Here is an 84,038-nt window from a genome sequence, read left to right as displayed (position 1 = left end):
CCCCCCGGGGCGGTGTTTTTCCTTCCCCCATTTCTTTGGCCGCCGGCCCCAATATACCCCCACCCCGGGGGGGCCTTGGGCTCACCTGCACCCCGGCGGGCCTCCGTACCATGCCGACAGCGGGGAGTGGGTCGACACGGCGGCCGGAGGGCTCGGAGAGCGCTCTCCGAGGAGGGGCCCAGTGTCTCGCCGCTGTCGACGGGCTGTCAAGGTTCGGCCGCTGGAGACACGGATGCGGGGGCCCCGGCCGCGCCGGAGCCCCCGCATCTCACGGATCAGCCGGTGGGGAAGTTGTCCGGGGTGCTGATCCGGGACTTGAGCAGCGCACCCGACTCGGTCAGCACGCCGCTACTACTGTAATCGCCGCCGTCGCAGGTGCCGGGCTTGAAAGCGGCACTGCTCTCATCGGCGTCCGAGTAGGTCCAGTTCGCGTAACTGATCTTCAGCTGGTCGAGCAGGTCCAGCCAGGCGGTGGTGCTCGACCGGTCCAGCGCGCCGCCACCGGTGGCGCTCACCGTGCCGAACTCCGTCACGAAGAGGGGAAGCTTCGAGGCGGCCCGGCTCACCGTCGCGCGGTAGTTGTCCTTGTGGCTGGCGGCGTAGAAGTGGAACGCGTACATGATGTTGGTGGCGTTGACGGGGCTGTTGACGACCTCGCTCTCGTTGGAGCCGTCCGAGACGCCGAGGGACGACCAGCCGCGCGTGCCGACGATGACGACCGCGTCCGGGTCGGCGGCCCGGATGACCGGGATGACCTGTTCGGCGTAGTTCTTGATGCCGGCCCAGCTCACGCCGTTGGGTTCGTTGGCGATCTCGTAGATGACGTTCTTCTTCGAGGCGTTGCGGGCGGCGACCGAAGCGAAGAAGGTCTTGGCGCGCGCCAGGTTGTAGTTCGGGTCGCCCGGGGTGAGGGTGTGGAAGTCGATCAGGGCGTACATGCCACGGGCCTCGGCCATGTCGACCAGGCTGTTGACCTTGCTCGTGAATCCCGCCGGGTCGGTCTCGTAACCGTCCTCCTGCACATACATGGCGGTGCGCAGCAGGTCCGCCTTCCAGTCGTTCGCCAGCGCGTCCAGCGACGCGTTGTTGTAGCACTGGCTGAACCACTGGAGGCCGTGTGTGCTCATGCCGCGCAGCTGGATGGGGCGGTTGTACTGGTTGCACAGGTTCACACCGCACACGCGGAGCTGACCGTTGGTCTCCACCGGGGTGCCGTCACCCGTGGCGGGCGGCGGATCGTCGTCGTCGCCCCCGCCGCCGACGGTGCCGGTGCAGGCGACACCGTTGAGCGTGAAGCCCGTGGGCGCCGGGTTGGCGCCCGAGAAGGAGCCGACGAAGCCCAGGTCCGCCGTGGCGCCGGTGGCCAGGGTGCGGTTCCAGTCGACGGGGGCGGCGGTGACCGCCGAGCCGGACTGCGACCACGTGGCGTTCCAGCCCTGGACCACCTTCTGACCCGAGCCGGGCAGCGTGAACGTGAGGTGCCAGCCGCTGACGGAGTCACCGAGGTTGGTGACCTTCACCCCGCCCTGGAAGCCGCCCTCCCACTGGCTGGCGACCGTGTATTCCACCTTGCATCCGGTGGCGGCCGCCGCCGGGGGGCCGGCCAGGACCGTCAGGCCCGTGGCCGTGGCACCGGCCGCCAGTAGAGCCAAGAAGCGTTTCACAGCATTTCTCCTCGTTCGAAGGGGAACAACTGAGGAACAACTGGATGGGAGCGCTCCCAGAACCCATCGGCCCGAGACCGTACACGCCCCGGGGGCCCGCGCATAGCCATCCGACGCTGTCATGCACAAATAAAGTTGGGAGCGCTCCCAGATCGGTGACGCGATCGTGCCGTCAATTGATCCGACTCCTTCGGCCGCCCACCCTCCGGGCCGTAGGATCGGTGGCTCTTGGGGGTGGTCCATGCTGAACAGGGATTCCGGCACGCCGACGCTGGAAGAGGTGGCGGCGCTCGCCGGGGTAGGCCGGGGCACGGTCTCCCGAGTGATCAACAACGCGGCGGGCGTCCGGGAGTCCACCCGACGCGCCGTGCAGCGCGCCATCGACGAACTGGGCTACGTACCCAACCTGGCCGCACGCTCCCTGGCCGGACAGCGCGCGGGCGCCGTCGCCCTGGTGATGACGAAGACGGACTGGCGGCTGTTCGGCGAGCCGTTCTTCTCGGAGATCGTGCGCGCGGTCGGGGACGCCCTGGACGAGCGGGGCGTGCAACTGCTGCTCACCCTCGTCCGCACGGACACCGAACGGCAGCGACTCCTGGAGTACGTGCGCGGCGGCCGGGTCGACGGGGTGCTGCTGATGTCGGTGAGCGCCGAGGACCGGCTGCCGGACATGCTGGCGGACGCCGGGGTGCCCACGGTGCTGCTCGGCCGGCGCTCGGGCGACGAGCGGGTCACCTACGTGGACGCCGACAACGTTGGCGGCGCCCGGGACGCGGTCGGCCACCTGGTGCGCGGCGGGCGCAGAACCATCGCCGCGATCGCCGGTCCGCCCGAGATGTACGTCGCCCAGTGCCGGCTGCGGGGCTACCGGGAAGCGTTGCGCGAGGCGGGCTGCGCCGAGCCGCCGTCCCTGGTCGCCCAGGGGGACTTCACCGAGGCCAGCGGTCGGCGCGCGATGGCCCGCCTGATCGAGCGGCACCCGGAGGTCGACGCGGTGTTCGCCGCGTCGGACAGCATGGCGGCCGGGGCGCTGGCCGCGCTGCACGCGGCGGGGCGGCGGGTGCCCGAGGACGTGGCGGTGGTCGGCTTCGACGACTTCGAGCTCGCCGAGCAGACCGACCCGCCGCTGACGACGGTCCGCCAGCCGATGGAGGAGATCGGCCGGGCGATGGTGCGGCTGCTGCTGGAGGAGATGAGCCGGCCGAAGGTCGCCTGGCATCACGTCATCCTGCGCACACGATTGATGGTGCGTCAGTCGGGTTGATCAAAGCGGCAGTTGGTCGAGCCTGCTCGGCTCGTGCACGAGTCGCGACACGATTCGGCCGATGCCGCCCACAGGGTTGTCAGGGACACGACCGTGTCCTACAGTCCCCTACCAACGAATGCATGGGAGCGCTCCCACCTGTACGCATCCCCGCACCACCTCCGCGGCCTGCCCACCCACGCTTCCCCCACCCCCGAGGCCCCGGAGGACTACCCCCGCACGCCCGGCGCCACCTTCACGTACGACGAAGGCCCCCCGCACCCGCAGAAGGAGACACCATGGCACGACGCAGAACACAACTCGCCTCCCTGGCGGCGGTGCTGGCGACACTGCTCGGCGGCATCGCCTTCACCCTGCTGGGCCAGGGCAGCGCGCAGGCCCACGGTGTCACCATGTCACCGGGCTCGCGCACCTACCTCTGCTGGCTGGACGCCAAGACGAGCACCGGCTCCCTGGACCCGACCAACCCCGCGTGCAAGGCCGCGCTCGCGGAGAGCGGCGCGAGCTCCCTGTACAACTGGTTCGCCGTGCTCGACTCCAACGCGGGCGGCCGGGGCGAGGGTTACGTCCCGGACGGCACCCTGTGCAGCGCCGGCGACCGCTCCCCGTACGACTTCACCGGCTACAACGCGCCGCGCGGCGACTGGCCCCGTACGCACCTCACCTCGGGTGCCAAGATCGAGGTCGACCACAGCAACTGGGCCGCACACCCCGGTTCCTTCCGGGTGTACGTCTCCAAGCCGGGATACTCCCCCACCACCGAACTGGGCTGGGACGACCTCGAGTTGATCCAGACCGTGACCAACCCGCCCCAGGTGGGCTCGCCGGGCACCGACGGCGGTCACTACTACTGGGACCTGACGCTGCCCTCGGGCCGCTCGGGTGACGCGGTGATGTTCATCCAGTGGGTGCGCTCGGACAGCCAGGAGAACTTCTTCTCCTGCTCCGACATCGTCTTCGACGGCGGGAACGGCGAGGTCACCGGCATCCGCGGCTCGGGCAGCACGCCCGACCCGGACCCCACCGACCCGACCCCGGACCCGACCGACCCCACCGACCCGCACTCCGGTTGCATGGCCGTCTACAACGTGACCAACTCCTGGAGCGGCGGCTTCCAGGGCTCCGTCGAGGTCATGAACCACAACACGACCGCGCTCGACGGCTGGGCCGTGCAGTGGAAGCCCGGCACCGGCACCAAGGTCAGCAGCGTGTGGAGCGGGGTGCTGAGCACCGCGTCCGACGGCACGCTGACCGTGAAGAACGCCGACTACAACCGGTCCGTCCCGCCGGACGGCAGCGTCACCTTCGGCTTCACGGCGACCTCGACGGGCAATGACTTCCCCGTCGGCTCGATCGGCTGCGTCAACCCGTAGCGCCTGACGCGGACGGCGGCGGTTCCCGAGCAGCACGGGAGCCGCCGCCTTCTTGCCGCTCCCTGACCCGTGACCGCCCTGCCACGCGCCTGCGGGCCCCGAATGGCCGGGTACGGTGGACTCTGTCCGATCATGTTCCGCCGGACGGGGTACGGAGGCTGCGTGGCACTCGACATCAACGAACCGTTCGGTCAGAACTGGACGCACGCGGCGCAGTTCGGCATCGCGTTCGTCCTGTCGTGCGCGATCGGGATCGAGCGTGAGATCCGCCAGAAGGCGGCCGGGCTGCGCACCTACACGATCGTCGGGCTCGGAGCCGCGCTCTTCACGCTGGTCAGCAAGTTCGGTTTCTCCGATGTCGTGGTGACCGGCCAGGTGGAGCTGGACCCGTCGCGGGTCGCGGCCCAGATCGTCTCCGGGCTCGGCTTCATCGGCGGGGGCGTCATCTTCGTCCACCGGGGCTCGGTGCGGGGCCTGACCACGGCGGCCTCTATCTGGCTCACCGCCGCCGTGGGCTGCGCGGCCGGCGCCGGGCTGCCCGTGCTCGCGACGCTGGCCACGCTCGCGTACTTCCTGGTGTCCTACGGGGTACGCCCTCTCGCCCACCGGCTCCCCGCCCTGCGCAACGCGTCGATCGGCTACCGCGTCACGTACACCGAGGGGGTCGGAGCCCTGCGCGACCTGGTCAACCACTGCACGGAGACCGGGTTCGCCGTGTCCGAGCTGACCACGCTCTCCGGCCCCGGCGGATACCGGCGGCGCCGCTCGCAGGACGCCGAGGGGACCGTGGAGATCGCGCTGAGCGTGCAGGGGCGGGGCGACCCCGACGTGCTGACGGCCCGCCTGGCGGGCACGGCGGGGGTCCTGGCGTGCAGCCGGAGCGATCTCAACGACGAGTGAGCCCGGCCCGCGCACCGGGGTGCTCGTATGCTCGGCTGCCATGACGAGCCGTGCCGCCCTCCCGCCGGAGCCGTCCGTCGCACTGCGCGAGCTCCTCGCCTTCGACGACGGGGGCAGCCTGCGGCTGCTGCTCGCGCCCTCGGGCCGTGACGTCGGGGTGCGCGGGGTGGCCGTGGGCGACGAGGGCCCGGCCCGCTCGCTGGACGGCTGCCTGGTCCTGGTGACGGGTGCGCCCGCTACGTCCCCCGAAGCCGCCGCCCAGGTCCGGGACGCCGCTCGGCGCGGCGCGTCCGGCGTGGTGCTGCGCGCCGTGGAGGGGGTGGCCGCAGCACCGCAGGTGCTCGCCGCCGCCGAGGAGACGGGGGTCGCCCTGCTCACCCGAGCGGAGTGGGCCGACTGGACGGACGCCGCCGCGCTGCTGCGTTCCGCGCTGGCCTGCGCCCGGGCGGGCGCCGACGAGGGGGCGGCGGGGCGCATGGCGGCCGGAGGCCCGGAGAGCCTGAGCGCGCTCGCGGCGGCCGTCGCCGAGTACACCGGCGGGTCGATCACCATCGAGGACACGCGCCTGCGGGTCCTGGCCCACTCCGCCACCGGCCCCGACGCCGACGCGCTGCGCCGGTCCACCATCCTGGGCGGCCGGGTCCCGGAGTGGCGGGTCGCGGAGCTGCGGCGCAGCGGATTGCTCCGGACGCTGTGGACGTCCCGCGACGTCATCCACCGCGCGGCCGACGCCGAGGGGCCCGAACGCCTGATCATCGCGGTCCGCAGCGGCCCGGAGGTCCTGGGCTCGATCTGGGTGGCCGGTGACGGCCGACCGCTGCGCCCGGACGCGCCGGACGCCCTGCGCCGGGCCGCCGAGGTCGCCGCTCCCCTGCTGGTGCGGCACCGGCTGCGGGAGAGCGGCGCCGCCCGACGCAGCGAACTCGCCCTGCGCGGACTGCTGTACGGGGACGGGGACGCCCGTACGCACGCCTGGTCGCTCGGTCTCTCCCCCGACGCCGCCTGCGCGGTCGTGGTCGCCGAACCCCTCACCGCCGCGCCCGGCCCCGGCGACCGCACGCTCGATGTGGCCGCGCTCCAGGCGGCGACGTACCGCCCGTCCGTGCGCGTGCTGCGCGACGGCGACCGGCTGCTGGTGCTGCTGCCCGTGGACGCCGGGGCGGACCGGGGCGCGGCGGCGCTGGCCCGGGAGCTGGCGGGCCAGGCGCAGGACGCCGGGGTGCTGGCGGGGGCCGGGCCGGTGGCCGCCGGGGCGGCCGGGGTGCGGGAGTCCTGCGACGAGGCCCTGCTCGTCGTGCGGGTGCTGCGCGAACGGGCGGCGGCCGGGGAGGCCCGTCGGTCGGCGGACGCGGCAGGCGTGGGGCCCTCGCTGGACGTCGCCAGGATCCTGGACGCGGCCCGGCCTGTCTGGGAGGCGGGGCGGGGGCCCGTGCACGAACTGGTCCGGGCGGATCTGGCGGCCGGGGGCGAGCTGGTCCGGTCGCTGGCCGCCTATCTCGACGCGTCGGGGGACGTCGCGCGGGCGGCGGCGCGCCTGGTCATCCACCCGAACACGCTGCGCTACCGGCTGCGGCGGGCCCGGGAGCGGTTCGGGGTGGACCTGGACGACCCCGACACCAGGCTTCTGGTCACGCTCGCCGTCCGGATCAGCGGGTAGGTTGCCGTCTGTTCGTACGGCTGCGGGTCTTTCCCTGCTTGGCCGGACCGACAAACAGGCGCACCGTTCTTGGCCGCCCGGACAGAGACCTGGGGGCATCCATCGCCGACTCTGGCTCCATGAGCCTTTCCTCGCCTTCCTCCGCCCTGTCCCCTTCGATCCCGGCGGGTTCCGCGCGTGTCGCGGCCGTGGTCCGCCACGCCGTGGCCGCCGGCCTGCTCGGCGAGGCGAGCCCCGTCGCCGGTTTCATCGACACGGACGGCGTCCGCGCGTCGGTCGCCGCCCTGCACGAGGCGTTCCCCGGGGTGCCCGCCGTGCTGCACACCTTCGCCGCGAAGGCGTCCTCGCTGGTCCCCGTGTTGCGGCTGCTCGCCAAGTGCGGGATGGGCTGCGAGGTCGCGAGTCCGGGTGAGCTGCGGCTCGCGCTGGACGCCGGGTTCGCGCCGTCGAAGATCGTGCTGGACTCCCCCGCCAAGACCCGGGACGAGATCCGGCGCGCCCTGGCCGTGGGCGTGGCGATCAACGCGGACAACCTGGACGAGGTGGACCGGATCGCCTCGCTGCGCCCGGCGGACGCGGTGTCCGACATCGGCCTCCGGGTCAACCCGCAGGTCGGCGGCGGTTCGATCGGCGCGATGAGCACGGCCACGGCCACGTCGAAGTTCGGCGTGGCGCTGCGTGACCCCGGCGCGCGCGAACAGGTGGTGAAGGCGTTCGCGGCACACCCGTGGCTGACCCGGCTGCACGCCCATGTCGGTTCGCAGGGCTGCTCGCTGGAGCTGATCGCGGCCGGGATCGCCGAGACGTACCGGCTGGCCGAGGAGATCAACGGGACGCTGGGCCGCCGGCAGGTCACCGGGCTCGACATCGGCGGCGGCCTGCCGGTCAACTTCGCCGACGACGAGGTGCGCCCCACCTTCGCGGCGTACGCGGCGGCGCTGCGGGCGGCCGTCCCCGGACTCTTCGACGGGCGGTACGAGCTGGTCACCGAGTTCGGGCGGTCCCTGCTCGCGAAGAACGGTTTCATCGGCGCGCTGGTCGAGTACACGAAGGACGCCGGCGGCCGCCGTATCGCGCTGACCCACGCGGGGGCGCAGACCGCCACCCGTACGGTCTTCATGCCGGACGCCTGGCCCCTGCGGGTCGGCGCCTTCGACGCCGAAGGGCGGCCGAAGGGCGGGCCTTCGGTGGTCCAGGACATCGCGGGGCCGTGCTGCTTCGCCGGGGACGTCGTCGCGCACGCCCGGGAACTGCCCGAACTGCGGGCGGGCGACTACGTGGTGCTGTACGACACGGGCGCGTACTACTTCTCCACCCCGTGGTCGTACAACAGCCTGCCGCGCCCGGCGGTGTACGGATTCGACCTCGCAGGTGCGAGTGGCCGCGAGGAGCCCGTGGTGCGCTTCGCGCCGGTGCGCGACGCCCAGTCGCTGGACTCGGTCTCGGCCGAGAGCGGCCTCGCGCACGCCGACGCGCTGCTCGGCCCGGGGGACTGAGCCGACGGCACGCCTGCTTCCGTGGGTCGGCGCACGGCATCGCCGAATTTAGTAGCCATGGACATAGTCGCCATGTACGGTATTCGTCATGAGCAACGCGATCGAAGGCGCGACCCCGGGTTTTCTGGTCTGGCGCCTGTCCATGAAGTGGCGGGTGGCCATCGACCGGGCGCTGACCCCGCTGGGCCTGACGCACGCGCAGTATTCGCTGGTCGCGTCCCTCCAGGGGATGGAGCACGCGGGGCTGCGGCCGAGTCAGCGCGCACTGGCGGACCACACCGGACTCGAAGCGCTCTACGTCTCGAAACTGGCCCGCGCCCTGGAGGCGGCGGGCCTGGTCGAACGGACCACCGACCCCTCGGACAGCAGGGCCGTCCGGCTCGCACTGACCGAGGAGGGCCGCGCGAGGACCGGCCGCGCGGTCACGGTGGTGCGGGAACTCGTCGACGGGCTGCTGGCACCTCTCGGCGGTCTCGGCGGCAAGGGCACCGAGGCGTTCACCGAGGCACTGACGGCCCTGCTCGACGTGCCGGCTCCCCCAGTCACCGCTTCCCACGAGGAGTAGTCATGACCACCGCACCCGCTGTCAACGGCCAGGTCATCGGTATGGCCCACTACGCCACCCGCGCGCTCGCCGAACGGCTCCTTCCCCAGGGCACCACCTTCTTCCAGGCCCTGGCGCTCAATGCCGCCGAGGCCGCAGGCGGCACGGTCGAGCGCCGCGCGCTGATCGAGCGCCTGACCGGCGCGGTGAAGCTCGGCGTTCCGGCGGCCGAGGCCACCGTCGCCGAGCTGACGTCCGCCGGCCTGCTGGAGGAGCGGTCGGGTGACCTGCTCGCGCCCACCCCTGCGGGCGACGCGCTGATCCAGTCGTACAAGGCGGGCGTCGCCGGCATCGCCGCCGGGCTGTACGGGGACCTGCCGGCCGAGGACCTGGCCGCGGCGGGCCGGGTACTGGCCGAGGTCACCGCCCGGGCCGACGCGATGCTGGCCGCCGGCTGACGGCCGGGCGCGGATCGGCTCCGGCGGTCAGACCGGTGACGGCTCGGGCTCGGGCGGCGGCACCGGCTCGGGGTCCGGCGAAGGCGGCTGCGGGATCGGGTCGGGCGCGGGGCCCGGCGGAGCGGGCGGCGTCGGTGCCGGGGGTGTGGGTGCGGGCGGGGTCGGCGCCGGAGGCGTCGGCTCCGGCAGCGGACCCGGGGTCGGCCCCGGAGGGACGGGGTCGGGGAACGGATGAGTCATCTCGGGCCTCCGAACGATCGGGGGTGGACCTCTTCCACCGTCTCCCGGAGCGGCTGCCCGCGCCCGGCGAGCCCACACGTACGGCCGCGGAACTCTGCTGCGTACGGACGACGCGTGCGGCCCCGCCCGGTCACCGCCCCGCGGCCACCACCGCGGCGGCCAGGCCGGGGCGCGGGCTGGACAGGACCGGGATTCCGGTGGTCGTCCGCTCGGCCGCGCCGGCCATGGAGCCCTGGGCGAGCACGATGACATCCGCGTCGCGCACGGCGTCGGCCGCGGCCGCCACGAGGTCGAGGAAGCCGTCGCCGTCCCCCGCCGTGAAGCGTTCCCAGGCCCCGTCCACCAGCACGGTGCGCACCTCCGCCCCCGCCAGCCCGGCGCCGGCCGCCTCCTCGGTGAGCAGCGCGCGGGTCGGCTCCAGGGTGGAGGCGAGGGCGGCGAGGACGGTGACCCGGCCCGCCCGCACGGCCGCCGCCGCCATGGGCCGGTCGACGCGCAGGACCGGGGCGCCGACCGCGATCCCCGCGGCCTCCGCGACGGCCCCGATGGTCGAGCAGGTGCAGAGCACGGCGTCCGCCCCTCCGGCCACCAGATCCGCGACGACCGCCTCCACCTCGTCGGCCACCGCCTCGGGCCCCAGCGTCATCGCCGTGGTCAGCAGCTCTTCCCGTACGACGTGGCGCAGGACCGTTCCCGGGTGGTCGGCGTCTCGCAGGGCGTCGAAGACCGGGATGTGGACGGGCGAGGTGTGCAGCAGCGCGAGCGTCATGCCCGGCCCACTCCTTCCGGTTCAGTACAGCTCGGGGTGCGAGGCGAGCTGCGTCTTCGCGCGCTCCACGAGCCCTTCGGGCACCTCGGGAGCCTCGTCGGGATGGCGCGAGGCCCACTTCGCGGCGTACGGGCACAGCGGCACGACGGGCACGCCCTCGCGCCCCGCCATGGCGTAGAACTCCCTGACCAGGGCACCGCCGATGCCCTTGCCCTCGTGTCCGGACCCGACGACCGTGTGGACGGCGACGAGCCCGGCGGGCTCACCGTCCAGCACGAAGTACGCGATGACGCCGACGGCCTCACCGTCCTCGTACGCGGACAGCTTGCCGGCCGCCCGGTCGTCACGGATCTCGGGCCCGGTCTGCTCTGCCATGGCCATGTGCCCCTCGTTCGACGAGCCGCCTCAGAGCGCCGCGGGCACCGCGTGCGGGCTGCGCTCGGTGTCACTGCCCGGCACGGGCGCGGAGGCGTCGGCACCGAGTGCGACGATGCGGTTGTCCGCGTCGACGTGCACGATACGCGGGACGAGGGCACGCGCCTCGGCATCCTCGACCTGGGCGTAGCTGATGAGGATGACCAGATCACCCGGGTGCACCAGGTGCGCGGCGGCCCCGTTGATCCCGATCACCCCGGAACCGCGCTCGCCCTCGATGACGTACGTCTCCAGCCGGGCCCCGTTGTCGATGTCCACGATGTGCACGAGCTCCCCGGGCAGCAGATCCGCGGCCTCCATCAGCTCGGCGTCGACGGTGACGGAACCCACGTAGTGCAGGTCGGCCTGGGTCACGGTGGCGCGGTGGATCTTGGACTTGAACATCGTTCGCATCATTGAAGTACTCCTGGACTTAGGCTCCCTGCCCGCGTTTTTGCAGGTCAAGGGCTGATTGGCCACTCTACAACGAGTCGCATGCTCGGGCAGCATTCCTCAAGGTCCCTCAGGACCCATGCTGACCACTTGCCGACTTTCCTGACGCCTCTCCAGGCGACGTTCGGGGCGCCTCGCGCAACCCCCCGCCCGCCATCCCGCCACCCACGCAATCCTACGTAGCACCCCGCCGGGAGCCGTTGTGATCGCCGACACACCACGAGCACCCAAGCGCCTGATTCGGCCATCAGTCCGTCAGTGGCAGGTCCGACAACAGACCGAGCACCAACTTCCGTACCCGCCCACGTGGTTCGACCCGCGATCCGGCCCGTCAGGCCCTTGGACGCCCCCTGCCGGCGGGCCGGGTCTACGCTGTGACCCTCGGCCACCGCATGATCGTTTGTCTTCACACACCGATGATCAACGGTGGCCGCATCCATATCGCTTCAGCCACCATCGGCCCTGCAAACGCAAGGAGACCACCTGTGCCGGCCGCCACGTACGAAGCACTCCTCATCGGGGGCCGCGCCGGGGTCGGCAAGACCACGGTCGGCTGGGAGATCTCCGCGCAACTGCAGACCCTGCACATCGCCCACTGCCTGATCGAGGGCGACAACCTGGACCAGGCATTCCCCGCCCCGGCCGACGACCCCGCCCGCACGAAGATGACCGAGGCAAACCTCGCCGCGCTCTGGCGCAACTACGCCGCTCTGGGATACCGCAGGCTGATCTACACCAACACCGTCTCCGTTCTGGAGCCCGACCTGATCACCCGCGCCATGGGCGGCACACCCCGCATCACCGCGGTACTCCTGACCGCCGACGACGCAACCACTCGACAGCGCCTCCGCACCCGGGAAATCGGCGGCCAACTCGACGCCCACATCACCCGAAGCACTGCCATGGCCCAACATCTGGAAGTCACCGCACCTCCCTGGGTCGCACGAGTACCCACCGACGGCCGCGCCGTCACCGACATCGCACGCGACGCCATCGCGGCAACCAACTGGTCAACCCAATCGGCACAGACCCCGGGTCACGATCCAGGGCTGGAGTACTGAGCACAAGCCGGTCTTCGTTGACCGCCCGTTGGCCACGCCCGTGCACCTTTGGCATGCAGCGGCGCGCGACGTGCCGGCCTGCTGGTTCGGCGGGGACCGCTCCACCGCTACGCGTGCGATCGGTGAAGTGCGGCCACTGTTCGCCGAGCGCCGGCTGCACCGCCGCGCCCGACATCCCACTGCGCACACTCGCCGAGGTCATCGGCCATCTCGGTGCGAGCGGGCAGACCGGGCCCCAGGGGAGCAGCGGCGCGTCGTGCGCCCGCACCCGGCTCGCAGACCCTTCCGGCCCACTGCCCGCCTTCGTGTAGGAAGTCCCGACAAAGGCCGTCTCACGTGCCGGTGCGTGATGGGGCAGACGGCGAGGCCGGGAAAGGCTTCGTGGATGCCGTCTCGCCGCTCCCGGCGGATGCGGCGCCGCCGGACGCCGTGCAGCCGGGCGATGGTGCGCTCGAGCCCGGATCCGTGCGCGACACCGCGGCGGGTGGACGAGCGGAATCCTGAGCCCCGAGAGCCCGCACCGCATCGCCGCGGCGGTCGGTGAACACGCCGTGGGGGCCCGCACCGGTGGCACACCCACCTTCCACGGCGCATCACTCCGCGGGCTCAGGACCGCCGGAACGGCGCGAGCGTGGCACGTACGAGGTCGGCGGCTCCCCAGTCCGCGTCGAACTGCGCGATGACGGCCAGGTGCTGGCGCAGCTGGAGGATCGGCATGCGTGCGCGCCAGTCCCGGTCGAGGCCGGTCAGCTCCGCGTACACCTCGAAGAACACGTGCGACTCGGGCGGAGGCGACGTCGTCCACAGGTGAGCCAGGTCGACCTCCGCCCACATGTACGACACGGCCGGGTCGATCAGCGCGGGCCGCCCGCCGGGGGTGGCCATCACGTTCATCGTCCACAGGTCGCCGTGCGTCAGGCACGCGGGCGCGACCGGCAGCAGGTCCGGCAGCCGGTCGCACAGCCGCTCCAGCGCCGCCCGGTCCGCGGTGTCGAGTGCTTGCTCGACGCGTCGTTCGCCGAGCCAGCGCAGCAGACGGTTGCGGGCGAAGAACTCGAATCCGTCGTCGGCCCAGGTGTTGACCTGACGGCGGCGTCCCAGCCAGTTGTCCCGGTGCCACCCGAATCGGGTCTGCCGCGTGCCGGTGTGCAGGCGGGCCAGCACATGCGCGAGCTGCTCCCAGAACGACTCGGTCTCCGGCCGGGGCCGCAGCGCGGACAGCACGAGTACGTCGCGGTCCGCGTGAACGACCTCGGGTGTGGTGACGCCGCCCGCCTCACGCAAGACGGCGAGCCCTTCTGCCTCCGCGGCGAAGACGTCATCCGAGGGTGGCTCATCGAACGCCTTGACGAACACCGACGTACCGTCGGCACGGCGGGCCAGCCCTCCGGTCGCGGCGAAGCCTCCCGTGGCCGGCTCGATCGCGATGACGTCGGTCAGGCCGGCCGCGTGGAGGCGGTCCCACAGGGAGACGGGCGCCTTCGGCACGGGTGTGCTCCTCTCCTGCGGTGCGGTGAAGGCTCAGTCCACGTCCGAGGAGGCACCGGCGCCCTCGTCGCCGAGGCCGAACAGCCGGTCGTCGCTCCACCACTCGGGCGTCTCGTCGGCGACCGGGGTGAGCTCCACGAGTGTCACCTCGTGCCGGCTCAGGACGAGGTCCACGTCGGCACGTCCGCCGACGACCGGCACGTTCCCGTGCGTGTGGGCCGGTTCGGCCGCCTCGCGCAAGGCGTCGAGCCGGCGGTGGCCGGGCGCGAGCGGCCGCCCCATCTCGCACCAGGCAGCCCAGGGGTTGCCCGCCTCCTCACTCACGGAGCGGCGACGCAGGTAGGCGGAGTTCCGCGCGTCCGGGGCTCCGACGGGCAGGGAGAGCCGGATGGAGTGCCCGTTCACGGGGTCGCCACCTGTCGGGTCGGCCGGCGCCCAGGCCAGCACCGTGACGCGGCCGTCGTCGTGCCGCGTCACCAGGTGGTCCTCGCCCCGGGCGAGGACCTGCTCGCCCATCTCCGCCATGAAGGCGTACAAGTGGTACGTGGGTTTCTTGATCTGGCGGTGTGTCAGAAGCCCGAAGCCGCCGTGGAACGGCGCCGTGGGTATGCCCACCTCCTCGAAGGCGTCGCTGAAGGTCCAGTACGAGAAGGAGTCCGCGAGGTCACCTCCGTTCACGAGTACCGGTGCCAGGTACGCCGCGTGGAACGCGGTGTCGTGAATCGGATTGTCCGGCCGGTACGAGGAGTTGAACTCCGTGATGTGCAACGGCAGCTCCGCGAGCCCGGTGCCCGCCAACTGCCGCCGCGGGGCTGCGAACTGCTCCAGCAGCGCCGACGCCGGCATGAGCGTCTGGTGAGCGCCGAACGGCACGGGCTGGACGGGACCGGACGAGTAGGCGTGGCGGCTGACGAAGTCGATGGGAAGGTCGCGAGCGTCCACGAACTCCGCGAAGCGCTGGATCCATTCGTCCTGGTAGCCCGGCGCCAGCGAGGGGCCGCCGACCTGGAGCTCGGCGTCGACCTCCTTGACGGCCAGCGAGGTCACCTCGTACAGGCGGTGATAGCCGTCCTGGTCGGAGGCCCAGAACGGGGCCAGGTTGGGCTCGTTCCACACCTCGATCGGCCACCGGCGCACCTGGTCGGCGCCGTAGCGGTCGATCAGGTGCCTCATGACGGACCGGACAAGGTCCGCCCACTCCCTCTCGTCACGCGGAGGAGTGATATTGCCCTTCCACCAGAACACGGTGTCGTCGCCGGAGGCCAGCCCGGAGGGCATGAACCCGAGTTCGAGGAAGGGTGCGATGCCCATCTCCAGGTAGGCGTCGACCACCTGGTCGACGTACGTGAACGCGTGACGTACGCGCCGCTCGCCGGCGTGTTCGTAGGACTGGTGGACGCCCATCCCGTCGCTGAGGAGACCGTGCCCCCGGATGTACCGGAAGCCGATGTCGCGCTGCACGAGGGCGAGCGATTCCTGGTAGTCGCGCCGGAGCGCGAGATCGAGGCGGCCGGTGCCGACGCAATGACGCCAGGCATCGGACAGTCGGTCTGTCGGCTGTCGGGGGACGACGATCCGCATGGTGGGGTTCCTCTGCTGCGCTGCGGCGCGGGGTGCGCCCGGACGGGCGGGCGGAAGGCCGACGCTCGCTCAATGTGCTGCGCACCGTAGGGAGATCGGGAAAGCGGTGTCAAGACGTCGGACTGACCGTCCGGTGGCCTTCGGCGCCCTTGTCGCGGTCGTTCCCACGACGATCGAAACGATCGATAACGATCCCGCAACTTGCGAAAACTCATGGTTGCTCAGCGCCCATTTCAGGCGGTAGACCTTGCACCTACCTCACGGGTCGCTCATTAATTTGCGCAAAAAACCCGGCAGTTGGACCACCGGCAACAGATCAGGAGTTCCCACGATGACGAGGAGAATCCGCAGCACGACCGGTGCCGCGATCGGCCTGTGCGTCGCACTCGCCGCTGCCGGCTGCGCAGGCGGCGGCGACGACGGCAGCGGCACATCCGACGGGCATGCCACGGTGACCGTCTGGACCAATGCCATGGAGGGTCGCGGGGCCAAGTACTGGAAGGACGCCGCGAAGGCGTACCAGGCCCTGCACAAGGACGTCACGGTCAAGATCCAGTCGGTCCAGAACGAGGACCTCGACGGCAAGCTGCAGAACGCGCTCAACTCGAACTCCGCGCCGAGCATCTTCCTCCAGCGCGGCGGCGGCAAGATGCAGGCCATGGTCGACGCCGGGCAGATCCGGGCACTGGACCTGACGGACACCGACAGGGCGAACGTGGGCGAGGCGGCCCTGCAAGGCGTATCGATCGACGGCAAGGTCTACGCGATGCCGCTCGACACGCAGCCCGAAGGCATCTACTACAGCAAGGACCTGTTCAAGAAGGCCGGCATCACCTCGCAACCCACGACGATGGACGAACTCGTGGACGCCGTCGCCAAGCTGAAGACGGCCGAAGTCGCGCCGATCGCCGTCGGCGCCAAGGACGCCTGGCCGGCCGCGCACTGGTACTACAACTTCGTTCTGCGTGAGTGCAGCCAGGAGACCATGCAGGCAGCCGCGAAGTCGCTCACGTTCGACGACCCGTGCTGGAACAAGGCCGGTGAGGACCTGGCCGGTCTGCTGGGGCACGAACCCTTCCAGAAGGGTTTCCTGACGGCGACGTCGCAGCAGGGAGCCGGATCCTCCGCCGGCATGGTCGCCAACCACAAGGCGGCCATGGAACTCATGGGCAACTGGGATCCCGGTGTGATCGGCGACCTGACGCCCGACAAGAAGCAGCTCCCCGACCTGGGATGGTTCCCCTTCCCCTCCGTGCCCGGCGGCAAGGGCGACCCGACCGCCATCATGGGCGGCGCCGGGGGCTACTCCCTCGCCAAGAACGCGCCGAAGGCGGCATCGGACTTCCTCCGGTTCGTCGTGACCAAGGAGCAGCAGGAAGCGTACGGGAAGGCGTTCGACACCATTCCGGTGAACAAGGCCGCCCAGGGGGTCGTCACCGAGACCTACAACATCTCTGCGCTGCAGGCGTTCAACAAGGCGGCGTACTCCATGCAGTTCCTCGACACCGTGTACGGCCAGAACGTCGGCAACGCCATGAACATCGCCGTCGTGAACCTGATGGCCGGCAAGGGCACCGCCGGCGACATCGTGAAGGACGTCAAAGCCGCCGCCGAGAAGGGCTGAGTAAGCACACATGAGCGACACCCTGGGCGCTGACCCGGCCCACGGCCGCCAGTCGCAGGGCACGCAAGGGGCCAGGGGTGTGGCGAAGTCCGCGACCCCGGCCCCGCCACGAGCGGCTGCCCACCGCCGAGGCCGTGCCAGGATGCGACTGGAGATCACGGTCCTGTCCGCGCCGGCGATCATCATGTTCCTGGCGTTCGTGATCTTCCCGATCGTGCTCGCCGCGTACTACGGGTTCTACCGGTGGAAGGGCTACGGAGACCCCACCGACTGGGTCGGCCTGGGCAACTACAAGCTGATCCTGACCGACCCCGCGTTCCACGACGTCCTGTGGCACAACGGTCTGCTCCTCGTGCTGTCACTGGTCGTCCAGGGCCCGATAGCGATCGGCCTCGCGCTGCTGCTCAACCAGAAGATCCGCGGCCGCTCGGCCATCCGCGTCCTGGTCTTCGTGCCCTACATCGTGTCCGAGATCATCGTCGGCATCGGCTGGGGCTTGATCCTGCAGAGCAACGGAGCCGCCAACGGCCTGCTGGAACGGATCGGCCTGGGCTCCCTGACGGCCGACTGGATCGCCGACCCGGACCTGGCCATCTGGACCCTGATCGCCATCATCACGTGGAAGTACATCGGCTTCGCGGTGATCCTGATGCTCGCCGGCCTCCAGTCGATCCCCGAGGAGATCTTCGAGGCGGCTCAGATCGACGGTGCCACCTACTGGCAGATCCAGCGCCGCATCACGCTGCCGCTGCTGGGGCCGACGATCCGCATCTGGGCCTTCCTGTCGATCATCGGCTCACTGCAGCTGTTCGACCTCGTCTACATCATCTGGGGCCCTTACGTGGCGGGCACGACCGGCACCTCGACGATGGCGATCTACATGCTCGCCCAGGGCCGCAACGCGGGCAACTACGGCTACGGCAGCGCCGTAGCGGTGGTCATGTTCGTCATCTCGCTCGTCGTCGCCCTGATCTACCAGCGCTTCGTCCTGCGCCGCGACCTCCGGGGCGCCGTCACCGAAGGGACCGTGTGATGAGCGTGACGACCACCGTTTCCCGGACGTCCCCCGCGACGCGGCCGAAACCGTCCGCCGGCCGCCGCGGCGCTCCACAGAAGTGGGGCAGCCCCGTCACCTACTTCGTCGCGCTGCTCTTCGTCGGTGTCTGCGTCGCACCGGTCCTCTACATCGTGCTCGGCGGATTCCGCTCCAACTCGCAGATCACCACGGACCCGGCCGGCCTGCCGCACCCCTGGGTGATCGGCAACTACACCGGCATCCTCACGTCGAACGTCTTCTGGGGCGAGTTCGCCAACTCCCTCATCGTCGCGATCGCCAGCACCGTCGGCATCGTCGCCGCGGGGATGATGGTGAGCTTCGTCATCGCACGCTACGACTTCAAGCTCAAGGGGGCGATGTACTCCCTGTTCGCCGCCGGCTTGATGTTCCCCATGGTCATCGCGATCACTCCGCTGTACCTCGTCATCAAGGACCTCGGACTCGTCGACAGCCTGCTCGGCGTCATCATTCCGCAGATCGCCTTCGGCCTGCCGACCACCGTCGTCATCCTCGTACCGTTCCTCAGGGCCATCCCGAACGAGATCGAGGAGGCCGCCGCGATCGACGGGCTGGGCCGGCTCGGCTTCTTCTTCCGCATGGTGCTGCCGCTGTCACTGCCGGGAGTGGTGACCGTCGGCATCCTCGGATTCGTCGGCAGCTGGAACAACTACATCCTGCCCCTGTACATCCTCAACACGCAGGCGAACTACACCTTGCCGCTCGGTGTGCAGGTCTTCACCTCCCAGTACTCCACGGACACCGCGAAGGTTCTCGCCTTCACCTCCCTCGCCATGCTGCCCGCACTGATCTTCTTCTCGATCTTCGAGAGGCGCATCGTCGGTGGCCTCACCGGCGCCGTGAAGGGCTGACGCGGGCAGCCGGCCCGCCCGACCGCCCACCGCACCCTGCCCCTGCCGCACGTCTCGGCGGGGGCGGGCCGCTGCCCCATGCCGACCGCCCGGCACGCGCCATCACCGCGAAAGGACCGCCGCATTGCCCCGCGCCCACATAGAACTCGACAGGCAGGCCGTCATCGCCCCTGTCCAGCGCCGCACCTTCGGCTCGTTCGTCGAGCACCTCGGCCGTTGCGTGTACACCGGTCTCTACGAGCCGGGCCACCCGAGCGCGAACGCGGACGGGTTCCGCATGGACGTCGTCGATCTCGTCCGGGAACTCGGCAGCACGACCATCCGCTACCCGGGCGGCAATTTCGTCTCCGGGTTCCGCTGGGAGGACTCCGTCGGCCCGCGCGAGAAACGGCCGGTGCGCCGCGACCTCGCCTGGCGTTCACTCGAATCCAACCAGGTCGGTCTGGACGAGTTCGCCAGATGGCTCAGGCTCACCGACTCCGAGTTGATGCTGGCCGTCAACGTCGCCACCCGGGGCATCCTGCCCGCACTCGACCTGCTCGAGTACGCCAACCACCCGTCGGGCACGACGTTGTCGGACCTGCGCGTCGCCCATGGCACTCCACAACCGCACGACGTGCGCATGTGGTGCCTCGGCAACGAGATGGACGGACCCTGGCAGACCGGGTTCATGACGGCGGACGATTACGGCAAGCTGGCCGCCCGCACCGCCGCAGCCATGAAGCGGGCCGACAAGGACCTCGAACTCGTCGTCTGCGGCTCCTCCGGATCGGCCATGCCGACCTTCGGCGACTGGGAACGCACCGTACTGGAGCACAGCTACGACCACGTCGACTACGTCTCCTGCCACGCGTACTACCAGGAGCACGACGGCGACCTCGGCTCCTTCCTCGCCTCGGCGACCGACATGGACTACTTCATCGACACCGTCGTCGCGACCGCCGACCACGTGGGGCACAAGAAGCGCTCGTCCAAGAAGATCGACGTCTCCTTCGACGAGTGGAACGTCTGGTATCTCAAGGAGCACCAGGAATCCGACAAGATCCACGCCGAGTGGCAGCATGCGCCGCGCCTCCTGGAGGACACCTACACCGTTGCGGACGCCGTGGTCGTCGGCAACCTGCTGATGACACTTCTGCGCCGCAGCGACCGTGTCACCTCGGCATCCCTGGCCCAGCTCGTCAACGTGATCGCACCGATCATGACGGAGCCCGGCGGCCCGGCCTGGCGGCAGACGACCTTCTATCCGTTCTCGATCACGAGCCGGCTGGCCAGTGGCGAGGTGCTCCGCCCCCTGATCGACGCGCCGGTGTACGAAACGGCCCGCTACGGTGAGGCATCCGTCATCGACGCCGTCGCGACCGCCGACGAGGACCGGGCCGCGGTCTTCCTCGTCAACCGCGACATCGCGGAGGCGGCCCAGGTCACGGTGGACGTGCGCAGCCTCGGCCGCTCGCGCATCACCGAGGCGGTGACCCTCGCCGACTCGGACGTGTACGCCAAGAACACGCTCGCCCACCGGGACCGGGTGACCCCGGTCGCGAACACCGGCGCGGCGCTCGCCGACGGCCTGCTCACCATCGAGCTGCCGCCGACCTCCTGGACGGCGGTAGCCCTGCGGTGAGCGACGGGACGAGCGCGGCTCGAGGGCGGACCGGCTTCCGGGGCACCGGTCCTGCGGACACACCACCGGGCCCGGTCGCCGAACGCCGCGAGACGGCGTGCACGTTGCGCGACGGGACGCGCCTGCGCACCCTTCTGCTCATTCCGCACGGACCCGGGCCCTGGCCGGCTCTGCTGACCCGCCACCCCTACGACGTCGCCCGTGAGGAGCGCGAGGGAATGCTCGACGTCGAGCGGCTCGCCGCCGCCGGATACCTCGTCGCGCTCCAGGACGTCCGGGGCCGCTTCGGCTCCGAGGGGGTGTTCGTCCCCTGTGCGCAGGAGGTGGTCGACGGCGCGGACACCGTTGCGTGGCTCGCGGCGCTTCCCGAATGCGACGGCACCGTCGGGATGTGGGGCGCTTCCTACGCCTCGGACACCCAGTGCGCCGCCCTGCTCGGAGGCTCACCGGCGCTGCGGGCGATCGCCCCGGCCATGACGCCGGCGATGTCCGCACTCGACGGGTTCCGTTTCCGCGGCGGGGTGCCGGAGATCGGCAGCACCCTGGCGTGGACCCACTACGCGATCGCCCCGGATTTGATCGCGCGTATCGGTTCCGCACAGGAGCGGGAGGCCGAGAGGGAACGGTGGGAGGCGACCGAGCGGGCGGTCACGAACCGTTCCGCGTTCCGGGCGGGGGCCCCGCACACCGGGCAGGACGCGGAGGCGATCGTCGCGTGGGGTCTGGAGCTGCTGCGGGAGCCGCTCGGGTCGGAACGTCATCGCGAAGGGAAGGTCGTCGACCGGATCGACGCGGTCGACGTACCGGTCTTCCTGATCGGCGGATGGTTCGACGTCTTCCTCGGACCGACCCTGGAACTCCACCGGCGGCTGCTGCGCCGTGCGAAGGACACCGGCGGGCCGGCCCCCCGCCTCCTGGTCGGCCCCTGGACGCACGACGACTTCTCGGGCCGCGCCGCCGGAGCGGACTTCGGGCCGGGGGCGTCCGCCGGTGACCTCGGCGGCCGAGGGGACCTCACCACACAGCATCTGCTGTGGTTCGGCGCCACGCTGCGTGCTGCCGCGGCGGACCTGCCGCCGGTGCGGCTGTTCCTCATGGGCGCGAACCGGTGGATCGAACTGGAGGAATTTCCTCCGCCCGGCACGCGGACGCTGGAGCTGTACCTGAACGCGGAAGGCGCGTTGACGACGGAGGCGGCCGGGGCCGGCGAACGGCGACTGACGAGCGATCCGGCGTGCCCCGTGCCCACGTGCGGCGGATCGGTGCTCCTCTTCGGGCCGTTCGGTGCAGGGCCCGCCGATCAGGCACCGGTCGAGGCGCGCCGGGATGTGGTCTCCTGGCGCACCGCGCCGCTCACCGGGGAACTCACCGTGATGGGCGCGGTCCGCGCCGTCGTCCACCTCACGACCACGGGGAGTGACGCGGACGTGATCGTACGACTGTGCGATGAGGGCCCGGACGGCATCAGCCGCGTCGTCACCGACGGGGTGCAGCGCGGGTCGGCGCGGTCCGTGGACCCGGTCACGGGCGTGGGCGAGAGACGGCCGTTGGAGCCGGGCCGGGATCACGAGTTCGTGATCGATCTCTGGTCGACGGCGCACACGTTCCTGCCGGGCCACCGGGTGCGCGTCGACGTCGCGCCGAGTTCGTCTCCGCGCTGGGAGGTCGGACGCAATGTCTTCGACCCGGCCGGGCACGAGCCCGAGCCCGTCGTCGCGGAGTACACGATCCGTCATGGCGCCGCCCGTCCGAGCCGCCTCGTCCTCCAGGTCGTGACCCCTGCGCCGTCCTGACGCGGGACGGGGCCGCCGGCCTGCCCGGGTCAGCGGGGTGGCGGCGCGTCCGCCGGGACGGGACCGGTGGAGGCCCGGAGGACCAGCTCCGTGGCCAGTTCCATGCGTGCCGGTGACCGGGCGGCCCCGTCCTCGCCCCGGGAGAGCTCGATGAGCAGCTTGACCGCGGCGGCGCCCAGCTCCGTACTCGGCTGTCTGACGGTCGTCAGGCCGGGGGTGATGTACTGCGCCTCGGGCAGGTCGTCGAAGCCGATGACGCTGATGTCCTCGGGGATCCGCAGGCCCCGGGCCGCCAGTGCGTCGTAGACGCCCAGCGCCATGGAGTCGGCGCAGGCGAAGATTCCGGTGATCCCCGGATCGCCGTCCAGCAGGGCGTGGGTGGCGGTCACCGCCTTCGCCCGGTTCCACGCGCCGTGGGCCACCGAAACCGTGGCGGTGCCGGCCGCCGTGGTGTCGGCGGCCGCACGGAAGCCGTCGACGCGCGCCCTGCTGAAGAGGTGGCGGGCGTGTCCCGCGACCACTCCCATCCGTTCGTGCCCGAGCGACAGCAGGTGTTCGCCGGCCATGCGGCCGCCTTCCCAGTTGGCCACTCCGACGCTCGCCACCCCGGAGGGGGGTGTGCTCATGGGGTCGATCAGTACGACGGGAACGCCCGCGGCGAAAAGTGCGCCGAACTGCTGTGACGCGGGATCGACCAGCGTGCCTATCACACCGATGGTGCGCCTCCGCAGCAACCGTGACACCCAGTCGCCCTGCGGCTGCGCGAGGGTCAGGACGACGTCGAGCCCCGCTGCCGCCGCTTCCCGTCCGACACCGGCTATCAGCAGGTTCGCCCACGATCCCTCGAAGTGGGTGACCACCAGGTCGAGCACCTGGGACAGACCGCCGCTCTCGTCCCGCCCCTTCTCACTCTTGGCCCCGGCCCTGCGGGTGTAGCCGACGGCCTGCACGGCTTCCATGACCTTCGCGCGGGTCTCCGCCGAGACGTCCGTTCCGCCTCGCAGCACCTTGGACACCGTGGGAACGCTCGTACCTGCGGTCTTGGCCACCAGGGACAAGGTGGGGCGCGATCCGGCTGGTCGAGGCGGCATGGGAAAAGGTTAGCCCAACCGGCCAGGGGGCCTTTCGCGGGCCGAACGGCGCTCAGGGCGGGCGTTCCGCGCACCGGCACATCTCAGAGTGCGGCGTCCGCGCGCGGGCTATACGGACGGCCGCGCGTCCGCCGGGACGTACTCGAACCAGTCGAACGCGACCGAGCCCCGTGTGGCGTACATGCCGATCACCCGGCCGGTGAAGCCACAGGCGACCTCGGTGGACAGGTAGCGCCCGTCCAGCTCGGCGAGGGGCAGGGCGTCCGGCGCTTCGGGATCGCCGAGCCAGAAGGCGATGGTGTCGGGGCCCGTGGTGCCGCCGTCCGTGAGGTGGGGCGACGCGGGCACGAGGTCGTGGGTGCGGATCGTCACGGTGAGGCGCAGCGGTCCGGCGGTGGCCGGCCTGCGGGCCACGGTCTGGCGCAGGGGTCCGATGCGGGCGACGACAAAGACCTCGCCGTCCCCGGCCTCCACCTCGTAGTGGTGGGCCTCGTCCAGGCGCACGCCGAGACCGCCGCGGCCCGTGCCGGGGTCGATCAGGGCGGTGACCCGGCAGTCGTGGTGCTGCTGGCGACGGCCGACGAAAGTGTACCCGGGACGGTCGAGGGTGGGACCGGTGGCCCTGAGGACGAGCAGGCCGGGGCGCTCGTCGAGCGACCAGGATGTCCGGGGGCGGGCGAACGGCGAGATCCAGTGCGGCGCGAGAGCGGGCTCGTCGAAGTCGTCGCGGGCGGGCAGGGCGGGGACGGGGTGCCAGGCGCCGCCCGGCGCCACGTGGCGCTCGGGGACGGGGGCGACCACGGGCCAGCCCTCGTCGTCCCAGTCCACGGGCGTCAGGTACGTCTCCCGGCCGAGCACGTGCACGTCGGGGGTGAAGCCACGTGGGCGGACGCCGAGGAGCACCATCCACCAACTGCCGTCAGGCGCCTGTACGAGGTCCCCGTGGCCGGTGTTCTGGATGGGGCGGCCGGTCCCGCTGTGGGACAGCAGCGGGTTGGCGGGTGCGCCCTCCCAGGGACCGCGCGGCGAGCGGCTGCGGGCGATGGACACGCTGTGGCCGCGTTCGGTGCCGCCTTCCGCGATCAGCAGGTACCACCAGCCGCCGATGCGGTAGAGGTGGGGTGCCTCGGGGAACTTGAGACCGCTGCCCGACCACGTGGGGAGGGGCCCCTCCAGCACCTCGCCCGTGGCCGGGTCGATCCTGGCCATGTTGATGCCCCCGGCGGGACCGGAGAAGGCGCACCAGCAGGTGCCGTCCTCCTCCCACGCGAGGTCGGGGTCGATCCCGGTCAGGTTGATCCACACGGGGTCGCTCCACGGCCCCTCGGGCCGCTCGGCGGAGACGACGAAGTTGCCGCCGCCGTCGACATTGGTGTTGACGACCCAGTAGCGGCCCCCGTGGTGGCGGATGGTGGGGGCGTACAGGCCTCCGGATGCCTTGGCTCCGGGGAGGGGCAACGGCAGTTGACCGGGCCGGTCGAGCACGTTGCCGATGTGCTCCCAGTGCACGAGGTCCTTGCTGTGGTGGAGCGGCAGCCCGGGGAAGTACTCGAAGCTGGAGCACACCAGGTAGTAGTCGTCGCCGACCCGGCAGACGCTCGGATCGGGGTGGAACCCGCTGATGACCGGGTTGTGGTACGTGTGCACGGGAAGGTCTCCCCTTCGGCTGCTCCGGGCGGGGCCGGGTTCTCGCTCGTCCGTCGGTTTCACGAAGCCGGAGCCGCGCGGGCCGCCGCCGTGACGGCGGCGGCCCTCCGGACGGTCAGCGCTGTCCCGGCCGGGGAGGAGGACAGCGGCGGACCGTGTCAGGACGACAGCGTCCAGCGCTGGTTGCTGCCGTTCGCGCAGGAGTAGAGCTGGAGTTGAGTGCCGTTGGCGGTGCCGGCTCCCACGGCGTCGAGGCAGAGTCCGGACTGGACGCCGACGATGGTCCCGTCGGAGTTGAGGCGCCACTTCTGGTTGTCGCCGCCCCAGCAGCTGTAGATCTGGATCTTGGAGCCGTTGCCGCTGCCCGCGGCGTCCAGGCACTTGTTGCCGTAGACCCGCAGCTCACCGGCGGCGGTCTGCTCCCACTTCTGGTTGGTGGCGGTGTGGCAGTCGTACAGCTGGACCGCGGTGCCGTCCGACGTAGCGGAGTTGGGCACGTCCACGCAGCGGCCGGAGCCGACGCCCTTGAGCTGCCCGCTCTGTCCGCCCTCCTCGCCGCCGTCACCGTCACCGGGATCGGTGGACGAGCCGCTGTTGAGCGCGTTCAGGACGGAGGTGTAGGCGGCCTTCTTGCTGCCGTCGTTGTTGAACAGCAGCGGTGTGTCGCTCGACCGCCAGGAGTCGCTGTCGCGCACGCCCCATACGGTGATGCCGAGGCAGCGCGAGACGGCCAGGCAGTCGTTGACGACGCTGGCGTAGGTCGAGCCCGAGGCCCCCTGGATGTCGAGTTCGGTGATGGCGACGTCCACGCCGAGGGCGGCGAAGTTCTGCAGGGTGGTGCGGAAGTTGCTGTTGTACGGGCTGCCGCTGTTGAAGTGCGACTGGAAGCCGACGCAGTCGATCGGCACGCCGCGCTGCTTGAAGTCCTTGACCATGTTGTACATCGCCTGGGTCTTCGCCCAGGTCCAGTTCTCGACGTTGTAGTCGTTGTAGCAGAGCTTGGCGCTCGGGTCGGCGGCACGCGCGGTGCGGAAGGCCACCTCGATCCAGTCGTTGCCGGTGCGCTGCAGGTTGGAGTCCCGGCGGGCGCCCGAACTACCGTCCGCGAAGGCCTCGTTGACGACGTCCCACTGGGCGATCTTGCCCTTGTAGTGGCCCATCACCCCGTTGATGTGGTCGATCATCGCCTGGCGCAGCGAGCTGCCGCTGAGGCTCTGCATCCAGCCGGGCTGCTGGGAGTACCAGGCCAGGGTGTGGCCGCGCACCTTCTTGCCGTTCTGCACCGCCCAGTCGTACACACGGTCGGCCGAGCTGAAGTTGAACTGACCGCGCTGGGGCTCGGTCGCGTCGATCTTCATCTCGTTCTCGGCGGTCACCATGTTGAACTCGCGGGAGGCGATGGAGGTGTACGCCGAGTCGCCGAGCCTGCCCGAGGCGATGGCGGTGCCGAAGTAGCGCCCGCTCTGCGCAGCGGCGGCGCCGAGCGTGTTCTCGGCGGCGTGCGCGCCCGACGGTGCGACCAGCGCGGCGGACGCGCCCAGGACGCCGACGAGCAGCGCCGGGAGCAGGGCGCGCAGTGGCCGGCTGAGAGCGGATCTCGGAAGGGCGTAGAAGCCCATGGCTGTGCCTCCTCGGTAGGGGGATCCCGGTAGGACCGGAGCGCGGCGGGCCGCGTGGCCCGCTCAGGAACGGATGATTGAGGGTTTGACAGTGGATCGTCAATACTTCGTACCAAGAATGTTTCCGATCCAGCTCCGAAATATTTCGAAACGGCCGAAGTCGAGCTTTCGGCAAGGGATTCCGCCGAACACCTTGACTGTGAGCGCTAACATTTCTAGCTTGTGGCACCACATGCCGGGCCCCGCTCGAAATATTTCGGCGCTGCCCGTGCCCCTCGCATCCCTGCTCCCAGGAGGACCCCAGATGCGCTTTCGCCTTCCGTTTCCCTTCCGTCGAGGACGCCTGCTCGCCGTCCTGGCGCCCTTGTTGCTCGTCGCCGCTTTCCTCGGCGCCGAGCCCGCGGCGGCCGCGACCGTCGACTCCAACGCCTCGTACGTCCTGGTCAACCGCAGCAGCGGCAAGGCGCTGGACGTCTACAATCTGGCGACCGGTGACGGTGCCCGCATCACCCAGTGGTCCCGCAACGACCAGGCCCAGCAGCAGTGGCAGTTCGTCGACTCCGGGGACGGCTACTACCGCGTCAGGTCCCGCCACTCGGGCAAGGTGCTGGACGTCTACAACTGGTCGACCGCGAACGGCGGCTCGATCGTGCAGTGGACCGACCTGAACGCCACCAACCAGCAGTGGCGGCTGGCCGACAGCAGTGACGGCTACGTGCGGCTGATCTCGCGCCTCAGCGGCAAGGCCCTCGAAGTGCAGGGTGCCTCCGCCGCCGACGGCGCGAACATCGTCCAGTACGACGACTGGGGCGGCGCCAACCAGCAGTGGAAGCTGGTGAAGGTCGGCGACGAGAACCCCGGCACCGGCACGTGCGAGCTCCCGTCCTCCTACCGCTGGAGCTCGACGGGCGCGCTGGCGCAGCCGAGGTCGGGATGGGCCTCGCTGAAGGACTTCACCGTCGTCCCGTACAACGGCAAGCAGCTCGTCTACGCCACGACGCACGACCTTGGATCGAGCTGGGGGTCCATGAACTTCACTCCGTTCACCAACTGGTCGGACATGGCGTCGGCCGGGCAGAACGCGATGTCCTCCGGGACCGTCGCACCCACGCTCTTCTACTTCGCGCCGAAGAACATCTGGGTCCTCACCTACCAGTGGGGCGCGACCGCCTTCTCGTACCGGACGTCGAACGACCCCACCAACGCGAACGGCTGGTCGGCCCCGCAGACTCTCTTCTCCGGGAGCATCAGCGGCTCCGGCACGGGACCGATCGACCAGACACTCATCGGGGACGGTACGAACATGTACCTGTTCTTCGCCGGTGACAACGGCAAGATCTACCGGGCGAGCATGCCGATCGGAAACTTCCCGGGCAGCTTCGGGACGTCCTCGACCGTGGTCATGAGCGACACCACGAACAACCTGTTCGAGGCCCCGCAGGTCTACAAGCTCCAGGGCCAGAACCGCTACCTCATGATGGTCGAGGCGATCGGCTCCCAGGGCCGATACTTCCGTTCCTTCACGGCCACCAGCCTGGGCGGCACGTGGACGCCGCAGGCCGCGACCGAGAGCAACCCCTTCGCCGGCAAGGCCAACAGCGGTGCCACCTGGACCAACGACATCAGCCACGGCGAACTGATCCGCACCGGCCCCGACCAGACCATGACCGTCGACCCCTGCAACCTGCAGCTGCTCTACCAGGGCCGCAGCCCCCAGTCCGGCGGTGACTACGGTCTCCTGCCCTACCGCCCCGGTCTGCTGACGCTGAAGCGCTGACGGCACCGGGCCGGCCCTCCCGCGCGGCCGCGCGGGAGGGCCGGTCGCGTCATCGGGTGACGACGTGGCGTTCGTCGGGAACGCAGTGGGTCATCGTCAGACCGGTGACGTCGCGCGGCGGGTTGTCTCCGAGGCGGGACAGGCGCTGCCGGTCCTCGTCGGTGAGGGTCTGGCCGGGCAGCGGCTCCAGGCCCTTGACGTCCGCGGGGGTGATGCGGAGACCCTCGCCGATCTTGAGGCCCAGTTCGTTCTCCACGAGCAGGAAGTGCCAGACCATCCGCTCCTGGACCGGCCGGTCGCACTGCGCGAGCAGGTTCACGAGATTGTGCACGAGGTCGTCGCGCTCCCACCGCTCCATCAGGAGGTAGCGCTGCCCGGCCTGGAGGTAGTCGTTGGTCCGGGGGATGCGCTTGCGCGTGAGCCGGCCGCGTACCTCCGGTCCCACCTCGTCGTGCGCGGGAGACTGCGCCTCACGCAGACCGCCCGTGATGGACGGCTCGTAATTGACGATCGGGTTCCCACCGCCACCGTCCACGTGGTAGGTCATCAGGCCGTCGCGCTGGTTGGTGCGCACGGTGGCGTTCTTGGCCTGGTTGACCGGCAGTTGCAGGTAGTTGGGCCCGACGCGGTAGCGCTGGGTGTCGCTGTACGAGAAGGTGCGGCCCACCAGCATCTTGTCGTCGGAGAAGTCGAGCCCGTCCACCAGCACACCGGTGCCGAAGGAGATCTGGTCGTTCTCCGCGAAGTAGTTCTCCGGCATCCGGTCGAGGACCATCCGGCCGACCGCCCTGGGCGGGAAGTCCTGCTCGGGCCAGGTCTTGGTGTCGTCCAGCGGGTCGAAGTCCAGCTCCGGATGGTCGTGGTCGTCCATCAGCTGGACGAGCAGCTCCCACTCCGGGTGGGCTCCGCGGCCCACCGCCTCGTACAGGTCCTTCGTGGCGTGGCCGAGGCTGTCGGCCTGTACGTTGGCCGCGTCCTCCTCGGTCATGCTGCGCACGCCCGCCTTGGGCATCCAGTGGTACTTCACGAGGAACGACTCGCCGGCCTCGTTGACCCACTTGTACGTGTTGACGCCGAAGCCCTGCATATGGCGGTAGTCCGCCGGGATGCCGCGCGGGCTGAACAGGTTGACCAGCATGTGCATCGACTCGGGCGTCTGCGACATGAAGTCGAAGATGCGCCGCGGCTGCTGCTCGAACGTGACGGGGTCCGGCTTGAGCGCGTGGATCACGTCGGGGAACTTGATCGCGTCCCGGATGAAGAAGATCCCCAGGTTGTTTCCGACGAGATCCCAGTTGCCGTCCTCCGTGTAGAACTTCACCGCGAAGCCGCGCGGATCGCGCGCCGCCTCCGAGGAGTCGCGGCCGCCGATGACGGTCGAGAAGCGTACGGCGACATCCGTGCGCTTGCCGCGCTCCTGGAAGAGCTTGGCGCGGGTGAAGCGGGCGATGGGCTCGTCGCCGAAGGCGCCGTACGCCTCGAACCAGCCGTACGCGGTCACACCCCGGGCGTGCACGACGCGCTCGGGGATGCGCTCGCGGTCGAAGTGGCTGATCTTCTCCAGGAACTGGTAGTTCTCCAGCGTGGCCGGGCCGCGGGCGCCGACGGTGCGCTGGTTCTGGTTGTCGTGGACGGGGTGGCCCTGCCGGTTGGTGAGCGTCTCCCGCCCGTTCCCGGCTGCGGGGCCGCTGTTCGATACGTCCGTCACGTGCGTCGACTCCTTCGGAACGTGTACGTATGCGCCTTTTCATCAAGTTATGCGAGGTCGACGCACCCGGCAGGGCGGGCCGCCGTGCGGGCGCGCGGGCACGGCCTCCCCGCACCGGGCGGGTTCGGCCGTTCGGGTCACCCCTCCTCCCGCGTCAGAGCAGCAGGATGATCGCGTACACCAGGAAGAACGCCGCGACGAGAAGCGTCACGACGATGATCATCGCCATCGGGGCCTTCGCCCAGCCCTTCGGCGGGTTGTACGTGGTGTCCTGGGGCCCCGCCCCCGACATGCTGCCCTCGCCGGGCGGGGTCTCTCCGGGCGGCACTCCGCCGCCGGGCTCCAGTCCTGTGGTCTCGCGGGGTTCCGGATCCGGGTCCGGGGTCTGCGAAGGAGTCATGTGGTCCACGTTCCCCGAAGACCGCCGGCTTCGCCCGCCCACGGCCCGCGGACGCGGAGGGGGCCGGCGCCCGTGGCACGGCGCCGGCCCCCTCCGCTCGCGCTGCGCCGCGTCAGCCGGGCCAGTTCCCCGTCAGGCGGCGGGCGGTCACCGCGCCGGAACGCTCTATCGCCGCCTTGACCACGGCGAAGATCGCGCCCTGGATGGCCGCGGCGAGCAGGATCTCCTTCCAGCGGCGGTCCTCGTCCATGGCGTCCGGGGCGTCGCCCTCGCCCTCGATGGCCTTCCAGACCTGCTTGAACGCCATGCCGGCGATCATGCCGCCCGCGGCGCCCAGGACGAGCCCGACCGGCTTGTAGGCGATCTTCGCCGCGTTCACCGGCGGTGCCCCCGGCTGCGGCGGACCAGCATGACCGCGGCGATCAGCGCCCCGGCCGCGAGCAGCGGGGTGCGGTGGGTGCGCGCCGCGGTGGCGGCCTGGCCCGCGGTCTCCCGCAGGGGTTCGGGCGCCTTCTCCGCCGCGTACTGTCCGGCCCTGGCCGCGCTGTCGCGTACGTGGGCGGCGGCTTGCGCCGTCTTCTCCAGGACGGGGACGGGGGTGCGTTCCCTCAGCTTCTGGGCGACCTCGGCCGCCTTGTCGCGTACCTGGCCGGTGGCCAGAGCGGCCTTCTCCGCGGTCTGCTGCTTCACAGCGGCCGTCCTCTCCTTCGCGTGCGCCTTGACGTCGGCCTTGGCGGCCAGCGCCTCGACGGTCATCCCGAGTTCGTCGCGCGTGTTCTCCACCCGCCTGCGCAGGTCCTCGGGTGTGGGGTCCTCGTTGTCCGTCCGGTGTGTGTCGCTCATCGGTGTGCCTTTTCCTTGATCTCTGCCACATCGGCCTTGACGCTGTCGATGGTCTGCTCGGGCACAGGCGTCCCGGCCTCGGTGATCTCACGCTTCCCCACCAGTGCGGCGACGGCGGCCACGGCCGCCAGCACCGCCGTGACGACGAGAGCCGCCGCCCACACCGGCAGGACCGACGCGAGGGCGGCGACGCACGTCGCCACCAGAGCCTGAGCCGTGAGGAAACCCAGCAGGCCGGCAGCTCCGAAGAGGCCGCCGCCCCTGCCGTACCGCTTGCCCTTCCGGGTCATCTCCGCCCGGGCGAGCCGCATCTCCTCCCGGACAAGCTCCGAGATCTGCTGCGAGGCACGCGAGACCAGCACGTTCACCGACTCGTCGGTGGCGCGGGCCTGACGCTCCATCGTGCTCATACGAGGTCACCTGGCCTTCTTTGATCGTCCGATTCGTGGGCCGCGCCCATCCGTCCGGCGCAGCGGTCCGTGTGTCGGTCCCGGCACGGCTACCCTGTGACCGCCCGGATACCGCCCGGTTCATTCCTCCATCCGGCGACGGTCCTCGTCGCTCCAGGCACGGGTGTCGCGCGGGGCGACGTACGGCTCCTCGTCCTCGGGCAGGCCGCCGGCGATCGCGCGGCGGCGGGCCGCCTCGGCGTCGAATTCGAGCCCGAGCAGGATCGCGAGGTTGGTGATCCACAGCCATACGAGGAAGACGACGACGCCCGCGAGAGTGCCGTAGGTCTTGCTGTACGAGGCGAAGTTCGCGACGTAGAACGCGAAGCCGGCGGACGCGGCGAGCCAGATGAGCAGGGCCAGGAGGCTGCCGGGGGTGATCCACCGGAAGCCTCGGCCCTTGGCATTCGGAGCCGCCCAGTACAGGAGCGCGATCATGACGATGACCAGGAGGATCAGGACCGGCCACTTGGCGATGGACCACACGGTCAGGGTGGTGGTGCCGATGCCGAGGGCGGTGCCGGCCTGCCGGGCGAGGGCGCCCGAGAAGACGACGATGAGCGCGCTGACGCAGGCGAGGACCATCAGGGTCGCGGTCAGGGCGAGGCGCAGCGGCAAAATCTTCCAGACCGGGCGGCCCTCGGGCAGGTCGTAGACGGCGTTCGAGGTGCGGATGAACGCGGCGGTGTAACCGGAGGCCGACCAGACGGCGACGGCGAGGCCGACGATCGCCATGACGGAGCCGGCACCGGCGTTGCCCTGGAGCTGGTGCACGGCGTCGGTGAGGATGTCCCGGGCGGAGCCGGGGGCCAGCTTGCGCAGGTTGTCCAGGACCCGCTGGGTGGCGGACTCCCCCGCGATGCCCAGCAGGGAGACCAGCACCAGAAGTGCGGGGAACAGCGACAGGACTCCGTAGTACGTGAGTGCCGCGGCCCGGTCGGCGAGCTCGTCGTCCTTGAACTCCCTCGCGGTGGAGCGCAGAACGGCGAGCCAGGACCGGCCGCTCAGATCGCTGGGCTGGTCGGGTGCCCGTTCCTCGATGTCCTCCCCGGGGCCCACGTCCGGTGGCGGGCCGTCGCCGTCGTGCCGGTGTTCTTCCGTGTCGCGGCCGGGGCGCGGTGTCCGTGTCATACGGGTGCGGGTTGCCCGCCCGGCGTGACTCATGTGTGCGGCTGCCCGGTCCGGGGAGGTCGTGCTCCCGGACCGGGCCGCCTGCCCGCGGTTTCGCCGCTATCCGGCGTACGTCTCGAACTCCGCGACCTTCGGCGCACCACTGGCGCCGGTGATCTCGAAGGTGATCTTGCGCAGCGAGGTGGCCGGGATGCTGATCGCGCCGGCTCCGCTGCCGGTCTTGAGGACCGCGCCGGTGTCGCCGTTCAGCAGCCGCCAGGAGCCGATGACGCCCTGGGCGCCCGCGGCCTCGCGGATGTTGACGGAGGAGACGGTGGTGGCGGAGTCCCACTTGACGGAGACGGAGCCGGTCGAGCCGGAGGGTGACCAGTAGGTGTTCAGGTCACCGTCGCGCACGTTGCCGTAGCTGGTGCCGCTCGCCTTGCTGGTGCCGTCCGAACCCGCGCCGAGGCTGAGGTTGGTGCCGGCGGGCGTGGTCGGGTCGGTCGGGTCCGGCGTCGGGTCGGTCGGGTCCGGGGTGGGGTCGGTCGGGTCCGGCGTCGGGGTCGTGGTGGAGCAGTCGCCGTCCGAGACCTTGAGCCCCTTGCCCGCGCCCGCCGTGCTGGTCACGATGGCCGGCACGCAGGCGGAGTCGTCGAGGGTGTACGCGTACGGGATGCTGATCGAGGTGTTGGACTGCGGGTTCGGGCCGGCCGGGTGGTTCTCCTCGCCGGGCTCGGACCAGGTGACGTTGTCGAAGGTGTTGCCGCTGACCTGCCAGTACCCGGTGGTGTCGGTGTAGAAGGTGCCCAGGACGTCCTTGGAGTCCTTGAAGTAGTTGTTGTCCACCTTGGCGTGGGCGCCGGCCCGGGAGTTGATCCCGGACTTGTTCAGCTTCACGTAGTAGTTGTTGTAGATGTGGGCCGTGCCGCCGCGCAGCAGCGGGGTGCGGGAGTCGACGTTCTCGTACAGGTTGTGGTGGAACGTGACGTAGCCGTTGTCGAGCTGGGTCTCGCTGGACCCGATGAGGCCGCCCCGGCCGGAGTTGCGCAGGGTGCTGTAGGACAGCGTCACGTACTGGGTGTTGTCCTTCATGTCGAAGAGGCCGTCGAACCCGTCGTCCTCGCCGCCGGACGCCTCCAGGGTGGCGTGGTCGACCCAGACGTTGCGGACATCGCTCTCCATGCCGATGGCGTCGCCGCCGTTGGAGGTGGGCGAGCCGGATTTCTTGACGTTCTTGACGGTCACGTTCTGGATGATGATGTTGCTGGACTGGCGAATGTGGATGCCCAGTTGGTCGAAGACGGCCCCGCTGCCGACGCCGACGATGGTGACGTTGCTGATCTGCTTGAGCTCGATGAGACCGGCCGCCGTGTTGCAGCTGTCGCCGGACACCTTGGCGGTGTTGGCGTGGTTGATGGTGCCCTCGACCTCGATGATGATCGGTGTGCTGCTGCTGGCCCGGCCGCACAGGGCCTGGTGGATCTGGGTCCCGGTGGTGGCCCGTACGGTCTGCCCGCCCGCGCCGCCGGTGGTTCCGCCGTTCTGGCTCGCGTAACCGGTGGCGCCGCCCGCGACGGCGGCGGATGCCTCGGGCATCGTCAGGACCGCTCCGGCCGCGGCCGCCAGGGCCATCGTGGACAGTGCCGCAGAAAGTCGCAGCGCGACTGGTCGCCTCATGTTCGTTCCCATTCGTCGGAGAGAGATAGGGAAAGCGCTTTCTGGTTGGCGAGGATAGGGGCGCCGAGACAGGCCGTACAAGGATGTGAACGCGAAAAGATGGCGCTTTCTTGAATTGGGCACGTCAAGATGGGGACGTTCCGGACCCAACCGGGCTTTACGTTGTCAGGGCTCCGTACTTCGGGAGCGAAGGCCCCAGGACGCCGGTCAGAGCACCTCGGCGAGGATCGCGGCCGTCACCAGCGCGAAGGCGCACCCCGACCCGGCCAAGACCTCCCTGGCGCGCCGCACCCCGAAAGTGGGCGCCTGCGCGGTGGCGTCACCCGGGGCGTCCTCCGCGTAGTACACGGTCACGAAGTCGCCCTCCGTCACGTCCAGTCGGCGTCGGCGCTCCTCGAAGGCGACGGTCCGGCCCGACTCCGTACGGAACTCCAGAGTGGGGTGCGACTGGGTGACGGGCACTCCGTCGGCGTCCTGCGTCTCCTCCATGCGGACCTCCGTGCACCGCGCCTCGGCGGTGCGCCCGGCCCACGCGGCCCGCAGCCGGGGGCCTTCCATCTGCCGGTCGAGGCTCCGCGCGAGGCTCACGACAGCGGACGTGGCGATGACGAAGTAGACGACGGCGATGACCATGACGCTCCCCCGGGTCGGCCGGTCCGGGGCCGGCGCCACCGGGCCGCGGTAGACCGCCATGATCCCCCGGCCCCGATCCGCGGACAAGGCCCTGCGGTCGCCCGCCGACGCCGCGCGCACCGGCGCACCGTGGAGAGAACGTGCGAATTTCCTACGCGGGGGTAGTGAGCGCCCGCCTCTTGCTATACCTTCCGTCTAACAGCTTGCTAGACGCCACGTCTAACAAGCGAGGGCGGTGTCCGACGGCCGGCGATCTCATCGGGCCGGTACACGATGAGGGCCGGACGGCGCCGGGGTCGATCTCTCGAGTCAAGGAGCCGCAGCATGGCAAGCAGCACCGTTCGGCCGGAGGACCAGGACCGGGCCGCCGAGCAGGACGTCGCCCGGCGCCTGCTCGATTCGTCCGCGAAGCTCTCGTACGACCCGGCCACCGAAGTGGACTGGGACACCCCTCTGGACACGGACCACCACGGCGCGAGCCCCGAGTGGAGCACGCTCTTCGGCACCGCGTACTGGGGTGAGTTGACGGATGCTCAGCGCAAGGCGCTGACCCGCCAGGAGGCCGCTTCCGTCGCCAGCACCGGAATCTGGTTCGAGATGATCCTCCAGCAGATGGTGCTGCGCGACATGTACGCCAAGGACCCGACCGACCCGCGCTTCCAGTGGGCCCTGACCGAGGTCGCCGACGAGTGCCGGCACTCGATCATGTTCGCCCGGGGCGCGGCGAAGCTGGGCGCACCGGCGTACCGGCCGCGCCGCCCGGTGCTCGAACTGGGCCGCGCCTTCAAGACCCTCGCCTTCGGCGAAGCGGCGTACGCGGCGATCCTCGTGGCGGAGGAGGTGCTCGACGTGATGCAGCGCGACTGGATGCGCGACGAGCGCGTCGCGCCGTTCGTCCGCACGATCAACAACATCCATGTGGTGGAGGAGTCCCGCCACATGAAGTTCGCCCGCGACGAGACCCGCAAGCGCCTGCGCGACGCGGGCCCGGTGCGCCGGCATCTCAACGCGCTCGTCGTCGCCATCGCCTCGTACTACATCGTCACCAGCATGGTGAACCGGGACGTCTACGCGAACGCCGGCCTGGACGGCGACCGGGCGCGGGCCGAGGCGAGGACCAACGAGCACCACAAGTCCCTGATGCGGTCGAGCTGTTCGGGGCTGATGGAGTTCCTGTCATCAGCCGGTCTCCTGACGAAGCCGGCCCTGTTCTTCTACAAGCGCGCCGACCTGATCTGACCCGAGCCGAGAGCCCGAGCCGACCATGACCTACGCCATCACCCAGACCTGCTGCAACGACGCCACCTGTGTCGCCGTGTGCCCCGTCAACTGCATCCACCCGACGCCGGAGGAGCGGGACTTCGGGCATACGGAGATGCTGTACGTCGACCCGGAGACCTGCATCGACTGCGGGGCGTGCGCCGACGCCTGCCCGGTGGACGCGATCTTCCCCGTGGACAGACTCTCCGGGCCGCGGAAGGAGTACGCCGCCATCAACGCGGCCTACTACGCGGACCGGGAGCCCGAGCCCGTCGCCGGGCCCAACTTCCATGCCTGGGGCGCCCCTTCGTTCACGCGCAGCCTGCCGTCCGACTTCGCGCCGATCCGGGTCGCGGTCGTCGGCACCGGGCCCGCCGGAATGTACGCGGCCGAGGACCTGCTGCTGCACACCAACGCCGAGGTGACCCTGATCGACCGGCTTCCGGTGGCCGGTGGGCTCGTCCGGTACGGCGTCGCGCCGGACCACCCGGGAACGAAGGGGGTCGGCGAGACCTTCGCACGGTTCCACGCCCACCCCAGGGTGCGGATGCACCTCAACGTCGAGGTCGGGACGCACGTCTCCGCCGAGGAGCTGGCCGCGCACCACGACGCGGTGATCTACGCGGTCGGGGCCGCCGCCGACCGCCGGCTCTCGGTCCCGGGCGAGGAGCTGCCGTCGAGCATCGCGGCGACCTCGTTCGTCGCCTGGTACAACGCGCACCCCGAGGTGGCGCCGGACGCCGTGGACCTGTCCCGGGCCGAGCGGGTGGTCGTCGCGGGAAACGGCAACGTGGCGCTCGACGTCGCGCGCGTCCTCGTCGCGGACCCGGCCGAGCTGGCGGGCACCGACATCGCCGACCACGCCCTGGCCGCGCTGCGCGGCTCCGGGGTGCGCGAGGTCGTGCTGCTCGGGCGGCGCGGTCCCGAGGACGCCGCCTGCACGTCGTCCGAGCTGCTCGCGCTCAGGCATCTGCCGGGTGTGGAGCTGGTCGTGGACGACCACGACCCGCGCATCGGCCCGGCGGTCGAGGATGCCGCGTCCGGCAGCGCGGTCGCCGTGCTGCGGGGGGTCCGCCGCGAGCGCGTGGACTGGTCGGCCCCGCCCGCCGAGGGGCGGCGCATCGTGCTCCGCTTCCACTCGGCGCCCGTGGAGATCACCGGCCGCGACGACGTGACGGGCGTCCGGGTCACGGCGGGCGGAGGCGAGTCCGCGATACCGGCGCAGCTGTTCCTGCGGGCCATCGGCTACCGGGGCCGGGCCCTTCCCGGTCTTCCCTTCGACGAGGCGAGCGGCACGGTGCCGCACGAGGGCGGCCGGGTGGCGGGGATGCCCGGCACCTATGTCGTCGGCTGGATCAAGCGGGGGCCCTCCGGGGGCATCGGCGCCAACCGCACCTGCGCCGCCGAGACGGTCGGCACGCTGCTCGCCGACGCGGTCGCCGGTGCACTGCCCTCCCCGGCCCACCCGGCCAAGGCGTTCGGCCGCCTGGTCCGGGGCCGCGCCCGCCAGGTGGTCGACGCCCGGGGCCTGGCCGCGATCGACCGGGCCGAGCGGGCGCGGGGCCGGGACGGTGGACGCCCCCGGGTGAAGTTCGGCACGGTCCCGGAACTGGTCGCGGCGTCGAAAGGCCGCCGCTGAGGGGCAGGCTGCCCGGGGCGCCCGGGCTCAGAACTCCTCCGGCTCCGGCACCTGGGCCCGGGCCCGCCGGCCGACCACCGCCGCGGCCGCCGCCGCGCTGCCGGCGAAGGCCAGGGCGACCATCCACGGCTGGTTGAACGCGTGCCCGGTCGCGTGGTCGACGGAGTAGCGGCCGGGACCGGTCACGCCGATCGCGGCCGCGGTGAAGCCGAGGAACGCCGGGTACTCGTAGCCGCCGCCCTGCGCGAAGAAGCCCGCGGGCGCGTGGACGGCCACCGCGCCCGCCATCGCCCCGGCCGCCGCCGCACCGGCGGCCGGCGTGGCCAGGCCCAGGGCGAGGAGTGCGCCGCCGCCCGCCTCGCCGAGCCCGGCGGCGAGCGCGCTGTGCTTGGGCGGATGGAAGCCCATCGCCTCCATCGCGGCGGTCGTCCCCTCGATTCCCCCGCCGCCGAACCAGCCGAAGAGCTTCTGGGCGCCGTGTGCGGCGAGCACCGCGCCGGTGCCGGCGCGCAGGACGAGCAGACCGAGGTCGTGACGGTTGACGCAGCCCATGGGGGTCTCCGGTGGATTCCGGGGCCCGCCCGGATGACGCGGGCCCCTCGGTTCCGTACGACACCACTCTCCGCGCCGCGTGGAGCACGCGGACCGCGGTGTTACTCCATCCGGGCGGCTCACCCCGGGGCGTGAGCCGTGACACAGTGCGACGAACGCCATTGTGCAACTTGTTGCACAATGGCGCGGCGGTGGTTTAGAACTGGGGCGACGCCACACCGAGGAGCCGCCGCATGAGCCCGTATCCGCACCTTCTGAGCCCGCTCGACCTCGGGTTCACCACCCTGCCGAACAGGGTCCTGATGGGGTCGATGCACGTCGGCCTGGAAGAGGTCGAGAACGGCTTCGAGCGCATGGCGGCCTTCTACGCCGAGCGGGCCCGGGGCGGCGTCGGCCTCATGGTCACCGGCGGCATCGCACCCAACGAGCGGGGCTGCTCGTTCCCCGGCGGGGCGAAGATGACCACCGAGGCGGAGGCGGCCGAGCACGCCCGGGTGACCTCGGCGGTGCACGAGGCGGGCGGCCGGATCGCCCTGCAGATCCTGCATTTCGGCCGGTACGCGCACCACCCGGGCCTGGTGGCGCCGAGCGCGCTCCAGGCGCCGATCAGCGCGTTCACGCCGCACGCCCTGACCGACGACGAGGTCGAGGCGACGATCGAGGACTTCGCGACGGCGGCGGCGCTGGCCCGGAGCGCGGGGTACGACGGTGTCGAGATCATGGGCTCCGAGGGTTATCTGATCAACGAGTTCATCGCCTCGGCGACCAACCACCGCGAGGACCGCTGGGGCGGCTCGTACGAGAACCGCATCCGCTTCCCCGTCGAGATCGTGCGCCGGGTCCGCGAGCGGGTCGGCGACGACTTCATCATCATCTACCGGCTCTCGATGCTGGACCTGGTGCCCGGCGGCTCGTCCCTGGACGAGGTCGTACGTCTGGCGGGGGAGATCGAGGCGGCCGGCGCCACGATCATCAACACCGGGATCGGCTGGCACGAGGCCCGCATCCCCACCATCGCGACCTCGGTCCCCCGGGCCGCGTTCACCTGGGTCACCGAGAAGGTGCGCGGCGCGGTCTCCGTACCGCTGGTGACGAGCAACCGGATCAACACCCCCGAGGTGGCCGAGCAGGTCCTCGCGTCGGGCCGTGCCGACATGGTGTCGATGGCCCGCCCGTTCCTCGCCGACCCCGAGTTCGTCGCGAAGGCGGCGGCGGGCCGCGCGGACGCGATCAACACCTGCATCAGCTGCAACCAGGCGTGCCTGGACCACGTCTTCAGCGGCAAGGTCACCTCCTGCCTGGTCAATCCGCGCGCCTGCCACGAGACGGAACTCGTCCTGTCGCCGACCCGCACCCGCAAGCGCGTCGCCGTCGTCGGCGCCGGGCCGGCCGGTCTCGCCTGCGCGGTCACGGCCGCCGAGCGCGGCCACGCGGTGACGCTCTTCGACGCGGCCGACGAGATCGGCGGTCAGCTGAACGTGGCCCGCCGGGTGCCTGGCAAGGAGGAGTTCAACGAGACGCTGCGCTATTTCCGCACCCGGCTCGCGGAGGAGAAGGTCGGCCTGCGGCTCGGCACGCCGGTCGGCGCCCGGGACCTCGACGGCTACGACGAGGTCGTGCTGGCCACCGGGGTCACACCCCGGACGCCCGCGATCCCCGGCATCGACCACCCCAGCGTCGTCAGCTACCTGGACGTGCTGCGCCACGGCGCGCCGGTCGGCGACCGCGTCGCGCTCGTCGGGGCGGGCGGGATCGGTTTCGACGTGGCGGAGTTCCTGACGGACGGCGGCGAGGAGGCGAGCCTCGACCCGGAGGTGTTCTTCCGGCAGTGGGGCGTCGACACGGAGTACCGCGAGCGCGGCGGCCTCGCGGCCCCGGAGCGCCCGAAGACCACGCGCACCGTCCATCTCCTCCAGCGCAGGACGAGCAAGGTCGGCGCGGGCCTCGGCAAGACGACCGGCTGGATCCACCGCACCGAGCTGCGCCACCGCGGGGTCACGATGACCGCGGGCGTCACGTACGACCGGATCGACGACGAGGGCCTGCACCTCACGGTGGGCGAGGAGCGGCACGTACTGCCGGTCGACACGATCGTGCTCTGCGCGGGCCAGGACCCGCAGCGGGACCTGTACGAGGAGCTGCTCGCCGCCGGCCGCGAGGCGCACCTGATCGGGGGCGCCGACGTCGCGGCCGAGCTGGACGCCAAGCGGGCGATCCGGCAGGGCACGGAGCTCGCCGCCGCGCTGTGAACCGGACGGCCGGGGCGACCCGGCCGTCCCTAGGATGCACCCCATGTCACTGCCGCACGCGATCCTCACCGCCCTGCTGGAGAAACCCTCGTCGGGGCTCGAACTGACCCGCAGGTTCGACCGGTCGATCGGCTACTTCTGGTCGGCGACGCACCAGCAGATCTACCGCGAGCTGGGCAAGCTGGAGCAGGCCGGGCGGATCAGGGCGCTGGAGCCCGCGCAGCCGGCCCGGGGGCAGAAGAAGGAGTACGAGGTGCTGCCGGCGGGCCGCGAGGCGCTGTCCGACTGGGTCGCCCGGCAGGAGGATCCCAAGCAGGTCCGCGATCCCCTGCTGTTGCGGATGCGGGCGGCGGCGGTCGTCGGGGCGCCCGGTCTCGACGCGGAGCTGCGCCGCCACCTCGAACTGCACCGGCGGCAGCTCGCGGAGTACCAGGAGATCGAGATCCGGGACTTCCCCCCGGAGCGGGACGCCCCCGGGGACCGGCTGCGGCACCTGGTGCTGCGCGGCGGCATCGACCTGGAGAACTTCTGGATCGGGTGGCTGACCCGGGCACTGGAGGACTATCCGGAGCCGGTGTAGGGAACACGGCCGCGGCCGGGGGCGCCCTGTGACTCGTACAGCGTACGGATTCAGTGGCGCCCCGCGCCGACCCGGCGGCGGTGCTCGCGGCGTGCGACGCGGGGGCTGCTGATGACCACCCGCGACGGGGCGGGCGGCGGTGCAGCGGCCACCGCGGGCGCCGTCTGCGCCTGGGCCCGGGTCAGCAGGACCACACCCCGGACCGCCGCGACCGTGCCGAGCAGCGCCGGGACCAGACCGACCGGTCCGCCCTGGAACCTCTCCCCCAGCAGCGCCAGGCCGATGGCCGCGGCGGCGACCGGGTTGGCCAGGGTGACGACGGCGAGCGGGGCCCCGAGCCCACCCCGGTAGGCGGTCTGGGAGAGCAGCAGCCCGCCCATCGCGAAGGCGGAGACCAGCAGGGCGACGACCACCAGGCGTGCGTCGAGCAGTGGGCCGGTGCGGTCGGTCACCGCGACGGTGAGGGTCTGGGTGAGCGCGGAGGCGACACCGGACGTGATGCCCGAGGCCGCCGCGTGCCGCAGCCCGGGGCGGGCACCGGGGCGGCTGAGCCCGGCGACGAGCGCCATGGTCCCGGCGCCCACGGCCAGTGCCTCGGTCATGGTCAGGGTCTCGTGCGGGGCGGCGCCGCCCGCCGTCAGGAGCAGGGCGCCGAGGCCGAGGAGGGTGAGGAGCGTGCCGCGCCACTCGGTGACCGTGACCCGGCGGCCGGCCGCCCGGGCGCCGAGCGGGACGGCCGCGACCAGGGTCAGCGCGCCGAGCGGCTGGACCAGGGTGAGCGGGCCGTACTTCAGGGCGGCCACGTGCAGCAGCGCGCCGCCGGCGTTCAGGCCGACCGCGCACCACCAGGCGCCGCGCCCGAGGAGCCGGAGCGTGCCGGCGTCGGGCGCGGTGCGGCCGGCCAGCCGGGCCTGGGCGACCGCCGCGGCGGCGTAGGCGGCGGCGGAGACGAGGGAGAGCGCGACGGCGGCGAGGGTGGCGCTCACCGGTGCGCCCCGGAGGCGGCGTACGCGGCGGCGTGTTCCCGCTGCCGTACGACGGAGGGCCACGGCTGCGGCGGGGGGACCGGTTCGGCGCGCGGGAGGCGGAGCGCGGCGAGCGCCAGGGAGAGCAGCGCGGCCACCACGATCGAGTCGAGCCAGTAGTGGTTGGCGGTGGCGACGATGACGAACAGGGTGATCGCCGGGTGCAGCAGCCACAGCCAGCGCCACCGGGAGCGGGTGGCGACGACCAGACCGACGCCGACCATGACGGCCCAGCCGAAGTGCAGCGAGGGCATCGCGGCGAACTGGTTGGCCATGGAGTCGGTGGCCGGCTGGGCGCCGTACACCGAAGGCCCGTACACCCGGCCGGTGTCCACGAGGTGGGTGGCGGCGAGCAGGCGCGGCGGAGCGAGCGGGAAGAGCAGGTGCAGGGCGAGCGCGGCGCCGGTGAGCGCGGCGAGGACCCGGCGCGCCCAGACGTAGTGACGGGGGCTGCGCCAGTAGAGCCAGACCAGGAAGAGCAGCGTGGCCGGGAAGTGCACGGTCGCGTAGTAGGTGTTCGCCAGGTGGATCAGCGTCTCGTCGTGCAGCAGCAGGCCCTGGACCGCGCCCTCGCCGGGCAGATGCACGGCGCGCTCGACGTCCCAGACGTGGTCCGCGCTGCGGAACGCCTCGTCCACATGGCCGTTCGCGGCCCGGCGGCCGAGCTTGTAGATCAGGAAGAGCCCCACGACGAGCAGAAGCTCGCGGACCAGGGGCGGGCGGGCGAAGGTGTCCGGCTTCCGGTCGGCGGGCGTGTTGCCGGCGTACGTCACCCGGTGCCCCTTAGTTGATGCGCTTCGGCGGTCGTCCGCCCTTATCGATACGCCAGTGTACCGATACGGCGACGTATCGGTACACGCGCGTATCGGTACACTGACGTATCGATGGACCTCGTCGCAGAGTCGCAGAGAGGGAAGACACATGTCGCCGCAGCGGACCGAGCAGGAGCAGCCCCCCGCGCAGCGCCGCTCGAAGATCACGCCGGAGCGGGCGCAGGAGCTCTACACCGCCGTGCTCGACATGCTGAGGGAGAACGGCTACGAGTCGCTGACCATGGAGGGGGTCGCCGCACGGTCCCGTTGCGGCAAGTCCACGCTGTACCGCCAGTGGGGCTCGAAGCCCGAGCTGGTGGTGGCCGCCCTGCACGGCACCCGGCGCGGCGCCCTGCGCAGGATCGACACCGGCTCACTGGCGGGTGACCTGGTGGAGGCGGCACGGGCGATCGGCGAAGGCGCGGGCCGCGACACGCCGCTGATGCTGGCGCTGAGCCATGCGGCACTGCAGAGCCCGGAGCTGCTGTGCGCCCTGCGCGAGTCACTGATCCTGCCGGAGCTGGCAGCGATCGACGCGCTCGTACGACGCGGGGTGGAGCGCGGCGAGGTGGCGCCGGACAACCCGGCGGCGGAGTTCGTCGCCGCGCAGCTGCTCGGCGTGATGCGGGCCCGCCCGATGCTCGCGGGTGCCCAAGCGGACGAGAACTACCTCGTCCGCTTCGTGGAGGGCGCAGTCCTTCCCGCACTCGGCCTGAACGCCCCGGCGTCCGGGCCCTGACAGACGTGGGCCGTCGTCCGAGCGGATGGCGGCGGCCCGCCCGCGCCGCACCGTGGGGACGGGGGCGGCGCGCACCCGGCCGGCCGGTGACTTCCCAGAAGTCACCGGCCGTTCGTGTACCCGGCGAGGCTCTTTATTCGTCCTCTTGACGATAAGGCGGGATTCCGCTTATCGTCGTGCTGACGAAAACAACCTCAGGGGAGTTCCCGTGGCCGACATCACCCGCCGCTTCGGCTGGCGCCATCTCCGCTCCGCGCCCACCGCGCACATCCGCCACCACAAGCGCGGCCGGCTCGCCCACGACGGCGCCGGACTGAGCTTCTGGTACCGGTCACTGAGCGCCGCGCTCTCCGAGGTGCCGGTCAACGACCGCGAACTGGCCATGGCGTTCCACGCGCGCACCGCCGACTTCCAGGACGTCACCGTCCAGGCCACCGTCACCTACCGCATCAGCGACCCGGCCGAGGCCGCCGCCCGCCTCGACTTCTCCGTCGACCCGGACACCGGCGCCTGGCGCGGCGCGCCCCTCGAACAGATCGCCACCCTGCTCACCGAGACCGCCCAGCAGCACACCCTGGACGTACTGGCCCGCACCCCGCTGGCCGGTGCCCTGGTGGACGGCGTCGCCGCCGTGCGCGAGCGGGTGGCGGCCGGTCTCGCCGCCGAGCCGAGGCTCCCCGCCACCGGCATCGACGTGGTCGCCGTGCGCGTCGTCGCCATCCGCCCCGAGGCCGAGGTGGAGCGCGCCCTGCGCACCCCCGCCCGCGAGCAGATCCAGCAGGAGGCCGACCGGGCCACGTACGAACGGCGTGCCGTGGCCGTCGAGCGCGAGCGGACCATCGCCGAGAACGAGCTCGCCAGCCAGATCGAGCTCGCCCGGCGCGAGGAACAACTCGTCGAGCAGCGCGGCACCAACGCCCGCCGGGAGGCCGAGGAGGGCGCCGCCGCCGACGGGGTGCGCGCCGAGGCGGAGGCCGCCCGCACGGTACGGCTGGCCGGGGCCGAGGCGGAGGCGGCACGGCAGGTGGGTGCGGCACGCGCCGAGGCACAGGCGGCCTGGCTGCGGGCGCACGGCGAGGTGGAGGCCGCGACGCTGCACGCGCTGGCGGCCACCCGGCTCGCCGAGAACCTGCCGCACATCGACAGCCTCACCCTGTCGCCGGACGTGCTCACGGGCCTGCTCAGCAAGCTGGGCCGGCCGGAGGCCGGGGCGTGAGCCTGGCCCCGCGGGCGGTCCTGGTCCACCGCACCACGGAGTACGAGGAACTGCTCGCCCGCCACGGCACGCGGGGCCAGGCCGCGTTCGTCCTGGCCGCGCGGGGCCGGTCCGTCGAGGAGGTGGCCCGCCGGCACGAGCGGACCCGGCAGGCCCTGGCGGACGTGGCGGCGGCCGTTCCGCTCACCTGGCGGCACTGCCGGGTGGAGCGGGCCGACCTGGACCGGTTCCTGTTCGCGCCCGAGGACGTGGTGGTGGTCGTCGGGCAGGACGGCCTGGTCGCCAACGCCGCGAAGTACCTGTCCGGTCAGCCGGTCATCGGCATCGACACCGATCCGGGCCGCAACCCCGGCGTCCTGGTGCGCCACCGGCCGGCCGACGCGGGGGCGCTGATGCGGGCGGCCGTGACGCCCGGCGGGCGGGCCGACGCGCTGACGATGGTGGAGGCGGTGGCCGACGACACACAGCGGCTGCTCGCCCTCAACGAGGTCTACCTCGGCCCGCCCGGTCACCAGACGGCCCGCTACCGGCTCGGGCGCGACACGGCGGACTCCCCCGCCGAGGCGCAGGCGTCCTCCGGCGTCCTCGTCGGCACCGGCACCGGGGCGACCGGCTGGCTGCGCTCGCTCTGGCAGGAGCGCCGCAGCGCCCTCCCGCTGCCCGGGCCCGCCGACCCCCGGCTGCTCTGGTTCGTCCGGGAGGCGTGGCCCTCGCCGTCGACCGGTACGTCGTTCGTCTCGGGCGAGCTGGGGCCCGGGGAGGGGCTGCGGCTGACCGTGGAGTCGGACCGCGTGGTGGTGTTCGGCGACGGCATGGAGACGGACGCGCTGGAGCTGACGTGGGGGCAGAGCGTACGGCTCGGCGTCTCGGCGACCTCGCTGCGGCTGGCGGTGTGAGGGCCGGGCGAAGGGGCGCACCCGTAGGCTCGACGCCCAACCCCTCCGGAGGAGCAGCATGACCACTGAGAACCCCCTCGCCCCTTCCCGTAACACCCAGCCGCCCGAGGCCCAGGCGGCGCTGGGAGTCGGTGTCGTCGTGCTGGACCCGCAGGGCCGGATCCTGCTCGGCCGGCACCACAGCGGCACCTGGGAGCTGCCCGGCGGCAAGGTGGAGCCGGTGCCCGAGTCCGTCGCGGCGGCGGCCGTGCGGGAACTGCGCGAGGAGACCGGGCTGACCGTCCCCGAGGACGAGGTCACCGTCTTCGCGATGCTGCACGACGCCCTCGGCGGGATCAACCGCGTGACGATGGCCGCCCTGGTGCGCGTGGACACCGGCACGGCGCGGGTGACCGAGCCGCATCTGATCAGCACCTGGGAATGGACCGCGCTCGACCGCCTCCCGTCACCGCTCTTCGGCCCGTCGGCGCAGATCCTCGCGACCTGGCGCCCGGACCTCGGCATCCCGCACCCGCCCGTGCACCGCCTCCCCCTCGCGCCCAAAGGCCTCCAGGTGAAGCCCTAACCGAATTAATCGTTTGCCTAGGGGCCATAGGCAGAGTTAGCTTCGTGTGCATGAAGGCCCTGACCGAGCAGGACATCCGCTCATCGTTCGTGAATTGCTCCAAGGGGGAGGCCAAGCGTCTGCCGCTCCCCCGCGACTTCGAGGAACTGCCGTGGGACGACCTCGACTTCCTCGGCTGGCGCGACCTGTCCGCGCCGGGACGCAGCTACATCGTCACCGAGCACGAGGGCGAGCCCGCCGGGATCTCGCTGCGCTTCCCGTCCCAGCAGCGCGGCTTCCTGCACCGGAGCATGTGCTCGCTCTGCCTGACCACGCACCCCGGCAGCGGGGTCTCGCTGATGACCGCCCGCAAGACCGGCCCCGCCGGGCGCGACGGCAATTCGGTCGGCCTGTACATGTGCACCGACCTGGCCTGCTCGCTGTACGTGCGCGGGAAGAAGGCGGTGGCCTCGGGGGCCCGGTTCAAGGAGAGCCTGAGCACGGAGGAGCAGATCGCCCGCACGGTCGACAACCTCCACGCGTTCGTGACGAAGCTCTTCAGCTGAGCCGGAGCGGGTCCGGCCGACCCCCGCGAGGAGATCGCACAGGCCGGCGCTATTCTGGCCGCCACACCGGACACGGGGTGCCCCGCACGAGGGCTGAGATCACACCCGTCGAACCTGAACCAGTTAGCACTGGCGGAGGGATGTCTTCATGTCGTTGCCGCATGCCCGGGAGGACCGCGCCGCGTTCGGCGGGCGCATGCCCGCCGCCGCCGGCGATCTGCGCATCGAGGCGCACGGGATAGCCCCGGTCCCCGAGGACCGCCGTTACGGCGGGGCGGGCCGGCTGTTCACCGTCTGGTTCGCGCCCAACCTGACCATGACCGGCGTCTTCACCGGCACCGTCGGCGTCGCGCTCGGCCTGGACTTCGCGACGGCCCTCGCCGCCGTCGTGCTCGGCACCCTCGCCGGCGCCGCGCCGACCGCGTATCTGGGCACCTGGGGCAGCCGCACCGGATCCGCTCAACTACCGCTCGCCCGGCTGGCGTTCGGGCCGGGCGTGGTACTGCCGGGCGCGCTGCAGTGGCTGTCGTCCGTCGCCTGGGACGCCCTGATCGGCCTGTTCGGCGGGGACGCGCTGGCGCAGCTGTGCGGCTGGCCGTTCTGGCTGGGTGTCCTGGTCATGATGGCCGCGCAGGGCGCGCTCGGGGTGCTGGGCTACGAGGTGATCCACCGGCTCCAGACCGTGATGACCTTCGCCCTGGCCGCGGCCTTCGCCGTGCTCGCCACCAGGCTCCCTGCGCGGGGTGGACCCGGTGACCGCCTCGACCGTGCACGGCGCGGACCGGGCCGGGGCGTTCGTCCTGACCTGCACCATCGCCCTGAGCCTGGCGCTGTCCTGGGCGCCGTACGCGAGCGACTTCAGCCGCTACCTGCCCCGCGACACGTCCCGGACCCGCATGTTCTGGTGCGCGCTGGGCGGGATCAGCGCGTCCTTCGTGGCGGTTCAGACGATCGGGCTGTGGGGGGCCTCGGTCCTCACGGACCAGACCGCGCGCGGCGTGGACTCGCTGCTCGGCGGGGGTGCGCTCGGAGCGTTCGGGCTGCTCGCGGTGGCGCTGGCCGCGCTGTGCAGCAACGCGATGAACGACTACAGCGGTTCGCTCGCGTTGCAGACCATGGGGGTACGCCTGCCGCGCCCGGTGGCCGCGGCGCTCGCCGCCGCCCTGGGGTTCCCGCTGGTGCTGTGGATGCACGCGGCGGACACGACGGCCCGCTTCCAGAACGTACTGCTTCTCGTCGGCTACTGGATCCCCGGCTTCGTGGCGATCGTCTCCGTGGACTGGCTGGCGCGCGCCCGGGCCCGGCGGGGCGCGCCCGTCGACCTCGCGGCCGAGCACGACCGGCCGCGCCCCTGGTGGCCGGCGCTCGCCGCGTTCGCCGCGGCCTTCGCGGCGGCGGTGCCGTTCATGAGCACCGGCCTGTACGTGGGCCCGGTGGCCGAGGCGCTGCACGGGGCCGACCTGGCGTACGGGGTGGCGTTCCTCGCGGCGCTCGTGGTGTACGCGCCGCTGCGGCTGCGACGGGCGCGCTGACGGACTCCCAGGTCATGCCCGCCTCGGCCAGCCGTTCAGCACCGCCGGGGCCGGTGATCAGGGCGCGCCGCTCGTCCACCGGGGTGTCCAGGAGCGCCCGGTGCGCGGTGAGCACCCGGTCCTCGTCCGGAGCGGTCGCCCGGTCCGGATGGTGGCGGCGGTCCAGGGCGTACCGGAAGAGCGCGCCCTGCTCGGGCCTGGCCGGGTCGGGGGAGGCGTGCACCAGGTTGAGCACATCACCGAAGCGGAAGCCCCGGGACGCGGTGTCGTACTTCAGCAGGGCGCGGGACGTGTAGAGCCTGCGTACGGCGTCGGCGACGCCCCGCTTCACGGGCTGCGGTACCTGGCGCCCGTACGTCGCGATCCAGTGCGCGAGCAGTTCACCGGGCTCGTCGGCACGTTGGAGCACCGCGTCGATCACGGACCGGTTGGAGGGTCCGGTGCGGGCCCCGGCGGCGAGCCTCGCGCGTACGTACGCGGCGGCGCCGACCAGGGACGCGGTGCGCGTGTTGCCCTCGCCGCGCAGCCAGCGGAGCAGCCCGGCCGTCCACACGGGGTGCTCGACGGCGAGGCGGGCGACGAGGGCGGCGTACCGGTCGTCGCGGTCCTCCCCCCTCTCGTAAAAGGTCTCCTGGGAGACGAAGTTGCCGACGGCGAGGAGGAAGAGCTCCTCACGGGGCTCCCGGAAGAAGGCCGGGCCGCCCTCGTACGTTCGGAGGTCCCGTGCGGTGGAGCCGGGTACGGACCGGGTAGCGGTCAGGTGGCGCGCGGCGGCCGAGACATGCGGGGCCACCAGCATCTCGGACCAGACCTTCGAGATGCGTCGGGAATGACGAGGCAGTGAATCCCCCTGGATCAGGCAGTGTTGTGGACGCGCGCGCCCGGCGAGATCAAGGAACATGGCGGCGGCGTCACTTGGGTTTCGGAAGGAAGTAGCCGCAGCCGGGCGCATCGCCGGGCGCGGGCGCGCCGGAAACGTACAAGACCCGCCGAGGGGCGCACCACCGAATTACCGCGCGCCGGCTTCAACGGGTCAGGGACCGGCGGTGGCCCACCTGTCCCAACGCTCCGTCCGTCAGGGCATCCTGGCCGTTCCCGTCGGCGCGCACTGCATCTGCTTCTCCGAGGGGATCTCCCCGCACACGCTCATGGAGTCGAGCGGCGCATCCTCGGAGACCCCGAGCATCTTGGTGTACGAGTCGTGCTCGAAGCGGATGAAGGCGTCCAGCTCCATCCCCCGGGCGTCCTTGATGATCACCTTGTCGCCGACGGCCCCGCCCTCGATCCGCCCCCAGACCGCCTGGCAGGCGGCGCTGTAGCGCAGTTCGATCTGCATGCCGCGCAGAAAGGTGCTCTTGGCGGTCTTCGCGTCCCACTGGCACTCCATGGCCTGGGGATCGTTGCGCCAGCAGGTGTCCGACGTGCACTTGACCTTGATGTCCCCGGCGCCCGGGACGAGGTCCGCGCCCTGGCCGCTCGCCTTCTTGCTCTCGCTACGGCTCGTAGCGGCGTCCGGGCCCTGGTCCGCTCCCGTGAGGTACGGGGAGAGCAGCCCGGTCGCCACCGAGCCCATCAGGGCGCCCGCCGCGATGTAACCGATCACCGCGCACCGCCGCCGCCATGGCACCCCGGGCCGCCGGCCCGGCGTCCGCGCCCGGACGGCCGGGTCACCGGCGGCGGGACGCGTGGCCGCGGGCCGGTCCCGGCCGCCCGTCGCCGGCACCGGGTCCGCGACCGGCACGCCTGCCCTGGCCAGCAGGTCGAGCAGGGGTTCCGGCGGTGTGCCCGCCACGGCGGCCAACTCCTCGACCGCCACGGGGGTCGGCAGCTGCTTGCCGTTGAGAAACCTCTCCCACGAGGAGCGGCTGTAGTGCGTACGGTCGGCCAGCCCGCCGAAGCTGAGCTGGGCGGCCTCCTTGATCCTCCGCATCTCCGCGCCCAGTTGTGCGCGGACCGCTGCCGTGGCATCCGGTGCCGGGTTCGTCGGATCCGACTTCGCGTTCGACATGCAAGACCCCCCTCGTCATGTGCGCCCCACGCGTCGTCTCCTCCCCCGGACCGACGCGGCGCGAGGGACAGAATAGATCGGGCGTACGACGGCCCCGCAGCAGCTCAAGCGCGTGGCGCGGCGCTGATTCCGGCCTGCCTGCCCTACCGGCGGCCGACCTCTTCCGGGCACCCGCGAAGGTCTGCGCGGGTTGCCAGGAAACCGTGCGCGCAATGCCAACTTGCCCACGGCGGCGGGGGCGTCGGCATCCTCCTCGCGGAAACGGCGCTCCGGCTGGGGCCTGTCTGACCATTCCCGTCTGCAGGGCGGCGCCATGCAGACGGGAATGGTCAGACAGGCCCGAGGGCCGTCAGCCTTGCCGGTCTTCTCCGGGGGCGGACCTGCCGAAGAGGCGGTCGATCCAGCGGGTGACGTCGGGCAGGGACGCGGACAGAACGCCGCGGTGGTCGGCCTCGGGGTAGGTGAACGAGGTGACGTGGACGCCGTTCGCCCGCAACTGCGCGTCCAGGGCGGCGGTCCAGGCGGGCTGGATCACCGTGTCCTTGCCGCCCTGCGCGAGCAGCACGGGAACGCGCGGGGACAGCCGGCCCGGCTCGTTGTCGGCGAGTGCCCGGTCGAGGGCGGTGAGGTCGGCGTCCTCGCGGAAGATCTCGTCGCTCCTCAACGAGCCCCAGGAGTCGGGGGCACGGAGCTGGGCGCTGCACATCCGGTCCGCGTCACCGGCCACCGCCAGGGCTTTCGGCGTGAACAGCCGCTCGTCGGGCATGGGGCTGACGGTCTGGGCTCCGCGCACGATCAGCGGGAAGAAGTCGCTCACCCCGGCGAGCGGTTGCCGGCGCAGCGCGGGCACAGCCGTGCTGAGCTGGGACCCCGGCGCCAGCGCGGCCGCGCCGATCAGGCGCAGCTCCGGCGTCCAGCGGTTGGCGAGGTCGGCGGCGAAGACGGCCGCGTGGCCGCCCTGCGAGTGGCCGTACGCCACCCACTCGTCGCTCAGGTGGCGGGAGAGCTGGTGCGCGGCGCGGGTCAGGTCGGCGGCTGCCCGGGCCTCTGCCTCACCGACGAGGTAGCTGTGCGTGCCGTCCGTACCCAGGCCCTGGTAGTCGGTCCGGGTCACCGCGTATCCGCGGGAGACCCAGGGTGCGACGGTGTCCTGCAGCGACTGGAGGTAGTCGTGCACCGGTCCGTTCGCGCTGTCCCGCGACGGGGCGCAGGCGTCCGCCACGCCCGTCGTGCCGTGCAGCCAGGAGAGCACCGGCCGGCCGCCGGCCGGGGGCCGCCCGTGCGGGATGGCGACCGTGCCGGAGACGGCCACCGCCTTGCCCTGCGGGGTCACTGAGCGGTACAGCACACGCCAGTTGTCGGCGCCCTCGAAAGCCGCGACCCCGGTCAGCCGCTGGGCCCGGATGAGCGTGCCGTGTTGTCCGTGCTCCACCAGTCCCCGGGGCGCGTGATAGAAGGCCTCGCCCCTCGGCCCCGATGGGACGCCGGACCCCTCGTGGGCCGCCGCCACGGATGGTGTCGCGGTGAGAAGCGCCGCGAGGACGCCGGACGCGCAGCAGGCTGCGATCGTCCTGGCCGTCCCCGAGTACCTGTGTCGCACAGCCATGTGGATCTTGGGCCTCTCTCCTGGGAATCGCCTTCGCCGGTCCCGCGCGGCGCGCCTGCTCGGCGCACCGGCCCGGAACAAGCTCTGAATGATGATTCACCACTTGCTCCGCCCGCCGCAAGACCCTGCGGCGGCCAGGGCCGCGCGTGACCGGACCGGACCGGGGACACGGGCGCCCCGAAACGCCGGAAGGGCGGCTCCGGACCTTTCCGGAACCGCCCCTCGAAGACCCGTGACGACGAGTCGGCGCGCGCGCTCAGTGGTGACCGTGGGCGGTGCTCGACGCACCGCTGAACAGCCGTGCGACAGCCCGGAACGGCAGCGTGACCACCGTGGCGATGGCGCCGCCGATGGAACGGAACACATCCGCGATCGCCTTCAGCATGGCTACTCCTCTGCTCGGTCGCACCCCTCCGTCGGAGTGCCGCGGTCCTCTGTCTGCGACCGCGTACCCGGGCTCCCGGCGGAAAAACGCCAGGGCCCGGCGCCGGACAACGACCAAGGGCCGGTTTCGAAACTTCCGAAACCGGCCCTGATCTGCGACTGCATCCAGTCGGGACGACAGGATTTGAACCTGCGACCCCTTGACCCCCAGGAGTAGGAGTCAAGGGTACTTTCAGGATTTTACAGACTTTATCCGTGCGAAAGTTGTGCGTTGAAGTATGTGCCGTGCGCCGCCGCGCGTAGCGTGTGGTCCCCAGTTGGTCCCCACTCAGCCCATTCCCAATGTCCGGCCGAACCCTGCGCGAGCGCCTCAGGCCGCTTCGAGATCTCGCCCCTTCGACAGCCCATGGAGTCATCGGGTTGGCCCCGGCCGGTTCGCAAGTCTTGTAGCGGTCCACACCAAGTTGCGAGCTCGGCCCCTCCACTGCTCCTTGAAGCACTGAGCCACGAGACACCGCTACCCCTTCCGGACACCGAAACGGAGCTTCGTTGAACCGGCTAAAAACGCCGCTCCGTCGTAGAACGTGCTTTCCGGCAACACCGACAGCGCGAGGCAATTACGTGCACGGCACATTGGTCCCCAGCTTTGGTCCCCAGACCTACGCCACCCGTCAACCGACGCAGACGATCGTTGAGAGAAGCACCGGTTTAGCCAACCGTCGAGCGTCGCAACCCACGTTCCCGGCCTCGCCACGCCCGCCGCAACCGCGCCCGGCCTTGCGCCGATGACCGCCGCAGAGGAGACCAGGGCCGACATCATGGCCACCAGAGCCAGCACGACCCGCCCTCCCGTCGACACTCAGGCGGCGAAGAAAACCACATCCTCGAAGTCCGCGAAGAAACGCTCCGCATCCTGAGGCGCCACTGACTGAAGGCCCGGTACGGCGCCGGTCGACGGGTCATGCGGCCGGCAGCGCATCCTCGGGGAGGCAGCCCCACCAACGACTGTTCGGCTGCACATACGTCAGAACGCCCCGGCCGAAGCGAGGGGGCGTCCTGATACGTACGGTGCGCGGGCTACGGCAGCAGGTCGCTCTGGCCAGCGCGCACACTTTGGGTGAAAAGCTCGTAGTCGGTGCGGGACACGAAGAGGATCTTGGCATCGGGGTCGCCAACGTCCACGGAGTCGCGCAGTGCGACTACGTCACCCATGATGGCCACCTCCAGGCAGTTGTTGCCGCCGCTGCTCAGCGCGCTCTTCGCCCAGGTGGCATTGGTCAGATCGGCAGTGCTCTTCATGATGTCTCAAAGTCCTTGATCATGTTCTCAATGTAGCGGCAGGTGGCCGTGGGATCGAGCGCCTGCTTGCAGAGGTCGGTGAAGGTGCGACCGTAGAGCTCGACGTCCTTATCTTCCTCCAGGTAGAGGCTGGTTGTCTTCGTCTCAACCACACAGACGGGCGAGCCCATCGGGAATTCTAGAAGTTGAAACGAGCCATCCGGAGCCGCGTGCGCACCTGCACTGTAGGGGAGCACTTGGATCGTGACGTGCTTCCGCTGTTCCATGACTTTCAGTAGCCACTGGAGCTGATCGCGCATCACAGCGGGCCCGCCTACGACACGCCGCAGAGCACCTTCGTCGATGACGCAGGTCAGGCTCAGCGGGTTCTCACGCTGCAGGGCCGCCTGCCGCGCCAGCCGCAGCGCCACGAACCTCTCGACTTCCCGCTCAGTGCTCCACACCGCACTTCGCTCCACGACAGAGGTCGCGTAGCGCTCAGTTTGAAGCAGACCGGGTATGACCTGGACGAAGAAGACGTCCGCGCTCGTCGCCATGCCCTCAAGGTTCAGATAGTCCTCGAAGTCGTCCGTGATCGCGTCCGGGTACTCGTCTAGCAGGTTCGTGCGCTTCGCTGGGGCGGCGAGAGCGGCCATGTGCCTCACCTTGGCCTGGGTCGCTTCGCTCTCCACGCGGTACACGGCGAAGAAGGCGGTCAAGCCCAAGCTGTTGACCTGCTGCTTCCCGTTCTCAATCTTTGACAGTGCCGACTTCCCAGCGATCCCGAGTCGCTCTGCGGCCTCTTCCCCCGACAGCCCCGCACTGATGCGGAGCGACCTCAACGCCGATCCGAACCGGCGGCGGTGAATGTTGGTGCGACCTTCGCTCACGACAAACCTCCCTGGCATCGCAGGGTACCGGTGCGAGGCGCAGGCATATGCCAGTTCCCGCGCAACCTCGACGATCTAGCAACATTCGCTTGCGAGAAACGTTGCTAGTGCTTCATCGTTGCTCGTGCTGGAGGGTTTCGCGGCCCCCAGTGCCTCGGCGTCTCGCGCCCAGGACGTCATGTCCTGTCATGCGCGTCCAGGCACGCAGTCGCCGAGTTCTGCAATGTCGACGTTCTGACATGAACCTTTCGCGTGAGACAGGCGCAGGAGAAGCTATGACGCATCCCCCGAGCGACCAGGCCAATGTGCCCCTCGTCGACCCGGTCACCGCGACCTTGATCGCCAACAGAGCTCTCTCGCGGCAGCTCGGCACCACGACGCTCTCAGAGATCGAGGCCGAGGCCACCGCCCTAGAGGGCCAGCTCCGACAGTTCTTAGGTGCTCTTCCCAAGGACAAAGAGGAGGCTGACGCGCAGCACCGGCAGGTCCAGTCACTGCTTAACAGCGTGCCCGGTGGCACCGACTCCGACTTCGCGTTCGCTTCCTGGAACCGGGTCCGGGATCTAGCACGAGCGCTTCGGCGGCACGTCGAGCAGTACGCCGAGCGCACTTCGAACGAGAGCCTGAAGCTGCCGGCCGAGGGACGCGGTGCTCACGTGGACGCTGATGGCTCGGCGGCCACGCACGGCCGATTTGCCACCCCTGCGACCACCGGGGAAGGCGCCGCATGACCACGAGGGCCGCCTCTAGGGCTACCAGCTACCGCAGCCGGGGAAGAACTCCCTTCGGTGCGCCGGGGCTGGAGCGAGATCAGCGGGCCGCTGCTGCGGAGACCGTGCTGCTCGTGCTGGGCGAGGACTCCCCCCTGCCAGAGAGCACCACCGACGTGGAGGACCTCGTCCTGCGACTGCGGGGCCACGTCAAGCACCTCGGCCCCCTGGCCTCGCCGACCGAGCCGGCCCTGCGGCGGGCGCAGCAGATCTGTTCGGAGAGCATTCCCGACGGCTACATGCCCGGCCGCGTCCATCTCGTCAAACTGGCCACGGCCACCCAGCAGCTCCTCGCTGTGGCGAGGAACGACAGCACCGTCACCGTGAAGTCGCCGCGCCGACGACGGTGGCGGAAGCCGCCGATGAACGTCATGCGAGGCGCCGTATTCGCCCTGGCCCTCGCCGCTCTGGTGCTTGCCGCCTCGGTGCCACGCAGGTGACCGCTACCGGCGCTGCCCTCGTTGTGCTCATCCTCGGCCCGACGGCCTGGCTGGTCATCTGCGATGGCCGCGCGCGCAGCCACCACTCCCAGAAGCGATGCCCCTTACGGAGATTTCTACGATGACGCGTCCACGTATCGAGCAATACGGCCTGATCGGCGACCTGCAGACCAGTGCGCACGTCTGCGACGACGGATCGGTGGACTGGCTGTGCCTGCCCAGCTTCGACTCGCCGGCCGTATTCGCCCACCTTGTTGGTGAGGAAGAGCACGGCAGCTGGCGGATCGCGCCGACGGCGTCGGCCGACGAACCCGGCTGCGAGGTCGCCGCCGAACGCCGTTACATCGGCGATTCCCTCGTACTGGAGTCGGTCTGGCGCACGGCAGCGGGGACGGTTCGTGTCACGGACTTCATGCCGCCGCGTGAGTGCGAACCGCAGGTGATCCGGATCGTCGAGGGCCTGACGGGCACGGTGACGATGCGCTCAACCATGCGCCCACGTTTCGGCTACGGCCGCGTCCATCCCTGGGTCCACGAGGTCGACGGACGCATGGTCGCCGAGGCCGGCGCGGCAGCACTGTGGGTGGACACCGGTGCCGAGCAGGTTGAGAAGGACGGCGTGATCGTCAGCGCCTTCACCCTCTCCGCCGGAGAGACACAAGCGTTCGTGCTGAGCTGGTGCCCGTCGCACGCCCCCGCTCCGGCCGTGCCGGATCCGGAGGCAGCTCTCGCCGCGACGCTGGGCTACTGGGCGGACTGGACACGACAGTGCTCCTACGAGGGACCGTATCGGGAGGCCGTGGTCAGGTCGCTGATCACGCTGAAGGCGATGACGTACGCGCCCAGCGGAGGCATAGTCGCGGCGCCGACCACGTCGCTGCCCGAGGAGATCGGCGGCAGCCGGAACTGGGACTACCGCTACACCTGGCTGCGAGACGCCGCGACAACCCTGGGCGTACTCCTGGGGACCGGATACGTGGAGGAAGCGCAGGCGTGGCGGCGGTGGCTCCTGCGTGCCGTGGCCGGTGACCCGCAGAACTTGCAGATCATGTACGGGATCACCGGCGAGCGTGATCTCCCGGAGCGGGAGCTGCCGTGGCTGCCCGGGTACGAGGGATCCGCCCCCGTACGAGTCGGCAACGGGGCGGCCAGTCAGCTCCAGCTCGACATCTACGGCGAAGCGATCGAGACGCTGCACCTCGCTCATCAGAGCGGGGTCGCCCACTGCGCCGACACCGCAGTGCTGCACCGGCGTCTGATCGAGACGTTGGCGCGGCGTTGGCAGGAGCCCGATGAGGGGATCTGGGAGATCCGCGGCCGGCGGCGGCACTTCGTGCACTCAAAGGTGATGGCCTGGGTGGCAGTGGACCGCACGATCCGCCTGGTCGAGGCCGGCGCCCTCGACATGGACCTGGTCGCCCTGTTCGAGTTGCGGGCCGCGATCCACCAGGAGGTCTGCGAGAAGGGCTTCGACCCCGTACGCAACACGTTCACCCAGTCCTACGGCTCGAAGGAGCTGGACGCGGCGACTCTGTTGATTCCCGCCGTGGGCTTTCTGCCTGGCGATGATCCTCGCGTTGTCGGCACCGTGGACACGGTCCGGCGCGAGCTGGGCACCGCCGACGGGCTCGTGTGCCGGTACCCGACCTCGGGTGACACCACGGGGGTGGACGGCCTGGCCGGTGACGAGGGCGCCTTCGTGCTGTGCTCCTTCTGGCTCGTAGACGCATTGGCGCTGACCGGCCGCATCGACGAAGCGACCCGGCAGTTCGAGTATCTGCTCACCCTGGGCAGTGATCTCGGGCTTCTCGCCGAGGAGTACGACCCGGTCGCGAACCGCCAACTCGGCAACTATCCGCAAGCCTTCAGCCATGGCGGAGTGGTCAACAGCGCCAGGCTCCTCGCCCGTCTCACCGCACAGTCCGGGTCCGGCATCAGTGTCCCGGTCCCCGCATCGGGGGCCGCACGAACCTCTCCTAGCCGAGTCGGGTGCGGCCCTACCGGCCGGATCGCAACGGCCACGACTGCCCAGCACGCCTGATCGCCCCGACCCCTGACGAGGATTCCCATGCCTGACAGCGCCGTTCCGGAACGGCCGGCGGTGGCCGGCCATCGCAGGGGCCGCCCTTCGCGCGTAGACCCGCTCACCCTGCGCCGCACCCGCCGCGCCGTTTTGGTGCCTCTGGTGGTCCTGGCCTCCGTGCTCACCGCTGCTTTATCCGCTCGGTCGGTCTCCGTAGTGGGAACGGGCTGGGCGGTGGTGGGCCTGGGCGTCGGGCTGGTCGTGGTGGTGCTGGTGGCCGCCCGCGCGGCCCGTACGGTCGCGGCCTCCGTGCACACCACGGTGACCGAGGCACGTTCCGAGACGCTCGCAGCGGTCGACGGTGCGGCGGCGGCTGTGGAGAAGTCACTGCGATGGTCGGTGGAGGAGCTGTGCCGAGGAGGGCGCCCGCCCGTCCCGGAGATGCACTCGCCCCGCCGTGACGACCCGAACACCGGAGTCCTCGACATTCTGGGCGCGCTGCAGGTCCAGGCGATCACATCGCTCGTGCGTGTGCACGACGAGTCGCAGTCCTCCCTGCTGCTGGAAGTTCTGCGCCTCCTCGCCCAGCGCGAGCACGCTCTGGTCGGCAAGGCACTTGAGGCGCTGACTCAGCTGGAGAAACTGACCGACGACCCGGAACTGCTGCACACCAGCTTCCAGATCGATCACCTCGTGACGCGGCTACGCCGCCACATCGAGAGCACCGCCGTGCTGGGCGGACGGTCCCTTCGCAGCGCACGCCGACCCGTGCCGCTCGCCACCGTGCTGCGCGGCGCGGTGTGCGAGGTGCTCCAGTACCCGCGCGTGAGCGTCGCTGCCGGTTCCGTCGGCGCCGAGATCGGTCTGCCCGGCCATGTCGGGCCGGACCTCACGCACCTGCTGGCCGAGCTGATCGAGAACGCGCTGGAGTGCTCCGATCCGGCGACGAAGGTGACGGTGCGCGCGCAGCGGGTCGCCGCCGGGCTGGCGATCGAGGTCGAGGACCGGGCCGTCCCCATACATCCGCAGGTCCGGGACCAGATGAACCACCTGCTCGCAGCACCGGACCGGGTGGACGTCAGCAACCAGGTCCGGGCCGGACAGCTCGGCCTCCTGGTCGCCGCGAAGATCGCCCAGGCGCACGGCATGACCGTACGCCTGCAGGAGAACGTCCTGGGCAGCACGACCGCGCTGGTCGTCGTACCGGACCAACTCCTGGTCCCCCTCCCCTCCGTCCAGGACCCCGGCGTGTCACCGAGCGTTGCTCGCCCCTCTGTGGTCCCGCCTCCGGCAACGCACACTCCCGCGCACGCCGTCGCGCAGGCGCGGATATCCCAGGGGTCAGACGGGTCGGCGGGTCCCCCCGCGCTGCCCACTCGAAAGCGTGCGGCCGAGGCGTTGGGCCGCCTGCCCGAGCGGGAGCGTGTCACGGCGTCCCCACCGACGCCGGGGATCGCAGGAGCCTTCCATGCCGGCCTGAAGGCCGGCACGAATGCCGACTCCCCTCCCGCGTCGACGCAGCAGACCGGCCCCTGAAACGCGCGCCCTCGCCCCGCCGCTGCCACCCATCAACATCCGCCCTTCCCCCTGGAGTGATTCCTATGAACACCCGCCCCGAGATGTCCTCTCACAAGGCCGCGGCCCACGAACAGCAGGACGACATGGCCTGGATGCTGCGACAGTTCGTCGCCGACACCGCAGGCGTCACGCACGCCGTCCTGCTGTCACGAGACGCACTTCGGCTGCTGGACAGCGACATCGAGAAGGACTGGGCGGACCAGCTGTCGGCCGCGGTCGGCGGCCTCGCCTCCCTCGCGGCGAGCATCCCCGGCCCGAACAACACGAGGAGCCCCGCCGGGCAGATCATCGTCGAGCGGGGCGACTGCCTTCTCTTCGTTCAGAGCGCCGGACGCAGCGCACTCTTCGGATCCCTGCCCGGCGGCGCCGTGGAGACGGTCCTGGCCGTCGTCGCCACCACGGACGCCGAGGCCGGCGCCGTCGGGTTCGCCATGGGACGCCTGATCACCCGGTTCGCGCCGTACATGCTCGTTCCCGTCCGCGCCGACGTGGGGGCTGAGGTCCAGTGACCGAGGACAGCCGTGAGGAGTACGTGCGGGCGTACGCCCTGACGGGCGGGCGCACCCTGCCCCGGCACGTCCTCGCTCTGGAGACCGTGGTGGTCGTGGGGCCGGGCCGCCCCGGGCCCGCGCACGGCCACGAGTACGAGGAGATCCTCGCCCTGTGCCGGGAGCGCCGACGTTCGGTGGCGGAGCTGGCGGGCGTGCTGGCCCGCCCGGTCACGGTCGTGAAGATCCTCGTGTCGGACCTCCTGGACGGCGAAGCACTGACGCTCCCCTTGACCACGCCGTACGACGCAGCCGGCAGCGAGGCGGGGCCTCCCTCTACGCAGCTGCTGGTGGCCCTCGCCGCCGGTCTGAAACGCAGGTGGCCGGATGCTGACACCTATCGACGAGCCGGGTGAACCGACCATGCATCACAAGGAGTTACCCAGCCGGGCCAGCGAGCCGACGGTGGTGAAGATCGTGATCGCCGGAGGCTTCGGCGCTGGCAAGACGACCGCCGTTGGCGCGGTGAGCGAGATCACCCCGCTGAGCACCGAGGAGTACCTGACCCAGGCGAGCGCGGGCGTGGACAGCCTGGCCGGGGTCGAGTGCAAGAGGACCACCACGGTGGCCTTCGACTTCGGCCGACTCACCCTGCCCGACCCGCCCATGCCCATGGAGCTGTTCCTGTTCGGCACACCCGGTCAGGACCGGTTCGGTTCTCTGTGGCACGACCTCTCCCGCGGCGCCGTCGGCGCGGTCGTCCTCGTCGACACCCGACGCCTCGAATCCAGCTTCGCCCCCGTCGACTTCTTCGAGCGCCTCCGCCTGCCCTTCGTCGTAGCGGTCAACGAATTCGACGGAGCGCACCGCTACCAGCCCGACCAGGTCCGCGCTGCGCTCGGCCTCGCCCCCCACGTCCCCGTGGTCACCTGCGATGCCCGGACACCCGCGCACGTCGCCGGTGTCCTGCTGACCCTCATCGACCATGCCATGCGGTCCACACCCACGAGGCAGGATGCCTGATGTCATCTCACCCCACCAACGCCCTCCTCGCGCCCCCTTCACTGCCCCGGCGCGCCACGGGCGACGCCGGACGCGGACCGTTCGCCCTTCCCGCTACCGATGCCCCCGCTCCGCAGAGCGCGCACGCCGAACTGGTCGAGCGCTACACGCTGTTGGACCGCCTGGGCGTGCCCCTCGCGGGTAGCGACGACTACGACGCCATCGCCCGCGACATGGCCCGTCGGGCAGGGTTCGCGTACGGGTTCGTCAACCTGTTCCTGGGCAAACAGACGTTCATCGGCCTGCACCAGCCGGACCCGGGCAGCGGGTACGTGGTCGTCGGCCGCACGATGAGCCGCGACCACGGCTGGTGCCCCGAGGTGATGGACCGCAAGAAGGCCCTCCCGCTCCCGGACGTGCACGCCTCCCCCCGGTTCAGCGGCAACGCGGTCGTCGACGCGGTCGGCATCCGCGCCTACTTCGGAGCACCGCTCAAACACGAGAGCGGAGTCGTGATCGGCACGGTCTGCGTCATCGACCCCGAACGGCGGCCCCTGAGCGACGCGACGCGGATCAGGGACATCGTCATCGACACCGGTGCCCAGGTGATGGAGGACATGACCCGCCCGCCCGCCGCTCCCTTCCACACCCTTCACAGACCGTAGGCCACCGCCACTTCACCGGGGATTGGAGAGGACCATGACCGCGACCACAACGCCTCCGCCGACGCTGCGCCCGCTTCTCAGCGTCCGCCACGAACAGCTGTGGAACGCGGCGGACGCCTTCGCGGACGACCACGTCGCGCCTCGTACCGCACGCATGGAGGCTGCCCCGCGAAGGGTGGAGCGCAAGATCGCCGACCTGATGGCCGCCCGCCGGTGGTTCGCCGTCACCGTCCCATCAGCCTTCGGCGGCATGGGGTACGACCACGTCGCCAGGACGATCCTCATCCACCGCATCGCCCGGGTTTCCGGAGCGGCGGCGGCCATCCTGCAGGCCACCCTGATTCCCGTCGGCGCGATCATGAACTTCGGCACCGACGGGCAGAAGCAGCGCTGGCTGCCACCGGTCGCGGACGGGTCCGGGCTGCTCTCGATCGCCGTGACGGAGCCGTCCGCCGGCGGGCACATCGGCGGCATCGAAACCTTCGCCGAACGGGACGGCAGCGAGTGGGTCATCACCGGCGCCAAGGCGCACATCGGCAACAGCCATCTCGCGAAGGCCCACCTCGTCGTCGCACGGACCGACGACGGGGTACGCGCGGACAGGGCCCTGACCGCTTTCATGGTCGAATCCGGCCGCCCAGGCATGTCCGTCGCGGCCCACAGCCCCGGCCTGGGCCTGCGCGGCTTCTCCGCCGGCCGTCTGGACCTCGACCACGTCCGCGTCCCCGACGACAACCGCGTGGGCGACGTCGGTCAAGGGCTCGACGCGGCGCAGAGCAGCAGCATCCTGTACGGCCGGCTCAACTTGGCCGCACTCAGCCTCGGCCTCCACGAGGCCGCCCTGGCGACCACGACCGCGTACCTCAAGGCGCGCCCCCGGTACGGAAGCACACTGTCCGACCACCCCGTGCTGCGAGGCCGGATCGGCGGCATGGAAGCGCGCCTGCGCGCGGCACGGACGCTCGCCTACCAGGCCGCGTGCTGCCTCGACCTGGGACTGCCCTGCGACCCCGACCTCATCACCGCCAAACTGCTCGGCCACCAGTGGGCCGCCCAGTCCGTTCAGGACGCGATGGAACTGCACGGCGCCAACGCCCTGGACACCGGATACCCCCTGCAGCGCCTGTGGCGCGATACCCAGCACCTCTACCCGCCTGCCGGAACCGGCGAGGTCCAGCGCATACGCCTCGCCGAGGAAGCCCTGGACGAATACCCGCAGCAGTGGTCAGAGCGCTTCGCCACCCACCCGGGCCCAGCCACCCTGTGAACCGCGGCGCACGGCACTTCGCCAACCCATCCGAGAAGAGACATCCGTGACCTTGCCCATCCGGGACAACACACCGATCACACCCTTGAGGCCGGCACTGCAGAACGTCGCCAAGCACCTCATGGACAACCTGAGCCCACGGGAAATCGCCGCGCAGGGCGGCATGCACTACGAGACCGTCCGCAAGTACATTCGCGAGCTGCGTGCGAACCTCCACTGCCCGCCCCGCTGCAAGACGCACGTCGTGATGCATATGGCACTGACCGCTGAACAGATCGCTCCGCCCAAGACACTGCGGCCCGCTCCCGACCTCGACGCCCAGCAGCAGCTCCTGCTCAACGCGGTCGCGACGCACAGTGCCCCCGACGAAGTTGCGCTCGCCGCCAAGATCGCCCCCGCCGATTACCGAGCCGCGGTCGACGCGCTGCTCGACGACACGGGCACTGCCCATGTCATGGAGCTCGTCGTCCTCGGGCACGCCTGGGGCCTGCTGGGCGCCCAGCAGGCCAACACGGTGAAAGGCCAGGCAGACCAGTGACAGCATCCGCATCGCCCGCCACCGAGGCGTCCTACTCCGGGGACGTTCACGGGGTACGGCCGCCCGTGTACGAGATGCGTCCTCTTAGCACCGACGCCGAGCGCGCCGAGGCCGCGGCCCTCGTCCAGGATCGTCAGCGCTGGCTCACGCAGCGCGGCCTGGCGGTGCCCACCCTTGTCGATGTCCCGGCGATGTTCCGAGACCCGCAGACGCCGGCAACGGGGCTGTTCGAGGACGGGCTGCTGCTGGCCTGCATGATCCCGCGGGTCTTGGACGACCTCTGCTGGGGCACGGGGCCGTGCCTCTTCCTGGACCGCATCCACACCCTCCCGGGCCACCCTGACGGCCTCGCCCGGCTGCTCACGCTCTGGGCCTCCGATTGTGCCGCCCGGCTTGACGTGCCGCTCGTCCGGGCAGAGATGCTGGTCCTCGGTGACCTCTTGGCCGAGCCCCTTGCTGGTCTGCTGCGTCGGCTTGTCGACCTCGGCTGGGATCTGCGCGGTGCGGGCCCCGGACGAAATGGCGATCGAGTCGCCCGCCTCGACCTCCGAGCCGAGCACCGATCCGGCCTGAGCGCACTGATCGGCTGCCACGTCGAGCTGCACCCGACCTCAATCGGGCGGGTTAGCCAGTGAACGCCATCGAGCCCCAGCGGCCGGACCTCGCCCGCGAACTCATCGTCCGCGCAGCCCAGTCGACGGCCCGCCGGGCCCGGCGCATACGCAACCAGCTCGATGCCGATGCCGTCCAGCTCGGCCAGGACCGTCACGCCGATCACGCCGACGCCAAGGTTCTGCGCCGTGTCCTTGCCGAATTCGACTGGCCCGACCGCTGCCTCGTCGGCGTCGAAGCCTCGACGGCTGCATGGAACCTCGCTCTTCACGCGGACGACGATCCCGACCTGCAGCGTGCTGCCACCACCCTACTGAAGCGCGCGGTCCAGGACCGCGGTGCGTCCGTCACGCACTGGGCTCACCTCCACGACCGGACCCTGGCCAACAGCGGTCGCCTTCAGGACTACGGGACTCAACACCTGCTGACGTCGGCCGGAGTTGACCTGTGTCCGGTGCGCGAACCCGACTCCTTGGATCAGCGAAGGGCCTCCGTCGGGCTCCCTCCGGTTGCCGTAGCGCTGGAGGCGGTGCGCCGGCGGATCGCCTCGGTTCGCCTCGCCGGCGGCTTCGCAACTGTCCCACTCGCTCAGGTCGCATAGCGCCCATAACCGCCCCAAAATGGTTGGAGCCACGTATGTCGCATCACCCGGCAAGCCAAGCCATACCCTCCAGCGGCGCCGTCGGCGCCGATCGCCTTCGACACCTGGAGCAGGCCGCCTTACGCCACGACGTACCCGTGGAGGACGTGATCCTGATCGCGGTCAACCTGCACGGGATCAGCTCGGGGCACGACCGGCCCCGTGCCCGCGTCAACCTCCGGCTCACGCGACGCCCCGATGTCCCGTGGCAGATCATCGTCCCCCTGAACCGGCCGGCCAGCCCGTTCCACCTGCGCGGTGAAGAGTTGTGGCTGAACGGCGAGATGATCGCTCACGTCGAGCGGATCGACGCCGACGAGGCCGTCGGAGGCTACTTCCGCAACGACGGACGTGCCGCGACGCTCAACCCCAACGCCCGTAGTCGGTGCGTTGGTTGCGGGTGGTGCCCCAACACGTTGGAGGCTGCCGCCGACCCGAGGCTGCAGGAGGAGGAGGGACTCGATGACCTGCTTCGGGCACTGGGCGAGCAGCATCCCCGCCGCAACCTGGCCGAACTGACCGAGGTCACGGTCTCGACCGGCTGCTTCGAACGGGAGGGGGCCGCTCTGGCTCACCTGACCGCCCTTCGGCCGGCTCTGGAGCGGGCCGACGTTCAGGCGCGGATCGGGTTTCTCAGCTCGGTGCTGCGGAGCGATGAAGCGTTCGAGACGATCGCAGCGCAGGTGTCCCCCTTCGTGCTCAGGCTCACGATCGAGCACTTCACCCGGCGGGCCGCCTTGATGAAGGCCACCAAGGCGGATCTGCAGCCGGAGCAGATGCCCGACCTGCTGGCGCGGGCACGGGCCGCGGGGCTGGATACCTCCTACACGTACATCGTGGGGCTGGATCCGATGGAGGATCTCGTACGCGGGGTGGCCACTCTGTCGGATGTGATCAACGCGTTCCCGAACTTCCAGACGTTCCAGGCGCACACCGTGCTGATGCAAGGCATGCGGACGCCCGGCGCGGAGACGCTGGACTATTACCTGCAGGCTCGTACGTCCATCGAGCAGGCCATGGCGTCGACCGGCTTGAGGCCGGTGGGCTGGGAGTGCTACCGGCCATTGTGGTACTTCACGTACGCCGGAGAGGACCTGGTCGATGGCCTTCGTTGACCCGGTCGTTGACCGTGTGCGGGTCGAGCCCCTCGAAGCGAGCGTGGCGCAGCCGTGGGAGCCAGGCGACAGCCGGTTCGCGGTAGTGGTCGAGTCCCGCGGCGTGGCCGGGGTGTTCGGTCCGCTCGACGAACTGCCTGCCGCGCTCGTCGCCACACGGCTCGGGCAAAGCGCCCTGGGACACCCCGTGGCCGACCACAGCGGCCTGCTGCGCACGCTCCTGTCCGAACTGGGGCCACACGCAGCGGGGTTAGGGCGTTGGGCGGTGGGAGCGCTGGACTGTGCGGTGTGGGACCTGCACGGCCGGCTCGCCGACCTTCCAGTCGCGGCCCTGCTCTGTGACCGACCCGCGCGGCGCGTTCCGGTCTACGCCTCCTGGCTCTCCGTGGACCTGGCCTCGGCATCGGCGGCCGAGTCGGTGAAGGCCACCGCAGGTGAAGGGTTCGCCTTCACCAAATGGGCGCTGCGCGAAGCGGAGGCCAGCGAACTTGTACGGCTGGCCGAACGTACGGCGGCGTGGGCGAAGCACAGCGTGGCGGTGGACGCCCTGGGCACATGGGGCACCGTGCGGACCGTAGAGGTCGCGCGGTCGCTCACTCCGGATGCCGTGCGCTGGGTGGAAGACCCACTGCATCGAACCTCGCTGGACGCGTACGCGCGTCTGCGCGAGCAGGCGGCCGGACTACCGATCGCCGTCGGGGAGCGCCTCGCCCACCTGGAGGAGGCAGCCGAACTGCTGGAGAGCTGCCGACCGCAGGCGTTTACGTTCGACGCCGTGTGGTGCGGCGGCATCACCGAAGCGCGGGACTGGCTGGGTCTTGCCCTCGGCGCTCAGGTGCCCGTCCATCTACACGGTCGCGGATTCCTGCCCGCCGTGCACCTGGCTGCAGCATTCCCTCACATCGCCGGCGCGGTGGAGTACCAGATGGAGTGGGAGCCGCGCCGCCAACGGACCATGCGCGGCACGCTCAGGCCGGACGGCGGCCACGTTGCTCTTCCAGACCTGCCCGGTCTCGGAATGGAGGTGCTCCGGTAATGCCCATGCACACCGGTGAGCTCGCCGTTCACGGTCATCTGGAGCAGCGCGGGAACTCCGTACTGCTCGTGGTCGCCGAACGGCTGAGCGGACACGACACCTTTCTGTCGGCGACCCTGCGTCTCGAACACGAAGGGACCTCGGTCGACCTTCCCGTCAGGATCATGACGTTCGACGACGTCACCGTCCTGTCACCGCTCAAAGCGGCCCTGCCCCCGGGACAGGTCGGCGAGGAGTGGAGCGGAACGCTGCTACTGCCGCACGGAGCGCGTCCACCGACGATTCCCGACGACCTCGCGCGCGCAGCCGCCGAGGCCGGAGTCGACCCGAGCGGTTGGTCGCCGGCGGAAGCCCGCCAGATGCTGACCTTCCTCGGCGAAGCCGACCCCGGTGACGTACGTACGGAACGGATCAGCATGGTCATCGCGGCCCTGGCGACCCGGTCGTGAGCCTCGCGCAGCCCTTGCGGCTGGTGAGTCTCGACGTCGGATACACCCTGGGCGAACCCTCGGGGACGACGCTGACGCAGCACCTCATCGGGCTGTCACCGCTCACGCGCCAGGAGGCGAGAGAGATCGCCCATCGGACACTCCACGTCCTGGACCCCCGCAAGGACGCGGCGGGAACCAGGGCTCTGTGCGCAGCTCTGAACATCGCGCCGTCCGCGTTTCCTCATGACCACCGCTCGCCCAGCTTCGTCTTGTGGCCCGGCGCGGTGGAGGCGGTGGGCCGGATCGCCCGGGTGGTACCGGTGGTCACCTTGTCGAACGTGAGCCACTGGGACGAACGGGAGACCGACGTCGCAGCGCTACTCGCTCCCCACCTGCGGGCCCATCATCCCTCGTGGCGCCTCGGCGTCGCCAAGCCGGACCCGCGCGCCGTGCAGACTGTCGCCCGACTGCACGGCCACGATCCTGCGCAGGTGCTGCACGTCGGTGACAGCTTCGACTGCGACGTACGCGGTGCCCTGGCCGCGGGAGCCCAGGCTCTGTGGATCACCTCGCGCGCACCGTCCGCCGACGAACTGCGACTGATGGCCGAGCATCCCGGTCGGGTCACGGTCGTACCGGACCTCGCGCGCGCGGTCTCGCACATCGAGCGAGACCTTCCCTCATCAACCGCACACCACAGGAGCACCACCCCGTGACTCAGTTCGACACCACCGCCCCGTTCTACGCCGTCTATCGCCCCGGCATCCCGAAGGAGGCCGTCGACCTGCTCGCGCAGCGGATGGCCGGCCAGGGGCGCCGGGCCCTGCTCGATCTCGGGTCCGGCACCGGGCAGGTCCCCCTCGCCCTTGCCGACGAAGTGACGGAGATCGACGTCGTAGAGCAGGACGCCGGCATGCTCGGGGAGGCCGACAAGGCGCTCGCCGGGCTGCCGGTCACCGTCAGCCTGCACAACACCTCTGCCGAGGAGTTCACACCGCCCGCGTCCTACCGCGCCGACCTCGTGACGATCTGCCGCGCCTTCCACTGGATGGACCAGGAGAAGGTGCTGTCGCGGCTCGAAGCCATGACTGCGCCGGACGCGACCGTCGCGGTCATGGGTGACGGCAGCCTGTGGACCGCGCGCACCGAGTGGACCGACGCCCTGCGGGCCCTGATCCAGGAGTACCTGGGCCAGGACCGCAGGGCAGGGGTCGGCAAGAAGTACGCGGCGCACAACCGACCCTACAGCGAGATCCTCGCCGAGTCCGTGTTCGGACAGGTCGAGGAGCACACCATCGCGGTCGAGCGCCAGTGGGCCCCCGAGACGGTGATCGGCTACCTGTACTCGACCAGCTTCGCCGCCCGGCCGCTGTTCGGCGACCACGTCGACGAGTTCGAGGGCCGGGCACGCGCCCTGCTCGCCGAGCATGCCGCCGACGGGCAACTGATCGAGCACGCCACCTTCCAGATGGTCCTCGGCCGCCGCGGCTGACCCGACCCTCCCCCCTCCGCCGGGGCGGCAGCCGTACGCACCGCCCCGGCCCTGGCCTCACCCTCCTGAAAGGAGATCCGCCATGTCCCGAACTCTGTTAACCGATGACGAGCGGCGCCGGTTCATGACCGACGGTGTCCTCATCTGGCGCGGTCTGGTCCGCGGAACCGTCCTGGACCGGGCACGCACCCTCGTCAACACCTGGCTCAGCGAGGCGTACGACCCGGCGCGGCTCACCGCCTACACCGAGCGCAGCTTCGCCCCGGACCTGGAAGAGAACGCCGACGTCCTCGCCCTCTACCATCAAAGCGGCCTGGCCGATCTTGCCGGAGAGCTGCTGCAGCCCGCTGTCACCGCCCCCGTCACACGGGCACAGATCCAGATCCGGCTGCCGCACGGCGCGGAGCAACCCGTGAAGCGAATGCACGTCGACGGCGTCTCCTGCCCCCACCTCGAACCCCGGGACCTGCGGACGTTCACCTTCATCGTGGGTGTCGTCCTGGACGGCAGCGCCTCCGCCGACGCCGGTGCCCTGCACTACGTACCCGGCGGACACCACCGGATGGCCGACTACTTCGCCAACGACTGGGTCCTCGGGCAGGCGGCCCAGACCCCCGACGACATCGACGCCCAGGACGGCACCGCTCTCATCGCGAAGCCCGGTGACGTGGTCGTGATGCATCACCTCGTCCCGCACCGGGTCGGCATCAACACCAGCAGCACGCCCAGGACCATGGCGTACTTCCGCGTCAGCCACGCCCAGCACTCCGACCTCGCCCTGCGCGCCCTGTCGGACCCGTGGCTGGAGTACCCGGCGCTCGCACAGCTGGCACGTACCGGAAGCTCGTGAGGCAGAACACCGTGGACATTCTCACCCCGGCCCAGCTCCCCGAAGCAGCCCGTCTGCTGGCCGCCGGGCAGATCGTCGCCGTACCCACGCCCCGCTGGTACATGCTCTGCGTCCGAGCCGCCGACCCCGCAGCCACGAGCACGGTCTTCCGCGTCAAACAACGCCGCGTCACCAAGCCGCTGATGCTCCTGATCAAATCTCGGGCCACGGCTGCTGCCCTCTTCGACCTGAGCGGCGACGCCCGCCTGCTGGCCGGCCAGCTGTGGCCGGGGGACCTCGCGCTGCGACTGCCGTGGAAGCCGGATGCGCAACCCATCGCGGCGGTCGGCTCACCGGCCCTCGTCGGATGTCCCGCCGGACTCCTCGGCCAGCTCATCACCCTGGCCGGCGAACCGCTGGCCGCAGCCGCCTGCAGCATCTCCACCCCCGCCGCCAGTGACGCAGACCGTCCGGCGCTCACCGCCGGCCAGGTCGCCGACTTCGAACGCACTTCGAAGGCCGGGATTGCCGCGGTCGTCGACGACGGAATCTGCCCGCAGAGCCACCACATGACCATCGTCGACTGCCCCGCAGGCGCAGAAGCCCGTCTGCGGCGGAAAGGCACCGTTCACCCGCGAGCCCTCGAAGCCGCTCTCGCCCCTGCAGGAGGACAGCATGTGGGCTGACCTCGCCCGCCGCACGAACCGCGTGGTCCCCGACACCTCGGTGGCCGCCGTCGCGGACGCGCTCGACTACCTCTGCCTCGCCCAGCTCTACCTACGCGACAACCCGCTCCTCGCCCGCCCCCTGGGGCCCGCCGACGTCAAGACGAGGCCGGCCGGTCACTGGGGAGTGTGTCCGCCCGTCAACCGGATGCTCGCCGCCCTCGGCCCGCTCCAAGCCGCCGTTCCCGACGGTCATGAACTGCACGTTCTGCACGGCGCCGGGCACGCAGGCCCCTCCGCACTCGCCCACGCCTACCTCACCGGCCGCCTCGGCGACGCACACCCCGCCCTGCGCCAGAGCGCGGCTGGACTGAAGGAACTCGTCGCGGGCTTCCCCCTGCCCGACATCGGCGGAGAGATCACCCCGATGATCCCCGGCCACCTCCACACAGGAGGCCAGCTCGGACCGGCGCTCGCGATCGGGCAAGGCACCGTCCTCGATGCACCGCACCGGCTCACCGTCGTCCTGATCGGCGACGGCGAGTGCGAGACTGGCACGACCGCCGCCTCGTGGCTCGGCGCCCGAGCCCTCCACGGTACGGGCGACCACGGCACCGTCCTTCCGGTCGTCCTGCTCAACGGGCAGCGCATGGGCGGGCCGAGCCTGCTATCCACGCTCACCCGTGCCGAACTAACCGCCTACTTCACCGGCCTCAGCCACCGCCCCGTCTACAGTCACGGGACCGACATCGGCCAACTTCGCGCGGCCGTGGCCGAGGCGCTCGGCACGGCTCAGCCGCTGGGCCGTCCAGGACCGTCGAGCGTCCTGGTGCTCACCTTGGACAAGGGCCACGGCGCGCCTGCCCACCTGGCCGGCACCCCAGCCGTCCACAAAGCGCCGCTGCGCGACCCGGCCGGCGTGCCCGCAGAGTTCGACGTACTCGCCGACTGGCTGGCCTCGTACCAGCCCACCCAGCTCCTCACCCTCAACGGGCGGCCCCGGCCGCACCTCCTCCCCGCACTTCCGCACGGACGGACCGAGACCGTGCGGCTTCCGGTACCCCGCGGCTGCGTCGCCGCCTCCGCTCAGGTCGCCGACCGTGCTGCCGGGCGCCCGTTCGCCGAGGTGGTCCCCGAGGTCCTACGAGATCGCGCCGAGCAGGGGCCGTTCCGCGTGTTCAGCCCTGACGAGCTGACCTCCAACCGTCTCGACCTCACCGACGAGCACGGACACTCGCTGCCCTGGGCGGTGGAAGCACTCAGCGAGGAACTGTGCCACGGCTGGGCCCAGGGCTACACCGAGACCGGCCGGCACGCGCTCGTCGCCACCTACGAAGCGTTCGCCCCGGTCCCGCTCAGCCTCATCCAGCAACTGCTCAAGCACCGGTCCGTGCGCCGGCACGCCGGTCTCGCACCGCTGCCCAGCCTCGTATACCTCCTGACCAGCCTGGGCTGGCACAACACCTTCACCCACCAAAACCCCAGCCTGGCCTCGGCACTCCTTGCCGGCGGCGATCCCACCCTCCACGTCCTCACCCCCGCCGACCCCGCGCGCACCGCTGCCGCCCTCACCTTCGCCCTGCGCAAGCTCGACCGGTGCACGCTCGTCATCGCGGGCAAGCACACCACCGTCCACCATCCTCTGGACAGCCTCGACGAGGAACTGCGGAACGGCATCGCCACCTGGCCGCACCTGACCCACCCCGGCACCGACGAGCCCGCACTGGTCCTCGCCTCCGCCGGAGACCTGCCCGCCCAAGCCCTGACCACCCTGGCCGCACGCCTACGCGCCGAACGCCCGCACCTTCACCTGCGCTACGTCCATATCCACGACCTCACCGCCCTCGCCGAACACGGCACCCGCCCCCTGGCCCTCACCGACGACGCGTTCCTCCGCCACTTCGGCACCAGCGCACCGATCGTGCTGGCCACCAACGGCCACCCCGCCGATGTGCACGCTCTACTCGGAAGCCGCCACCCCGGGCCCCGGCTTACCGTGCTCGGCTACCGCGACCCCGGCCGCCCCATCTCCCAGGCCCGGCTTCGGGAACTCTGCGGCCTCGACGACAACAGCCTGTGGACGCTCGCCACCACCCTCACCGACGCCCCGAAGGAGATACCGGCATGAGTACGACGCTCCCGCCCGCCACCCCCGACGCCGACACCATCGACGCCTTCGAACGCGACGGGTACGCGATCATCCGCGACGCGATCACCCCGGAGCTGCGGCAGCAGCTCCTGATCGCCGCCGAGCAGTTGCTGGCCAGCGACATCACGCAGGGCCGCGACCAAGGGGGCGACGGCAAGGACGGCTTCCGCGGATGCCTGGCCCTCGACCGGACCTTCCTCCCCCTCCTCGCCAACCCGGCCATCCTGCCCACGGTCGTACGACTCCTGAGCCCGAACATCCACCTGCTCTCCGCCCACCTCATCTCCCTGCCCAGCGGACCGCCACGCACCGTTCGCGTCCCCGAGCGCCACGGCTGGCACCACGACGTGTACGGCGCCACCGCCGACCTCGGCTTCACCAACACTCCCCGCCTCGCGATCAAGGTCGCTCACTACCTGAGCCCCGTCACCGCCGACTGCGGTCTGACCACGTTCCTCCCCGGCAGCCACCGCCTCGCCGAGGAACCCGACGTCCCCACCGGCGCCATCGACCCGCCCGGCGCCGTCACCCCTGACATCGCCGGCACCGACACCATCCTGTTCGAAAACCGGACCTGGCACGCCGCCGGCATCAACCTCTCCGGCCGCCCACGCATCGCCTTCATGATCCAGTACGGATACCGCTGGCTCCAGCCCGTCGACGACCCCGCCGTCAACCTTCAGCAGGACCCAACCATCTCGCCTATCGAGCGGCAACTCCTCGGCCTCCCCGACCGCCGCCCGGACGGATCACTCGCTAAGGGCAGCGGAGCAGCCCCCATCCGTTCCTGGTGGGCGACCGTCGGCACGTGAGACTGCTCAAAGGGGCCGCCCGGCTGCGCGCCACCGCGCGCCGGGCGGCCCTCTGCCCAACAACCTCCGCGCATCGCCTCCACAGAAAGACCCGACCTCCCTTGGCCTCGTCCCACCCATCAGCCCCCTGGCCTGCGCCGATCTGCCAAGCCGATCGCAAAGGCTTCGAAGCGCGGACACTGAGGACTCAGCCCATATGACGACAACCCCTGCGGAAAGACCGTCCGTGGCAGTGCATGCGCGGGACCCTATCTCGCACGCCGGAGTCGTCAGTCAGCTGCGCCCCCGCCCGGAAGTCACGCTGGAGGACTGGGAAGAGGGTGCCAACGAGGCACCGGAGGTCGTGTTATTGGTCGCGGACACGGTCGATGACGAGGTTCTGCGGCTACTACGGCACATCCAGCGGTCCACCACGGCCCGGACCGTGTTGGTGGTGACGGAGATCGACGAGCAGAAGCTCGCGAATGCCGCCGAGTGCGGGGTCGCCGGGCTCGTACGGCGTTCGGCCGCGACCCCGGAGCACCTCGTGGATGTCATCGGCACGGTGGCTCAGGGCGCCGGTCACCTTCCTCCGGACCTGATCGGCAGCCTTCTGGGAGAGGTCGCCCGCCTGCAGAGCCAGGTACTCGGCCCGAGGGGCCTGCACTTCTCGGGACTCTCAGCCCGCGAAGTCGACGTGCTGCGCCTCGTGGCCGAAGGCCACGACACGGCAGAGATCGCGACCAGGCTGGCCTTCTCCGAGCGCACCATCAAGAACGTGGTCCATAGCGTGATGACCCGCCTCCAGCTTCGCAACCGGTCCCATGCCGTGGCGTACGCCCTGCGCCAGGGACTCATATAGGGGATCTGGGATGCCACGCCTTGATGGCGGCTGGCCGAAGCACACCGCTCGACCTTGATGTCGGTCCTGTCGTACCTGTGACTCAATACCGCTGGCGCCGTACACGGGCAGGAAGCCGCCGACCGAGTATGGCCGTACCGGGCTGCCCTCACGGTGGAACCGTCGAACTGAAATTCGCCAGCCCTCGCCACCACAACCACCCGTATGGGTGAGCGTTGTGCCCGGTATGAAGACCACGCACCACGAACAGTCCGTTCCTGCCCCCCGAGTACCGTGGCGGCGGCGCCCCCGTCCCGCCGCCACGGATGTCATCCCGCAGTACGCCGTCAGCGCCGAACGCCACGACAGCGCCCTCGCCGACTCCTTCGCCACCATGGCCCGGCGCCTGCCAGCCCTGTCGGCCATGGCCTTGCGCCTGGCCTGGCAAGCCGACCGGCCCGCACTGTGCTCACCGCACTGCTCCAGGTCGGCACCGGCATCGTCACCGCGATCGGCCTGTACGCCACGAAGGGCGCGCTCGCCCCGCTGTTCGCCTCAGGCCCGGCCGCCGACCGGCTCCACGCCGCGCTCCCCGCGATCACCGTCATCATGACGGCCGCCGCAATCCGCTCCCTGATCGCTGCCGCCACCCTGGCCACCACCGCCCGGATCGGACCGCGGGTCGACGCCATCGCCGAAATCCGCTACCTCCACGCAGCGACCAGCGTCCCGCTCGCCTCGTACGACGACCCGGTCTGGTGCGACCACAGCGAGGCCGCGAACCGGGCTTCGAAGGACGCCCACCTGATGGTCGACGCCCTGGTCTCCGTCAGCACCGCCCTCGGACTGGTCGCCTCCGCCGGCATCCTCGCCGCTCTGCACCCTCTTCTACTTCCTCTGCTGCTCCTGGCAGTCATCCCACGCGGGGTAGCAGCGGTACAGGCAGCCCGCTCGGCACACCGCGCCGAGCGGCACACCCTGGCCGACCGGCGGCTACGGCCCACCCTCATCTACAACACCGCCGGTCGGCCGACCGCTCTGGACGTGCGCGCCGGACCGATGCGCCCCTGGCTGCTGAGCCGATTCACCGAGGTGACCGAGCGACTGACGGCACATGCGGCCCGGGTGGGTCGGGAGACCGGTCGCTACCAACTCCTGGGCGACGCGCTTGCCGGTGCGGCGGCGATGCTGGTGTACGCGGCACTCGCCGCGCTCGTGATCTCCGGCCAAGTGCCGCTGGCAGCGGCGGGCACGGCCGTGGTGGCGGTGCAGGCCAGCCGCATGATGCTTGCCGGGCTCGTGACCGGGATGAACACCACCTACAAGACCGGCCTCTACCTCGGCGACTGGGCCGACTTCGTCGCGGACGGAGAACAGCGGACACGAACCGAGGAGTTCACCGGCACGGTCCCGGCGGAACCGGACGTGATCCGAGCCAAGGACCTCACCTTCCACTATCCCGGGCACACCTCCCCCGCCCTCGACCGAGTGAGCGTGACCGTACGGCGCGGAGAGACCCTGGCAATCGTCGGGGCGAACGGCTCGGAAAAATCGACGCTGGCCAAAGGGAACGGTCGAGTGGGGCGGCGTCGACCTGGCCACCGTCGACCCCGAAGCGGTGTGGGCGAAGCTGGCGATGCTGCCGCAGGACATCGCCCGGTGGCCCGTATCCGCGCGGGAGAACATCACCCTCGGGCAGGGGCAAGGCGACGACCAAGCGGTTCTGGAAGCGGCAAAGCTCGCCGGCGCCGACGAGGTGATCGAGCAGCTTGCCGACGGGCTGGACACCAACCTCGCACCGTCGCAGTGGGGTGGCCGCGACCTGTCCGGCGGACAGTGGCAGCGGCTGGCCGGCGCGCGAGCGTTCTACCGCAAGGACGCGCCCGTTCTGATCTGCGACGAGCCGACTTCCGCGCTCGACCCCCGGGCTGAAGAGGCGATGTACGAGCGGATCCGGGCACTGGCGGCCGGGCGGACCGTAATCCTCATCACCCACCGGCTGGGCTCGACCCGCAGCGCTAACCGCATCGTCGTACTCGACCACGGCCGGCTCATCGAGGAAGGCACCCACGAATCCCTCCTCCACCTGGACGGGGAGTACGCGACCATGTGGCGGACCCAAGCCCAAACGTACGGGTGGCCCGTGACGAGGTAGCTGATCCTGACCTGTGAACAGCCCCGGACAGATCGCCGCCCCGACCGTTCCCCCGGCGCCCTCGCCTGCCGCCTGTCAGCGCAGGCGACAGGTCCGCCAACGCCGGCCAGCGCGGCTGAGATACCCGAGGTCCTCCAGCCGCCCGAGCTGGTAGGCGACCGAGCTCGCACTGGAAAGGCCCACCCTGGCACCGATCTGCCGGATCGAGGGCCCCTCACCGTACTCGGCGATCCACTCCCGAACGACCCGCAGGACCATCTCCTGCCTCGGCGACAACCCGACCCCGGCCGGGCGGCTCACGCGGGCCCCTCCTCCTGTTGTCGGGCAACGACACGGGCGCGACGGCGCAGCTCCACCCGGACTGACGGCCCCCGGCCGTAGGGAGTCGCCCAGAACGGATGCTCCTGGAGCCGAACCGACAACCGCAGCAGCCGCCGGCGCAGCACGGTTGCACGGCGGGGGTGAGGTACGGCTAGCGCCCGGTAGGCAGCGTTCCATGCCTCCTGAGCACGGACGAGGTCATCAGGAAAGTGGAAGGGATCCATACAGCGATTAGAGCACCAGTTCGAATTAAAGGCATCACCGGCCCGCTCGTGGGACCGGTACGGCTTGTGCTGCATCGGCGGGTCTGGTGTAGGCGTGAGCTACCTGGAGGAGCCACTCCGTGTCGGCGCGCAGGTCTTTGCGTGTGGCTGTCTTCTTCGGCGGAGGGGCCACGTCGTGAGCGAGGTGGCCGACGGCCAGGTCTGCGAGTGCCGCCTTCACTACGGCTGCTTCGATCGCGGCGGCGGCACGATCGGTGCCCGATGTGAACGTCCGGGAGGCAGCTTCCTGAGTACTGCGGGATCGGTACGGCCGTAGGGCGAGGATGCCGTCACTGATTTCGATGACGCGTCGCTGGAGGTGATAGGAAGTGTCGGAATCGGGTGTGCTGCCCGCGATCGGCCTGGCGGGCGAGAGAACGATATGCGGTATAGCCTCCGCAAGGTCCCGCCACAGCGGGGTGAGAGCTTCGAAGGAAGCCTTTTCCCAGCGGCGCTGGCGCATGTGCCGGATCGGATAAACGACGGCGGGCAGGGTCAGACCGAGACAGATCAGCACGACGGCAAGCGCTGGAGACGTCACACCGGCTGCGCAGCGCACGGCGCTCAGTGAGGCGCACCTGTCCCCGTGGCTGACGAGCGCCGGGTCCAGCCCCAGGTCTAGGAGTCTGAAGGTGATGTAGCCGAGGTGGATCATCCCAAAGCCTGTGCCCGCTGCCGCGGTACGCAGGCCGATCCGCACGGCGGTCCGTCGCGTCCTCCCCACCTGGCGCAGCGCCTGGACGACGAAGGTCACGTCCGTGGCTCCGATGACGGAGATGTACGCGAGCATGTAGCAGGCGTACGCGTGTGCCGAGTGATGGGTGGCCTGCTCGTATGCGAGCAGGGCAACGACGCCGGCGAAGGCAGCAATCATCCATTTCAGACGGGCCCTGATGAGCCTCCTTGCTTCGGCAGGGCCCAGATTGAGCTGGAGCGAAACAGCCAGGACCGCTGCGGTCGCTCCCAGCGATGCACAGTCGCCGAGAATTCGGCTTCCATGGGGAACCGCCGCGTCGAGGACACCCTCGACCACAGGCGCATACGAGGCAAGGAAAAGGGCGAAGGCCCCCAGGAGCGCGCTCATGGCCCACGTACCGGGAGGCCGCGGCCTCCTCCTGCCGAGAACCCAAAAAATGCCCGCCACGGCGAGCAGCGTGGCCAGGCCGAGGAAAAAGATGCTCACGGGTCGACTTGACGCCTTCTGGAGGACTGAATGCCCGGAGCCCCCGGTGCTCCGGGCCCAGTCTTGAACCGGTAGGGGATTTTGCGGACTTGATAGGTGCGTCGCCGGGAAACGCCGTCTTCGCGACTCGGACGGTCAAGCCGGTGCCGGCGGCACACAGGGCCAGACGCCTTCGGGTGAGCCACACGGCTGACTCTGGGAGCAGGTCGAGCCAAGAGGAGGCCGTGAGGGCGACGTAGCTACCGCCCGCGAGGATGTACTGCCGAGAATGCGCGCCTCTGCGGCACCAGCGGCGGAAACGAGGCGAAAGCGGCGATGCTCATAGACCCCGTCCCCACGCAGTCGGGAATGGCTGAGCAAAGAGGGCGTCCCACCTGGCTGGGCTGGTCTCCAGGCGGCGGGGCGGAGCGTCCCGGTCCTGGTAGATGCGTCGCCGAACCAAGCTGGCCATGATTTCGGCCTCTCGCTCCTCGCCGGTGGAGTACCCCGTGCGGCCCGATGCCCGGAACAACTCTCCAGTGTCCGCGTCGACCACCAGCCTGCCAGGATGGTCGCAGTACACATGGCTCAGCTCGTGCGCGAGAATGTGCCGCTGATGATGCACTGAAATGCCTTGCGCATAAAAGATCACGTCCGAGGTCTGAGTTTCCACTCGCATACCACAGACTCCGCCTGAAACAACGAAGTCGGGAAGCGGGTTGATGATAATTCCCTTCCCCCGTCGATCCGCTATTGCATCACAGAATTGTCGCGTCGTGAATCGATACGGGAGGCCGAGTTCATCGATCTTCTTCTCGCACTGCTCCCGCAGACGACGCTCAGCAACTTCGGACATGCACACGGCAAACTCCCATCTTCCGTATTACGGGTGCCCACGAGGCAGCGAGAACGCCAAAAGGTTAGGCCGAACCGGAACTAGCGGAACTGCGACTGCCGCATACGGAACGTAACCTCCACCTGGGCTCAAGGGGAGCGATCTGCGACGTCCAGGTACACACTCCACCACCCATAGGCACCATTTCGGTCATGCCTTCGGCGCGCGAGGCGCGGAGCGCGGTCGGTCCGCACTGGAGCCGGTTACGCTGAATGACGGAATGTTTCGCGATTTGTGGCACAGATCACCAAGGCGCGGCTTACGTTCCCGATCATGATTTCTGGGGACCGATACGGCGAAGTCAGCGGCGAGCCACTGCCGATCCTGATGCGGTACTGGCGGGCGAGACGGAATCCCCGAGATATCCCCGGTCTCCCGCAGACGGTGCGGCGTGGGACGGGACTGACCCAACAGGATGCGGCCCGCCTGGCAGGGGTGAGCGTGCGCTGGTATCGGCAGTTGGAGAACGGCGTTGCGGCCGACTATTCGGCCGACCTCCTTGACCGCGTCGCAACTGCACTTGGCCTGAGTCCCGCCGAACGCGCCACGCTGTACCTGAGGGCCGTAGGCCGGCCACCGGCGCCCTCAACACCGTCCGGGAGCGGAGCGTCTGGGGAGTGGGACCAGGACCTGCTCCAGTGGTTCCTGGACAACCAGGAGCCAGTTCCGGCCTTTGCCACAAACCTGTGCTGGGATGTGGTCGCGCACAACTCCAGCCTGCGGCGCTGGTTTCCCTGGGTAGAGCACGGCGGCAACCAGATGCGCTGGGCATTTCTCGATCCCTCGGCGCGGGAGCAGTTGGTGGACTGGCCGCAGGACTGGGCGCGGCCTTTCCTGGGACAGCTCCGCTATGAGCGAGCCCATCACCCGGAAGACGTCGCGCTGGCCCGGCTCGAACATGACATTCTCACGGGTTCCCCGGCCGCGCGGGCGTTGTGGGGCCGGCCGGAATTGGTTGAGCATTCCCACGGAGAAATCCGTCGTCTCAGGCTCCCGTATCACCAGGGCAGGGAAGTGGTCGTGCGCATCGTCACGATGCGGCCGATTCGTACCGTATCGCTCTGCGTGAATCTGCTGGTGGAGTGCAGCTACCCCGGGGGATCAGCCGACGCGTGACCACTGCGCCGCCCTGCCGGGAAGTGACCCACGCGCCGCGCTTCGGGCCTGGGCTTCACTCGTCGTCCAGGAGGTCGGAGAGGTCTGCTTCCGGCAGCCCCTGCAGCCGGCGCGTCTGGTCGAGCACCACTTCCACCATCCGCAGGCTCGACTCTTCCAGGCCATTCGCCCTCAGAGCCACGCGGAGTACCCCCCGGTCACGCATGGCCGCGAGCACCCGCTCCTCGGCACCCTGCAGTTCGCTGCCCTGGTCCGCGTCGCCAGCGGGCTCGTCGGCGCCGGGCTCGTCGCCGCCGGGCTCGTCGCCGCCGAGGAAGTAGTTCGGTTTCACTCCGAAGAAGGTCGCCAAGCCCTTGACCGTGCCCCACTTGGGGTTCAGGTTGACGCCCGTGCGCAGCTGCTGAAGGCCGCTCGTGGTGATCTTGAAGCCTGTGCGGTCGAGGATGCCCTGGGAAACTTCCGGGTACGTGTACGTGCGTCCTGTCGGGTGCCTCTTGCTCTGCCAGAGGCGTTCGAGCAGCTCTGAGAAGGCTGGCTCTCCATCGCTCTGCGTCATCCATGGCCCTTTCGTCGCGGGTGTCAGTCTATCCACTGCAGTGGCTTCCCGGCGTCTCAAGTGGCAAAACTGTAGTTGACGGGGAGCGGGAGTCGGGGTGTACTTGCCCCCACATTCGACCACCGGAGTGGATCGCTCCTGGTCACAAGGCCATGGCGGGCCGCCGTCTCGCCGTCGATTGAAGGGCGAAAAGGGACGATGCGGCTCGCTCGGCGTACTGGCACCTGTCGTCGGCCCCAGGCCCACGCAAACCATGGTAACTCTCTGCAACCAGTACAGGGTTTAAGAACCAACTCTGGACCTTGACGCGGAGCCGTGCGATGTTCGTCGTCCCCCGCCGGGCAGACCGCCCGCACGGACAGCACAGGAACAGTGACGTGCACAACCTCCGGGCCTCATAGGTCCTTGATACAGCGACGGCGCCCAGGAGCGGGAACTCCCGGACGCCGAACGCATAACGGCTGTACCCGCCCCTGCAAGGGCGGAGGTCGCCACCATCACCACGCTGATCCCTGCCACGGGACGTCTCAGCGCGGCAATACCAAAGGAGATTCTTGCATGGGCTCCGCCCTGCGCAAAAGGCCCTTCCCTCCGGCCTGCGTAGCATCCACCTCCGCCTCGATGCCTCGGCGCCGCGAGTCGGACTCAACCGCCCTGAGCCGGGCGGGTCACCGCTCCCGTGTGGTCTCCGGAGGCGGCCGATGAGCAGCGAAGCCCGCGAGTGGGTGTGGGAGCACAGCTCCAGCCGAGGCACCGCACGCCTGGTCCTGCTGTCGATCGCCGACCGGGTGGCCGACGACCAGTGCGTCTCCTGGGCCTCGCTGTCCAGCCTGGCCACGCGTACGAACGCCTCGGTCTCCACGGTGCGCGTAGCCGTCGAGCGCCTGGTCCTCGCCGAAGAGCTGGAACAGCTCGACGACCTGGTGGGCCCACAGCGCAGCACGGTCTACCGTCTGCCCCTCGCCGCCGAGGCCCTCGTACAGGCCCGGCGCGAGCAGCAGCAGCAGGAGGAGGACGGCGACACGGCGGTGGCCGAGGAGCCCCCCGGCCCTGCGAAGCTGCGGCTGTCGGCTCTGCGGCGGTACGGAATCCGCGAGCGTGAGGTGCCGGAATCCACCGTGAGGGTCCGGAATCCGGCAGTGCCGGAAACCGGCAGGTCCCGACGGAAACCGGCACGCCGACGTAGCGGGAACAGGCACAACGGTATGCCGGAAACCGGCACCCAGAACCGTAGTGAACCTGATTTGAACCGGAAGTACAGCAGTAGTGGTGCTGCCGTCCTCTCGGCTGCCGAGTGGACGGTCGACCCAGCCACCCACACCTGGGCACGCCAGCAGGGACACCTCGACCGGCTCGGCGAGGAGGGCCTGCGGTCCGCTGATGCGAAGTGGCGTGCCCACCGCGCCGACTTCAAGCCGCGGCCGGCGGGTGCCTGGGCTGCCGACTGGCGCTCCTGGGTCGCCCGAGAGCACACCTCCGGACGCCCGAACCTGTACGCCGTGCCCGGCAAGAACAACGCCGCGCCGGGGGGCATGACGCGGGCCGAGGCCCACACCGCCGCCCTGCTCGCCGCCCTCGACGAGCAGACCGGAACGGAGGGCTGACCGTGGACCGCCGCGAAATAGCCGCCCTGCTTGCCTACATCGGCCGGCTCGACCCCCGCACCATCCGCACCGACCAGGGCGAGGCACGCGACCAGCTCGCCCAGTGGCACGAGCTGCTCGGCGACGTGCCGACGGCGACCCCGCACGGCTGGGACGCCCTCGCCACGGCCCGCCGGCACATCCGCACCTCGCCGTACCCGGTCCTCCCGGCGGACATCGCCCGCCCCTGGGAGAGCTACCGGCGCGACCGTCTGGCCCGGCACTCCGACCCAACGCCTTCCGTCGACCCGGACGACCAGGCCGCCTGGAGGGCCGAGCTGGTCGGCACCCGCCGAGCCGTCGCCACAGGCACCGCTCAACCCGCACAGGCCCGGGGCATCACCACCGGCCGCGCGGGAGTCAGCCCGAGGCTGGAGGCGAGGCTGCGGGAGATCGGGTCCTGCATACCGCCCGCCGCCCGAGCGGCCCTCGTGCCATACCGGCCCGCCCGCGCGGCCCGAGAGGCCGCTGTCGCGCAGGGGCTGCCCGACGCCCTGAGCGTGCGGTGCACCTGGTGCCTGGCCCAGCCCGGCGAGTCATGCCGTCGCCGGAGGATCGGTGCCGACGGTGCAGCCCGCGGAACCGCTCCCTGCGCCACACACCCCAGCCGTCTCGACCTCGCCGCCGCCCAGCAGGCACAGCTCACCGAGCAGACCCAGCAGCCTGCCCTCGCCTGACCGGCCCTCCCGGCATGTGCACCCCGTCCGCTGCACGGCCACCCGACACCACCGTCCCGCACCGGCTGCGGCGCACGCCCTCGCGCCGCAGCCGGCACCCGACGCCGCACCCGCCGAGCACCCGCCTCCGCCGGTCGGTGCGGCAGCACCACGGAGACCACCTTGCGCCACATCACCACCAACGACGCCCTGGCCACCGGCCTGCGCGCCATCGGAGACACCAGCTGGCACCCCTGCGGCACATGTCACGGCATGGACGTCGAGGACGCCGAGGCCGTGTTCTTCCCCGGCCCCCGGGACCACGAGGAGATCGCGGAGGCGAAAGAGCTGTGCGGCTGGTGCCCCGTGCGTCGAGAATGCTTGGACTTCGCCCTGGAGAACGGCCTCACGGAGGGTGTGTGGGGTGGCCTGACTGAGGCCGAGCGGCGCCCGCTGCACAACAACCTCCACCGGCGCCTGGATTACCGGCGTGTGGTCGCGTTCTTCCAAGGGCGTGACGTGCACCTGACGGAGGCCGAGCGGCAGGTCGTCATCGACCACGCCTACGTCCGCGGCTGGCTGCCCGTCCGGCTCGCCGCCGCCCTGCGGATCAGTCAGAAGCATGCCCGGGACCTGCTCCGGCAGGCAGCCGACAAGGTCCTCGACCGCGACCGCCACCTTGGCATGCCGCGCCCCAAGAAGAAGCGGAAGAAGAAGCGCAAGAAGACCGCTCCGGTCACGGTTGCGCCCACGACCATCGAGCCCGGTACTCGTCCTGCGGCGCCGCTGAGCTCGGCGTCCGCCCCTCTCGGAAAGGCCGCATGACCTCCCCCTCCG

80 protein-coding genes, 4 pseudogenes and 1 riboswitch (1 of these 85 only partly in view) are annotated in these 84,038 nt (G+C 70.7%); of the genes and pseudogenes, 53 read left to right on the top strand and 31 right to left on the bottom strand.

What is annotated here, in order from left to right:
- Window positions 1-275: 275 nt before the first annotated feature.
- Window positions 276-1,664, bottom strand: a complete 1,389-nt coding sequence (locus ACLQ2N_RS28660; RefSeq protein ID WP_425817390.1) for a cellulase family glycosylhydrolase — start codon at window positions 1,662-1,664, stop codon at window positions 276-278.
- Between the two features lie 241 nt (window positions 1,665-1,905).
- Between ACLQ2N_RS28660 and ACLQ2N_RS28655 the strand changes: the two genes are divergently transcribed.
- From ACLQ2N_RS28655 to ACLQ2N_RS28625, 7 genes are all read left to right on the top strand, one after another.
- Entirely contained in the window at window positions 1,906-2,928 is a 1,023-nt protein-coding gene (locus ACLQ2N_RS28655) for a LacI family DNA-binding transcriptional regulator (RefSeq protein WP_425817388.1), read from the top strand.
- A 278-nt stretch (window positions 2,929-3,206) separates the two neighbouring features.
- Entirely contained in the window at window positions 3,207-4,301 is a 1,095-nt protein-coding gene (locus ACLQ2N_RS28650; protein WP_425817386.1) for a lytic polysaccharide monooxygenase, read from the top strand.
- 162 nt (window positions 4,302-4,463) lie between these two features.
- A complete protein-coding gene (locus ACLQ2N_RS28645) occupies window positions 4,464-5,201 on the top strand; it encodes an MgtC/SapB family protein (RefSeq protein WP_425817384.1) in 738 nt (245 codons plus the stop codon).
- Between the two features lie 40 nt (window positions 5,202-5,241).
- On the top strand, window positions 5,242-6,858 hold the full coding sequence (locus tag ACLQ2N_RS28640) for a PucR family transcriptional regulator (protein ID WP_425817382.1): 1,617 nt from the start codon (window positions 5,242-5,244) through the stop codon (window positions 6,856-6,858).
- A gap of 119 nt (window positions 6,859-6,977) precedes the next feature.
- The gene (locus tag ACLQ2N_RS28635; protein WP_425817380.1) at window positions 6,978-8,354 is read left to right on the top strand and encodes a diaminopimelate decarboxylase; all 1,377 of its coding nucleotides are present in this window, start codon (window positions 6,978-6,980) and stop codon (window positions 8,352-8,354) included.
- An 88-nt stretch (window positions 8,355-8,442) separates the two neighbouring features.
- A complete protein-coding gene (locus ACLQ2N_RS28630; protein WP_425817378.1) occupies window positions 8,443-8,919 on the top strand; it encodes a MarR family winged helix-turn-helix transcriptional regulator in 477 nt (158 codons plus the stop codon).
- Between the two features lie 2 nt (window positions 8,920-8,921).
- Window positions 8,922-9,356: a hypothetical protein gene (locus ACLQ2N_RS28625; RefSeq protein ID WP_425817376.1), complete on the top strand. Its 435-nt coding sequence runs from the start codon at window positions 8,922-8,924 to the stop codon at window positions 9,354-9,356.
- A gap of 370 nt (window positions 9,357-9,726) precedes the next feature.
- On the opposite strand, the gene ACLQ2N_RS28620 is transcribed toward ACLQ2N_RS28625, so the two are convergent.
- The 4 genes and pseudogenes from ACLQ2N_RS28620 to ACLQ2N_RS28605 form a co-directional block, all read right to left on the bottom strand.
- A complete protein-coding gene (locus ACLQ2N_RS28620; RefSeq protein WP_425817374.1) occupies window positions 9,727-10,365 on the bottom strand; it encodes an aspartate/glutamate racemase family protein in 639 nt (212 codons plus the stop codon).
- 21 nt (window positions 10,366-10,386) lie between these two features.
- On the bottom strand, window positions 10,387-10,740 hold the full coding sequence (locus ACLQ2N_RS28615) for a GNAT family N-acetyltransferase (RefSeq protein WP_425817372.1): 354 nt from the start codon (window positions 10,738-10,740) through the stop codon (window positions 10,387-10,389).
- Between the two features lie 30 nt (window positions 10,741-10,770).
- Entirely contained in the window at window positions 10,771-11,196 is a 426-nt protein-coding gene (panD, locus tag ACLQ2N_RS28610) for an aspartate 1-decarboxylase (RefSeq protein WP_425817370.1), read from the bottom strand.
- A 295-nt stretch (window positions 11,197-11,491) separates the two neighbouring features.
- Window positions 11,492-11,621, bottom strand: a pseudogene (locus ACLQ2N_RS28605) (IS701 family transposase); the annotation flags it as partial.
- 96 nt (window positions 11,622-11,717) lie between these two features.
- On the opposite strand from ACLQ2N_RS28605, the gene ACLQ2N_RS28600 reads away from it, so the two are divergent.
- Window positions 11,718-12,293, top strand: a complete 576-nt coding sequence (locus tag ACLQ2N_RS28600) for an AAA family ATPase (RefSeq protein WP_425817368.1) — start codon at window positions 11,718-11,720, stop codon at window positions 12,291-12,293.
- Window positions 12,294-12,899: 606 nt separating this feature from the next.
- Here the strand turns inward: ACLQ2N_RS28600 and ACLQ2N_RS28595 are convergent.
- Window positions 12,900-13,781, bottom strand: a complete 882-nt coding sequence (locus ACLQ2N_RS28595; RefSeq protein ID WP_425817366.1) for a fructosamine kinase family protein — start codon at window positions 13,779-13,781, stop codon at window positions 12,900-12,902.
- 33 nt (window positions 13,782-13,814) lie between these two features.
- Window positions 13,815-15,362, bottom strand: coding sequence for a GH39 family glycosyl hydrolase (locus ACLQ2N_RS28590; protein ID WP_425817364.1), 1,548 nt, complete (start codon window positions 15,360-15,362; stop codon window positions 13,815-13,817).
- Window positions 15,363-15,693: 331 nt separating this feature from the next.
- Between ACLQ2N_RS28590 and ACLQ2N_RS28585 the strand changes: the two genes are divergently transcribed.
- The 5 genes from ACLQ2N_RS28585 (at window position 15,694) to ACLQ2N_RS28565 (ending at window position 22,329) form a co-directional block, all read left to right on the top strand.
- Window positions 15,694-16,986, top strand: a complete 1,293-nt coding sequence (locus ACLQ2N_RS28585) for an ABC transporter substrate-binding protein (RefSeq protein ID WP_425817362.1) — start codon at window positions 15,694-15,696, stop codon at window positions 16,984-16,986.
- A 10-nt stretch (window positions 16,987-16,996) separates the two neighbouring features.
- Window positions 16,997-18,019 carry a carbohydrate ABC transporter permease gene (locus ACLQ2N_RS28580; protein WP_425817360.1) on the top strand — a complete coding sequence of 341 codons (1,023 nt, stop codon included), beginning with the start codon at window positions 16,997-16,999 and terminating at the stop codon, window positions 18,017-18,019.
- A complete protein-coding gene (locus ACLQ2N_RS28575; RefSeq protein WP_425817358.1) occupies window positions 18,019-18,912 on the top strand; it encodes a carbohydrate ABC transporter permease in 894 nt (297 codons plus the stop codon). Before ACLQ2N_RS28580 ends, ACLQ2N_RS28575 begins: the two co-directional genes overlap by 1 nt.
- A gap of 124 nt (window positions 18,913-19,036) precedes the next feature.
- Window positions 19,037-20,536, top strand: coding sequence for an alpha-N-arabinofuranosidase (locus ACLQ2N_RS28570; RefSeq protein WP_425817356.1), 1,500 nt, complete (start codon window positions 19,037-19,039; stop codon window positions 20,534-20,536).
- Window positions 20,533-22,329: a CocE/NonD family hydrolase gene (locus ACLQ2N_RS28565; RefSeq protein WP_425817354.1), complete on the top strand. Its 1,797-nt coding sequence runs from the start codon at window positions 20,533-20,535 to the stop codon at window positions 22,327-22,329. Before ACLQ2N_RS28570 ends, ACLQ2N_RS28565 begins: the two co-directional genes overlap by 4 nt.
- 29 nt (window positions 22,330-22,358) lie before the next feature.
- Here ACLQ2N_RS28565 and ACLQ2N_RS28560 read toward each other — a convergent pair whose 3' ends face one another.
- From ACLQ2N_RS28560 to ACLQ2N_RS28550, 3 genes are all read right to left on the bottom strand, one after another.
- The gene (locus ACLQ2N_RS28560) at window positions 22,359-23,420 is read right to left on the bottom strand and encodes a LacI family DNA-binding transcriptional regulator (RefSeq protein WP_425817352.1); all 1,062 of its coding nucleotides are present in this window, start codon (window positions 23,418-23,420) and stop codon (window positions 22,359-22,361) included.
- Window positions 23,421-23,528: 108 nt separating this feature from the next.
- Window positions 23,529-25,067 carry a glycoside hydrolase family 43 protein gene (locus ACLQ2N_RS28555; RefSeq protein WP_425817350.1) on the bottom strand — a complete coding sequence of 513 codons (1,539 nt, stop codon included), beginning with the start codon at window positions 25,065-25,067 and terminating at the stop codon, window positions 23,529-23,531.
- Window positions 25,068-25,225: 158 nt separating this feature from the next.
- Complete coding sequence (locus tag ACLQ2N_RS28550) at window positions 25,226-26,686, bottom strand: endo-1,4-beta-xylanase (RefSeq protein ID WP_425817348.1); 1,461 nt, start codon at window positions 26,684-26,686, stop codon at window positions 25,226-25,228.
- 304 nt (window positions 26,687-26,990) lie between these two features.
- Here ACLQ2N_RS28550 and ACLQ2N_RS28545 point away from each other — a divergent pair, with 304 nt between their 5' ends.
- Window positions 26,991-28,463 carry a non-reducing end alpha-L-arabinofuranosidase family hydrolase gene (locus ACLQ2N_RS28545; protein WP_425817346.1) on the top strand — a complete coding sequence of 491 codons (1,473 nt, stop codon included), beginning with the start codon at window positions 26,991-26,993 and terminating at the stop codon, window positions 28,461-28,463.
- Window positions 28,464-28,512: 49 nt separating this feature from the next.
- On the opposite strand, the gene ACLQ2N_RS28540 is transcribed toward ACLQ2N_RS28545, so the two are convergent.
- The 8 genes from ACLQ2N_RS28540 to ACLQ2N_RS28505 all read right to left on the bottom strand — a co-directional run bounded on the left by ACLQ2N_RS28540 (window position 28,513) and on the right by ACLQ2N_RS28505 (window position 35,346).
- Complete coding sequence (locus tag ACLQ2N_RS28540; protein WP_425817344.1) at window positions 28,513-30,171, bottom strand: catalase; 1,659 nt, start codon at window positions 30,169-30,171, stop codon at window positions 28,513-28,515.
- 154 nt (window positions 30,172-30,325) lie between these two features.
- On the bottom strand, window positions 30,326-30,571 hold the full coding sequence (locus ACLQ2N_RS28535) for a DUF6480 family protein (protein ID WP_425817342.1): 246 nt from the start codon (window positions 30,569-30,571) through the stop codon (window positions 30,326-30,328).
- Between the two features lie 112 nt (window positions 30,572-30,683).
- A complete protein-coding gene (locus ACLQ2N_RS28530) occupies window positions 30,684-30,950 on the bottom strand; it encodes a DUF4235 domain-containing protein (RefSeq protein WP_425817340.1) in 267 nt (88 codons plus the stop codon).
- Window positions 30,947-31,414 (bottom strand): DUF3618 domain-containing protein, encoded by a 468-nt coding sequence (locus ACLQ2N_RS28525; RefSeq protein ID WP_425817338.1) that lies wholly within the window; start codon window positions 31,412-31,414, stop codon window positions 30,947-30,949. Before ACLQ2N_RS28525 ends, ACLQ2N_RS28530 begins: the two co-directional genes overlap by 4 nt.
- Complete coding sequence (locus ACLQ2N_RS28520; RefSeq protein WP_425817336.1) at window positions 31,411-31,824, bottom strand: phage holin family protein; 414 nt, start codon at window positions 31,822-31,824, stop codon at window positions 31,411-31,413. The genes ACLQ2N_RS28525 and ACLQ2N_RS28520 overlap by 4 nt, the downstream gene beginning before the upstream one ends.
- Window positions 31,825-31,944: 120 nt before the next feature.
- On the bottom strand, window positions 31,945-32,994 hold the full coding sequence (locus ACLQ2N_RS28515; RefSeq protein WP_425817334.1) for a YihY/virulence factor BrkB family protein: 1,050 nt from the start codon (window positions 32,992-32,994) through the stop codon (window positions 31,945-31,947).
- A 99-nt stretch (window positions 32,995-33,093) separates the two neighbouring features.
- Window positions 33,094-34,653: a pectate lyase family protein gene (locus ACLQ2N_RS28510; protein ID WP_425817332.1), complete on the bottom strand. Its 1,560-nt coding sequence runs from the start codon at window positions 34,651-34,653 to the stop codon at window positions 33,094-33,096.
- A 207-nt stretch (window positions 34,654-34,860) separates the two neighbouring features.
- A complete protein-coding gene (locus ACLQ2N_RS28505) occupies window positions 34,861-35,346 on the bottom strand; it encodes a DUF3592 domain-containing protein (protein ID WP_425817330.1) in 486 nt (161 codons plus the stop codon).
- A gap of 264 nt (window positions 35,347-35,610) precedes the next feature.
- Between ACLQ2N_RS28505 and ACLQ2N_RS28500 the strand changes: the two genes are divergently transcribed.
- Both ACLQ2N_RS28500 and ACLQ2N_RS28495 read left to right on the top strand, forming a co-directional pair.
- On the top strand, window positions 35,611-36,525 hold the full coding sequence (locus tag ACLQ2N_RS28500; protein WP_425817328.1) for an AurF N-oxygenase family protein: 915 nt from the start codon (window positions 35,611-35,613) through the stop codon (window positions 36,523-36,525).
- Between the two features lie 25 nt (window positions 36,526-36,550).
- Complete coding sequence (locus tag ACLQ2N_RS28495) at window positions 36,551-38,185, top strand: FAD-dependent oxidoreductase (protein WP_425817326.1); 1,635 nt, start codon at window positions 36,551-36,553, stop codon at window positions 38,183-38,185.
- A 27-nt stretch (window positions 38,186-38,212) separates the two neighbouring features.
- Here ACLQ2N_RS28495 and ACLQ2N_RS28490 read toward each other — a convergent pair whose 3' ends face one another.
- Window positions 38,213-38,737, bottom strand: coding sequence for a DoxX family protein (locus tag ACLQ2N_RS28490; protein ID WP_425817324.1), 525 nt, complete (start codon window positions 38,735-38,737; stop codon window positions 38,213-38,215).
- A 233-nt stretch (window positions 38,738-38,970) separates the two neighbouring features.
- On the opposite strand from ACLQ2N_RS28490, the gene ACLQ2N_RS28485 reads away from it, so the two are divergent.
- Window positions 38,971-40,986: an FAD-dependent oxidoreductase gene (locus ACLQ2N_RS28485; RefSeq protein WP_425817322.1), complete on the top strand. Its 2,016-nt coding sequence runs from the start codon at window positions 38,971-38,973 to the stop codon at window positions 40,984-40,986.
- A gap of 43 nt (window positions 40,987-41,029) precedes the next feature.
- Window positions 41,030-41,566 (top strand): PadR family transcriptional regulator, encoded by a 537-nt coding sequence (locus ACLQ2N_RS28480; protein WP_425817320.1) that lies wholly within the window; start codon window positions 41,030-41,032, stop codon window positions 41,564-41,566.
- 50 nt (window positions 41,567-41,616) lie between these two features.
- On the opposite strand, the gene ACLQ2N_RS28475 is transcribed toward ACLQ2N_RS28480, so the two are convergent.
- Together ACLQ2N_RS28475 and ACLQ2N_RS28470 are read right to left on the bottom strand one after the other, a co-directional pair.
- Window positions 41,617-42,552, bottom strand: a complete 936-nt coding sequence (locus tag ACLQ2N_RS28475; RefSeq protein WP_425817318.1) for a hypothetical protein — start codon at window positions 42,550-42,552, stop codon at window positions 41,617-41,619.
- The gene (locus ACLQ2N_RS28470) at window positions 42,549-43,364 is read right to left on the bottom strand and encodes a phosphatase PAP2 family protein (protein ID WP_425817316.1); all 816 of its coding nucleotides are present in this window, start codon (window positions 43,362-43,364) and stop codon (window positions 42,549-42,551) included. The genes ACLQ2N_RS28475 and ACLQ2N_RS28470 overlap by 4 nt, the downstream gene beginning before the upstream one ends.
- A gap of 148 nt (window positions 43,365-43,512) precedes the next feature.
- Here ACLQ2N_RS28470 and ACLQ2N_RS28465 point away from each other — a divergent pair, with 148 nt between their 5' ends.
- From ACLQ2N_RS28465 to ACLQ2N_RS28440, 6 genes and pseudogenes are all read left to right on the top strand, one after another.
- Window positions 43,513-44,142, top strand: coding sequence for a TetR/AcrR family transcriptional regulator (locus ACLQ2N_RS28465; RefSeq protein ID WP_425817314.1), 630 nt, complete (start codon window positions 43,513-43,515; stop codon window positions 44,140-44,142).
- Between the two features lie 208 nt (window positions 44,143-44,350).
- Window positions 44,351-45,358: an SPFH domain-containing protein gene (locus ACLQ2N_RS28460; RefSeq protein WP_425817312.1), complete on the top strand. Its 1,008-nt coding sequence runs from the start codon at window positions 44,351-44,353 to the stop codon at window positions 45,356-45,358.
- Window positions 45,355-46,254, top strand: coding sequence for a hypothetical protein (locus ACLQ2N_RS28455; RefSeq protein ID WP_425817310.1), 900 nt, complete (start codon window positions 45,355-45,357; stop codon window positions 46,252-46,254). The genes ACLQ2N_RS28460 and ACLQ2N_RS28455 overlap by 4 nt, the downstream gene beginning before the upstream one ends.
- Window positions 46,255-46,312: 58 nt before the next feature.
- Window positions 46,313-46,819, top strand: a complete 507-nt coding sequence (locus tag ACLQ2N_RS28450; RefSeq protein WP_425817308.1) for a nucleotide triphosphate diphosphatase NUDT15 — start codon at window positions 46,313-46,315, stop codon at window positions 46,817-46,819.
- 50 nt (window positions 46,820-46,869) lie between these two features.
- Window positions 46,870-47,364 (top strand): FBP domain-containing protein, encoded by a 495-nt coding sequence (locus tag ACLQ2N_RS28445; protein ID WP_425817306.1) that lies wholly within the window; start codon window positions 46,870-46,872, stop codon window positions 47,362-47,364.
- A 63-nt stretch (window positions 47,365-47,427) separates the two neighbouring features.
- Window positions 47,428-47,522: riboswitch (TPP riboswitch) on the top strand.
- A pseudogene (locus tag ACLQ2N_RS28440) lies at window positions 47,513-48,896 on the top strand (purine-cytosine permease family protein). Its footprint overlaps the riboswitch before it by 10 nt.
- On the opposite strand, the pseudogene ACLQ2N_RS28435 reads toward ACLQ2N_RS28440, so the two are convergent.
- The 6 genes and pseudogenes from ACLQ2N_RS28435 to ACLQ2N_RS28410 form a co-directional block, all read right to left on the bottom strand.
- Window positions 48,892-49,695 (bottom strand): annotated as a pseudogene (locus ACLQ2N_RS28435) (TROVE domain-containing protein); the annotation flags it as partial. The pseudogenes ACLQ2N_RS28440 and ACLQ2N_RS28435 sit on opposite strands and share 5 nt — an antisense overlap.
- 276 nt (window positions 49,696-49,971) lie before the next feature.
- Complete coding sequence (locus ACLQ2N_RS28430; protein ID WP_425817304.1) at window positions 49,972-50,904, bottom strand: helix-turn-helix domain-containing protein; 933 nt, start codon at window positions 50,902-50,904, stop codon at window positions 49,972-49,974.
- A 349-nt stretch (window positions 50,905-51,253) separates the two neighbouring features.
- A complete protein-coding gene (locus tag ACLQ2N_RS28425) occupies window positions 51,254-52,336 on the bottom strand; it encodes a lipase family protein (protein ID WP_425817302.1) in 1,083 nt (360 codons plus the stop codon).
- A gap of 430 nt (window positions 52,337-52,766) precedes the next feature.
- Window positions 52,767-52,895 (bottom strand): LPFR motif small protein, encoded by a 129-nt coding sequence (locus tag ACLQ2N_RS28420; protein ID WP_275408390.1) that lies wholly within the window; start codon window positions 52,893-52,895, stop codon window positions 52,767-52,769.
- Between the two features lie 1,076 nt (window positions 52,896-53,971).
- On the bottom strand, window positions 53,972-54,193 hold the full coding sequence (locus ACLQ2N_RS28415) for a DUF397 domain-containing protein (protein ID WP_425817300.1): 222 nt from the start codon (window positions 54,191-54,193) through the stop codon (window positions 53,972-53,974).
- Complete coding sequence (locus tag ACLQ2N_RS28410) at window positions 54,190-55,062, bottom strand: helix-turn-helix domain-containing protein (RefSeq protein ID WP_425817298.1); 873 nt, start codon at window positions 55,060-55,062, stop codon at window positions 54,190-54,192. The genes ACLQ2N_RS28415 and ACLQ2N_RS28410 overlap by 4 nt, the downstream gene beginning before the upstream one ends.
- Window positions 55,063-55,337: 275 nt before the next feature.
- Here ACLQ2N_RS28410 and ACLQ2N_RS28405 point away from each other — a divergent pair, with 275 nt between their 5' ends.
- The 24 genes and pseudogenes from ACLQ2N_RS28405 to ACLQ2N_RS28290 all read left to right on the top strand — a co-directional run bounded on the left by ACLQ2N_RS28405 (window position 55,338) and on the right by ACLQ2N_RS28290 (window position 76,589).
- On the top strand, window positions 55,338-55,793 hold the full coding sequence (locus ACLQ2N_RS28405; RefSeq protein WP_425817296.1) for a hypothetical protein: 456 nt from the start codon (window positions 55,338-55,340) through the stop codon (window positions 55,791-55,793).
- A complete protein-coding gene (locus tag ACLQ2N_RS28400) occupies window positions 55,790-56,272 on the top strand; it encodes a DUF6415 family natural product biosynthesis protein (RefSeq protein WP_425817294.1) in 483 nt (160 codons plus the stop codon). Before ACLQ2N_RS28405 ends, ACLQ2N_RS28400 begins: the two co-directional genes overlap by 4 nt.
- Before the next feature lie 121 nt (window positions 56,273-56,393).
- The gene (locus ACLQ2N_RS28395) at window positions 56,394-58,313 is read left to right on the top strand and encodes a glycoside hydrolase family 15 protein (RefSeq protein WP_425817292.1); all 1,920 of its coding nucleotides are present in this window, start codon (window positions 56,394-56,396) and stop codon (window positions 58,311-58,313) included.
- A 27-nt stretch (window positions 58,314-58,340) separates the two neighbouring features.
- Window positions 58,341-59,831: an ATP-binding protein gene (locus ACLQ2N_RS28390; RefSeq protein WP_425817290.1), complete on the top strand. Its 1,491-nt coding sequence runs from the start codon at window positions 58,341-58,343 to the stop codon at window positions 59,829-59,831.
- Between the two features lie 65 nt (window positions 59,832-59,896).
- Window positions 59,897-60,382, top strand: a complete 486-nt coding sequence (locus tag ACLQ2N_RS28385; RefSeq protein WP_425817288.1) for a roadblock/LC7 domain-containing protein — start codon at window positions 59,897-59,899, stop codon at window positions 60,380-60,382.
- Entirely contained in the window at window positions 60,379-60,777 is a 399-nt protein-coding gene (locus ACLQ2N_RS28380) for a DUF742 domain-containing protein (protein WP_425817286.1), read from the top strand. Before ACLQ2N_RS28385 ends, ACLQ2N_RS28380 begins: the two co-directional genes overlap by 4 nt.
- A 7-nt stretch (window positions 60,778-60,784) precedes the next feature.
- Window positions 60,785-61,384, top strand: coding sequence for a GTP-binding protein (locus ACLQ2N_RS28375; protein ID WP_425817691.1), 600 nt, complete (start codon window positions 60,785-60,787; stop codon window positions 61,382-61,384).
- Window positions 61,384-62,028, top strand: a complete 645-nt coding sequence (locus ACLQ2N_RS28370; protein WP_425817284.1) for a GAF domain-containing protein — start codon at window positions 61,384-61,386, stop codon at window positions 62,026-62,028. Before ACLQ2N_RS28375 ends, ACLQ2N_RS28370 begins: the two co-directional genes overlap by 1 nt.
- A gap of 34 nt (window positions 62,029-62,062) precedes the next feature.
- A complete protein-coding gene (locus ACLQ2N_RS28365; RefSeq protein ID WP_425817282.1) occupies window positions 62,063-63,295 on the top strand; it encodes an acyl-CoA dehydrogenase family protein in 1,233 nt (410 codons plus the stop codon).
- Window positions 63,296-63,341: 46 nt separating this feature from the next.
- Window positions 63,342-63,833, top strand: coding sequence for a DNA-binding protein (locus ACLQ2N_RS28360; RefSeq protein ID WP_425817280.1), 492 nt, complete (start codon window positions 63,342-63,344; stop codon window positions 63,831-63,833).
- Window positions 63,834-63,898: 65 nt separating this feature from the next.
- The gene (locus tag ACLQ2N_RS28355; RefSeq protein WP_425817278.1) at window positions 63,899-64,468 is read left to right on the top strand and encodes a hypothetical protein; all 570 of its coding nucleotides are present in this window, start codon (window positions 63,899-63,901) and stop codon (window positions 64,466-64,468) included.
- Window positions 64,465-65,046 (top strand): DUF6624 domain-containing protein, encoded by a 582-nt coding sequence (locus ACLQ2N_RS28350; protein ID WP_425817276.1) that lies wholly within the window; start codon window positions 64,465-64,467, stop codon window positions 65,044-65,046. The genes ACLQ2N_RS28355 and ACLQ2N_RS28350 overlap by 4 nt, the downstream gene beginning before the upstream one ends.
- A gap of 137 nt (window positions 65,047-65,183) precedes the next feature.
- Entirely contained in the window at window positions 65,184-66,200 is a 1,017-nt protein-coding gene (locus tag ACLQ2N_RS28345; protein ID WP_425817274.1) for a hypothetical protein, read from the top strand.
- Window positions 66,187-67,236 carry an enolase C-terminal domain-like protein gene (locus tag ACLQ2N_RS28340; RefSeq protein WP_425817272.1) on the top strand — a complete coding sequence of 350 codons (1,050 nt, stop codon included), beginning with the start codon at window positions 66,187-66,189 and terminating at the stop codon, window positions 67,234-67,236. The genes ACLQ2N_RS28345 and ACLQ2N_RS28340 overlap by 14 nt, the downstream gene beginning before the upstream one ends.
- Window positions 67,236-67,685 carry a hypothetical protein gene (locus ACLQ2N_RS28335; RefSeq protein WP_425817270.1) on the top strand — a complete coding sequence of 150 codons (450 nt, stop codon included), beginning with the start codon at window positions 67,236-67,238 and terminating at the stop codon, window positions 67,683-67,685. Before ACLQ2N_RS28340 ends, ACLQ2N_RS28335 begins: the two co-directional genes overlap by 1 nt.
- On the top strand, window positions 67,682-68,383 hold the full coding sequence (locus tag ACLQ2N_RS28330) for an HAD family hydrolase (RefSeq protein WP_425817268.1): 702 nt from the start codon (window positions 67,682-67,684) through the stop codon (window positions 68,381-68,383). The genes ACLQ2N_RS28335 and ACLQ2N_RS28330 overlap by 4 nt, the downstream gene beginning before the upstream one ends.
- Window positions 68,380-69,159 carry a class I SAM-dependent methyltransferase gene (locus ACLQ2N_RS28325; protein WP_425817266.1) on the top strand — a complete coding sequence of 260 codons (780 nt, stop codon included), beginning with the start codon at window positions 68,380-68,382 and terminating at the stop codon, window positions 69,157-69,159. Before ACLQ2N_RS28330 ends, ACLQ2N_RS28325 begins: the two co-directional genes overlap by 4 nt.
- Window positions 69,160-69,241: 82 nt before the next feature.
- Window positions 69,242-70,009 carry a phytanoyl-CoA dioxygenase family protein gene (locus tag ACLQ2N_RS28320; protein WP_425817264.1) on the top strand — a complete coding sequence of 256 codons (768 nt, stop codon included), beginning with the start codon at window positions 69,242-69,244 and terminating at the stop codon, window positions 70,007-70,009.
- Entirely contained in the window at window positions 70,006-70,674 is a 669-nt protein-coding gene (locus ACLQ2N_RS28315) for an L-threonylcarbamoyladenylate synthase (RefSeq protein ID WP_425817262.1), read from the top strand. Before ACLQ2N_RS28320 ends, ACLQ2N_RS28315 begins: the two co-directional genes overlap by 4 nt.
- Window positions 70,664-72,781, top strand: coding sequence for a phosphoketolase (locus tag ACLQ2N_RS28310; RefSeq protein WP_425817260.1), 2,118 nt, complete (start codon window positions 70,664-70,666; stop codon window positions 72,779-72,781). The genes ACLQ2N_RS28315 and ACLQ2N_RS28310 overlap by 11 nt, the downstream gene beginning before the upstream one ends.
- Window positions 72,778-73,614: a phytanoyl-CoA dioxygenase family protein gene (locus ACLQ2N_RS28305; protein ID WP_425817258.1), complete on the top strand. Its 837-nt coding sequence runs from the start codon at window positions 72,778-72,780 to the stop codon at window positions 73,612-73,614. The genes ACLQ2N_RS28310 and ACLQ2N_RS28305 overlap by 4 nt, the downstream gene beginning before the upstream one ends.
- A 196-nt stretch (window positions 73,615-73,810) precedes the next feature.
- Entirely contained in the window at window positions 73,811-74,455 is a 645-nt protein-coding gene (locus ACLQ2N_RS28300; protein ID WP_425817256.1) for a LuxR C-terminal-related transcriptional regulator, read from the top strand.
- A gap of 1,573 nt (window positions 74,456-76,028) precedes the next feature.
- Window positions 76,029-76,286: pseudogene (locus ACLQ2N_RS28295) on the top strand (ATP-binding cassette domain-containing protein); the annotation flags it as partial.
- Window positions 76,287-76,373: 87 nt separating this feature from the next.
- Window positions 76,374-76,589 carry a hypothetical protein gene (locus tag ACLQ2N_RS28290; RefSeq protein WP_425817254.1) on the top strand — a complete coding sequence of 72 codons (216 nt, stop codon included), beginning with the start codon at window positions 76,374-76,376 and terminating at the stop codon, window positions 76,587-76,589.
- Window positions 76,590-76,664: 75 nt separating this feature from the next.
- Here the strand turns inward: ACLQ2N_RS28290 and ACLQ2N_RS28285 are convergent, their stop codons facing one another.
- The 3 genes from ACLQ2N_RS28285 to ACLQ2N_RS28275 are packed head-to-tail and all read right to left on the bottom strand — an operon-like array spanning window position 76,665 to window position 78,356.
- Window positions 76,665-76,889: a LexA family protein gene (locus tag ACLQ2N_RS28285; protein ID WP_425817252.1), complete on the bottom strand. Its 225-nt coding sequence runs from the start codon at window positions 76,887-76,889 to the stop codon at window positions 76,665-76,667.
- On the bottom strand, window positions 76,886-77,134 hold the full coding sequence (locus ACLQ2N_RS28280; RefSeq protein ID WP_425817250.1) for a hypothetical protein: 249 nt from the start codon (window positions 77,132-77,134) through the stop codon (window positions 76,886-76,888). The genes ACLQ2N_RS28285 and ACLQ2N_RS28280 overlap by 4 nt, the downstream gene beginning before the upstream one ends.
- 34 nt (window positions 77,135-77,168) lie before the next feature.
- Entirely contained in the window at window positions 77,169-78,356 is a 1,188-nt protein-coding gene (locus ACLQ2N_RS28275; protein WP_425817249.1) for an MAB_1171c family putative transporter, read from the bottom strand.
- A 1,108-nt stretch (window positions 78,357-79,464) separates the two neighbouring features.
- On the opposite strand from ACLQ2N_RS28275, the gene ACLQ2N_RS28270 reads away from it, so the two are divergent.
- Window positions 79,465-80,346, top strand: coding sequence for a helix-turn-helix domain-containing protein (locus tag ACLQ2N_RS28270; RefSeq protein ID WP_425817247.1), 882 nt, complete (start codon window positions 79,465-79,467; stop codon window positions 80,344-80,346).
- A 55-nt stretch (window positions 80,347-80,401) separates the two neighbouring features.
- Here ACLQ2N_RS28270 and ACLQ2N_RS28265 read toward each other — a convergent pair whose 3' ends face one another.
- Window positions 80,402-80,902: a hypothetical protein gene (locus tag ACLQ2N_RS28265; RefSeq protein ID WP_425817245.1), complete on the bottom strand. Its 501-nt coding sequence runs from the start codon at window positions 80,900-80,902 to the stop codon at window positions 80,402-80,404.
- Between the two features lie 701 nt (window positions 80,903-81,603).
- Between ACLQ2N_RS28265 and ACLQ2N_RS28260 the strand changes: the two genes are divergently transcribed.
- The 4 genes from ACLQ2N_RS28260 to ACLQ2N_RS28245 all read left to right on the top strand — a co-directional run.
- Window positions 81,604-82,506, top strand: coding sequence for a helix-turn-helix domain-containing protein (locus ACLQ2N_RS28260; protein WP_425817243.1), 903 nt, complete (start codon window positions 81,604-81,606; stop codon window positions 82,504-82,506).
- A 2-nt stretch (window positions 82,507-82,508) separates the two neighbouring features.
- Complete coding sequence (locus ACLQ2N_RS28255; RefSeq protein ID WP_425817241.1) at window positions 82,509-83,222, top strand: zinc finger domain-containing protein; 714 nt, start codon at window positions 82,509-82,511, stop codon at window positions 83,220-83,222.
- A gap of 162 nt (window positions 83,223-83,384) precedes the next feature.
- Window positions 83,385-84,026, top strand: a complete 642-nt coding sequence (locus tag ACLQ2N_RS28250) for a WhiB family transcriptional regulator (protein WP_425817239.1) — start codon at window positions 83,385-83,387, stop codon at window positions 84,024-84,026.
- Window positions 84,023-84,038 carry the start of a DUF2637 domain-containing protein gene (locus ACLQ2N_RS28245; protein ID WP_425817237.1) on the top strand. It continues 1,301 nt past the right edge of the window, so only the first 16 of its 1,317 coding nucleotides appear in the window; its start codon is at window positions 84,023-84,025; its stop codon lies beyond the right edge, outside the window. The genes ACLQ2N_RS28250 and ACLQ2N_RS28245 overlap by 4 nt, the downstream gene beginning before the upstream one ends.

Source organism: Streptomyces sp. DT224 (genome assembly GCF_049844595.1).
Lineage (GTDB): Bacteria > Actinomycetota > Actinomycetes > Streptomycetales > Streptomycetaceae > Streptomyces.
The sequence above is the reverse complement of the archived record's forward strand: the minus strand, read 5'-3'. Positions and strand labels throughout refer to the sequence as shown.

Coding starts and splice junctions, on each gene's coding strand:
- ACLQ2N_RS28630 (WP_425817378.1), top strand. CDS start 8,443: ATGAGCAACGCGATCGAAGGCGCGACCCCGGGTTTTCTGGTCTGGCGC.
- ACLQ2N_RS28515 (WP_425817334.1), bottom strand. CDS start 32,994: ATGACACGGACACCGCGCCCCGGCCGCGACACGGAAGAACACCGGCAC.
- ACLQ2N_RS28575 (WP_425817358.1), top strand. CDS start 18,019: ATGAGCGTGACGACCACCGTTTCCCGGACGTCCCCCGCGACGCGGCCG.
- ACLQ2N_RS28400 (WP_425817294.1), top strand. CDS start 55,790: ATGACCACGAGGGCCGCCTCTAGGGCTACCAGCTACCGCAGCCGGGGA.
- ACLQ2N_RS28335 (WP_425817270.1), top strand. CDS start 67,236: ATGCCCATGCACACCGGTGAGCTCGCCGTTCACGGTCATCTGGAGCAG.
- ACLQ2N_RS28490 (WP_425817324.1), bottom strand. CDS start 38,737: ATGGGCTGCGTCAACCGTCACGACCTCGGTCTGCTCGTCCTGCGCGCC.
- ACLQ2N_RS28635 (WP_425817380.1), top strand. CDS start 6,978: ATGAGCCTTTCCTCGCCTTCCTCCGCCCTGTCCCCTTCGATCCCGGCG.
- ACLQ2N_RS28580 (WP_425817360.1), top strand. CDS start 16,997: ATGAGCGACACCCTGGGCGCTGACCCGGCCCACGGCCGCCAGTCGCAG.
- ACLQ2N_RS28480 (WP_425817320.1), top strand. CDS start 41,030: ATGTCACTGCCGCACGCGATCCTCACCGCCCTGCTGGAGAAACCCTCG.
- ACLQ2N_RS28340 (WP_425817272.1), top strand. CDS start 66,187: ATGGCCTTCGTTGACCCGGTCGTTGACCGTGTGCGGGTCGAGCCCCTC.
- ACLQ2N_RS28370 (WP_425817284.1), top strand. CDS start 61,384: ATGTCATCTCACCCCACCAACGCCCTCCTCGCGCCCCCTTCACTGCCC.
- ACLQ2N_RS28405 (WP_425817296.1), top strand. CDS start 55,338: ATGACGCATCCCCCGAGCGACCAGGCCAATGTGCCCCTCGTCGACCCG.
- ACLQ2N_RS28430 (WP_425817304.1), bottom strand. CDS start 50,904: ATGTCGAACGCGAAGTCGGATCCGACGAACCCGGCACCGGATGCCACG.
- ACLQ2N_RS28395 (WP_425817292.1), top strand. CDS start 56,394: ATGACGCGTCCACGTATCGAGCAATACGGCCTGATCGGCGACCTGCAG.
- ACLQ2N_RS28545 (WP_425817346.1), top strand. CDS start 26,991: ATGCGCTTTCGCCTTCCGTTTCCCTTCCGTCGAGGACGCCTGCTCGCC.
- ACLQ2N_RS28510 (WP_425817332.1), bottom strand. CDS start 34,653: ATGAGGCGACCAGTCGCGCTGCGACTTTCTGCGGCACTGTCCACGATG.
- ACLQ2N_RS28535 (WP_425817342.1), bottom strand. CDS start 30,571: ATGACTCCTTCGCAGACCCCGGACCCGGATCCGGAACCCCGCGAGACC.
- ACLQ2N_RS28320 (WP_425817264.1), top strand. CDS start 69,242: ATGTCCCGAACTCTGTTAACCGATGACGAGCGGCGCCGGTTCATGACC.
- ACLQ2N_RS28385 (WP_425817288.1), top strand. CDS start 59,897: ATGAACACCCGCCCCGAGATGTCCTCTCACAAGGCCGCGGCCCACGAA.
- ACLQ2N_RS28375 (WP_425817691.1), top strand. CDS start 60,785: ATGCATCACAAGGAGTTACCCAGCCGGGCCAGCGAGCCGACGGTGGTG.
- panD (WP_425817370.1), bottom strand. CDS start 11,196: ATGATGCGAACGATGTTCAAGTCCAAGATCCACCGCGCCACCGTGACC.
- ACLQ2N_RS28550 (WP_425817348.1), bottom strand. CDS start 26,686: ATGGGCTTCTACGCCCTTCCGAGATCCGCTCTCAGCCGGCCACTGCGC.
- ACLQ2N_RS28500 (WP_425817328.1), top strand. CDS start 35,611: ATGGCAAGCAGCACCGTTCGGCCGGAGGACCAGGACCGGGCCGCCGAG.
- ACLQ2N_RS28420 (WP_275408390.1), bottom strand. CDS start 52,895: ATGCTGAAGGCGATCGCGGATGTGTTCCGTTCCATCGGCGGCGCCATC.
- ACLQ2N_RS28300 (WP_425817256.1), top strand. CDS start 73,811: ATGACGACAACCCCTGCGGAAAGACCGTCCGTGGCAGTGCATGCGCGG.
- ACLQ2N_RS28650 (WP_425817386.1), top strand. CDS start 3,207: ATGGCACGACGCAGAACACAACTCGCCTCCCTGGCGGCGGTGCTGGCG.
- ACLQ2N_RS28615 (WP_425817372.1), bottom strand. CDS start 10,740: ATGGCAGAGCAGACCGGGCCCGAGATCCGTGACGACCGGGCGGCCGGC.
- ACLQ2N_RS28585 (WP_425817362.1), top strand. CDS start 15,694: ATGACGAGGAGAATCCGCAGCACGACCGGTGCCGCGATCGGCCTGTGC.
- ACLQ2N_RS28365 (WP_425817282.1), top strand. CDS start 62,063: ATGACCGCGACCACAACGCCTCCGCCGACGCTGCGCCCGCTTCTCAGC.
- ACLQ2N_RS28620 (WP_425817374.1), bottom strand. CDS start 10,365: ATGACGCTCGCGCTGCTGCACACCTCGCCCGTCCACATCCCGGTCTTC.
- ACLQ2N_RS28655 (WP_425817388.1), top strand. CDS start 1,906: ATGCTGAACAGGGATTCCGGCACGCCGACGCTGGAAGAGGTGGCGGCG.
- ACLQ2N_RS28560 (WP_425817352.1), bottom strand. CDS start 23,420: ATGCCGCCTCGACCAGCCGGATCGCGCCCCACCTTGTCCCTGGTGGCC.
- ACLQ2N_RS28260 (WP_425817243.1), top strand. CDS start 81,604: ATGAGCAGCGAAGCCCGCGAGTGGGTGTGGGAGCACAGCTCCAGCCGA.
- ACLQ2N_RS28305 (WP_425817258.1), top strand. CDS start 72,778: ATGAGTACGACGCTCCCGCCCGCCACCCCCGACGCCGACACCATCGAC.
- ACLQ2N_RS28415 (WP_425817300.1), bottom strand. CDS start 54,193: ATGAAGAGCACTGCCGATCTGACCAATGCCACCTGGGCGAAGAGCGCG.
- ACLQ2N_RS28390 (WP_425817290.1), top strand. CDS start 58,341: ATGCCTGACAGCGCCGTTCCGGAACGGCCGGCGGTGGCCGGCCATCGC.
- ACLQ2N_RS28265 (WP_425817245.1), bottom strand. CDS start 80,902: ATGACGCAGAGCGATGGAGAGCCAGCCTTCTCAGAGCTGCTCGAACGC.
- ACLQ2N_RS28290 (WP_425817254.1), top strand. CDS start 76,374: ATGTACGAGCGGATCCGGGCACTGGCGGCCGGGCGGACCGTAATCCTC.
- ACLQ2N_RS28450 (WP_425817308.1), top strand. CDS start 46,313: ATGACCACTGAGAACCCCCTCGCCCCTTCCCGTAACACCCAGCCGCCC.
- ACLQ2N_RS28525 (WP_425817338.1), bottom strand. CDS start 31,414: ATGAGCGACACACACCGGACGGACAACGAGGACCCCACACCCGAGGAC.
- ACLQ2N_RS28465 (WP_425817314.1), top strand. CDS start 43,513: ATGTCGCCGCAGCGGACCGAGCAGGAGCAGCCCCCCGCGCAGCGCCGC.
- ACLQ2N_RS28505 (WP_425817330.1), bottom strand. CDS start 35,346: ATGGCGGTCTACCGCGGCCCGGTGGCGCCGGCCCCGGACCGGCCGACC.
- ACLQ2N_RS28520 (WP_425817336.1), bottom strand. CDS start 31,824: ATGAGCACGATGGAGCGTCAGGCCCGCGCCACCGACGAGTCGGTGAAC.
- ACLQ2N_RS28495 (WP_425817326.1), top strand. CDS start 36,551: ATGACCTACGCCATCACCCAGACCTGCTGCAACGACGCCACCTGTGTC.
- ACLQ2N_RS28590 (WP_425817364.1), bottom strand. CDS start 15,362: ATGCGGATCGTCGTCCCCCGACAGCCGACAGACCGACTGTCCGATGCC.
- ACLQ2N_RS28640 (WP_425817382.1), top strand. CDS start 5,242: ATGACGAGCCGTGCCGCCCTCCCGCCGGAGCCGTCCGTCGCACTGCGC.
- ACLQ2N_RS28625 (WP_425817376.1), top strand. CDS start 8,922: ATGACCACCGCACCCGCTGTCAACGGCCAGGTCATCGGTATGGCCCAC.
- ACLQ2N_RS28310 (WP_425817260.1), top strand. CDS start 70,664: ATGTGGGCTGACCTCGCCCGCCGCACGAACCGCGTGGTCCCCGACACC.
- ACLQ2N_RS28445 (WP_425817306.1), top strand. CDS start 46,870: ATGAAGGCCCTGACCGAGCAGGACATCCGCTCATCGTTCGTGAATTGC.
- ACLQ2N_RS28280 (WP_425817250.1), bottom strand. CDS start 77,134: ATGGATCCCTTCCACTTTCCTGATGACCTCGTCCGTGCTCAGGAGGCA.
- ACLQ2N_RS28485 (WP_425817322.1), top strand. CDS start 38,971: ATGAGCCCGTATCCGCACCTTCTGAGCCCGCTCGACCTCGGGTTCACC.